Source organism: Microvirga terricola, from assembly GCF_011777495.1.
Lineage (GTDB): Bacteria > Pseudomonadota > Alphaproteobacteria > Rhizobiales > Beijerinckiaceae > Microvirga > Microvirga terricola.
The window spans coordinates 395,409-510,751 of the sequence record NZ_JAATJS010000003.1; the positions used below are offsets into that span (position 1 = coordinate 395,409).

Below are 115,343 nucleotides of genomic sequence, written 5' to 3' on the forward strand. Positions count from 1 at the left end.
TCCTCGGGCTGATCCTGATCCCGCAGCTATGTCAGAATGTCACGAGCGGCACGAGCTTGATGACGCTGGTGTGCGTGTGGATCATTTTCTGTTCCTCATACGACAAGGGCTACATGATCCCGCCAGCGGCTGGCTGGATGCGCGGTATGGGCAAGGTTTCGTTTTCCGCGTACCTCTGTCACATGCCAGCCTTCCTGGTTGCTCGCGAGGCGGCGATCTCCCTTGGCGCGTCATTCTCGCTCTCTGATCAGGTAAAGAACCTTGTGGCAGTCGTTTTCGGCGTCAGCCTCGCATCCGCCATGAGCGTCCTATCTTACCGCTTCATCGAGAGCCCCAGTCGGCGCATCAGCCGCGGAACCGCGGTTCCCTCAAGACTCGAGCTCTCTGCGGCTGAATAGGCATTATCTACTCCCCCTGTTCTTTGGAGAGAGCGGCGCGGTACTTCGCCAAAAGCGCTTCGACTCGTTCCTCACTGAACTCGGTCCCGGCCCATTGCTCAAATGCGTGCATGATCTCGTGCATCATGCTTTCGGGAATGAAGTAGGGAACCTCAGAGGCGGGGATGTCGCCGGTCGCGACCGTGGCAAGAATGCTGCCGAGGTTCAGTACGCAGAACGCCCGCGCCTGAGGGGCCGGGGTTGTCGCGCCAGGGAGGAAGGCCGCGAAGCCCGGTATCCAGTCTTGTTGATGGAATTCAATAACCGGAAGCGGCGTCATCACACCCCTCCCATAACAAGAAAGGGAAGGGCGGGAAGGGTGGCGAATCTGCTCATTTTGGCCCCTCGAAAACGTCCAACAAAACGTCCAACATGGAGGAAGCCAATCGAGCCTAGTTTCCTTGCAGAATAACGGTCTCGTGCAAAGCTTGGCTGGTATTTGACGGACTCCGACTCCGCCAATTCATTCCAGTAAGTATCTGATTTTTAAGGGCTTTGCCTGGCATGTTGCCGTCGGGCCCGACATCGACCCCGGCAGGCTTGCCGCGTTCGAAAGGTGGCTGTCCCAGCAAAGTCCTGTCACTGGCGATTGACGGATCGCATTAACGTCACAGGCTGTGGCGAGACGGTCCGATTCGAGTTTCCCTGTGTCGAAGAAAGCATCGATCTGGTGAGATCGATAAGGTCCCCTCTTGGCAGAACGGTCGGGTGCATGATGCACTGCTCGCGTTCTTCGAGCGAGAGACAGTGTGTCGCTGCCATGATCCCTACGTCCAGGCGCAACGTGATCTCTCCCCTGTAACATGGCTGATGACGGCCAATTCGCTCGACGAGATCTTCGCGACTCCGCGGGATCATTCGATTTCCTGAGCCGAGGCGAAAGGATCTACCGGCACTGAATCGCTAGATGCCACTGGATCATGAGCGATATTCGGAATGGCACAGGTTAACGGTACAAGGCGTCCAGCCGCAGTTGCGAACTCCTCTGTGGAGGCGGCACGGAATTTCCAGTATCTCTAATTCCTTTGGGTGCAGGATTTCACGTTTTCAAGGGAGGTAACGCGAATTTTCAACTGGGCTTATCTTGCGGCAAGCGATATCTGGGCATCATTACTTTGAATGATACTCGGACTGGACTGAGGCTCGCATGCAGAGTGCCGTCCATCGTGGAACGCCGTCGCTGCGCTATTTGCTCGCATGGGACGTCATAGCAATCACTCCATTGCTTTTCTTGCCGGTGTGGCGAGCCGGTCTGCCGCTTTGGCACCTGCCGCGGGCGCAATGGCTGCCGTTCCTGTGCCTTGTAGCGGCGTTTCTTCTCAGTGCAGCCATCGCGGCCTCCTTCCATAGGCTGGCGCGGTGGCAGGCTGCCCCTCTGGCGGCTGTCTGCACCGCGGCGGTGTTCGGACTTGTGCTGCTCGGCTTCTTCCTTAAGGGCACCGACTATTCCCGCGCGATCACGCTGACTATGTTCGCCTGCGCCGTGCTGTTGGTTCCCGCGCCCTATGTGGTGGGACCCTCGCGGCACCGGGCTGCACTTGGTGCATTGATCGCTGCGGTGGCAGCGGGGCCCTACGCTCTCAGCCTTGCGGAGCAGGCGTCGTCGCGCCAGGCCAGCTTGATCAAGACGGAATACTACAATCTCGAAGTTGATACGTACTCCAGCGCCATTCCACATCCGGTCGTGCAGGGCGGTGGCTTGGCGACGATCGGCGACCACTATCTGTTAGTGACCGGAGACGGTCGTTTCTACCTGTTCGGTTGGGGCACACCGGTCGAGCATCTCGCGGTCACACCGCTGCCATTCCGGGCTCCGATCAACGGCGACGCCTTCGCCCGCGCCGCTGGACGGCCATGGGCCACCCCCGCCTCCTATGTCGATCCGGCGATCGAGTCCGGCCGCGCGGGCAGCGAAATCCTCAACAGTGAATGGTTCCGCGTGTACAGCGTGCTGGTTCAGGAGACCGGTGACGACGCACGACTTTTCGTTTCGCACAACTTCTGGCACTCCGACCGCGACTGCTGGACCGAACGCGTGTCGGTCCTGCAAGCGAACCGTCAGGCGCTTCTTGCCGGCACAGCGGAAGCGGAATGGGAGACGCTCTACGAAACCCAGCCCTGTCTGCCCGTCACGGGACCGGATCGCCGCCACGGCATTCCGTTTGTCGGCTATTTCGGTGGCGGCCGGATGGCCCTGCTCGATGCACAGACGCTGCTGTTGACCGTCGGCGACTTCGGGTTCGACGGTGCGGCCTCGACGAAGGCGCAGGCGCAGGACCCCTCCACGTCCTATGGCAAGACGATCGCGATCCGCATTGCTGACGGCCGGACCACACTCTTCACGCTAGGCCATCGCAATCCCGAAGGGCTCTCCATCGACTCTTCGGGCGTCATATGGTCCACGGAGCATGGTCCCCAAGGCGGCGACGAACTCAACCGCTTGGTGAGGGACGCCAATTATGGCTGGCCATACGCGACCTACGGCACCGACTACGCATCGTTCGCGTGGCCTCTCAACAAACCGGAAGCGGAATGGCACGCCTACCGGTCTCCGGTGTTCGCATGGGTTCCCTCCATTGCCGTCACCAATCTCATCGCGGTTGAACGGGACCTTTTCACGCAATGGCGCGGCGATCTGCTGATCGCGTCGCTCAAGGCCCAGACACTGTTCCGGGCCCGCATCCGCAACGGGCAGGTCGCCTATGTCGAACCCATCGTGATCGGCAGCCGGGTCCGCGATCTCGTCGAGGGGCACGACGGTCGCATCGTCCTGTGGACGGACGACCACACGCTGATCTCGCTGCGCCCGAAGCAGAGCACAACCGGAGACGCGCTGTTTGCGGAGCGTTGCAACGGCTGCCATCAGTCCGTGCAGGTCAGCGGCAATCGGATTGGCCCGAGCCTATCCGGTGTCGTGGGGCGGCGGACCGCATCCCTGACGAACTACCCGGATTACTCTTCGTGTCTTCGCCGATTGGGCGGCATGTGGACAGAAGAGCGCTTAGACGCATTCCTCACGGCGCCACGAGCCTTGTGCCCGGGAACTTCCATGGATTTCGCGGGGATCGCCAGTCCATCGGAGCGATCCGCTATCATCCGGCACCTCGGCACGCTGCGCCATTAAGTGGATAGCGGCTACCCGAATTCAGGGATCCGATCGTTAGAAGATATGTTCAGTCGAGTTGCGATCCTCGTCGACCGTGATCGGGGGATTTCCATAGGTCTGGCAAGGTTCCCGGACGCTGCTGCTCTCTCACGTATTGACACGAAACAGGCGACGGCCTCTAATCTCGCCATGGGGATTGCGGTCTCCCCACGAGGCGACATGCCCAAGTATCGCGTCCGGCTCTCTCATGGGAGGACGCATCATGTCGTCGATCAACACCATTTCCATCGATAAGCTTGCCCGTCTCATCGGCACGCCCAAGTGCCCGGTCCTCATCGATGTCCAGACCGATGAAGACTTCGCGGCCGATCCACGTTTGATCCCCGGTTCAATCCGGCGCCCCTGGTCCACAGCGTCCATCTGGGCTCAGGACTTTAAGAGCCAGTCGGCCGTTGTGATCTGCCAACAGGGTCTCAAACTCAGCCACGGCGTGGCAGCGTGGCTCCGTCATGCGGGCGTGCCGGCGGATTCTCTGGAAGGTGGAGCGCTGGCGTGGGCGCAGGCGGGGCTGCCGATGGTGCCTGAGGCCAAGGTGCCACCGCGCGACGAACACGGTCGGACGGTCTGGGTGACGCGATCTCGCCCCAAGATCGATCGGATTGCGTGCCCTTGGCTCATTCGACGCTTCGTCGATCCTGCTGCGGTCTTCCTTTTCGTGCCGACATCCGAGGTGCCAGGAGTGGCGGATCGGTTCCGCGCGACGCCCTTTGACATCGAGGGCGAAGGCGTGTTCTGGAGTCACCGGGGCGAGATGTGCACCTTCGACACCATGGTCGAGGAATTCGGCCTCGCGACCGAACCGCTCTTGCGCTTAGCCACCATCGTGCGCGGCGCGGATACCGCTCGGCTCGACCTTGCGCCGGAGGCGCCGGGCCTGCTCGCGGCATCGCTCGGCCTTTCCCGAATGTACTCGGACGACTTGACTCAGCTCGAAGCGGGGATGGATCTCTACGATGCCTTCTACCGCTGGTGCCGTGATGCCGTCGATGAAACCCACAACTGGCCCGCGAAAAAATCGGGGGTCTGAAATGGATACGATGACCGTCCCCAATGCGACCGCGCGTCCGGATGTCCCGGCGCACGGCGTGACACTGCGCGAAGCCATCCGGGTTTGGACGCGGATCGCTTTGCTTAGTTTCGGCGGCCCTGCCGGCCAGATCGCAGTCATGCATCGCATCCTTGTCGAGGAAAAGCGCTGGGTCTCCGAGAACCGTTTTCTTCACGCGCTGAACTACTGCATGCTTCTGCCGGGCCCCGAAGCCCAACAGCTCGCGACCTATATTGGTTGGCTCATGCATCGCACCCGCGGTGGCCTCATCGCGGGAGGATTGTTCATCCTGCCCGGCATCGTGGCCATCATGGGCTTGAGCTGGATCTATGCTCTGTTCGGGAAAGTCGGAATCGTCTCGGCTCTGTTCTTCGGATTGAAAGCGGCCGTTCTCGCCATCGTCCTCGAAGCGGTTGTGCGGATCGGCAAGCGCGCACTCAAGAACCGCTTCCTCATCGCGCTTGCGGCAGCGGCGTTTGTGGCGATCTTTTTTCTGAAGGTGCCATTTCCGATCATCATCCTCATGGCAGGCTTGATCGGCTACATTGGCGGGCGGGCCGGCATGGCTCAGTTCCAAGTTGGGGGAGGGCACAGGGCCGCGAAAACAGGGCTGACCGATGCCGAGAGCCTGCTCGGCGAGGACGTGCCCGCGCATGCTCGCCCAACCGTGAGGGGCGCTTTGCGCAGCGCCGCGGTTTGGCTGACGCTATGGCTCGTTCCGGTCATTGCTTTGCTCGCCGCCTTCGGTCCAGGTGACGTTTTCAGCCAGATTGCTGTGTTCTTCTCGAAGATGGCCATGGTCACCTTCGGCGGCGCTTATGCGGTGCTGGCTTACGTCGCGCAGCAAGCGGTGGAGCACTATGGCTGGCTGAAGCCTGGCGAGATGCTCGATGGCCTCGGCATGGCTGAGACCACGCCGGGTCCTCTCATCATGGTCCTGCAGTTCGTGGGCTTCATGGCCGCGTTCCGTGATCCAGGTTCGCTGTCGCCTTTAGTGGCCGGCACTCTTGGTGGTCTTCTCGCCACCTGGGTGACGTTCACGCCGTGCTTCCTCTGGATTTTCCTGGGAGCGCCCTTCATCGAGATCATGCGGGACAACAAGGCGCTGAGCGGCGCGCTATCGGCGATCACCGCGGCCGTTGTCGGCGTGATCCTCAACCTCGCGATCTGGTTCGCGATTCACACGATCTTTGCGCAGGTGCATCCGGTCACTTGGGGGCCGGTACAATTCGACGCTCCCGTGCTCCAGAGCGTCAATGTCTGGGCGCTCTTGCTATCGATCGCAGCGGTCATCGCGATGTTTCGCGTCAAGGTGGGGATGGTGGCGACCCTGGCTGCAACCTCCGCGGTGGGAATCCTTCTCTATCTGGCGGGATGGATCCCATGAGCGCGTTGCTCATGTGGGCGCTTCCAGCGCGAGCCGGTAGTCTCCAAAGAAGGCGTCTTATCGCAACAGCAATGAGCGGTCGCTAAAACGCCGAATGAAACGCGTCGAGCCAGAAGGAGTTGGGGGCAGAGCAAGATAGGGAGTGATAACATGCGTGTTCGCCTTATCATCGCCGCTGCGAGCCTCTTCTCGCTATCCCCATATGCCTTGGCGGCCGAACCCTGGCAGCAGGTGATTGCCACCGGACTTGGCAAAGCCGGCACCGAGTTGCCTGGCGGGGTCTATCGCGTGGGCCTGCCACGAACGGATCTCAAGGTCGTGCTCGACGGCATCGAGATCAAACCAGCCCTGGCCTTGGGCTCATGGCTTGCTTTCAAGCCCATGGGCAACGAGGTCATGGTGATGGGCGACCTCGTTCTGACGCAGGAGGAGGTCAATTCGGTCATGATGCAGCTCGAAGAGGGGGGAGTGGGTATCACGGCACTCCACAACCACCTTATGCGCGCTGCGCCAAACCCGATGTACATGCATGTCCTGGGGCATGGTGAGCCGGCACAGCTCGCGGCAGCGCTGAATAGGGCCCTTAAGGCGAGCAAAACGCCCCTCGACACCGAAACCACCGCGTCCGCATATCAGGCCGTCCCGACGGGAAACGCCGAGACGACCATTGCTCTCGATACCGCCGCCATCGATCAGTCCCTCGGATACAAGGGCAAGATCAATAGCGGTGTCTATCAGGTGAGCGTGTCCCGCGCGGCAGCCGTCATGGACAGCGGGATCGAGGTTCCCGCCTCGATGGGATCGGCCATCGCCCTCAACTTCCAGCCAACCGGACCGGGCAGGGCGGCGATCACGGGGGACTTCGTGCTGACCGCTGACGAGGTGAATCCTGTCGTAAAGGCCCTGCGTTCGAATGGCATCGAAGTGACGGCAATTCATAACCACATGCTCAATGACGAGCCGCGGCTGTTCTTCCTGCATTTCTGGGCCGACGACGATGCCATGAAGCTCGCAGCGGGACTGAAGGCGGCGTTGGATCGGGTCAAGATCGCGAAGGGTTGAGGAGGGGCAAGTGCGAGGATGGCTCCTGCCGCCCGTAAGCCTCTTGGTGATGGCTGGGTTGTCCGGGGCAATCGGCCTACCGCATCCACGCGCAGCGGAGTCTGCGGCATTGCAGCTTGAGGCGAAAATACCGCTCGGGGATGTGAAAGGCCGGATCGACCACATGGCGATCGACCTCGCCCGTCAGCATTTGTTCGTGGCGGAGCTTGGAAACAAAAGCGTTGGGATCCTCGATCTGAAGGCATCGAAAATGCTGAGCCGAATTCGCGGGCTGAAAGAGCCGCAAGGGATCGGCTATGTCGCGTCCACCGACACGCTTTACGTAACCAATGCGGGCGATGGATCCGTGCGGCTTTTCCGGGGACAGGACTTTAAGGAGATCGGGCGTATCGAACTCGGAGACGATGCGGATAACGTCCGCGTCGATAGTACAGACAAACGCGTGTTCGTCGGATATGGCCGTGGGGCCCTGGCGGTCATAGGCGCTGAGACGCGCGGCAAGATCGCCGACATCGCACTGGACGATCACCCCGAAAGCTTCCAACTCGAGGGCCGCGGAAGCCGCATCTTCGTGAACGTTCCGCATCAGCATTCGATTGAGATTGTCGACCGTGAGAGTGGAAAACATCTCGCCAAATGGTCGACGGGGCGATGGAGCGGGAACTTTCCGATGGCGCTCGACGAGGCTTCAGGGCAGGTCCTCGTGGTGTTTCGAAGCCCAGCGACGCTGGCTGCGTTTTCGATGAAGGACGGAGCGACTGCCGCAAGCGTAGCAACGTGCCAGGATGCGGATGACGTGTTTGTCGATGCGAAGCGGCATCGGATTTATGTCAGTTGTGGCGAAGGCTATTGGGACGTTTTTGCATCGAGCGAAGGTCCTTTTCGTCGGATAGCTCACATCCCCACCGCTGCCGGCGCGCGAACGTCACTCTTTGCCCCTGAACTCGACCGCCTGTTCCTCGCGGTACGCGGGGGAACTCAGGAACGGGCCGCGATCTGGGTCTATCGACCCGTTCCCTGAGACGGCGGAAAGGATATCGCGCTGCATTTAATCGGATGAAGGAGAGGCAGTTGGCGTCACTCGAAAGACCGAGCCCTCAAGCATCGATGGAGGCAGCGCGGTGACGAGTGCGGAAACTCGCCTGGGAAATAGTCTGCCGGATGACATCAGGCGTGTTCTCATAGCGCGGTCCCTGCGCGCTTTCGGGGACGGATACGTGGCGATCTTGCTGCCGCTTCATCTCTCTCGTCTCGGCTATAACGCATTCGAGGTTGGGGTCGTCGCGACTGCGTCGCTGCTGGGCTCCGCCTTGCTGACGCTCGCTGTTGGACTCATCGGCTATCGCATCCCAAGGCGCCGGGCCCTGCTTGCCGCTGCTCTGCTGATGGCGGCGACGGGGTTGGGCTTTGCCGAGGTCGAGGGATTTCTGCTGCTGCTCGTGATCGCCTTCGTCGGAACGCTGAATCCATCGGGCGGCGACGTCAGCGTCTTCCTGCCACTTGAGCATACCGTGATCGCGCACGTGATTGCAGACGAGGAGCGGACGGCGGTCTTCGCCCGCTACAGTTTCGTGGGGGCTGTCTTTGGCGCTCTCGGGGCATTGTCGGTTGGAGTGGTGGATTGGCTCGCGCCGGTCATTGCACCATCCATCATATCTGCGATTCTGTTTGGACTATACGGTGCCCTCGGACTGCTGACGTTTCTCCTTTACCGCAATCTGTCATCCCGCGTGGAAGCCGACACCGGCACGCCGCAGACGCCGCTGGGGCCTTCGCGCGGGATTGTCTATCAACTGGCGGCGCTGTTCTCGGTGGACGCGTTCGGCGGAGGACTCGTCATCAATGCGCTATTGGCGCTCTGGCTCAGTGCGCGCTTCGGCATCGGCGTCTCGACCATCGGTGCGATCTTCTTCGTGACCGGCCTGTGCTCTGCCGTCTCGTATTTCGTGGCGGTGCCTCTGGCCCGACGGTTCGGGTTGGTGAACACGATGGTGTTCACGCACCTGCCTTCGAACTTCTGCCTGATCCTCGTTGCGTTCGCGCCGACGGTTGGGATCGCGTTCGGGCTTTTGATCCTGCGGAGCCTGCTGTCCCAGATGGACGTGCCGACCCGGTCGTCCTACGTCATGGCGGTTGTCAGGCCCGAAGAAAGGCCCGCCGCCGCAAGCGTAACCGCCGTCCCTCGCAGCCTCGCATCGGCCACCGCGCCGCTCCTGTCCGGATGGCTGTTGACCGTGTCTCCGTTCGGGTGGCCGCTGATCCTCGCCGGGACGCTGAAGGCAGCCTACGACCTCACCCTACTGCGGCGATTTTCAGGCCTGAAGCCGCCGGAGGAACGCTGACGGGATTTTTGCAGAACCGGTCCACATAGCAGTCGTGTAGTACCGCGCCTGCGCCATCAAGTTCACGCTCTACCGGCCGAGCGGCAGCGCCGGCGATTCCGATATTTTCGGCGCAGCAATATGCGCCCCTGCTGGATATCCGGGTGGATATCTAGCCCACTTTCTCGAGAGCGCCGCTCCCAAATGAGGGCGGCGCTCGTTCTCTGGAAATAAGTCTCTTCAACGCTAGCTTGACTGTGCCAACCACTCTCGTCTGAAGGCGGCCGGAGGACAGGGCATTGAGAGCGTCCCTCATCATTCCTTTCCTGCTGGGAGCCCTGACGCTTGGCGGTTCCGCTTTCGCTGCCGACAAGGATGGCGAGGGCAAGAACACCCATGTTCAGAAGCCAAAGGCGAAGACGGAGAAATCCCAGAAGACGAAGAGACCGAAGAAGGCCAAGAAAAAGGAAGAGAAGAAGGAGGAGGAAAAGCCCGCCGCTTCATCCGCTCCTCCGTCCATTGCCAGTTCTCTCGGTCCGCTGGGAAACCTTTGGGGTGCCCGCACTGCGCTTGAAAAGGCTGGGGTGACTTCCAGCTTCATCTATATCGGCGAAGTGTTGGGTAACTCGACCGGGGGAATGCGCCAGGGGACGATCTACGAGGGCGCTCTTCAGGGTATTCTCGACGCCGATCTCGACAAGCTCGTCGGCTGGCACGGCGCGAGCTTCCACGCCAGTGCCTATCAGATCCATGGCCACGGGCTTTCGCGCTTTTACGTCGGCAATCTCATGTCAGTCAGCGGGATCGAGGCTTTACCTTCGACCCGGCTTTACGAGTTGTGGCTCGAACAAAAATTGGGAGACAAGGTGGCGCTTCGGGTGGGCCAGCTCGGAGCGGATACAGAGTTCGTCATCAGCCAATATGCAACTCTTTTCCTGAATACCACCTTTGGGTTCCCCTCGATCATGGCGAATGACCTTCCGAGCGGCGGGCCCACCTATCCGCTCGCGACGCCCGGTGTTCGGTTGAAGCTAACTCCGTCCGACAACGTGACGATCCTGGCTGGTCTCTTCGACGGGAATCCGGCCGGTCCGGGACCGAACGATCCGCAACGGCGCAACCATACGGGGCTCGCCTTCCGCACGTCGGATCCGCCTTTCGTGATCGGCGAGGTTCAATACGCCTATAATCAGGACAAGGATGCGAAAGGCCTGCCCGGCACATTCAAGTTCGGCGGCTGGCATCATTTCGGCCGCTTTGCCGATCAACGTTTCGACATCATCGGCTTGCCTTTGGCCGATCCGAGAAGTTCGGGGCGACCGAACCAACTCCTGGGCGATAGTGGCGTTTACGTCCTTATCGACCAGATGCTTTATCGGAAGGAAGGCACGACGGATCAGGGGATTGGCGTTTTCGCTCGCGCCTCGGCTTCGCCCAACGACCGAAACCTCGTCAGCTTTTACATCGACGGCGGTCTGACCTGGAAGGGGATGATCCCCGGCCGAGAGAACGACACGTTCGGCATCAGTTTCGCCTATTCGCGCATTTCAGATGCGGCGCGAGGTTTCGACCGGGATGTCGAGTTTTTCACCAGCATCGGTCGGCCGATCCGCTCCAGCGAGGCGGTGGTGGAGGTCACCTATCAGGCCGAGATCGTTCCGGGCTGGACGATTCAGCCGGATTTTCAATACGTCTTCCGCCCCGGCGGGAATATCACGAACCCGCGCGATCCGGCAGCGGGACGCATCAAGGATGCCGCCGTCTTCGGCTTGAGAACGACAATTCGGTATTGACGGCGCCGGATGTCTCCGGCGCCTCGCGTGGTCAGTGCTTAGGCGGTGTCGGCTCTCCGATGGAGAGCATCAACCGGTTCGCCCAGTTGAAAAAGGCCGCGCCGTTGATGACGTCAACGATCTCGGCGTCATCGAGGCCGACTTGGCGCAGGTCGTCGATATGCTTTTCTCCGAATGCAGACGGCGTCTCAGTCAACGCGACGGAAGCGGCAATGATCGCATTCCAGCGATTGTCGATGTCGACGCCGATACCATCGTCGAGAAGACGCTGAACGTCTTCGCCGCGCTTGGAATACTGGGTGGCGAAGCGCGAATGGACGGACGCACAGAAAATGCATCCGTTATGGCGCGAGGTGGCGGTCGCCGCGAGTTCACGCTCCGCTCGCGAGAGGCCAGAACTCGTGTTGTAGAAGATGTCCTTGTCTGTCTTCGTTCGGGCCTGGAGAATGTCCGGGTCGCGCGCCAACAGCAGGAAGTAGGGTGACTTCGCCCGCGAGGCATCGACGAGGCCGGCCCAATGCCTCTCGGTGAGCTGATCCGCCGGATACGGTTCGAGCCATGGCTGCCAGCCTAATTCTTCCTGCGTGAAGACGGTCGGCTCACGATTGTCGGGATAGGTGAGGGTGGATTCCGTCATGGTTGTTCTCCCGCCTAGATATGCCCGGACGCAAGCGCGCCGGTAAAAGGCTTTTTTGAGCTGGCTACGATGGCAGTTGACGTTGAGGCGAGCGTGCTAAGCCCCGCGATCACGCGGATCTGAAACGCCAGAAACGACACAAGCTGCGACAGCGTGACGATGTCGGTGGTGGACCAGCCGGCATCGAGCAGTTTCTGCAAAGCCTCGGGGCTCGCATCGCGCGGGTGGAAGACCAGAAGATGTGCATGCTCGAAAGCGGCGGTCAGGCGCGGCCCGAAGAGCGCGGCGGACTCTGCCGGTACGCGGTAGATCAGGCCATCCTTGTTCTCGACGGAGAGCGGGCCCTCCGGATAGCTGCCATAAGGCCCCCGCGTCGCGCCGCGCGTTACTTCGGCGATCACGGCATCGGCGATGCTCGGTGCTATCTTGCGCAAGGACGCGGCGTAGAAATCGCTCACTGCTGCCTGGCGATGAAGGCCAGCGACGAAGGTGGCGACCGCGAAACGCTCCAGTGCGGTGACGTTGCCGGGGACCTCGGGCTCGAAGAGGGCAAGATAGCTCTTCTGCGCGTTTTCCCGGGCCTGTGGGCGTTGATCGCGAATGGCATGAAGAGGCGAACCCGGCTCAATGCCGGCAAGCAGGTCGATAACGTCTGTCGTCCCTGTGCTCATGATTGAATCACTTTCTCTGATGTTGATCGGTAGCTCATCGCACCAGGGCGACGCGACGCTCGGCCGTTTCTTGCGGCTGACGCCATCCGAGGGCCGGCGCCACTTCCGTCGCAATCAGCTCGATGGAGCGCAGAATGTAAGGGTGTGGCGGATCGACGGAATGGACCTGGAACACCACGTCGGTGACGCGCGACAGGGTGGTGTCGGTGCTGAGCGAAGCGATGACATCCTCCGGCGTGCCGACATGCGTGTCGAAGGCCGCGATGAGATCGGAGAGGGAATTGCCGGGCAGGACATGACCCTTTTCAACGAAATGGTCCGCGATGCGCCGCAGGCCTTTTTCCGCGAAATGAAGGGCCTCTTCCCGGTTGTCGGCGACGAAGAGTGTGCGCGAACCGACAATGCGCGGCTCGCGACCGGGAGGTAGCTTTTCGAGATAGGCGTCAATGATCGGGTGCTGAAGATCCGCAAGCGAAGCATGCGGTGCATCCTTCGGGCGCGGCTGGGTGCGCGAGAGCATCAGGCCGTCGCCGGTCTCTCCCGCGCGCGCACCACCCGCCGCCGAGAATGTCGCCTGCCAGATCCGGTCTCCGAGGTGGGGAGCTGCTGGATAAAGCGCGTTGCCGCCCTCAAAAGGCCGCCCATTCCAGGCGTCGCGCACGGTTTTGAGGGCTCGCCCGAAAGTCTCGCCGCGATTGGCGCTGTCTAAGCCGAATGCCGTGAAGGAAGACGGTGTGCCGCCAGATCCGACGCCGACTTCGAGACGCCCGCCGGACAAAAGATCCAGCACCGCGGCGTCCTCTGCCACCCGGATCGGGTTTTCGAGCGGCAACGTGATGATGCCGGTTCCGAGACGGATGCGGGATGTCTTCGCCGCTACATGGCCAAGAAAAACCAGCGGCGCGGGGAGGCCGCCTTCCGCCTCATGAAAATGATGCTGGGCGACCCAAGCGGAGTCGAACCCGAATTTTTCGGCCTGAACGATCTGTTCGGTCGCGAAGCGATAGCGTTCCGCCGCGCTGGCTTCATCGAGAAGCCGCGTAAAAAATCCGAGGCGCTTATGTGTTGCCGGTGTCGTCATTCCTCAACTCCGAGAAAAAGGGAAATGGTTACGCGAGAGCGAATGTCTTGGTGCCTGGAATTGCGTCGATGAGTTCGCGCGTGTAGTCGCTGCCGGGGCGCAGGAAGACGTCCTCGACCGTCCCGCTGTCGACCTGCCGCCCGTCGTGCAGAACGGAGACCGTGTCCGCGATCTGCCGGACAACAGCGAGATCGTGCGAGATGAACAGGTAGGTCAGGCCCAGCTTCTGCTGGAGTTCGTCGAGAAGCCCAAGGATCTGGGCCTGGACTGTGACGTCGAGCGCGGAAACTGCCTCGTCCAGAACAAGAACCTGCGGATCGAGAACGAGCGCGCGCGCAATCGCCACGCGTTGTCTCTGGCCACCCGAAAGGGCGCGAGGTTTTCTCGTCAGTGTCGATTCCGGAAGGCCGACCCGCTCAAGAATGTCGTGCACCTTCCTCGTCCGATCTTCTCGCGCGATGCGCCCGAAATTGAGGAGTGGCTCCTCGATGATCTGAAAAATGCTTTGCAGCGGGTCTAGTGAGCCGAAAGGGTTTTGATAGACGAGCTGGATTTTTCGGCGGAACTGGCGCAGGTTTTCGCCACGCAAGGCCGTCACGTCGGCTCCATCGACGACGATGCGCCCCGATGTCGGTTTCTGGAACGCGACGACATTGCGCGCCGTCGTCGTCTTGCCGGAGCCGGATTCACCGACGATGGCGTGCGTGGTTCCCTTGCGTACTCTGAACGACACGCCATCGACCGCCCTGAACGTCTCGCGACCGTTCTTTACGGGAAAATCTTGGACAAGGTTTTCGACGACGATGGCGTATTCGTCGCTGCCCGTGTTCGCTTTGGAAACACGCTGTGGCTTGGCCAGTGAAGGCGCATCGGCCAGAAGCTTGCGCGTATAGGGGCTGCGCGGGGCGGAAAGCACCTCGGCGGTTGGCCCTCGCTCCTGAATGCGTCCGCCTTGCAGGACCACAAGGTGATTAGCCCGGTCGGCTGCGACGCCAAGGTCGTGGGTCACGAGCAGAACGGCGGTGTTGAACTCGCGACGAAGATCGTCGATGAGGTCGAGAATGCGTTTCTGCACCGTCACGTCTAGGGCGCTCGTCGGCTCGTCGGCGATGATGAGGGCAGGTTCGAGCGCAATTGCGATGGCGATCAGAACGCGCTGACGCATGCCGCCCGACAATTCGTGCGGATATTGCCGAGCCCGCAGTTCCGGATGCGAGAGGCCGACGCGTGCCAGCAGCTCAGTGACACGCGCCTCGATAGCCTTTTTGTCGCCGCGACCATGAATCTTCAGGATTTCACCGACCTGCTCGCCAATAGTCTTGACCGGGTTGAGCGAGCTTGTCGGGTCCTGCGGGATCAGGCTGATTTTGCTGCCGCGGATCGTATCGAGCTGCTTTTGCGACCATTTGGAGATGTCGGTGCCGTTCAGGCGAATGGCGCCGGATTCGAGACGACCATTCTCGGCGAGAAGTCCTATGACCGCTTGCGCGGTCGTGGTCTTACCGGAACCGGATTCGCCAACGAGCGCCACAACCTCACCGGGGCGCACGGCGAAAGAGACGCCGTGGACGACGGAGTGAAAAGCATCCTGGTCCTTGTAGGCGATGACGAGGTTGTCGATTTCCAGAACCGGCCTGTCCATTGCTTTCGCGGCGGTCATGGGCGCGCCTTTCCGAGGGATTGGCTGATGCGGTTTGCGGCCAGCACGACAAGGATCACGACGATGCCGGGCGCGGCGGTGAGCCACCAGGCGCGGGCGATGTAGTTGCGCCCCTCCGCGATCAGCAGACCCCATTCGGGAGTGGGCGGCGGCGCGCCATAGCCGAGAAAGCCGAGGGTCGAGATGGTGAGGATGGCAAAGCCGAACTGCAATGCGGCGAGCGCGATGACGGATGTGAGGGAATTGGGCAGGATGTGACGCCACAGGACGCTGGCGAAGGTGCCGCCGCTGCCGAAGCCCGCTTCGACGTAGTCGCTTTGGCGCACGCGTATGACTTCCGACCGGGCGAGGCGCGCAAACCGCGCGATGGAGGTGATGCCGACCGCAATCGCCGCGTTGATCGTGCCGAAGCCGAGCAGGACGATGATGCTCAGCGACAGAAAGAGATTGGGGATGGAGAGGAGGACGTCGACGACGCGCATGATGATGTCGCCCACGGCGCCCCTGACCGAGCCCGCGATCAGCCCGAGCGCAGTCCCGATCAACAGACCGACCGCGACAGCAATGAAGGCGCCGGAGAGCGAGTGTACGGAACCGTAAACGATGCGGGCGAAGAGATCACGACCGAGCGCATCGGTGCCGAGCCAATGGTCGGCACTCGGCGCGCGAAGCTGCGCTCCGGCGACACCGACTGTGCTGCTCTGGCTTGTGAAAAACTCCGGCGCGATGGCCCAGAGGGTGACGATGCCGATGATGGACCAGGCGAGCACCAACCCCGGTTGAACGCGTCTGAGATGGCGCAAGACAAGAGACAGCGAGACCTTGGACAGGAAGCCGTTATTCGCTTGCAGAAGAGGCTGATTGGTCGTGTGAGCACTGGTCATGCGGTGGCCTCTTTCTTGATCCGGAGGCGCGGATCGAACACGGGGTAGAGCAGATCCACGGCAAGGTTGATGACGACGAAGGCGGCGGCGGAGAAGACAACGATGGCCTGGAGGACGGCGATGTCCTGGTTGTTCACGGCCTGCTGCGTGACGCTGCCGATGCCGTTTAGTCCGAAGACCGCCTCGGTGACGACCGCGCCGGCGAGCAACTCACCAAAGAGGATGCCCGCGATGGTCAACGTCGGCAGCAGAGCGTTCTTGGTGACGTGCCTCCACAGTACCCAGTTGCGCGAGGCTCCCTTGGCGCGCGCTACGGCGATGAAGGGCTCGGTCAGCACATGGTCGATGTTGCGCATCAGCACCTGAGCAATCGGAGCCGAAATCGGGATCGCGAGCGTTGCTACCGGTAGGATCAGCGCTTCCCACTCGCCGGGGTTGATGACCGGAATGAGCCTGAGCTGAAACGAGAATATCTGGATCAGCATGATCCCGAGCCAGAACACCGGCACGGCGATGAACAATGCCGGCAGGGATTGGATGATCGAGCGGAGCCAGGAGAAGGCGATCAGCGTCGAGAGGAAAGAAATAGCGGCCGCAAGAACCGCTGCGGCCAGAAAGCCGAGCGTTGCCAGCCGCAATGTCGAGGGCAGGTTAGCAAGAAGAACGTGGCTGACCGGAACGCCCGCCTGCACCGAGTATCCAAAGTTCCCGGTGAGGAAATTGAGGATGGAATGGGCGTATTGGGTCCAGGCCGGGACATCGACGGCATAGGACGCGCGGATATCGGCGATCTGCTCAGGCCCGAGGCCGAGTTCCGGGTTCAGGAACTTGATGAGGATCGCATCGCCGGGCAGCGATTGCAGGAGAATGAACGAGATGGTGAAGGCGGCCCATAGCACGATCAACGCCTGTCCGATCCGGCCAATCAGATATCTCGACATGGAAGGTTCCATTCAGAAAGCGACGGGTCCGCGAAGGCCGCCCGGACGGCAGATGCAATCCGAGCGATTGATGCTCAGCGCGGCGCGAGCCATACGTTGTAGAAACTGGGGCGTCCGACCGCCTCGAAGCCGACGCCCCTGACATAAGGAGCGGCGGCAAAGGCCTGCGGCTCTTCGAAGATCGGAATGGCGTAGGCTTGGTCGACGACGTAGTTCTGGACGTCGCCGACGATGGCGAGGCGCTTCTCCTTGTTGGGCTCGGAGGCCAGCCCGTCGAGCAGCGCGTTCAGCTTATCGTCGACGAAAGACTTGACCTTGTCGCTGTTGCCGCCCTTCTGCAGCAGCACGTTGCGGTTGGTCGGGTAAAAGTGGCTCTTGATCACGTCCGGGTCCGCGCGTCCGACCATGCCTGGTGCGACGGCGGTCTTGAGCGGGTCGAGACTGTCCAGCGTCTTGCTGCCGGCATCGCCCACAAGCACGTTCAGCTTCACGCCGACCTTGCCCCATTGCTGGGCGACGAGTTGCAGCGTCTCCTTGTTCTGCGGCTGCGGCGGAGATTCATAGGCCGTCAACACGAGTTGCTGACCATCTTTCTGACGGACGCCGTTCGCGCCCACGGTCCAACCGGCTTCATCGAGCAGCGCCTTGGCCTTGTTGAGACCGTAGGTCAGCTTCGGAGAGATGTCGACATAGCCCTGCGCCGTTTTGGCAATGATGGATGTCGCCTTCGGATAGTTCGCAGAGAACAGCGTCGAGATGATCTCGCTGGAATTGGTGGCGTGCAGCAGGGCGCGACGGACGCGGACATCCGCAACCAGCGGATTATCGGGCCGGAACACGACGCTGTTGTTGACGCCGCGCGTCGAAGGCGCGTGGATCTTGTACTTCTGCGCCTCGACCTGCTTCTCGTCATAAGCCTGGATCTGGCGGATATAGTCCGCCTGTCCGGCAAGCAGCGCGCCGATGCGCACGCTGTCTTCCGGCGTGATGATGAGCTTGATCCCGTCGAGATAAGCGCGGCCCTGGTGCTCCAGCTTCGCCGGTCCCCAATTGTAGTCCTTGCGGGCGGTCAGCGTAAGTTCGCGGCCGATCTTCTCGCTCGCGACGACGAACGGGCCGGACCCGATGATCTTTGTCGCGTCGCCGAGTTCGTCATAAGGCAGCGTCAGTGTGGCGAGCGAGACGAGGCCGGAGCCGATCACTGATGTGCCTTGCAGGAAGCCGGGGGAAGGTTTCTTGAAAGTGAACTTCACCGTGTGGGCATCGATGACTTCGCTGCGGTCGTAATTGTTGATCACTTCCGAGACCGGAAGTTTCAGCGCTTTGTTGCCGAGGCCGAAGGTGTCGTAGTTCTTCGCCACCGCATTCGCGTCGAGCGGCGTGCCATCGGAGAAGGTGACGCCGGGGCGGATCTTGAACGTGTATTCGGTCGCATCCGCATTGATGGACCAGGACTCGGCGATCCAGGGCTCGATCTCCAGCGTCTCGGGATTCTGGTAGGTCAGCTTGTCGGTGATCTGGTTGAGGATGCCGCCATTCGGATAGAAGCCGCCCGCCGGTGGATAGAGGTTCGTGTGAGCCTGTTGCTCGAGATAAACCAGCGTGCCGCCCGTGACCGGCTTGTCGGGCTGGCCAGCAGCCAGAGCTGCGCTCCACAGGCCCACGAGGAGCGATGCGGTCGTCAGGGCAGCAAGGCTGGATTTCGGTTTGAAGCGGGGAGCGAGAGACAAGGGTCGGTCCTTCCTTGCGAGGGGGGCGGATAACGCGATCGATGGGTGTGATTATCCCGGGAATGACCGTCATCAGCAACGAGAATGTTCTTTTTTTAGAACGCTACGGGCAGATAATGTCTTCTCAAGTGGGATGGAATCTTGGAAAATTCTTCGCACTCTCCATGGAAAGCGACTGCGATTGGCCAATTTTTGAAAAGGAGATCCTAGGTGATTGTTCGTTAAATAGAACGATATTGAGTCGAGGATGAAACGTCGCTGACTCATGATGGAAGGTCCATTTGACTCCTTCTTAAATTAGAACATAATGAGAACATTGATGAGAGCCGAGATGTTTGGGCAAGGTGCATGCGTACCGGGCAACAGAGAATGCTTGCCGACTTACGGCATCGGATCGATCGCCTGGAACACGGGCATCGCCGTCGTGCCGCGTTGCCGTTCGGCATCGAGCCTGTCGACGGGCATCTGCCCGGCGGAGGGCTTGCTCTGGGGGCCTTGCATGAATGGATCGAGGCGGGACCTGCCGCCGAATTCGCCGGAGCAGCGACGCTCTTCGTGGCCGGGGTCGCGGCGCGCCTGAACGGGACTGTGCTGTGGTGCCTCAATCGTCGCGATCTTTTTGCGCCGGGCCTCATGAGGGCGGGGCTTCATCCCGACCGGGTGATCTATGCCGAAACGTTCCGCGAGCGCGATGTGCTGGCGGCGATGGAGGAGGGGCTGCATGAGAAGGGGCTTGCTGCCGTCATCGGCGAGGTGACGCGCCTTGGCCTGACGGCCTCGCGGCGACTTCAACTGGCCGCCGAGGCATCCGGTGTGCCAGCTTTCGTGCTGCGCCGCTGGTGGAATGTGGCGGAGAAAGAACTCGCCAGCCTGCCGAGCGCAGCGATGACGCGCTGGCGCATCTCGCCCCATTCTTCTCTTGCTCCGCCCGCGCCGGGCCTTGGCCGCGCCCGCTGGCATGTAGAGCTTCTGCGCTGTCGTGGCGGCGAACCCCATTCCTGGATTTTGGAGGCCTGCGATGAGAAGGGTCGTCTCGCTCTACCTTCCGACGTGGCCGACCGACCGGATCAGACGCCGGCTCGGCGCGCCGCTGCTGGATGAGCCGCTCGTCACCGTCATCACGGAGGGCTCGCGCCGCCTGATCGGCGCGGCCGATCACGCCGCCCATACGCTGGGATTACGCGCGGGTCAGACCATCGCTCATGCGCAGGCCATGGTGCCGAACCTGCATATCGTCGATGCGGTACTGGCAGAGGATGAAGCGTCTCTCACCGAACTGGCGCGTTGGTGCATCGGCTATTCGCCCATCGTCGCGCCCAACCCGCCGGATGGAATCTGGATCGACATTGCCGGATCGTCCCATCTCTTCGGCGGCGAAGAAAAGCTGATTGCCCATCTCGCGCGAAGGCTGACAGGGCAAGGGATCACTGCCGTGGCCTGCGTTGCCGATGCACCGGGCGCGGCCTGGGCCATGGCGCGTTATGGCGACCAATCCATCATCCCACCGCGCTGCACGGTGGATGCCATTGCGAGCCTTCCCATCGCGGCTTTGCGCCTGCCGCATCAAACCCTCGACGGAATGCACCGCCTCGGCATCGAGCGGATCGGCCAACTCGCCGCCATGCCGCGCGCGCCGATGGTACGTCGGTTCGGCAAGGACGTGGCGTTGCGGCTGGACCAGGCTTTCGGGCATGCCTTCGAGCCGCTCGATCCGCTGTTGCCGAAAGAGACGCCGCTTCAGCGCGTGAGTTTCGCAGAACCCGTTGGGCGGCTCGAGGATCTCGCTGCCATCGTGCAGCGTTTGGCGCAATTGCTCTGCGGTGATCTCGTCCGCGCATCGCTCGGCGTGCGGCGGCTCGATCTGATTTTCGAGCGCGTGGACCGGCAGAACATTGCGCTTCGCGTCGGCACGGCGAAAGCGACGCGGGACGCAAAGCATCTCGCCAAGCTTTTCGACGAGCGCCTGCAAACGGTCGATCCCGGTTTCGGCATCGAGGCGGCGATCCTCATCGCCAGCAAGGTCGAGCCTCTCAGCGACAAGCAGATAGAGGCCGCAAGCTTGCGAGGCGATGGCGCATCCGACGTGGATCTCAGCCGTCTCGTCGACAGGCTCGGCGCGCGACTGGGGGCGAAGCACGTTTATCGTATCGCGCCGGTCGAGAGCCGTGTGCCGGAGCGCTCCACGCAGCGCATTCCCGCGCTTGCGCCGCTCACAGGGCTCACATGGCCCGAAGGCCTGCCGCGCCCGGCGCGTCTGCTCGATCCGCCCGAGCCCGTGACCGCGACGGCGCTTCTGCCGGATCATCCGCCTGCCTTCTTCATCTGGCGACGCGTGCGCCATCGCGTAACCAAGGCGGACGGGCCGGAGCGCATCACCGGCGAATGGTGGCTCTCGGAAAAGGAGCGCGCATCCTTGCGCGATTACTACCGGGTTGAGAACGAAGAGGGCGCGCGCTTCTGGCTCTTTCGTGATGCGCCTGCCGACGAAGGTGGCCGCTGGTGGCTGCACGGGCTTTTTGCATGAGCTACGCAGAGCTTCAGGTCACGACGCATTTCTCGTTCTTGCGGGGCGCTTCGAGCCCGCGCGAGTTGTTCGAGCAGGCGAAGTTTCTCGGCATTTCTGCGCTCGGCATCGTCGATCGCAATTCACTGGCCGGCATCGTGCGCGCCTACGAGGCGTCGAAGGAAACGGGTGTGCGTCTCGTGGTCGGCTGCCGGCTCGATCTCATCGATGGCACGTCGCTTCTCGTCTATCCTACCAACAAGGCTGCCTATTCCCGCCTGTGCCGCCTGCTCAGCCTCGGCAAGAGCCGCGCGGGCAAGGGCAAATGCGCGCTGACCTGGGATGACGTGGAGGTCTGGAACGAGGGTCTTCTCGCCGTGCTTCTGAGCGATCATGCGGACGAGACGCTTGCGGCAAACTTACGTCGGCTGAAGCGCACCTTCGGCAACCGCGCCTACATGGCGCTGATCCGTCGTTTCGCTCCGGAGGAGCATGTGCGCCTCTGGCAGGTGGAGCAGGCCGCGCAAGCAGCAGGCGTGCCGAGCGTTGCGATGGGCGACATTCTCTATCATCACCCGACACGCCGCATGTTGCAGGATGTGGTGGCCTGTATCCGCCAGGGCTGCACCATCGATGAAGCGGGCTTTCGCCTGGAGCGGCACGCGGATCGCTTCCTGAAAGATCCGACTGAAATGAAGAGGCTGTTCGAGCGCCACCCCGAGGCGGTCGCGCGGACGGGCGAGATCGTCAGGCGCTGCCAGTTTTCGATGGACGAATTGCGCTATCAATATCCGAGCGAGACAGAACCCGGCGAGACGGCACAGGAGAAGCTGGAGCGGCTGACTTGGGAGGGCGCGAAAAACCGTTACCCCGAAGGTCTGTCCGATCAGGTCGCTGCCCAGTTGCGGCATGAATTGAATCTGATCGAGAGCCTTGAGTACGCGCCTTACTTCCTCACCGTCCATTCCATCGTGAGCTTTGCCCGCGGAGAGGGTATTCTCTGCCAGGGACGGGGGTCTGCAGCGAATTCCGCCGTCTGTTACGTTCTCGGAATCACCTCCATCGATCCCGTCCGTTCCGAACTTCTATTCGAGCGCTTCATCTCGCAGGAGCGCAACGAGCCGCCGGATATCGACGTCGATTTCGAGCACGAGCGGCGGGAGGAGGTGATCCAATGGATCTACGACACCTATGGCCGCAATCGCGCGGCGCTCACCGCCGTGGTGAGTTGCTACCGCTCGCGCGGCGCGGTGCGAGAGGTTGGCAAGGTTCTGGGCGTGCCGGAAGACGTCACGGCGGGATTGGCCGGGCTCGTCTGGGGCTGGAGCGAGGAAGGGGTCAACGAGCGCGATGTGAAGGAACTCAACCTCAATCTCGCCGATCCGCGCCTTCGTCTCACGCTTGAGCTGTCCCGCGACCTCATCGGCGCGCCGCGCCATCTCTCCCAGCATCCGGGCGGTTTCGTGCTGACGCAGGATCGCCTCGACGATCTCGTGCCCATCGAGCCCGCCGCCATGGACAACCGGCAGGTGATCGAGTGGGATAAGAACGACATCGAGATCCTGCGCTTCATGAAGGTCGATGTGCTCGGCCTCGGCATGCTCGGCTGCATGCGCCGCGCCTTCGATCTTTTGCGCGAGCATAAAGATGTTGCGCACGATCTGGCTTCCATCCCTGAGGGCGATGAACAGACTTATGCCATGATCTGCAAGGCCGACACGCTCGGCGTGTTCCAGATCGAAAGCCGGGCGCAGATGGCGATGTTGCCCCGCATGAAGCCTAAGACATTTTACGACTTGGTCATCGAGGTCGCCATCGTCAGGCCCGGTCCCATTCAGGGCGACATGGTGCACCCCTATATCCGCCGTCGCGAGGGGCGGGAGAAAGAAGATTACCCAACACCGGAACTCGAACGAGTCTTAAAAAAGACCCTCGGCATTCCTCTATTTCAGGAACAGGCCATGCGAGTGGCCATCGAATGCGCGGGATTCACCCCCTCCGAAGCGGATCGACTGCGCCGCTCCATGGCGACTTTCAAGTTCAAGGGAGATGTGTCGAAATTTCAGGAAAAGCTGATGAGCGGCATGCTGGAGCGCAGTTACTCTCAAGAGTTTGCCGATCGCATCTTCCGGCAGCTCGAAGGCTTCGGCTCATATGGTTTTCCTGAAAGCCACGCGGCCTCTTTCGCGCTCATCGCCTATGCCTCGTCCTGGATGAAATGCCATCATCCTGATGTGTTCTGCTGCGCGCTTCTCAATGCGCAATCGATGGGCTTTTACGCTCCGGCGCAGATCGTGCGCGATGCGCGCCAGCATGGCATCGAAGTGCGCCCCGTCGATGTGAACCATTCGCGGTGGGATAGCACGCTGGAGTCGATAGGCGACAAAACGCGTTTCGCCGTGCGCCTTGGCCTGCGTCTAGTGAAGGGGCTCTCCAATGCCGATGGCGCGGCCATAGCTCTTTCGCGCGGCGATGCTCCATTCTCGTCCTTCGAGGAGTTGCAATTGCGCGCGCATGTACCTGCCGCTGCGCTCGAACGGTTGGCAGAGGCCGATGCCTTCGGGTCGCTCGGCAACAATCGTCGCGATGCGCTCTGGACGATCAAAGGCTTGAGCGATGCGCCTCTGCCGCTCTTCGTGGCGGCGGACGAGCGGGATGCACGCGTGCGTGCAGAGACCACAGAGCCAACCGTCTCTCTCACGCCCATGACATCCGGCCGGGAGGTTGTGGAGGATTACCGCTCGAAAGGAGTGACCCTGCGCCGCCATCCGCTGGCCTTCCTTCGCGAGGATCTGGCGCAGCGGCGCATGATTTATTGTGCGGATTTGAGAACCGCTCGAGACGGGCAGCGCGTGACGGTGCCGGGTCTCATCCTCGTTCGTCAGAAGCCGGGCTCTGCCAAGGGCGTGCTGTTCATGACCATCGAGGACGAGACGGATGTGGCCAATCTCATCATCTGGCCGGCTCTGTATGAAAAGCAGCGTCGTCTCATCCTGTCCGCAGGCATGGTCGCCTGCCGAGGCCGTGTGCAGAGGGAAGGGGAGGTGATCCATGTGGTTGCGGAGCATCTCATCGATCTCTCCGATCTTCTGCGGAGCGTGGGCGAACGGGGCGAACCTTTCCCGCTGCCCCATGGACGGGGTGACGAGGCTATAACCGGCGGCCGCCCCGATCCGCGCGAGCGCGATGCGCTCGGCCGTAAGCCGCGCGACATCTCTATTCCCGATCTCAGGCAGGGCCACGGCATCAAGGTGAAGACGCGGGATTTCCGGTAAAGCTGGTTGAACAATGTCCCGCGCTGCGTTATGACCAAAAGCACATCAAGAGTTGGGCTTGAACCGCCCAACGCCAACCTGCTGACCGAGCAAGGTGGCGCTCCCGAAAGGGGGGATGTGGCCGAACCGGCAACCAAACGGGATCATGCCACTGCGCCAGTCTGCTCATTCGTAAGGAGTCGACTGATGCCGCAAGGCAGCCAGCCCGATCTGCCGTTGAGCGTGAGACCTGACGATCAGGTTCTTTTCGTCGCCAATTGCGCCTGGAAGAACCGCTTCGGCCGCGCCGAGCCGTCCTCTCTCTATGTCGTAGTCCACCGCGAGCCGGCGGGAAGCTGGACGCACATCTACCGTGTCGTCCTGGACGCGTTCCCCGGCCGCGCCATCGTCTATCTGGAGGCAGCGCTCGAAGGCGAGCGTCTCCATGAAGGGCGCAAGAAAGCTTTGATGATGCTCGAGCGTCAAACGGGGCTCGCGGTGACAGCCGGGGCCTCCGGCAAGCAGGCCGCCCCTGCTTATCGCCAGAAGATGATTGCGATCCCGGCGATGGCGACCAGTGCACCGCACCACGCCTGCCACGCGGGCTGAACGCCGGTCCGCAGCCACAACATCGGAAGAATGGCGACCGGCGCCATGGATGACAGGGTCGAGGCGATAGCGACGCTCGTTGCCGTGAGCGCCATCATCAGCATCGACATGCCGACGACATAGCCGATGAACATGCCGAGCGAGAGGAGCGCTAGAGGGCGCGCGCTCGGGATGAGGATGCCGATCTTCCATGTCCGCGGGGAAGCGAGATAGAGCCCCCACATGATGATCCCGGCGGCGAGCACACGTACGGCCATCACACCGAACGGATCGACGTGATCCATCATCACCGGGCGCATCGAGAGAATGCCGACCGCCTGTCCCAGGGCCGCCAGGACAACGAGAAGAATTCCCTTCATGGAAGGGCGCGTCTCGCTATGGACCGAACTTTCCTGCGCCAGATCGGGGTCCGCTGCTGGCTGGGTGGTCGGCTTTCCGAAGCCGACGGCCAGCACGATCCCGCACACGACCAAAGCGCAACCGAGAACCTGAGTAGGCCCGAGGGTTTCGCCCAGCACGAGAAAGCCGAGGATTGCGGCGAACGGCGCGCTCAAGGAAAAAATCAGCGCCGTACGCCGGGCTCCGATCCGCGCGATGCCGCCGTTGAGCGCGGGGTCGGCTATGACGATGCCTGAGACGCTCGACAGGAGGATCAGCGGGATGTGGCCGGCGTGAAGGGTGCTCCAGCCGCTGGTGATCGTCGCCACTAGCGCCATCATGATGAAACCCGTCACCATGCGCCAGCGCGAGAGCGACATCGCTCCGCCAACCGCTTTGAGCATCTCGGCCGAGATCATGCCCGCAAGGGCGATGCAGATGGATGTGCCGATTGCGAGGAAGCTCACGGGGGTTGTCTTTCGTGGGGAGAGCGCAGCGCTAGGGGCGCGAGGAGAAGGAGATGAGCGCGGCCTGGAAGCGTTCGCGAACCACGGCGAGCGGTCGGCCCTTCCCGTCGATCACGACGGCTTGGTGTTCGAGGATTGTGTCCGGCCCCCAGGCTTCGCCGTCGCCGGGGTCGTTGAAATGGATGGCGAAATTGCGTCGCGCCGGATCAAGCGGCGCAATCACTGCTCCGAAGGGTAGATCAGTCCCATCCAAAGCTTCATTCATCTGCGCCGACAGGCGGCTGGGCAGGAACCAATTGTCCGCGGTCACAAGAGGTAAATCGCCACGGGCAAGCTCGACGCGACGGTGACGGATGAGCTCTTCGGACATCGCGCCAAGCGCGGGGAGCGACAAGTCCCGCGCGGACAAGGTCCGGTCGTCCTGAAGGCGGCGGGCGATGATGGGGCCGTCGGAAAGGCCGTGCTCCTCGCACCAGTCCAGAAGCGAGGCGGTGGCCGTTTTCGCCTGGACGATGCGTTCGCTCAGCTCGCGAATAAGGGCATCCCGTTCAACCCAGTGGGCGCCCGTCGCCAGAAGTCCCTTTCCGCTTAAAGAAGTCATGGTCAGCTGAAAGCCTTCCGCCCTTGTGTCCGGGGATGGGGTTGGGTTTTAAAATGTAGTGCCGATGGAGGCGGCAGCCTGCGCGTAATCCCTTAGTGCCGGTTGGCTGGTCGCAGCAAGCCCGGTGGCGCGGGATAGCGGTTGATGAGGCGACCGGTTCGACTGGTCCCGCCCCTTGTTGCGCCCCATTTACGCGCTGGAATGCCACCTCGACAGTTTCCCGGCTAATTCCCCGAAAGGAGCGGTTGGGCAACGGTTTGAGGTGTGCATCATTCTGAGAGCATAAGAACAAGGTTGAGGAAACGCTATGGGCTCGTCCCCCGAACGCGGCCACGCGGCGCGCATTGCGCAGGCGTTGGAAACCTCCATGCCGGCGCGGTCAGTTGTCGCGGCCTCCTGGCAGCGTTCCCTGACGCGCTATGGCCTCGACCCGCTCGAATCTCGCCCGCCCCGAACCTTGACCGGCCAGGAGTTGCGCGAGGCGCGCGAGGGGCTGGAGCCCTTGCTTCATTCCGCGCAGGCGCCTCTCGACCGGCTGTTCCAGGCCGTTGGCGATGCGGGCTGCTGTGTTCTGTTTTCGGACCGCAACGGTGTCCCTCTGGACCGGCGCGGTGCGGCGACTGACGATTCAACCTTCTACCGTTGGGGGCTTTGGACTGGAGCGGTGTGGAGCGAAGAGGCCGAAGGCACCAATGGCATCGGCACCTGTCTCGCGGAGGGCAGGGCGCTGACCATTCATCGGGACCAGCACTTTCACGCCCGCAATACGGGTCTCAGTTGCACCGTCGCGCCGGTTTACGATCACACCGGCCAGCTCGCCGCCTGCCTCGATGTCTCTTCCTGCCGCGCGGATCTCACCGAGGGCTATGTCGGCTTGATTGCGACAGCAGTTGCGGACGCCGCGCGCCAGATCGAAGCGCTGAATTTCCGCAAGGCCTTCCCGCAAGCCCGCATCGTCCTGGTCGATGGGGCGTCGGCGGGCGGAGCGGGACTTCTCGCTCTCGATCATGACGACCTCGTCATCGGCGCGACCCGCGCCGCGCGGCTCGCTTTCGGCATCACCGACGCTCGGATCGCGGCCTTGCTTCCGGCACAGGAAGTGCTGAAGGACGACGCAGAGCACGATTTGATTGACGCCGAGCGAAGCGCCGTCAGGCGCGCACTGGCGCGAGCGAAGGGCAATGTCTCCGAGGCTGCCGCGGCGCTCCACATCAGCCGCGCCACGTTGCATCGCAAAATGAAGCGCCTCGGCCTTCAGCGTGGCCGATAACTGTCGCAGATCTGCGACACTTCCTCCGAGGCTCCTCTTCGGGAGGCGATGACAAGTCCCGCCTTCGCGCCAAGTCTGACGATCAAGACGCCGCGGATGGCGCGATGAGGAGAGGAAGCGATGAACAAGCCGGAATTCGTGCGCACAGCACAGCCCAAGTTCAAGGCGAAGTACGGCAACTATATCGGCGGTGAGTGGGTCGAGTCGACAAGCGGCCGGTATTTTGCGAACACGTCTCCCGTCAACGGTCAGGTGCTCTGCGAGATCGCCCGCTCGGACGCGGCAGACGTGGAACTCGCGCTTGACGCTGCGCATGCGGCCAAGGACACCTGGGGTCGCACCAGTGCGGCCGAGCGCAGCGTGATCCTCAACGCCATCGCACAGCGCATGGAAGACAATCTCGCGCTGCTGGCGGAGGCCGAGACCTGGGACAACGGCAAGCCGATCCGCGAAACCACCGCAGCCGACCTGCCACTCGCCATCGATCATTTCCGCTATTTCGCGGGCTGTATCCGCGCGCAGGAAGGCGGCATTTCCGAGATCGACCACGATACAATCGCCTATCACTTCCACGAACCTCTCGGCGTCGTCGGCCAGATCATTCCGTGGAACTTCCCGCTTCTGATGGCGACGTGGAAGCTCGCTCCGGCGCTCGCTGCCGGTAATTGCGTGGTCATCAAGCCCGCCGAACAGACGCCCGCTTCCATTCTGGTCTGGGCGGAACTGATCGGCGATCTTCTGCCGCCGGGCGTTCTCAACATCGTCAACGGCTTCGGCCTGGAAGCGGGCAAGCCGCTCGCATCGAGCCCGCGCATCGCCAAGATCGCATTCACGGGCGAGACCACGACCGGTCGCCTCATCATGCAATATGCCAGCCATAACCTGATCCCGGTCACGCTGGAGCTTGGCGGCAAGTCACCGAACATCTTCTTCAAGGATGTCGCCAACGAGGATGACGATTACTTCGACAAGGCCATCGAAGGGTTCGTCATGTTCGCGCTCAACCAGGGCGAGGTCTGCACCTGCCCGAGCCGCGCCCTGATCCACGAGAGCATCTATGATCGCTTCATGGAGCGGGCGCTCAAACGCGTCGACGAGATTGTCCAGGGCGATCCGCTCAATCCCGCGACCATGATCGGCGCGCAGGCGTCGTCCGAACAGCTCGAGAAGATTTTGAGCTATTTCGACATCGGGCGGCAGGAAGGCGCGGAAGTGCTGCGCGGTGGCGAGCGCAACAAACTGTCGGGCGATCTTGCGGGCGGCTATTACGTGAAGCCGACGGTCCTGCGCGGGCACAACAAGATGCGCGTGTTCCAGGAAGAAATCTTCGGTCCCGTCGTCTCCGTCACGACCTTCAAGGACGATGACGAGGCGTTGCACATCGCCAACGACACGCTCTACGGCCTCGGCGCCGGCGTGTGGAGCCGCGAGGCGAACCGGTGCTATCGCTTCGGACGGGCGATTAAGGCCGGCCGCGTGTGGACCAATTGCTATCACGCCTATCCGGCCCATGCGGCCTTCGGCGGCTACAAGCAATCCGGCATCGGCCGCGAAAACCACAGCATGATGCTCGATCATTACCAGCAGACCAAAAACATGCTGGTCAGCTATAGCCCGAAGAAGCTCGGCTTCTTCTAAAGAGACTGACGGCGCGGGCGTTGTCGCCCGCGCCGCCCACCTGGAGCATCACCATGACCGAACCTGTGCGCGTCGAAGCGACGCCGGCGGCATTGGCGTTGATCGAGGAGATCAAGGCCGAGCACGGCCCGATCCTGTTTCATCAATCCGGAGGATGCTGCGATGGCTCGTCTCCGATGTGCTACGCGCAAGGGGACTTCATCGTCGGTGACCGGGACGTTCTGCTCGGCACGATTGCCGATGTCCCGGTCTATATCAGCGAGTCTCAGTTCGCGGCCTGGCAGCACACGCAACTGATCCTGGACGTCGTGCCCGGACGTGGCGGCATGTTCTCCCTCGACAATGGTCGGGAAAAACGCTTTCTCACGCGCTCGCGACTGATGCCGGAAGCCTAGAGCGGAAGATTGCGCAACTGAGACACCGCCGTCATCACGCCGCGCAGTTCGGCGAGGCCCCTCATGCGGCCGATGGCGGGGTATCCCGGATGGGTCGGCTTGCCGACATCATCCAGCAGTTCATGCCCGTGGTCGGGTCGCATCGGGATGCGCCACTTCGGATCTCCCGCCGCCTTCCTGCGCTGTTGCTCCTCAAGCAGAACCGTCACAACCGCCACCATGTCGGTGTCACCGCCGAGGTGATCGGCTTCCATGAACGATCCGTCCGGTTCTTTCGCCACATTTCGCAGATGCGCGAAATAGATTTTGTCCGCGAAACGCCGGCCAATGGCGGGAACGTTGTTCGCCGGACCTGCGCCGAGCGACCCGCTGCAGAGCGTGATACCGTTGGCGGGAGAATCGACCGCGCCGATGATGAAAGCCAGATCGTCCGCATTGGAGACGATGCGCGGCAGGCCCATGAGCGGACGCGGCGGATCGTCCGGGTGGATGCACATGCGAATCCCGACCTCTTCCGCGACCGGAATGACCTCGCGCAGGAAGCGCGCGAGATTGTCCCGCAGGCGTTTCGCATCGATATCGCGATAACGGTCGAGCATGCGGCGAAGGCCGGGAATGTCATAGCGGTCATAGGCGCCCGGCAAGCCGGCCATGATGTTGGCGAGAAGCTTGCGGCGGTCGGCTTCCGTCGAGCGATTGAACCACTCCCGCGCCCGCGCCAGGACTTCCGGTGAATGGTCCGCCTCCGCGCCGGGGCGTTCAAGCGTGAAGCAGTCGAAGGCCGCATGTTCATGCGCATTGAAGCGCAAGGCCGTTCCACCGCCGGGCAGCGGGTAGGCAAGCTCCGTCCGCGTCCAGTCCAGCACCGGCATGAAGTTGTAGCAGACGGTCGTGATGCCGCATTGTGCGAGATTGCGCAGCGATTGACGGTAATTGTCGAACAAAGGCGTGAGATCGCCTTCACCGATCTTGATCGATTCGTGGACCGGCAGACTCTCGACGACACTCCAGCGCAGGCCGAGGGCGGGATCGGCGGCGATTAGCCCCTTGCGCGCTTCGATATCCTCGACGCCCCACACGACCCCGTAAGGGATTTGATGCAACGCCGTGACGATGCCGGTCGCGCCGGTCTGGCGGATGTGCGAGAGTCTGACAACGTCGTCGGGGCCGAACCACCGCCACGTCTGTTCCATTTTTAAGAACTCCCCGTCGAGCCGGCGGTAGACGCCGGAATAAGAGACTGTTTTCGATGCGAGGCCACGAGCCGGACCTCAGAGATCTTTGACGATCAGATCGGGGTGCTCGGCTGCGAGCTTTTCCACGATCTTCAGAATTTCAGACAGGTGTACCCGCATCGCCACCTCGGCAGCTCCCGGATCGCGGCGCAAGATCGCGTCCAGAATGGCGCGATGCTGATCAATCAGCACCGCAACGGGTGTGGCGGAGGGAAGACTCAGGAAGCGCACACGGTCGAATTGCGACTTTTCCCGTTCAAGGACCGCCCAGATTTGAGCGATGCCGATATCGTCGGCGAGCGCGCGATGGAATGCATCGTCGGCAAGCGTGAAGTGCTCAGGCTCGCCCTGTACCTTCTCCTGGTCCGCAAGAATGGCGTGAGCCTTCTCTTGTGCTGTTTTCGACAGACCTTGCTCGGCGGTGCGGCGGACGATGGCGACCTCCAGCGCCTCGCGCACGAAGCGGGCGCGCTCCATGGCGGCGAGCGAAATCCGGCTGACGAAGCTTCCGCGCTGCGGCAGAACCTCGATCAGTCCTTCCTCGACAAGCCTGATCAGCGCCTCGCGCACCGGCGCGCGGCTGGTGCCGAAACGAAGCGACAGCTCGTTCTCCGACAGCCGCTCTCCCGGCCGGAATTTGAGAGTGACGATGTCATGCCGGATCCGCCCATGGATGCCGCGCACGGTCGACGAGCCGGGAAAAGCGGCTGGGCCGGAAGCGCGTTGCCGATTGTGACCCGCGGGCGATGAGGAGGGCATGAGAAGCTCACTTGTCGACTAGTCGACAAGTAGCAGACTTTTTGTCCCGTGCAAAGTGGAGGTCTCCTCGGCACAGGGCGGCTTTGGAAAGGGACGCGGCGGCCATCGTCTCACATTCAGCGATCTGCCACTGACATTGCTGCTAGGCGGAGCTGACGTCTGGGCAAGACACATGCCCATGCCTTAGAAAGGCGATCCGAATTCAAAGGAGCATCGACGATGAAGGCGCGCGTGAAGCTGATTGATGGAATGGCGTTTCTGGGCGAATCCGGTAGCGGTCATTCGGTGGTGATGGACGGTGCGCCGGAATATGGCGGGCGGAACATTGGCATCCGCCCGATGGAAATGCTCCTTATCGGCCTCGGCGGCTGCACGGCCTTCGACGTGGTGCAGATTCTCCGTCGCGGGCGCGAAGACGTGGCCGATTGCGATATTCAGGTCAGTGCCGAACGCGCCGAGACAGATCCCAAGGTCTTTACGAAGATTCACCTGGAATATCGCGTCAGTGGTCGCAATCTCGCTCCCGCGAAGGTCGAGCGCGCCATTGAACTGTCGAAGGAAAAATATTGCTCCGCTTCGATCATGCTCGGCGCGGTTGCGAAGATCACCCATTCCTGGACCGTGATCGACACCGAGGCGAGCGCAGGAGCCGAGGCGTGAGCGGGCCGCTCATTACGCCCGATGTTCTTGCGGAAGGCCTGAACGATCCGAATCTTTTCGTGCTCGATATCCGCTCCACCGGCGATGGTGGGCGGCAGGCGTTTGAGGCGGGGCATATTCCCGGCAGCGTTCGTAGCGACTACGAGACCGATGGCTGGCGCGTCGCTGCTGACGGCGCGCCGGGTTTGCTGCCTTCTGCCGACGATCTCTCTTGTCTTCTGGGCCGCCTGGGCCTGAAGTCGAGCGACTTCGTCGTCATCGTGTCAGCTGGGAAGGGCGCTTCCGATCTCGCGGCGGCCGCGCGGGTCTGTTGGACCCTGAAAATCGCACGACATCCGCGCATCGCCATCCTCGATGGCGGCTACAGGACATGGACCGCCGACGCGTCGCGGCCCGTTGCGATAGGTCCGGCGTGCGCGAGGCCAGTGACAGTTTATCCGGGTTCCTATGACGCCGACCTGCGCAGCGACCTTGCGCGCACGCTCAAAACCTTCGAGGCAAAATCGGCAACCTTCATCGATGCGCGCTCAGCGAGCTATTTCGAAGGTCGCGAAAAGGCAGGAAGCGCGAAAGCCGCTGGGCACATTCCTGGCGCTCTGTCTCACGACTACACCCAGTCAGTCGATCCCGAGACCTTGCGGCTCTTTCCGAAGGACAAACTCGCGGAGCAATTCGCGGGGATCGGGGAGGGGCCTGTCGTCAATTATTGCAACACCGGCCACACCGCGGCGCTGAACTGGTTTGTGCTGTCCGAAATCCTCGGGCATCGGGACGTTCGTCTCTTTGACGGCTCGATGACTCAGTGGACGCAGGACTCGTCACGTCCCGTTGCGACGGGTCTGCAGAGCTAGATCATTCCGCCATCCGTCAGGATGTCGGATGTCAGGCCTTGGCGCAGGGTCTTGGGTATCCAAGAGGGACGCACTCCTGCCTGCGGCGCGTCGCGAAGGGAGCTATTCCGTCTCCAGCGCGTTCCAGAACCGCCGCACGATGGCGCGTTCGTTGGCGAGGTAGCGGTAGAGCCGGATTTCGACGCTGAGATCCCACGACGTATCGGCGGCGCGAACCAGGCGGCCGGCGGCGAGGTCATCGACGAGAATGCTTTCCGGAATCCAGGCGAGGCCCCAACCTTCGATCGCCATGGCTTTCAGTCCTTCCGACACCGTGTTCTCGTAAACCGGGAGACGTTTGAGCGGGCGCTGCTCGAAAAGGTTCGTGAGCGCGTGTCCGAAGAACGCGCCGGGGCCGTAGGCGAGATATCGGACGGGCGCGGTGGCGCCCTCGATGGAGTGGAGGGGGCGTCCTTCCGCATCCGGCGCGGTAACCGGGATGATGCTCTCCCGACCCAGCGTTTTGTAGGCGAAGCGCGCCGCGTCGATCATCAGCGGCACGGCGGGGTGCGCGTAGATGAGCAGGAAGTCGCTTTCGCCTTCCGTGAGCGAATTCACATAGGCTTCCATGCTGCTGTTGTCGGCGCTGAGGCGCGTGGAAAGTGTGCCGAACTTCGGCTCGATGCTGTGCAGCCAGCGCGGGAAGAAGGTGATCGACAGCGTATGCAGGGCGGCGAAACTGAGCGTATTCGCCTTGATGCCCTGGGTGCCGCGAACCTCGTTGCGGGCGCGGTTGAGCGTGCCGACGACCTCCTGCGCGATGGGGAGAAAGTCCTGCCCGGCAGGGGTCAAGTGGGCGGGGAAGGTGGCCCGGTCCACCAGCGTCACCCCGACCCAGGTTTCCAGTTGCTTGATGCGGCGACTGAAGGCGGATTGCGTCACATGGCGCTCCTCCGCCGAGCGGGAGAAGCTCAATGTGTTCGCGAGGCTGATAAAGTCCTCAAGCCATTTGATTTCCATGCCGCGCTCCGAGTGCTGGCGATCAGGGTTGTTTTGAACGGATTTGGCCGCGACTCAAGTCAAAACCTTGTCTCACATGCAGGCTCTGCATGGGATGGTGCGCAATCCGAATTAGGCAGATAGGACGCCGATCCCTTAGAATTCTCAGCGGCTTACCTAATCAATATCGCGAGGAGACGAGATTTTGACCCGCATTGCCTATGTCAACGGAGACTTTTTACCTCTGGAGGAGGCCCGCGTCTCCGTTCTCGACCGCGGCTTCCTGTTCGCCGACGGCATCTACGAGGTCTCCGCAGTGCTGGAGGGCAAACTCGTCGACAACGAGTCGCACCTGATCCGGCTCGAGCGCTCGGTCGGAGAGATCCAATTGGCAATGCCGGAGACCCGCGAACGCATCGAAGAGATCCAGAAGGAACTGATTGCGCGAAACAGTCTCGTGGAAGGCGTGGTCTATCTCCAGGTGACGCGCGGCGCGGCTGACCGTGATTTCGCCTTTCCGAAAGGCGTGAAGCCGAGCCTCGTGATGTTCACGCAGGAAAAGAACATCGTTGCCTCGCCCGCCGCGCAGAAGGGCATTGCGGTGAAGACGCTGCCGGATATCCGCTGGGCACGGCGCGACATCAAGAGCGTGGCCCTTCTCGCTCAAGTGTTGGCGAAGCAGGCCGCTGTCGAGGCGGGTTGCCAGGAAGCCTGGATGATCGAGGACGGCGAGATCACCGAGGGCGGTTCCTCGACCGTGTTCATCGTCACGAAGGACGACGTGGTCGTGACACGCCCGAACTCCAACGCCATTCTCCCGGGCTGCACCCGCAAGGCGCTGCTCGCGCTGGCTGAAGAACGTCAGATCCGCATCGAGGAGCGTGCGTTCTCGGTGGATGAAGCGCTTGCGGCAAAGGAGGCCTTCATCACCAGCGCGTCGAGCTTCCTGCAGCCGGTCGTGACCATCGACGGCAAGCAGGTTGCCGACGGCAAGCCCGGCCCGCTGGCGACGCGCCTGCGCGAAATCTACATCGATTTCGCCCGCACCACGGCGCGGTGAGGCGCAGCCCGAATTCCCTCCCCCTTGTGGGGAGGGCTAGGGTGTCAGCGCCAACATGAATTTGGCGTGGCACTGACGCCCCCATCTCCAACTCCTCCCCACAAGGGGGAGGAGGACAGCGGGCTCGCGCTACGCCCGCGTGAACTCCAGCACGCGGCTGCGATTGAGGAACAGGCCCACCTTGTCGCCCTCAAAGACGAGGCTGGAGCGCTTGGTCCAGGGGCCGTCCTTTCCGTCCATTAGCAGGCGGTTCTTGCCGAGCGAGGTCAAAGGTGCGCTCACGCGCGCGGGGCCGACGCCGATCTCGAAGCGGTCGCCGTTGATCGTGAAGGAGGAATGGTAGTCGCGGCAGACCCATTCGCCCTGCACGCGCGACAGGCAATCGTCAGCCTTCACGGGAACAAAGCGTCGAGCCGCGTGGCCGATTTCGCCCTCGATGGCTTCGCCCGTCCAGCGCAGGCGCATGGGCATGTGGGCGGACAGCGAAACTGACCAACCGTCTTCGGCTTCATAAAGCGTTTCGCCCGCACCAAGGAAGGTTGCGACGCCTGCCTTCATCTCGAGCCAGAAGGGGCCGGCTTCGGTTACATAGAGGCCATCCGGAATGCGCGCGCTGCGCGTCGGCAGACTTTCGCCGAGAAGCGCTGCCATCACCTGAAGAGCGAGGCCCGACGGTGCGGTGTCCTCGCGGTTGGAGACGATCACGACGCCCGCGCGACTTTCGGGATCAAGCAGGAAGTAAGCCTTATAGCCGGCATGCGAACCGCCGTGGCCGACGAGGCGCTTGTCGCCGAGCCGTGACCAGGCGAGGCCGAGGCCGTATTGCGTTTCGCGTCCATCGGCGAGCGTGCGTGGCGCGCCCTGGCGCTTCAGCAAACCAGCGCCGGGGCCGCGATCACCGAGAACCGTTTGCAGCCAAATCGCGAGGTGCCGCGCGCTGCCGGTGAGACTGCCCGATGCCGAGAGATGCAGGCCCGCCGTGCCGAGTTGCCAGCCGGTTTCCGATTTCCAGTAGCCGGGCACGAGACCCGCCACCGGATCGAACCACAATTCCGGCGCGCGGATGTTGATGCCGAGCGGCTTGGAGATGTGCTCCTGTACGAGATCGTCGAAGAGAAGCCCCTTGTCCTTCAGCGCGGTTTCGACGAGGCGGTAACCGGTGTTGGAATAAGAAATCTCGTGACCGGCCGGGAAATTCACCGCTGCAAGGTTACCGAGAAAGTCGAGGATCGGCTGGGCCTCCGTTGCGGTGTGCACGGAAATGCCGAGAAGTGAGAGCGTGTCGCGCACGTCCGGCAGGCCACCGGTCATGTCGAGTGCACGCCCAACCGTCACATCCGCCATCGGCCCGCGCAGGAAAGACAGATGCGCTCCGAGGCGATCATCGAGCCCGATCTTATCCTCATGGCGCAATGCCATCGCGGCGAGGATATGCTTGGTGATGGAGGCGTAGCGCACCACGCTCTTAGTGGAGAACGGCGCACCGGTCGCAAGATTCTCGAGCCCGCCCGCAGCCTCGGCGCGAATGTCGTTCTCGTCGAACACGACGACCGCGCCGCCGGGATCGCCCTCACGCTTCCAGGCATCGGTGATCCGGCTCGCAGCCTCGGCGGCGGCGGACCAATGCAGGGAGGGGGCGGCGTCCATCATGATCTCCTTGGAACTTTTTCTTTTATGCGGGCTCTTCGAGGTCCACGCTCAGCGCGCGTAGCTCCGACGTGTGCGGGTGCTGAGTCTTTCCGGCGCGCAGATCCTCGGCGCTGATTACTTCGACCATCTGCCCGCCGAGCATCACGCCGACCGTCGGGCAGAGATGCGACACGACGGCAAGGTTGTGACTCACCAGAATGTAGGTGAGGTTTCGCCGCTCGCGCAGATCCGCGAGAAGGTTGAGGATTTCCGCCTGCACCGATACGTCGAGCGCGCTCGTTGGCTCGTCGAGCAGCAGCACTTCCGGCTCTGCGATCAGCGCGCGGGCAATCGCCACGCGCTGGCGCTGGCCGCCGGAGAGCTGGTGCGGATAACGGAAGCGAACGGCGTTGGGCAGGGCGACCTCGGCGAGCACGGTCTCGATCCGTCGCTCGATATTGTCCATGCCATGAACGAGAAGCGGCTCACTCAAAATGCGGTCGATGGTCTGGCGCGGATGCAGCGATCCATAAGGATCCTGAAACACCATCTGCACCTTGCGGAAAAACGCCTTGTCGCGGCGCGGGCCAACGCTCTCGCCGTCGATGGCGATGCGCCCGGTCCATGCGCCGTTGAGGCCCGAAAGCGCCCGCAAGACGGTCGATTTTCCCGAGCCGCTCTCGCCGACGATGCCGAAGCTGCCGCCAGCGGGAACGTTGAGAGAAACGCCCTTGACCACCTCGTTATCGCCGAAGCGGACGCGAAGCTGTTCGACCTCGATCATGATTGCAGCCATGCGGCGTCGCGGCTCAGCACCGGCAGACGCGGTTTGGGATGGGTGAGGGAGGGCAGGCAGTTGAGAAGCCCCTTGGTGTAGGGGTGCTTCGCCTGCGCGAGGGTACCTGCGGAAAGCTCTTCCATCACGCGGCCGGAATACATGACCGCGACGCGGTCGCAGAAATGCGAGACGAGCGGCAGATCGTGGCTGATGAGAATGAGGCCCATGCCGCGCTTCGACACGAGGTCTTCCATCAGGCGCAGGATTTCCGCCTGCACGGTCGCGTCGAGCGCGCTCGTCGGTTCGTCGGCGATGAGAAGGGCGGGATCGGGCGCGAGCATCATGGCGATCATGACACGCTGGCCCATGCCGCCCGACACCTCATGCGGATAGAGATCGCACACGCGACGCGGATCGCGGATGCGGACCTGATCGAGCAGATCGACCGCCGCCTCCAGCGCCTCCTTGCGGCTGCCGCCCTTGTGCTGCCGCCAGGATTCGGCCACCTGCCGGCCGATGGTCATGACCGGGTTCAGCGAATACTTCGGGTCCTGAAGGATGAAGCCCGCTCGCTTGCCGCGAAGGCCGCGCATGGCGCGCTCGTCGGCCTTCAGGATGTCGACGCCGTCGAAGCTGAGGCGGTCTGCGGTGATACGCGCGTTCTGCGGCAGAAGCCGCATGAGGGCGCGCGCGGTGAGCGACTTGCCGGATCCGCTTTCGCCGACGATGCCGAGCTTTTCCGTTCCGATCTGGAACGAGACGCCGCGCACGGCCTCAAAGGTTCCGGTGCGTGTCGCGAAGGAGACGCGGAGATTTTGAATATCGACCAGCATCAGCGTTGCTTCGGATCGAGGACGTCACGCAGGCCGTCGCCCAGGAAGTTGAAGGCAAGAGAGGCCATGAAGATGGCGAGGCCGGGAATGGTCGGCACCCACCATTGCTCGAAGATGAACCGCTTGGCGGTTGCGATCATCGCGCCCCATTCGGGAGACGGCGGCTGTGCGCCCATGCCGAGGAAGCCGAGGCTCGCGGCAGTGATGATGATCGAACTCATGTCGAGGGTGATGCGCACGATAAGGCTCGGAACGCAGAGCGGCGCGATGTGCCGCAGCACGATGCGCCCCGCCGGAGCGCCCGTGAGGCGGCAGGCGGCGACGAAGTCGCTGTTGCGCACGGTCATCGTTTCCGCGCGGGCAAGGCGGGCATAAGGCGGCCATGCGGTGAGCGCGATAGCGAGAACGGCGCTTTCGACGCCGGGCTTGAGCGCCGCGACGAAGGCGAGCGCGAGGATCAGGCGTGGGAAGGCGAGAAAGACGTCCGTGACGCGCATGAGAATGCGGTCCACTGTGCCACCCGCATAGCCCGCGACGCAGCCGACAGCGAGGCCGAGGGGCGCGACGAGGACCACGACGGCGATCACCATGCCGAGCGTCACCCGCCCGCCATAGAGAATGCGCGAGTAGATGTCGCGGCCCAGCTCATCCGTGCCAAACCAGTGTGCGGCGGAGGGCTTCGCAAGGCGATTGGTGAGATCCTGCACGCCCGGATCGTGCGTCGCCAGAAGCGGCGCGGCGAGCGACAGGAGAACGAACGCCACGACGACGACGAGGCCGATCATCGCGAGCGGGTTGGAACGAAGATCGAGCCAGGCGCGGTAGCGCCGCCCCCAGGCGGCTTGAGAGCGTGACGCGGGAGTTTCGTCCAGCAGCCACGCGCGGGAAAAGGAAGCACTCATCGTACGCGCGGGTCCAGTTGCCGATAGACGGCATCGGCGAGAAGGTTGAGACCGACATAAACGAGGCCGACCAGAAGGGTGGCGCCCATCACGGGATTCATGTCGGCATTCATGAGGGAAACGGTGAGGTACTGTCCAAGGCCCGGCCAGCTGAAGACCGTCTCGGTGACGACCGCGCCCTCGAGCAGGCCTGCATAGGTCAGCGCCAGCACGGTGACGAGCTGCACGCCCACATTCGGGAAGGCATGGATCCAGATCACGGACATGGACGAGAGGCCCTTCGCGCGAGCCGTGATGACATATTCACCGCGCAGCGCGTCAAGCATGAAGGCGCGGGTCATGCGCGTGATGTAGGCCATGCTGAAATAGGCCAGGATGCAGACCGGCTGCACCATGTGCGCCAGCGCGTCCCAGAAGGCGTCCCAGTCGCCCGCGATGATCGAGTCGACGGTCAACAGGCCCGTGACATGCGGGATCATGTCCTGAAACACGATGTCCTGCCGCCCCGGTCCCGGCGCGATGCCGAGCGCCGCGTAGAACACGAGCAGGCTGATCATCGCCAGCACGAACACGGGAAGAGAGTGACCCGCGAGGCAGACCACGCGGATCGCTTGGTCGATCCACGTGCCCTGTTTGACTGCGGCCCACACGCCGAGCGGAATGCCGATGAGCGCGGCGACGATGACCGCCGCCGTGGCAAGCTCCAGCGTTGCCGGGAAATACCGGGCGATGTCGCTGATCACCGGATTTTTCGTCAGGATGGAGCGGCCCAGATCGCCGTGCAGCAATTGCACCACATAGTGGAAGAATTGCATGAGGATCGGCTGATCCAGGCCCATTTCCAGACGGGCCCGCTCGACCACCTCCTGAGGCGCGTTGTCGCCCACCGCCGCGATGACCGGGTCGATGGGCATCACGCGCCCGATGAGGAAGGTGATGATGACAAGCCCCAGCAGTGTGAGGCCGACGCTGGCGAGAAGTCCCGCCAGCGCGTTCAGTCGTTTCGTCACGCCTTGCTCGCTCCGAGGTAGGAGTGGCTGTCGGAGAGCGTGCCGAGACGGACGCCCGACACGTTCTTGCGGCAGGCTGCCGTGGTGACGGCCTGGAACATCAGCGCGAACGGGCTGCTCTGCATGTGGTCGCGTTGGATCTGCTCATAGAGCGCGATGCGCTTAGCGGGATCGCGTTCCTTGAGGGCCGCTTCCGACCGCTCGGCGAACTCCTTGCTCTGCCAGGACGAACGCCATGCGAGCGTGCGGTTGCGCGCTTCGTCGCCGTTGTCCGCGTTGACGCAGAACTGCTCCGAGTTGGTGTTCGGATCGAAGTAGTCAGAGCCCCAGGCGGTGAGGATCAGCTCATGCTGGCGCGCGCGCATCTTGGTGAGGACCTGACGGTTCTCGGACGCGAGCAACTTCACCTTGATGCCGATCTCCGCGAGGTTCGCCTGAATGGTCTGGGCGATATCGGGATAAGGCTGTGCGGAATAGTGATCCATCGCAATCTCGAAGCCGTCCGCGTGGCCTGCTTCGGCCATGAGGGCCTTGGCCTTTGCGACATCCTTCTGGAACGGCGTGTCCTTGATCGCACCGGGGAAGCCTTCCGGCAGGAAGCTCTGGTGCACCACGTGGGTGAGGGGGATGACGTTCTTCTGGATGCCCTGATAGTCGAGCACCCACTTGATCGCCTGCTGCACCTTCGGCTTGGCCAGGGCCGGGTGCTTCTGGTTCATCGAGATGACCATGAGCGACGCCACGCCCTTCTGGACGAGGTTATAGTTGGCGTCATCCTTGATCACGCGCAGCTGCTCGGTGGTCAGGTTGCGCGCGACGTCCGCATCGCCCTTCTGCAGCATGAGGAGCTGCGCGGACGGATCGACGATGTGGCGCAGGATGATGCGCTTCACATTGCCCTTCGTCTTGCGGTTCGGGTTGGCTTCGAGGATCACGCTCTCGCTCGGCTTCCAGGAACGCAAGGTCCACTCGCCGGAGCCCGCGCTGTTCTGGCGCAGCCAGCCGTTGCCGAAGTCGTCGCCCTGGACCTTCTCCAGAACGGCCTTCTTCTCAACAATGCTCGCGACGTTGGCAGAGAGGCAGTAGAGCAGGAAGGAAGAAGAGGTCGGCTCCGACGTCACGATCACGAGCGTGTGCGGATCGGTGGCCTTGATGCGCTCGGCCACATTGTCCTTGGTGAAGCCGAACTGGTTGATGATGAAGGCTGCGCTCTTGTTCATGATCACGGCGCGCTGCAGGGAGAACGCAGCGTCTTCCGCCGTCACCGACGAGCCGGCGGCGAATTTCGCATCCTTCTTCAGCTTGAAGGTGAAGGTCTTGCCATCCGCGCTCGCGTCCCAGGTGTCGGCGAGGTCGCCGATGACCTCGGACGGGTTGTCGAGATTCGGCTTCACGAGCTTCTGATAGATGTTGGAGCTGATTTCGCTCCCCACCGCCTCGAAGCTCTCATGCGGGTCGAGGCTCGTCATGTTGTCGAGCTGCTGCGCGACGACCAGGATGTCCTTGGGCGTATCGGCATAAGCGGCCGACAGGCCGGTGTAGCTGAAGAATGACGCAGCCGCGGAGCTTGCAAGAAATGTGCGCCGATTGAGCATCCCGTATCACCTCATCTCAAGGAAGGACGACCCGTAGAGGTCTTTGTTGACGTCCGGAAGCATCGCCACTGAGCGTATAGCATTCCGTCGCTTTTGTTCGCGGCAAGCAATATCGAGTTTTACGCGCCTTGCGGGGTCGGCATATTGTCGCCTTGATCGCGCGGTGGATTGTAAAAGATCGTTTGCCAGCCGTCGGCAAAGTACACGGCGCATGTTTTGCCTGACAAATTCGGAAAATGGCATTCCCTATGCGTGCCTTGCATCGGCGTTGGTCTCCTTATGCAAGAGAGGCATCGCTTCTGTCATAATTTGAATTGGCGCGATGGCACGATCCGATCCTACACGGGAGTCGGCAAGTCTGTGTCCTTTCTCCATTTTGGTGCAACATCATGACAACCGATGCTCCCGTTCCTGTCTTCGACGGACATAATGACGTCCTGCTTCGTCTATGGCGGTCGGGCACCAAGGCGGCGGAGCACGATTTCCTGCGCGAGAACGAGACGGGCCATCTCGACCTGCCCCGTGCACGCGCCGGCGGGTTCGCGGGCGGTCTGTTCGCGGTCTATGTGCCGTCGTCCGCGACGGCGACGGGGGCAGACGGCAAGCCGGAGCCTCTGGCGCCCTCACTGGCGGAAGCTCAGGCGGCGACCTTGGAACTGGTGTCACTGCTGGCTCGCATGGAACGCGTATCAGACGGGGGCCTGACGATTTGCCGTACCGCCGGAGACATTCGTGGCGCGATGGCGGCCGGGTCCGTCGCGGCGGTGCTGCATGTGGAAGGGGCCGAGATGATCGATCCCGACCTCAAAATGCTGGACGTGCTATACCAAGCCGGATTGCGCTCTATCGGCCCGGTCTGGAGCCGGACGAACATTTTTGGCTACGGCGTGCCGTTCCGCTTTCCGTCCTCGCCCGATATCGGGCCTGGCCTGACGGAGGAGGGGAAGGCACTGGTGCGGGCCTGTAATGACCTGCGCATCATGGTGGACCTGTCGCATCTCAACGAGCAGGGCTTCTGGGATGTCGCGAAGGTATCGGATGCGCCTCTTGTCGCCAGTCACTCCAACGTCCATGCACTGACGCCCCACTCGCGCAACCTCACCGACCGCCAGTTGGACGCTATCCGCGAGCGCGATGGGCTTGTGGGCCTGAATTTCGGTACGATGTTCATGCGCGAAGATGGGCGCAAGGACCCGGACACGCCGCTCGACGCGTTGGTGCGCCACATCGATTATCTGGTTGATCGCATCGGCCTCGATCGCGTCGGCCTGGGCTCGGATTTCGATGGCACCACAGTCCCGAACGATCTTCGCGACGCCAGCCGCTTGCCCGCTCTCGTCGCTGCCATGCGCAAAAAGGGCTACGACGAGGACGCCGTGACGAAGATTTGCAGCGGCAACTGGATCCGCGTCCTCGAGAAGACCTGGCAGTCGTAAGACGCCGAGCAGCGGTGCAAACGATGGGCGGGCCTGTGGGCCCGCCCTTTTCATTTTCAGGCAAAGATGTTGACGGATAGCATAAAAATGTCGTTCATTCAGGAACTTTTCGCCGTGAGGGGAAGATAATTCCCCATCTGGTGGACGGATGCGGAAGAAAGTTCTCAATTTTAGCAAGAAATGAAATGGACGCCATCGACACGAAGATTCTGACCCTCCTGCAGGAGGATTGCAGCATCTCGATTGCGGAGCTCGCCCAGAAGGTCGGCTTGTCCCAGACGCCGTGCTGGAAGCGCATTCAGCGCCTCGAAGCGACCGGGGTCGTGGAAAAGCGGGTGGCGCTCGTCAACCCCGAGAAGATCGGGCTTGGGCTGACGGTTTTCGTCTCCGTCGAAACCTCCGATCACTCGGGCGCGTGGTTGGAGCGCTTCGCGGAGTTCGTCTCTGCCATGCCGGAAGTAATGGAGTTCTACCGCATGGCGGGCGACGTGGATTACATGCTGCGTGTCGTCGTCGCCGACATGGCCGCTTACGATCAGTTCTACAAGCGGCTGATCGGTGAAATTCCGTTGAAGAATGTTACATCGCGTTTTGCGATGCAGCGTGTGAAATCGACGACGGCTTACGCGCTCCCGCCGCCCGGTAGCCGGCTCTCCTCGTCCTGATCGGCAAAGCCCGCGCGCGGTGCATCGCACATCGGCGCGAAAAGCCGTTTACGTCGCCGGAACGATGGCGCAGCATGTCCCGAAACGAATCCATTTCGTCAGGGAGAATGTCAGGTGAGCGCGCAATCCTCTTTGGCCCAGAGCGGCCAGGACCCGGTCTCCAATCTCGCCGATTGGACGGGCGCCGAACTGCTGGAGGGATATGCTCGCAAAAGCATCTCGCCGGTCGACGTTACGAAGGCAGTCATCGCACGGATCGAAGCTTATGAGCCGCAGCTGCAGGCGCTCTATGCCTTCGATCCCAGTGCCGCGTTGAAGGATGCCGAAGCATCCGAGCGGCGCTGGATGCGCGGTGAGGCGCTGCCTCTGGATGGCATCCCCGGAACGATCAAGGAAAACATTGCGACGAAAGGCACGCCCGTGCCGCTCGGCACGGCGGCGCGGCCGCTGGACCCGGCGCCCGTGGATGCGCCGCCTGCGGCGCGGCTGCGTGAAGATGGCGTGATCATTCTCGCCAAGACGACGATGCCGGATTATGGCATGTTGTCTTCCGGACTTTCGAGCTTCCATCCGCTCTCCCGCAATCCGTGGGACGTGTCGAAGAATCCGGGCGGCAGTTCGGCAGGGGCGGGGAGTGCCGCGGCAGCAGGATATGGCCCATTCCATATCGGCACCGATATTGGCGGGTCGATCCGTCTGCCCGCAGGATGGTGCGGCGTGTTCGGTCTGAAACCGAGCTTCGGCCGCATTCCGATCGATCCAGCCTATTACGGCCGCGTCGCGGGGCCGATGACGCGCACGGTGCACGATGCGGCGCTGATGATGCGCAGTCTCACCCGGCCCGATATGCGCGACGCGATGAGCCTTCCTTATCAGGATCTGCCCTGGCTCGATCTCGACATCGACATCAAGGGGTTGCGGATCGGCGTCATGATGGATTCCGGCGTCGGCCTCGGCCTCGGCCTCGCCCTCGACGGCGAAGTGCACGCCTCAATCGAGGCGGCAGCGAAGGCATTCGCGGCAGCTGGAGCCATCATCGAGGAAGTGCCCGCTTTCATCACCCGCGAGATGCTCGATGGCCTCGACGATTTCTGGCGGCAGCGCGCCTGGATGGATATCGGCGCGTTGAGCGATGACAAGCGCGCGCTGGTGCTGCCTTATATCCATGCCTGGGCGGAAGGCGGTCGGTCGCTGACCGGCGCCGAGGTTTATGCGGGCATGAACCAGATGATGGTGATGCGCAACGCCGCTATCGCCGCGACGAAGGACTTTGATTTCGTGTTGTCGCCGGTTTCGCCCGTCGTCGCCTACGCGGCCGAACTGGCGTCTCCGAATCACGATCCGGAAGCGCCTTTCGAGCATATCGGCTACACGGTCGCCTTCAACATGTCCGATCAGCCCGCCGCGTCGGTCAATGCCGGGTTCACGAAAGCTGGCTTGCCCATCGGCTTGCAGATCATCGGACGGCGCTTTGATGATATCGGCGTCATGCGGATGAGCCGCGCATGGGAAACGATGCGGGGCGAACAGCGGGAATGGCCGAAGTTCTGACCCGGCCTTTCGTATTCGCGAGAGTTGAGAGCGCGCTTTTCGCGCGCTCTCAAAATGATCAGTTCTGCGGGGATGCAGGATTGCTCGGGGCCGCGGGAGCAGGTTGAGGCGAGGCCTCGCGAATCTGTTTGACGAAATCGGTCAGACTGTTTGCGCCGCCCTGCTCGAAAGCGAGCTTGGTCAGCATGGTGCTGTCGAACGGCTCCTCCTGGATCGCGCCATCCATCATGACGGTTGTCTTGATGCCGGATGTGACGTCGAAGGAAACCGACTTCACCATGGCCCTCGGCCTGTTCTGCGCGTCGTTCGGATTTGCCGCGTTGGCAGTCTGCGGCTCTGCGACCGGCTGCGTCTCGGCGGTCTCCGGTTGGGGCGCCTGCTTAGCGGACTGCTTGCGGCGCCAGTTCTTGGTGGTCGTCAGAGACGACCATCCCTCTTTGCGCGCGGCATCGGTGTCTTCTTCTTCCGCGATGACCTTTTCAAGATGCTCCTGCGCCTGCTTTGCTTCAGTTTGTACCGGCGATCCGAAAACGCCCACGAGAGGCATGTCGGCGCGTTCGGCATCAGCCTTCGTCCGCGCAGCATAAGCTGCATTCGCGGCATCGATGCGCTTGCGCGCCGACGCGACCTGTTGCGGGTCACTCGTATCGTAGGAATACTGATTGCCGTTGATCTCGTAGGTTGCCTTCCTGGCCTCGGCTTCACTTGCGACACCCAGCGCAAACGCTGCGGCCCCACATAAAATGAGTGTTTTGTTCATTGTCGCTCTCTCATTTTTCTGTTGATGCAGATGAGCGAATGATTATGGCTACGGTATGGCCTGTCTTTGTGATGTAATGAGGTATCTCTATTTCTAGAAATATTTAGAAATAGGGAGGAATATTTTTCATTGCGGAAACAGTAGTTATCGATGCTTCTGTATTTAATTTTATCTGACGGATCGGTGCCGGAATGTCATTCCCGGTTATCCTTCTCGCCCTCGCAATGTCGGGTCCAGCGCGTCCCGCAGGCCATCCCCCAACAGGTTCAGCCCTAAAACCGACAACGCAATCGCTATGCCGGGGGCGATGGCGAGGTGAGGGGCCTGGGAGAGATAGGTTTGCGCATCGCTCAACATGCGGCCCCAACTGGGGTTCGGTGGGCGCACGCCGAGGCCGAGATAGCTCAAGCCCGCTTCAGTCAGGATCGCGAGCGCGAGTTGAATGGTGACCTGCACGATGAGCGATCCCGCGATGTTCGGCAGCACGTCTTCCAGCGTGATCTTCAGCGGATGCTTGCCGATGGCGCGGGCGGCGGCGATGTAATCGAGCGTCCAGATCTGCAGTGCGACGCCACGCGTGACGCGCGCGAAGACCGGGATGTTGAACACCGCAATCGCCAGCACCGCCGCAAGCGGCCCCGAGCCGACAAGCGCGCCGATCATGATGGCGGAGAGCACGGCGGGGAAGGCGAAGATCACATCCGATGCGCGCATGGCGATCTCATCCGCAATACCTTTCCACGCGGCGGCCGCGCAGCCGATGGCGGTGCCGATGGCAGCACCCAGCAACACCGCTGGCCACGCGATGGCAAGCGAGTTCCATGCGCCGACCATCAGGAGCGATGTGACATCGCGCCCAAAGTGATCCGTGCCGAGAAGGCCCGCTTCGAGGGGGGCCTTCAGGCGCAGCGCAATGCGTACGCGCGTCGGCACCTCCGGCGTCCAGACGAGCGAGAGGAGGGCGGTGACGATGAGCAGCGCCGTCAAAATGCCGCCGACGATGAGCGCCGTGTTCCAGCGCAGCGAGGAGCGCTTCATGACCGGCTCCTCAGGCGGGGATCGAGGATGGCGTAGCCGATATCGACCAGAAAGTTCACGACGATCACAAGTCCGGAAAAGATCAGCACGATGTCCTTGATGACAACGAGGTCGCGCTGGTTGAGTGCCTGATAGGCCAGCCGTCCAAGGCCGGGGAGGTTGAACACGTTCTCCACCAGGATCGCACCGCCGAAGAAGAACGAAAGCTGCAGACCGAGAATGGTGGTGACGGGAATAAGCGCATTCGGCACCACATGCCGGCGAAGGGTCGCGGCCCTGTCCACGCCCTTCGCGCGCGCGGTGCGCACGAAATCCGCGCCGATCACGTCCAGTGTCGCTGAGCGCGTCACGCGGGTGAGAACGGCAGCCTGCGGCAGGGCAAGCGCGACCGCGGGCAGTAGCAGCGCCTGGAAGGCAGGCCATAGCCCCGCCGACCAGCCGGGGAAGCCACCTGCTGGAAACCAGCCGAGTCGTGTCGAGAAGAACAGGATGAACAACAGGCCGATCCAGAAATTTGGGACCGCCACGCCCAGCTGGCTGAACACCAGCACGGCGCGGTCCACCGGCCCGTCACGGCGTGCCGCAGCCGCGACCCCGAGCGGAAGGGCGAGTAGCGTTGAAATCACGATTGCGAGCAGACTCAGCGGCAGCGTCACGTTCAAGCGTTCGCCGACCAACGTAGAGACCGGCATCTTGTAGGTGATGGATGTGCCGAGATCGCCATGCAGCAATCCGCCGATCCATTGCAGGTAGCGCACGAGCGCCGGTTGATCGAGACCAAGCTCCTGCCTCAACGCCGCGAGCGTATCCTCGCGTGCTGCCGTGCCGAGCATGATCGCCGCCGGGTCGCCGGGCAGGACCTCCAGGATCAGGAAGATTGCCAGCGAGACGACGATCAGTGTCGCGATGAGTGAAGCGAGGCGAGTGAGAATGAGGCGGAGCATGATGCTAAAGATGATCCGGACGTAGCCGCACGCTCGCGGCACTCTCCTCCCCATAAGGGAGAGGAGAGGAAGGGCGGTGCCGAGACGTGAACTCTCAATCACTCCACGATGCATCCGTCACGTCGTTCGACGGGATCGGGGAGTTCTCCCACAAACCTTTCAGCTTCGCGTTCCACACGCCGAGTTTCGGCAACTGGAACAGGAAGAGAGCGGGCACGTCCTCGGCGAGGATCTTTTGCGCTTCGCCGTATTTCGCGAAACGCATCTTCTCGTCCGTGGTCTTCGCGATATCGGCGATGAGCGCTTTGAACTTATCGTTCTTGTAATTGAAGTAGTAGTTGTCGCGCGCGAAGATATCGATGTCGAGCGGCTCCGCATGGGCGACGATGGTGACGTCGTAATCCTTCGCCTTGAAGACCTCTTCAATCCACTTCGCGGGGAACTCGGTCGGGATGATCTTCATCTCGACGCCGACTTCCGCGAGCATCGCGGAGAGCAGCTCCGCCGAGCGGCTCGCATAGGCCATCTGGGGAACCTTGATCGTAATCGACAATCCCTTGCCGTAGCCCGCTTCCGCGAGAAGCGCCTTGGCTTTCGCCGGATCGTAAGGAACGACGCGCGTCAGATCGACGAATGCTGGGTGGTTCGGCGAGAAGAAGCCGCCGATGGGCTGGCCGTAGCCGGAATAAGCGCCCTCGACCAGCGCCATGCGGTCGATGGCGTGCATCAGCGCGCGCCGCACGCGCACGTCGTCAAAAGGCTTCTTGGCATTGTTCATGCCGGCGACGATCTCGCCTTCGGTATTGCCGACGACAGCCTTGAAGCGCGCGTCCTTCTTGAACTCGGTGAAGAGTTCCGGCGCACCGAGATTGGGGAAGGCATCCACATCACCGGCGCGCAGCGCTGCGACCTGCGCCTGCGGATCGCTGATGAAGCGGAAGGTCACGCTCTCCAGCTTTGTCTTGTCCTTCTGCCAGTAGTCGGCATTGCGAACGAGTTCAACCTTGTCGCCGCGGGTCCAGGACTTGAACTTGAACGGGCCGGTGCCGACAGGATTCGCCTTGTTGTTCTCCGCCGTCTCCGGCGCGACGACCACGGCATCGCCCCAGCCGAGATAATAGAGGAAGTTGCCGGAGGGCTCCTTCAGCTTGATCACGACGGTGAGCGGATCGGGCGTCTCGATGGTGTCGATGGGCGCGAAGATCTGCTTTTGCGCATTGGTGGAAGTGGGGGCGCGAGCGCGGTCGAAGGCGAACTTTACGTCCGCCGAATCGAAGGCCGTGCCGTCATGGAACTTCACGCCGGGCTGCAGGCGGAAGGTATAGGTCAGGCCGTCCGGCGAGATGTCCCAGCTCTTGGCAAGCAGCGGCTGCACGCGGCCATCACGGTCGATGCGCACGAGGCCTTCATAAAGGTTGGCCCAGGTGACTTCGCGGATTGCAACGGGCGCGGCGATGGTCGGGTCGAGGCCGGGCGGCTCGATAGGCATGCCGATGACGAGAGACGTCTTGGCAGCAAGAGCGGGGGCGATGCTGACGGAGAAGAGAAGGGCGGCGGCGAGGAAGCGCTTCGACATCAAACGATGTTCCATCTGGTTTTTCGAGCGAACTGCTCAACCGGAACAGCTTAGACGCACTCCGAGGCTGGATGGAAGAGGCTTTGGTCGGCGGGCGATGGAACATCGCACATGATTGTCATCCCGAGGCGCCCCAGAGGCGTTCGGGATGACACGGAGCAGGAGTGTTAGATGCAGCGCCCGCCATCAACCTCAAGCACGACGCCGGTGACCATGCTCGCTTCGTCGGAGGCAAGAAAGAGCGCGGCGTTGGCGATGTCCTCCGGCTTGGAGAGGCGGCCGAGCGGGATCGAGCCTACGAATTGCTCACGCTTCTGCGGCGTGTCCTCGCCCATGAAGGTGGCAAGCAGGGGCGTGTCACCCGCGACCGGCGCGAGTGCGCAGACGCGGATCTGGTTCGGCGCAAGCTCCACAGCCATGGACTTGGTGATGGTGTGCACCGCGCCTTTTGTTCCATTGTACCATGTCAGGCCGGGGCGTGGGCGTAAGCCCGCGGTGGAGCCCACATTGATGAACACGCCGCCGCCCTGCTCGCGCATGCCGGGCACGGCGGCCTGGGCGAAGAGATAGATCGACTTCACATTGACCGCGAAGACCCGGTCGAACTCCGCTTCGTCGACTTCCAACATCGGCCGGTTGCGGTGGCTGATGCCGGCGTTGTTGACGACGATGTCGAGCTTGCCAAAGGTGTCGATCGTCTTCTTCACAGCCGCGTTTACGTCGGCTGCCTTCGATACATCGGTGGCAAGGCCGATGGCCGACGGTCCGATGGCCTTCGCGGCCGCCTGGGCGGCGCCTTCATTGATGTCGATGATCGCGACCTTCGCGCCTTCGCGCGCGAATTTTTCCGCAATGCCTAAGCCAAATCCCGAGCCTGCGCCGGTGACGAGCGCGACCTTGCCTTCAAGGCGTTTCATGATGGAGTCCCCCTAATGGAATGCTGGGTTGTTACCCGTGCGCGATGACGAGGGTGCGGGTCGTGGTGAACTCGACCAATCCCTCAAAACCTTTTTCGCGGCCGTGCCCCGAGCGTCCAAAGCCGCCGAACGGCAGTTCGACGCCGCCGCCCGCACCATAGCAATTGACGAAGACTTGGCCCACGCGCATGGCGCGGCCGACGCGGGTCGAGCGCATGGCGTCGCGGGTCCACACGCCTGCCGCAAGGCCGTAAGCGGTGCCGTTCGCGAGCCGGATTGCTTCGGCCTCGTCGTCGAAGGGCGTGGCGACCAGAACCGGACCGAAAACCTCTTCCTGCGACAGCACGCTTTCATGCGCGACAGGCGCGAAGAAGGTGGGCGCGACGTAATAGCCACCCGACGGTGCGTCCGACGCTATTCCGCCCGCGGCCGCGACGGTCAGGCCTTCGTTCTTCGCGCGTTCGAGATATTTCTCAACACGGCGCTGCTGGGCCTGGTTGACCATCGGCCCGAGATCAGGCTCGCGCTCGGGATGTCCTGCGCGCAGAGTCCGGAACCGCTCGGCGACCGCATCGACGACATCCTTGAAGATGCCGCGCTGGATCAGGAGGCGGCTGCCGGCCGAGCAGGTCTGGCCGCCATTCTGGATGATGGCATTGACCAGCGAGGGCAGAGCGCGTTCGAGATCCGCATCGTCAAATACGACCTGCGCAGATTTGCCACCGAGTTCGAGGGTCACGCCCACATGGTTCTTCGCGGCGGCAGTCTGCACCATCGTGCCGGTTTCTGGGCTGCCGGTGAAGGAGATGAAATCGATGCCCGGGTGGGCCGTCAGCGCTGCTCCCGCCGTGCGGCCAAGGCCGGTGACGATGTTGAGCGCGCCGTCAGGAAAACCGACTTCGCGGGCGAGAGCCCCGATGCGTAAGATGGTGAGGGAGGCATCCTCCGCCGGCTTCACCACCGTGGCGTTGCCCCCGGCAAGAGCCGCGCCGACGGAACGGCCGAAAATCTGCATCGGGTAGTTCCAGGGAATGATATGTCCCGTCACCCCATGCGGCACCCGCTCGACGCCGATGAAATGCGTGTTGAGATAGGGAATAACCTCGCCGTGCAGTTTGTCGGCGGCGGTGCCGTAATACTCGAAATAGCGGGCGAGAGCCGTCACGTCGGCACGCGACTGGCGCAGGGGTTTACCGTTGTCGCGGCTTTCGAGCGCGGCGAGGTGGTCTGCATCCGCTTCGACGGCAGCGGCGAGCTTGATGAGCAGGCGTCCGCGCTCGGTTGCCGTGAGCTTGGACCACGCACCCTCGAAGGCCGCGCGGGCGGCCTTGACGGCCGCATCGATGTCTTCCGCCGTGCCGGAGGGGATGCGGGCGAAGAGCTGGCCGTCGGCAGGCGACAGGACATCGAGGACTGCGCCATCGGAAGCCGGCACATCGCGTCCCCCAATAAGGTTCTTGTGCAGCGTCACGGTCGAACTGGCCTGATCGTTCAAGGGTCTTCCTCCTGCTACATCATTCTGTCGGCGCCCGGCACCGCCGCCAGAAGCTGGCGGGTGTAGGCATCCTGCGGGGCGGCGAACAGTTGCGCGGTTTCCGCCATTTCGACAATCCGCCCTTTTTGCATGACAGCTACGCGATCGCAGATCTGCGCGGCCACCCGCAAGTCGTGGGTGATGAAGAGGATGGCGAGGCCGAGTTCCTGCTGCAGATCCTTGATCAGCCTTAGAACCTCCGCCTGTACCGACACGTCGAGCGCCGAGACCGCCTCGTCCGCGACCAGCACATCCGGCTTCATGGCGAGCGCTCGCGCGATCCCGATGCGCTGGCGCTGACCGCCGGAAAATTCGTGCGGATAGCGCTCAGCTGCCTTTGCAGGAAGCCCGACCCGTTCTAGCAGCTCGCGCGCCTCAGCCTGCGCCTTTTCAGGATTTTCGCCCTGTGTAATCGGCCCCTCGGCAACGATATGGCCGACCGTGCGTCGGGGATTGAGGGAGGCGAAGGGGTCCTGAAACACCATCTGGATCTTGCGGCGATGCGCCCGCAATTCCCGCTGGGACAAGGCCCCGAAGGGCAGGTCGCCGATCTCGATCTTGCCGCCATCGGGTTCGATGAGGCGCAGAACGCAGCGCCCGACCGTCGATTTGCCGGAGCCGGATTCTCCGACCAGTCCCAGTGTCTCACCGCGCCTGATCTCGAAGCTGACGGCATTGGCCGCCTGCACCTCGCGGGATTTTTTGAAGAGGCCGCGTCCGCCATAGATCTTGGTGAGAGCGCCGACCTTGAGGCGGATCGGCTCGCCTGCAAGCGGCTTCGGCGGGGGAGGGGTCAGCGAGGGCACCGCTGCGAGAAGCCGCTGCGTGTAAGGGTGCTGCGGGTGTTTCAAGATTTCGTCCGCCGACCCCTGTTCCACCAGCACTCCGTGCTGCAACACCGCGACCCGGTCAGCGATTTCCGCCACGACGCCGAAATCGTGCGTGATGAAGAGAACCGCTGTTCCCTTCTTGCGCCGCAGGTTGTCGATGAGCTTGAGAACCTGCGCTTGCGTCGTCACGTCGAGGGCTGTGGTCGGCTCGTCGGCGATGAGGAGTTTGGGTTCGAGCGCCAACGCCATCGCGATCATGACGCGCTGACGCTGGCCACCTGACAACTCGTGCGGATAGGCGCGCGCGATCAATTCCGGGTTCGGGAGGTTTACTTCGGTGAGAAGTTCGAGGGTCCGTTGCTGCCGTTCGGCCAGAGACAGGAGTTTGTGCGCGCGAAAGGTCTCCGCGATCTGGTCTGCGACGCGCATCACCGGATTGAGCGAGGTCATTGGTTCCTGAAAGACGGTTCCGACATCGCGCCCGCGAACGTCGCACCATTGCTCCTCGGTCAAGGAGAGGAGGTCGACACCTCCGAGCTTGATCGCACCGGAGAGCACATCCACGCCGCGCGGCAGAAGCCCGATGGTCGCCATGGCGGTCATCGACTTGCCCGAGCCGGATTCGCCGACGACGCAAAGCGTCTCGCCCGGATTGATCGAAAGCGACAGGTCCTTGATGGCATGTTGCCTGTCGGCAAGCTTGGGAAGCCCGAGAGACAGGTGCTCGATCGACAGTACCGGGGCAATGTCCACCATCTTCAATCTCCTAGCGCCCACGCGTCAGGAGGGCAGGACGGGGACATCCTCGCCATATGTGCCGCTCCGTCAATCCACTTTGGTAATCGAGCGCTCGAAACCGGTTCAAGGCAGAGGAACGGCAATGTCGTATGAAATCCCCGTGGCCCCGAAATGAATGACGACTTCGCCGGACAGTTCGCCCTCGATACTGCGACGGATGAGCCGCGATCCGAATCCTTGGTGCGTCGGGGAGGCGACAGGTGGTCCATCCAGTTCGCGCCATTGGAACTGAAGCTCCGGCTTCTTATTGACGCCGGGCGCCACCTTCCAGCGCAATTCGAGATGTCCGGCTGGCGTTGAAAGCGCGCCATACTTTGCGGCGTTTGTCACCAACTCGTGTAACACCAGACCGAAATTGATTGCATAGGGAGCGGGAAGGTCCACCGCGGGGCCCTGAATGACGACGCGCTCATCGTGTTTCCTGCGGTAGGGCGCAAGTTCCTGCTTTGCGATATCGCGTAGATCAGCGTCGCGCCAGGAATTGCGGGTGAGAAGGTCGTGCGTCTTCGACAGAGCCATGAGGCGCCCCTCGAAGGCCTCCTTGAAGGTGATCGGCTCGGGGCTCGAGCGCAGGGTCTGGCTGGCGATGGACTGCACGGTGGCGAGCGTGTTCTTGACCCGGTGATTCAACTCGTCGAGCAGAAAGCGCTGCTGCTCGTCGGCCTTTCTGCGGGACGTCACATCCTGAAAAACCCCGACGAAATAAATCGGCTTGCGCAGGGAATTGAAGAAGACCCGGCCCTTTGAGTTGATCCAACGAATGTCGCCGTTCGGGTGCTCGACGCGATACTCATCCTCATACTCGCCGTTGCCGGCAGCGGCCTCACGAAGGGTCGCGAGCGCATGCTCGGCATCGTCGCGATGCACCATGGCGGCCCATTCGGGGAAGGTTGCTTCCGTTTGCGTCGCCGGGCGGCCGAGCAGGAGAGCCGCTTGGCTCGACCAACCGCCCGTCCCCTTCAGATAATCGAACCACCAGGTGCCCATATGGCCGGCTTCGAGAGCAAGACGACCGCGCTCCTCGCTGGCCTGGAGGGCCTGCTGACGTTCGACGACGTCGTCCATCAGGTCGTTGAAAGCCTGCGCCAAAAGACCGAGCTCCGCCGGCGCGCCGGAAAGATCGATGCGGGCGTGATAGTCCCCGCGCCGCCAGGCGCGCACGGCGTTCGTCATGATCTCGAACGGCCTCGTAATGAAGGTGCGCCCCGCGAGCCAGGACAGGGATAGTGCAGCGGCCAAAGCGGCCGCGATCAGAAGAAAGCCACGCCTGGCCGCAAGATCGATTCCGCTGAAGGCAGCTTCTGTCGACAGGCCCGCCGTCAGGTAGATGTCCTTTGGCGGGACCTTCAAGGGCGAATAGCCCAGAATGCGCGTGATCCCGTCGATGCTGTCCGTTTCGAAGACCCCGTAGTTCTCCTTTTCGAGATACTTCATGGAGCTTTCGGGAATCTTCGTGCCGACGAATTTCTCGGGAAACGGCTCCCTGGCGATGATCACGCCCTCGCGGTCGGCCATGGTGACCGCCCCATCCGCCGGAAGGGCGCGCTCCTTCACATATTCGTCCAACCATTTCAGGTCGAGCGCAGCCGCAATGACGCCGACGACCTGCCCTTCGCCGTTCCACAGCGGCAGGGCAAGGGGCAGAACGGGTCGTTTATCGGCGAGGCCGCCCTCCAAGAAATGCGGCGTGTATTCCCCGATGACAAGTTCCTTCGTCCGAAGGGCGTCCTGAAAATAGGTGCGTGCTCTGAAGCTCTTTTCTGCATCGCCCGCCGGTAGAGCAGGGCAACGGACATGCCCCTCTAAATCAAGGGCCACGAACGCGAACAGATAAGGCACTTTATCCTGAATGGCCCTGAGGTATCTGCCGCAGGCCGGTTCGTCGAAATTACGGACAGAGCGCGTCTCGCCCATGGCGATGAGGAGATTGTTGATCCCGTCGAAAATGCGCTCAAGCTCGGAGCCAGCAAGCTTCACCTGACGGACGACCAGCTCGTTGATTTCCGTCGCCCGCTCGCGGCGGAGCGAAACCTCCGTGTATGTCCAGATGACGATCGCCGGCAGAACGGAGATCAGCGCCAGGAGGAGCAAACGCTTCGTCAGTGTCATGCGAGGGCCCTGCCTCTCCCCGACAGGGGAACACAATGATCGTTCGCCGTCCACTCTGACGCTTCCCGGTGCCGCTGCAATGTGGTCTTGCGTCCGGCGCGCGGAGGTGTCACGGAGCGGGAATGGCTCCTCCTCTTCTTCAACTCCAAGACATTGCGCTCACCTTCGGCGGCACGCCCTTGATCGAGAGCGCCGAATTGTCGGTCTCTCCGGGCGAGCGCGCTTGCCTTGTCGGCCGGAACGGCTCGGGCAAGTCCACGCTGCTGAAGATTGCCGCGGGTCTTGTGGAAGCCGACCGGGGCAAGCGCTTCGTGCAGCCGGGTGCAACCGTGCGTTATCTGGCTCAGGAACCCGATCTCAGCGCCTTCCCGACCACGTTGGCTTTCGTAGAAGCCGGTCTCGGCCCGGGCGATGATCCCTATCGGGCGCGCTATCTGCTCGAACAAACGGGTCTCACGGGTGAGGAAGACCCCAAAAGCCTTTCGGGCGGCGAAGCACGCCGTGCCGCGCTGGCACAGACGCTTGCGCCCGCTCCCGATATTCTCCTGCTGGACGAACCGACGAACCATCTCGATCTGCCCGCTATTGAGTGGCTTGAGAGCGAATTGAAGAGCCTGCGCTCGGCCATGGTGCTCATCAGCCACGACCGCCGATTCCTCGAAAGCCTGTCTCAGGCCACGATCTGGCTCGACCGGGGCATCACGCGTCGCATGGAACGGGGCTTCGCTCATTTCGAGTCTTGGCGGGACGAGGTTCTGGAACAAGAGGAACTGGAGCGGCACAAACTCGACCGCAAGCTGGCGGCGGAAGCGGATTGGCTGCGCTACGGCGTCACAGCGCGCCGCAAGCGCAACGTACGGCGCCTCGCCAATCTCCACGCCATGCGCCAGGAGCGTCGGGACCAGAAGCGCGCGGTCGGGACGGTCTCCATGACCCTGACCGAGGCGGAGCAATCCGGCACCCTGGTGGTCGAAGCGGAGAAGATTTCAAAGGCCTACGGCGAACGCCCCATCGTGGCGGATCTGTCGCTGCGCATTCTGCGCGGCGACCGGCTGGGCATCATCGGGCCGAACGGCGCGGGCAAGACGACACTCATCAATCTCCTGACCGGCGTCATCGAGCCGGATCAGGGCCGCGTGCGCCTCGGCTCCAACCTGCAGAGGGTCACCCTCGACCAGCGCCGCGCGAGCCTCGACCCCAACGCCACCGTTGCCGAGACTTTGACCGGAGGCCGTGGCGACACGGTCGTGATCGGCGGGCAGGCGAAGCACGTCATCGGTTACATGAAGGACTTTCTGTTCTCGCCGGAACAGGCCCGAACGCCCGTGGGAGTCCTCTCGGGTGGTGAGCGAAACCGACTGATGTTGGCGCGTGCTTTGGCGCAGCCTTCGAACTTTCTGGTGCTCGACGAGCCGACCAACGATCTCGATCTCGAAACCCTCGATCTCCTGGAAGAGATGATCACAGACTACGCGGGGACCGTGATCCTCGTCAGCCACGACCGCGACTTCCTCGACCGGACGGTGGGGTCGGTTCTGGTGTCCGAAGGCGAGGGGCGTTGGCTCGAATATGCGGGCGGTTACACCGACATGGTGGCCCAGCGCGGCCAGGGCGTTCAGGCGAGGACGGTCGAAAAGGAAACCAGACCTAAGAACTCCGAGAGGCCCGCTCCGGCTCCTGCCGCCGCCGCATCGAAGCGCAAGCTCAGCTTCAACGAGCAGCATGATCTCAAGACCTTGCCGAAACGGATGAGCGAGATCGAGGCGAAGATCGCGAAGGTGCAGGAAATCCTCGCTGATCACGAACTCTATTCCCGCGATCTCGCCCGTTTCCAGAAGGCGACGGATGCGCTCACGCAGTTGCAAGGGGAGTTGCACGCTGCGGAAGAGCGATGGCTTGAGCTGGAGATGCTGCGAGAGGAGCTGGAGGCATAGAACCGCGCCTCGTGATCGGAGGCGCGGGCTCACGGGAAGGTCATGCAGCGACCTTTCGCGCTGAATCGACCTGCGTGTCGAGGTGCGCCACGAGATCGGCCGGGAGACCCATGAGGCTGATGAGGCGCTCCAGATAGGCCTTTTCCTCCGGCGTATCGGGAATGCCAATGGCCATCCGCGAGGCGACATAGAGCCCGGCGGCTTGCTCCTTCGTCTGCGGCAGGCCGGCGATCACGGCAGGATCGGCGGGTTTCGACATCATGTCGAGGAGGCGGCTGGTTGCTTCGTTCCCCAAGCCGAGCTGCTGGATCTGATTTTGGATGCGGTTGATCTCGCCGCTATCGAGGTGGCCGTCCGATTTTGCTGCGGAAACCATGGCCTGGATGAGAGCCAAGCGCATATCGCCACCGTCACCGACCTTTTCTTCGTCGAGGTGAAAACCACTGCCGGAAGGTGCGGGTGGGGGCAGGCTGGCGCGGTTGCCATCCGGCATCTGTCGCGCCTGCCAATCCTGATAGGCCTTGAACGCGACGCTGGTGAGGACGGCAAGGCCGCCCGCTTTGAGCAGAGAGCCGCCAGCCGACCGACCCGCTTTCGACCCCAGGATCAGCGAGAGCAAGCCGCCGCCCGCAAGCGCCCCCAATCCGCCAGGGATTTTTGAAGCAAGATCGCTGAGATCGCCCTGCGGATCAGGATTGCCGCGCTGCTGACCGCTGCCCGGTTGCTGCGCGCTTCCCTGCTTTCCCTGGCCCGCGAGAAGATTTTCCAGAATGGCGCCGAGGCTCATGTCGCTTCTCCCTGTCGTGCTTGGATTGGCACTTCCTAAAGACAGGGCGGTCCAAACGGTTCCTCGCTCCTTTTCCGATCCCTCAGAAGACCTTCCCGCTCAGCCTTATGCGCCGGCCGCCATGAACTCGAGCCGATTGCCGAACGGGTCGGCGACGTAGAAACGGCGCACATTTGGGATTGCATCGTCCCAGATCGGTTCATGACCGGCGCGCCGCAAAGTGGCTGCCAAGCCATCGAGATCCGCGATTGCGACCGCCGGATGCGCCTTTGTGGCCGGGCGAAAATCAGCCTCGACGCCGAGATGCAGTTGGACCTCTCCGCTCTTGAACCACACGCCGCCACGGGCGGCCAGAGTTGCGGGCTTCGGCACCTCCTCCATTCCGAGGACGCCAATATAAAAGCGCCGCCCTTCCTCCTCCGCGCCTGCAGGCATGGCGAGTTGAACGTGGTCGATGCGAAGCATCATGTGGTCCGCTGGTAAGCAGCGGCCTCTTGCTCGATGGCGCCGAAGATCGAGTGTCCTGCCTTGTCCTTCATCTCAATACGGATCGTGTCGCCGAAGACCATGAACGGCGTCTTGGGCGCGCCATGTTGGATCGTCTCGATGGTCCGCTGTTCGGCGATGCAGGAATAGCCGAAGCCGCCTTCTGCTACGGCTTTTCCCGGCCCGCCATCCAGTCCCTTGTTGGAGACGGTGCCAGACCCGATGATCGTGCCCGCGCAAAGAGGGCGGGTCTTTGCGGCGTGGGCGATCAGGGTCGGAAAATCGAAGGTCATATCCGCCCCGGCGTTGGGCTTGCCGAAGGGCTGTCCGTTCAACGATGAAAGCAGGGGAAGGTGGACCTTGCCGCCGTCCCAGGCCTCGCCCAATTCGTCCGGCGTGATCGCGACCGGCGAAAAGGCTGAAGAAGGCTTTGACTGGAAGAAGCCGAATCCCTTCGCCAGTTCGTCGGGGATCAGATTTCTCAACGAAACATCGTTCACCAGCACGATCAGACGGATCGCGGAGGCGGCTTCCTGTCGCGAGGCAGCCATCGGCACGTCGCCGGTGATGACCGCGACTTCCGCCTCGAAATCGACGCCATGGGCTTCATCGAGCGCCAGAATGGGCTCGCGGGGGCTTAGGAACGAGTCTGAGCCTCCTTGATACATCAGCGGATCGGTCCAGAAGGAGGCCGGCATCTCGGCTCCCCGGGCTTTGCGAACCAGTTCGACGTGATTCACATAGGCCGAGCCGTCCGCCCATTGATGGGCCCGGGGCAGGGGAGAGGCGCAATCGTGCTCATGAAACCGGAAGGAGGGCACCGAGCCATGTTCGAGCTGGTCGGCAAGGTCATGAAGCCGCGGCGCTACTAATTCCCAATGATCCAACGCTTGCTGGAGCGTCGGAACAATGAAAAAAGCGTCTGTTGCACGAGTCAGGTCCCTTGAGACGACGACTAGGCGGCCATCACGGCCTTGCTTGAGGGAAGAAAGCTTCATGACCACCGACCGGGTTTATGGGGTTCCTGAGAGTGCCACGGAACGCATTGTGAGGAAAAGCCTATGACGACATCGACGATGAAGAGAAGAAGCTTTCTGAAGGGGGCGGGGCTGGCGGCTGCTGCCGGAACCGTTGCCGCGCCGGCGATTGCGCAGTCCTCCCCGGAAATTCGTTGGCGTCTGACCTCCAGCTTTCCGAAATCGCTCGATACGATCTTCGGCACCGCGCAGACCTTCGCGAAGTACATGGCGGAGGCGACCGATAACAAGTTCCAGATCCAGGTCTTCGCTCCGGGCGAGATCGTCGGCGGCCTGCAGGCGCTCGACGCGGTCCAGAATGGCACCGTCGAATGTGCCCACACCCCGACCTATTACTACCTCGGCAAGGAGCCTGCGCTGGCTATCGGCACGGGCCTTCCCTTCGGCCTCAACGCGCGCCAGCAGCACGCCTGGTGGCATTTTGCCGGCGGCAAGGAACTGATCAACGAGTCGCTTGCCAAGTTCAATGTCACCTCGCTGGTCTGTGGCAATTCCGGCGCGCAGATGGGCGGGTTCTTCCGCAAGGAGATCAACACGGTCGATGACCTGAAGGGTCTCAAGTTCCGCATCGGCGGGCTCGGCGGCATGGTGCTGGCGAAACTCGGCGTCGTGCCGCAGCAGATCGCACCGGGCGATGTTTATCCGGCTCTTGAGCGCGGCACCCTCGACGCCGCCGAATTCGTCGGCCCCTATGACGACGAAAAGCTCGGGTTCCTCAAGGTCGCGAAATACTACTACGCACCCGGCTGGTGGGAGGGCGGCGCGATGCTGCATCTCGTCATCAACCAGCAGAAGTGGGACGAACTGCCGAAGCACTACCAGGCGATCATGGCGCAGGCGTCCGAGGCTGCGAACAACTGGATGCTGGCGAAATACGATGCCGTGAACGGCCAGGCGCTGCGGCGCATGATCGGCGGCGGTGCGGAACTGCGCACCTTCTCGCCCGCGATCATGGACGCGTCGCTGAAGGCTGCGAACGAGCTTTATGCGGAACTCTCCGCCAAGAGCCCGGACTTCAAGAAGGCCTACGAGTCGATGGTGGCGTATCGCGCCGATGTGCTGCCCTGGTGGCAGCTCAACGAATACGCCTTCGACACGTTCATGATCCGCACGCGCGGAAAGAGCTGATTTCGCGTCTCGTTTACGTGCAAGAAAAGGCCGGTGCGACCACGCACCGGCTTTTGTCGTTTGATGGCTGAGAGGAGCCGTCATTGCGGCTCGCGCCGGTTCGGGTCGAAGTGCTTCTTCAAATCCCGCCAGCAATCGATATAGTCTTTCTGAAGCGTCGGCAGCTCGGCTGCGTATTTCGTGACGCGCTGCGGAAACCGCGTTTCGAACATGAAGGCCATGGTGCCGGTCAGCTTCGCCGGCTTGAGCTCCACATTGCTCGCATGCTCGAACGCCGTCGTATCGGGCCCATGCGGCAGCATCTGATTGTGCAGCGACATGCCGCCCGGCACGAAGCCTTCCGGCTTGGCGTCATAAACGCCGTAGACCAGCCCCATGAATTCCGACATCAGGTTGCGATGATACCAGGGCGGGCGGAAGGTGTTTTCCGCCACCGACCAGCGCTCGGGAAAGATCACGAAATCCACGTTCGCGGTGCCGGGCGTCTCTGAGGGCGCGGTGAGCACCGTGAAGATCGACGGGTCGGGGTGATCGAACAGGATCGCGCCGACAGGCGAGAAGTGACGCAGATCGTATTTGTAAGGCGCGTAATTGCCGTGCCATGCCACCACATCGAGCGGTGATTGGCCGATCTCGGTGCGAAAGAGTTCGCCGCCCCACTTCACGTAGAGTAGGGAAGGGACTTCTTTGTCCTCATAAGCCGCGATGGGCGTGAGGAAGTCGCGTGGATTAGCGAGGCAGTTTGCGCCGATGGGGCCGCGATCCGGCAGGGTGAAGGCGCCGCCGTAATTCTCGCAGACATAAGCTCGGGCAGGGCCATCGATCAGCTCGACCTTGAAGATGACGCCTCGCGGAATGACGCAGATCTCACCGGGCTCGATCTCGATCACGCCGAACTCGGTGCGAAAGCGTAAGGCGTTCTCCTGCGCGACGACGAGGTATTCGCCATCGGCGTTGAAGAAATACTCGTTCTCCATGGAGTGCGTGACGAGGAGCACATGCGCGGCCATGCCGGTCTGCGTGTCGGAATCGCCGGCGGTCGTCATCGTGTGCAGACCGGTGACGAAAGTTGTGGCGTGATCGGGGAATGGAGTCGGGTCCCAGCGCAATTGGCCCAGCGACAAATCGCTTTCCTCCCGCGCTGCGGGCGCGGTTCGCATCAAGCCCTTGTCGACTTTCACATAGTGGCCGGAATGCTTGACCGAGGGGCGGATGCGATAGAGCCAGGAACGCTGGTTGGTCGCCTGTGGGGCCGTGAACGGCGAACCGGACAATTGCTCCGCATAAAGGCCATAGTTCAGCTTTTGCGGCGAGTTGCGCCCGACGGGCAGCGCACCTTCAAGGGCCTCTGTCTCGAAGGAGTTGCCGAAGCCGGACATGTAGCCCGGCACGATGGCGCTCTTGCGTTGATCAGGGGATCGAAGACCGGAGACGTTCTGCACGTTCATCATCATCTCCCTCGAAAGACCGATTGTGTGCGGCCGGAAATGACTCGACGTTCCGGCCTGCAAATCTAGTTGCTAACGCAACGGAATTGTCTTATTGGTTGCATGAGCAACGGTTTCTGTCAACGATGGCATCACGGTCTACAGCGAAAAAAGAAGCTCTCACACCGCATCTGGTTCTTGAGCGCTTCCTACCCTACCGGCTCAACGTCCTGGCGAGCTTGACCTCGAACGCGCTGGCGCAGATTTACGCCGACAGGTTCGGCCTCTCGATCCCGGCTTGGCGGGTCGTCGCGACCCTCGGGCAATATGATGTCCGCACTGCACGCGACATCGCCGCCCACGGGGTCATGCACAAATCGACCGTATCGCGGGCGGTTTCTTCTCTCGAAGAGCGCGGCCTGATCGCTCGGCGCCCCAATGAGGACGACCGGCGCGAGGAATTGCTGGCGCTGACGCCGGCCGGGCGGGGCATCTACGAGTCCCTGGCCCCACAGGCTTTGTCTTTCGAAGAGCAGCTTGCCTCCGTCCTGACGGCTCAGGAGCAGGAATTGCTCGGGTCGCTTATCGACAAGCTGAGCCGCCACGCCCGGTCGCTGACCCACGAGGGGGAGGGGGAGCCGTGAAGCTCTACACCTATTTCCGCTCTTCCGCGGCTTTTCGGGTGAGGATCGCCCTCAACATCAAGGGCGTCGCCTACGAGGCGGCGCCCGTGAATATTCTGAAGGGCGAGCAGCGAGGCGAGGCCTATCAGGCGATCAATCCGCAAAAGCGCATTCCCTCTCTCGATGTCGAGGGGGAAACTCTCGTCCAATCACCGGCCATCCTCGAGTATCTCGACGAAACCCACCCCGAGCCGCCGTTGCTCCCAATCGGAGCCGTTCACCGCGCCAAGGTTCGGGCAGTCGCCAGTATCGTCGCGTGCGACATCCATCCGCTGAACAATTCCGGCACGCTGTCATATCTCAAGCATAAGCTCGGGCATGACCAGGCGGCGCTAGACGAATGGTATGCGCATTGGGTGCGCGAAGGCTTCGAGGCCATCGAGGCGCTGATCGAGCCGGGGCCTTTCGCCTTCGGCTCCCGTGTGACGCTCGCCGACATCTATCTCGTGCCGCAGGTCTTCAATGCGCGGCGGTTCAACATCCCACTCGATCCGTACCCGAAGATTGCCGCGGTGGAGGCCGCCTGCATGGCGCTGCCGGCATTTCAGAGAGCAGCTCCGGCGCAGCAGCCCGACGCCGCCTGACAAGGCTTTCGCATCCGCCGCCCCGGCGTTGCGTTGTTTTCGATGAACAGGCTCGCAAGAGCCGAGGCACAGACTGGAGGAAAGTTATGGGACCGTTTCCGCACGACGCACCGCCGCCCGCCATTTCCGAGCAGAACCCCATGGGGACGGACGGCTTCGAGTTCGTCGAGTTCTGCCATCCCGATCCAGGACAACTCGACCGCCTGTTCAAGACGATGGGCTTCAGCCTCGTGGCGAAGCATCGTTCCAAGAACGTGCTGCTCTATCGGCAGGGCGACATCAATTTCATCGTGAACGCGCAGCCCGGTTCCTTCGCCGAGCAATTCGCCACGAAGCATGGCCCCTCGGCTCCCGCCATGGCATTCCGGGTCGTCGATGCGAATTATGCCTATGATCGGGCTTTGTCGCTCGGGGCGAAGCCGGCCAAGACCCAGACCGGCCCCAACGAACTCGAAATCCCGGCCATTGAGGGAATCGGCGGCCTTCAGATTTATCTGGTCGACCGCTACGGAGCGAAGGGCTCCATTTATGACGTGGACTTCGAGTGGCTCGGCGAACCCGATCCCAAGCCGCGCGGCGTCGGCCTCCATTACATCGACCACCTGACCCACAACGTCTATCGCGGGCGGCTGACGGAATGGGCTGGCTTCTATGAGCGGCTCTTCAATTTCCGCCAGATTCGCTACTTCGATATCGAGGGCAAGCTCACTGGCCTGCATTCCCGCGCGATGACGAGCCCCGACGGCAAGATTCGCATTCCGATCAACGAAGACGCCGGGGAGACGGGACAGATCGAGGAGTACCTCCAGGAATATAAGGGCGAGGGCATCCAGCACATCGCGCTCGGCGCTCTCGACCTCTACGATTCGATCGAGGCGCTGATTGCCGCCGGCGTCGAGTTCATGCCGGCGCCGAACGAGATCTACTATTCCCGCGTCGATAAGCGCCTACCGAGCCACGGCGAGCCTATCGAGCGGCTTCAGAAAAACGGCATCCTCATTGATGGTGAGGGAGTGGTGGAAGGCGGCTTCACCAAGGTTCTCCTTCAGCGCTTTGGGAAAACCGCGATTGGACCGATCTTCTTCGAGTTCATTCAGCGCAAAGGCGACGACGGGTTCGGCGAGGGCAATTTCAAGGCGCTCTTCGAGTCGATCGAGGAGGATCAGATTCGCCGCGGTGTCCTGAAGCCGAAAGTCGCCTGAGGCGTTCCAAATCACGATTCGAAGAGGCCGGGCTCGTCCCGGCCTCGCCATTTTTGCTCCAAAAAGACGGAATCCGACCCAAAGCGGCATTGCGGTTATTCACAGAGTGCCGCCGCTGTCTGCGGGGCCTCAAAGCCCTAATTTCGTTCTGACCGCTGGGCGGCCGGCGGCGAAAAACCCTGTTCTGGTAATGATTTGTTAGGAAACGGCCCTGCGGCCTAACAAAAGGTAAATTTGGGGTTCGGAAACGTGGCCTTTGTGCAACATGCCTTCGAAAAGCCCCCCAGCTTGCCCCTTTTATGCCTTCATTCGGTTGCTTGCGGGACCGTGCTGGCTAATGTGGCACCAGCGACGGGGGCACCCCAGTCGTCATTTGGTAGGTCCAGTCATTCGGGCTGGATCGCCAGGTCACTAGGGGAAATGGGACGTGTCTAGGCACCAACCCGCGCCCCCCAGGGTCTCAAAACTTTGGAGGTCAACCATGAAGCTCGTTAAGAGCCTTCTCCTCGGATCGGTCGCGGGTCTCGCCGCCGTCGCCGGGGCTCAAGCTGCCGATCTTCCCGCGAAGAAGGCTGCTCCTGTTGAGTACGTTCGCGTCTGCTCCACCTACGGCGCAGGCTTCTTCTACATCCCGGGCACGGAAACCTGCCTCCGCGTTGGTGGCCGCGTCCGCGCTGACTACCTGTACGGTCAGCCGCTCACCCGCGCTAACGATGCCTTCGGCTTCCGCGCTCGTGGCCGCATCCAGCTCGACGCCCGCACCGCGACCGCTTACGGCCTGCTCCGTACGTTCGTGCGCTTCGAGATCACCCGTTCGTCCGGCACGCCCTTCGGCAACCCGGGCAACAACGGCAACATCGCTACCAGCCCGAACGTTGCTGAAGCTTTCGTTCAGTTCGGTGGCCTGACCGCCGGTCGCGTGACCAGCTTCTTCTCGAACAGCGATCTGCCGAACCAGCAGATGGGCACGCTGCGTTTCGACGACGCTCCGGACGTTGACCTGTTGGCCTACACCTTCACGTTCGGCAACGGCTTCTCGGCCTCGATCTCGGTCGAAGACGGCCTTGAGCGCCGCTCCGTCGGCTTCGTCCCGGGTGGTGTGGCTGCTGTCGCCCTCACCCCGGCTGGTCAGCGCGCTCCGGATCTCGTCGGTAACCTGAAGTACGCCGGCACCTGGGGTACGGCTCAGCTCTCCGGCGCGGTTCACCAGATCCGCTCGAACAACCTGATCACGAACGCCGCTGGCATCACGGACTTCCCTGACACCGAGTACGGCTTCGCCGCTGCCGGTACCGTCAGCGTGAACCTCCCGCAGCTGGCTCCGGGCGATGCTCTGTGGTTCGCTGCGACCTACGCGAACGGCGCTCTTGCTTACCTCTCGGGTGGCAACTCGTCGCTGAGCTCGTCGCCGTTCAACGTCCTCGGCGTGAGCAATCTCGTGCTGTTCGCTGACGGCTTCGTCAACCCGATCTCCGGCGACATCAAGAAGTCCACCGGCTGGTCGCTTGCTGGCGGTCTGCGTCACTTCTGGACCCCGCAAATCCGTCAGAACGTGTTCGGTTCGTACATGCACGTCAACTTCGGTAAGGGCGCTTCGGGCATCACCGCTGATGGCTTCCGCACCGGTCTTGACAGCTTCAACGAATGGCGCGTCGGTACCAACGTGTTCTGGCAGCCGGTTGCTGGCCTCGACCTCGGCGTCGAAGTCATGTACGCCCGCCTCGACCCGCGTGGCCGCATCGCCGTTCCCGGCGGCAGCACCGGCTCGGAGAGCGCCTGGGAAGGCCGTCTCCGCGTTCAGCGCGACTTCTAATCGGCTCAACCCGATTGGTTAAGGGAAACCCCGGTGGCAACACCGGGGTTTTCTTTTTTTGCGCAAAGGCGAGATGGTGGAGGTCCGGCCCAGGCTGAAGGCTGTCAGTAGCGCCGCGAAAGCGTTAGAGAGTTAGCTGCGGCTTTCGGCTTCAGCGATCAGCTGTTTGATCGCGCCGATCAATTCGCCCTCAATGGCGGGGGCGTGGCCCTGGTCTGGTACTGTGAGCGCGGTCAGGTCCGGGTGGCTTTCCTGCATCGTCTTTAAGGTTTCCTCGCTCAGCAGATCCGAATTTCCGCCGCGGATGGCGAGGACCGGGATGGGCGACAATCCGCCGAAGAGGGGCCAAAGGACCGGGAGCGGCGCTTCGAGGTCGATGCTCTCGAGCGTCTTCATCAGCATCGGGTCATAGTTCAGCACCACCTGGCCGTTGTCTTCGCGCCAGCTGCCGCGCGCGACTTTCTCCCATTGCTCGTCGGTGAGGGAAGGGAACTGCGCATCCGATATCTGCTTCAGGATCTGTCCCGCTTCCCGCATGGTGCGAGGTTTCGGCAGCTTGCCGATATAGCTCCGGATGCGGATCAACCCCCTGCCTTCGAGGACCGGACCGACATCGTTGAGCACGGCGCCGCGCAGCAGGGTGGGGCGCACGGCGCTCAAAGCCATGGTGATCAGCCCGCCCCTGGACGTCCCGACGAAGACCGCCTTTTCGATGCCGGCGACGGTGAGGACCTGCAGCGTGTCATCGAGTTCGATGCGGACATCATAGTTGCGCCAATCCTTGTCCCATTCGGAGCGTCCCCGGCCCCGATAGTCCAGGGCGAGAACGCGGCGCGGACGGGCTCCGTCCCGGCTCAGCTCCATGGCGAGGTCGTGGAAATCCTCCGACGTCCGCGCCAAGCCTGGCAGGCACACGACAGGCAAAGTCTCGGCGACATCCGGTCCGTAGTCCCGTGCATAGAGGCGCAGGCCATCCGAAGCCGAAACGAAGAGATCCCGATAAGGGCCGCTCATTTCAAATCCTAACGTTGTTTTCGATCGCAATTGCCGATCAAGGCTGCGCCGCTCTCGCCGGGCTCGGAACCCGCGCCTCGCGGTCATTCAGCCGCTGGCGATAGACGTGCAGATTCTCCATGACCCGCTGAACGTAATTGCGGGTTTCGGAGAAGGGGATGCGTTCAATCCAGTCCACCATATCGACCTGCGGCTGGCGCGGATCGCCATAGGCCTGGATCCACTTTTTCACGTTCCCGCCCCCGGCATTGTAGGAAGCGAAGGCGAGGACTTGGGAGCCCTTCCAGCTATCCATCAACTCTCCCAAATGCGCCGAGCCGAGCGTGGCGTTGTAGGAGGGGTCCTCAAGGAGACGGTTGACGTCGAAGCCGAGGCCGAAACGCTGCGCTGTCATTTTTGCGGTGGCCGGCATCAGTTGCATCAGGCCGCGCGCGCCGGCGCTGGAGACCGCTTTCGGGTTGAATGCGCTTTCCTGTCGGGCGATCGCGAGGATCATGGCCGGCTCGACTTCCTCACCGACCGGAGCGAAAGCCGGAATTCCGCTCAAGGGGTAGGCGTGGAGATCAAGCGGGAAGCCGCGCTGCAGGGCAGTCTTGCCGACGACGAGGACCGCACGTGGGTTTTGTTGAGCCGCAGCAAGCCGCGCGAGTGCGTCAAGCTGGCTGGGGTTGTCGAGTGTCTGCGCCAGGTCCGTATAGAGGCCGAGCGCCAGATCCTGCTCTCCCAGCTGTTGAAGCAGATGAAGTGCCTGGACCGGGATGAGAGCCTCAAACTTCTTGCCGGCCTCTCCCGCCAGCGGCTCGACGGTGCGCAGCGCCACCTTGCGACCGAGCTTTTCTCCCGCGAGTTGTCCATAATAGGTCGTCGGCCTGGCGGCCGCGCGCTCGAAATACTGCCGAGCGTCGGCTAACGCCCCCGCCGCCTCCGCTGCACGGCCGCGCCAGTAATCGATACGGGCAAGGGAGATTGGCGTGGAGGCCGCTTTCGCCGCGGTGCCAAAGTGTTCGGCAGCCTTGATCGGATCATTCAGGAACCGCAGGGCGATCCAGCCCGCATAGAATTCAGCTTCGATCTGCTGAGAAGGGCTCTCCGCCGCATGATGGCTCGCCACATCATAAGCTGTTTGCAGGTCGCGCTTGTCCAGAAGGCTGCGGGCGATCAGTCGCTGCTCGGCCCACCATTCGTCTCCGTCGACGCGAAGCTCATGGTCCCGCGGCGCCTGCATGACGACCTTGGCTGCCTCGGCGAGTTGATTGCTGCGACGCAAGAAAAGGGCACGTGAGAAAAGATAGGACCCATCATTGCGCAACGCCGCGGGCACGGCCGCCAAGGCTTTGTCGGCCTTGTGCTTGCCTTGAAAAATGCTCGTCCGAGCCTTCACCAGCGAAGGGTAATCGCCCCCCGCATAGCCTGCTGCTCGGGAGGCTGCGCCCCAGTGCTCCTTCAAAAGAAGGCGCTCCATCCGAAAGCGATGATCGGCGGTCGCGAAGACTCCGGGGAACCGTTCAAGAATCCGGCTTTCCAGATCGCTGCCGAAAGTATCCTCTCGCCAGGCATATTTGATCGTTGTGGTGGCCTCCTGCTCGAGGCCGTCGGCCTTGAGAGCGAAGGCGAGGGCGATTCTTCCAGCTCCGGTTGAGGGAGGTTGCTTCGCAAAAAAAGCCCTGACCTCCGACGAAGGCCGACGCTCAGCGAGCAAAGCCTCCTCGGCGCGGCGCCGGATCAACGGAGTGGCGGGCCAGCCCTCATTGTCTTTCTGAAAAGCGACGATCCTGTCAAAGTTGATGGGAAAGCCGCTGCGAATGACAAACCAATCGGCCAGCGCCGTCACGGCGGGCCGCGACAGCTTGGATCTCAAAATCAGCCCCTCGACGACGTCGTTGTCGCGATAGGCTTTGAAGATCAGAGGCAAGGCATCGACGTCGCTCAAGATCTGCGACGGGGGAGCGTAGCCGTCGAGAGCGCCGGTCGTCTCGACATCGGACGCAACGGAAGACACCGCAACCTCGGCGGGTGGCAATGGGGCAGGGGGGGAGGCCGGTTCTTCGAGCGTCGAAACCTGGATGAGGTACGCAGACGCCATGAGGCATAAAACAAGGCCTGTCTTAAGTCTCATGCGATCCCCCGTGCCATCCTGAATGTCTGATCGGGCGACGTTCTTTTATAAGGAAACACCAAGTATCGGACTAGGACAACCGTGGCAGGGACGGTTTGCGCGGATGCGTCGCAGTTCTTATGTGTTACGTGTTCGAGTGCGTTCGGCGAAGCTTGAGCGCAGTTTTCTCATGGCGTTACGCGCTAAATCTCATTGCGGACCTATCTTTTTTCTTTGAAAAGGTACCGCTTCGGCCTCGCTTGCGCTAAGGGCTTTCAATCTGCCGTTCTTTCTTGAGGGATGATCCATGACCCAATTCAAAGGCTCCTTTCCGGCTTTGGTGACCCCCTTCAAAAACGGCGCCGTGGATGAGGCGGCTTTCCGGGCTTTCATCGACTGGCAGATTGAAAGCGGTTCGCATGGTCTGGTTCCCGTGGGGACCACCGGCGAGAGCCCGACCTTGAGCCACAAGGAACACGACCGGGTCATCGAGATCTGTGTCGATCAAACCAAGGGCCGGGTTCCGGTGATTGCGGGCGCGGGCTCCAACAGCACGGAAGAGGCCATCGGATTCTCCAAGCATGCCGAGAAGGTTGGCGCCGACGCGTTGCTGATCGTGACGCCCTATTACAACAAGCCGACGCAGGAAGGGCTCTATCAGCACTTCAAGGCCATCAACGATGCCGTGGGCATCCCGATCTTCATCTACAACATCCCCGCCCGCTCGGTGATCGACATGTCGGTCGAGACGATGGCGCGGCTCTACGAGCTGAAGAACATCGTCGGCGTGAAGGATGCGACCGCCAACATGGCGCGCGCCAGCCTGCAGCGGCAGTTGATGGGTCCCGATTTCATTCAGCTTTCGGGTGAGGATGCGACGGCGCTCGGCTTCAACGCCCATGGCGGACATGGCTGCATCTCGGTCACCGCGAATGTCGCGCCGCGCCTCTGCGCCAACATGCAGGAGGCCTGCCAGAAAGGCGACTACGCCACGGCCCTGAAGATCCAGGACCGGCTGCTGCCGTTGCACAATGCGTTGTTCATCGAGACCAATCCGTCGCCGGTGAAGTATGCGGCATCTGTCCTCGGCCTGATGCAAGACACTGTGCGCCTGCCGATGTTGACCGTGTCCGAGAGCACCAAAAAGACGGTGCGCGCGGCCATGGTCCATGCGGGCCTAATCAATACTTGAGCCAATGAAGAACGACCCGAAAAGCGCTTATCGCGTTGTCGCCGACAATCGAAAGGCGAGGTTTAACTACGAGATCGTCGATACCTACGAGGCCGGCATCGCGCTGACCGGAACGGAGGTGAAGTCCCTGCGCGAGGGCAAGTCGACCATCGGAGAGTCTTATGCTGGTCCGTCCGGCGAGGAGTTTTTTCTCTTCAACGCCTATATTCCGGAATACCTGCAGGCCAACCGTTTCAACCACGAGCCCAAGCGACCTCGGCGGCTGCTTTTGCACAAGCGCCAGATCGACAAGCTGATCGGTGCAACCCAGCGCGAAGGCTTCACCGTGATCCCGCTGAAGATCTACTTTAATGATCGCGGGCGCGCGAAGGTCGAGCTTGGTTTGGGCCGCGGCAAGAAGCTCCACGACAAGCGCGAGACGGAAAAAGAGCGCACGTGGAATCGCGAGAAATCGCGTCTGATGCGCGAGAAGGGCTGACGCTGGCCGGCGTGCAAACGTTTCAAGCGCTCTGGTTCCCGTGTGAAACCAGAGCGTTTCTTGTTTTCACGGCGCGCCAAACAGCACGCCAGATGCGCCGCATCAAACCTCGAGATCGTCATCCTGCGGCTGGCGGATGCCATAGCGGCGCTCCAGCCCGCCGCTCTGCGGCTGCCCCTGCCCCTGCCCCTGCGGGGGGCGCGGGCGCTCGGGGCGTTCGCCAGTCTCGCCCGGCGCACGTTGGGGCCGATCGGAAGGGTCGCGGCCGATGCGGGAGGCCAACTGCGACAGGTCGAGGAACTCGTCTGCCTGGCGGCGCAGCTCGTCGGCCACCATGGGCGGCTGGGTGGTCACGGTGGAGACCACTGAAACCCGGACGCCGCGGCGCTGCATGGCCTCTACCAGAGACCGGAAGTCGCCGTCGCCGGAGAACAGGACCATGTGGTCGATGTAAGGGGCAAGCTCAAGCGCATCGATGGCGAGCTCGATATCCATGTTGCCCTTCACCTTGCGGCGACCCGCGGAGTCCACGAACTCCTTGGTGGGCTTCGTCACGACCCGGTAGCCGTTATAGTCGAGCCAGTCGATGAGCGGGCGGATGGAGGAATATTCCTGATCTTCAACCAGGGCGGTGTAATAGAAAGCACGGACCAGCGTGCCGCGGCTTTGAAATTCTTTGAGCAGGCGCTTGTAGTCGATATCGAAGCCAAGCGTTTTGGTCGTCGCGTAAAGGTTGGCTCCGTCGATGAAGAGAGCGATCCGTTGCTGGCCTGACATCAATATTCTCTTGTTCAGTCTGCCAGGGCCTTAGCCATAACCGTGTCTAACAAAGCGACATCAAAATAACTCGCGCCTGAAATATAATTGCGCGACTGATTTGCGACGTGCCTGGAAACAGGCTGCTATAAACCCATCAGACGAGTAAAAACGACAACGCCCGATAGTAAAGCCACGCGCTTTGGAGGTGTCAAGTTCATGACACCTGAAAGATCAAGCACTTGGCGAAAGAATGAACATCTTTCTACGTTTTAAGATTACGGCTTCCCGGCTTGACCGCAGGTAAGGCCGCAAGCTCGGGCGGAAGCTGATCCGGCGCATAAGCGGGAATATCGAGCTGGACCAAGGAAACCAGCGGCGTACCGAGATCTGCCTTGCCGCCTGAGCGGTCGATGAGGCAGGCCGCACCCAGGATCTTGCCCGGATGCTCGCGCAGGGCGGCCAGGCACTCGCGGGAGGAGAGACCGGTCGTCACGATGTCTTCCACCATCACGACCCTGGCGCCTTCCGGAATGACAAAGCCGCGCCGCAGCACGAACTCGCCATTCTCCCGCTCAACGAAGATCGCCTTGCAACCCAGGTGCCGCGCCGTCTCATAGCCCGGCACGATGCCGCCGACCGCGGGCGAGACGACATAATCGACCTCGCCATAGGCCTCCCTGATCTTCGCCGCCAGCGCCTTGCACACCCGCTCCGTGCGGGTGGGGTCCTGGAACACGAACATCTTCTGGAGGAAAACCGGGCTGTGCAGCCCCGATGAGAGAACGAAATGCCCTTCCAGCAAAGCGCCAGCGGAACGGAATTCATCGAGAACTTCGGTGGGGGTCATCGGCCGTCTCTCCTAACGTCGCCGATGTCTGGCAGGCAAGCCGCCGGGACGCAAGGGCTAAACGCCGGGCTTAGGCGTTCCTCGCCGCCTCCACGAACGCCTTGAATACTCCATTGCCCGGATGCTCGGTCCGCGCGAAAGCCTCCTGGTGCCATTGGAGGCCCAACGCGAAGCGGCGGGAGGGGATTTCGACGGCTTCGATGACGCCGTCATCCGCTTTCGCAGCGATCACGGCTTGGCCGGATACCTCTACAATCGCTTCTTGATGGCGGCTGTTCACGTCCATGCGTGCTGCGCCGACGATACGTGAGAGCATCGTGCCGGGCGTGATCGAGACGGAATGGACCGCGCCGCGATTGTCGTGGTCGAGAATGTGCGCGCCCGTTTCGCGGATCTTGTGCACCATGCGCCCGCCGTGGAGGCAGGTGAGCATCTGCATGCCGTTGCAGATGCCGAGCACCGGCTTGTCGTGATCGAGGAAGCCGCGCATCAGCGCCTGCTCGACCTCCAGCCGCTCCGATGAGGGATAGCGGGATTCGTCGCCCACGTACCAGTCGCGCGGAAACTGGATGCGCCCGCCGACGCTGACGAACCCGTCGAATTCAGCGACAACTGAATCGACCATGTCGATGAAGTACGGAATGCCGAAGGGCACGCCGCCCGCGCGATGCACGGCGACGAAATAGGCCTTCGTTGTCTCATAGAGCGTGCCATCGCCGCTGGTGTTCTCGTCCATGATGATGGCGATGCGAGGCTTGGCTTTCATGGTGCTTCTTATCCGTTGACGCGGTCGACGCGGCTGACCACGCGCTTGGCGCGCAGCTCCGCGATGATGGCGTTGAGATGCTTGAGGTCCCAGACCGTCAGGTCGACGGTCATGTCCGTGAAGTCTTGGGTGCGGCGCTTCATCGACACGTTGTCGATGTTGCCGTCATGGTCGGCAATGACTTGCGCGATCTGCGCCAATGAGCCCGGCTCATTGATCGATTGCAGCTTGATGCGCGCGGGGAAGCGCTGGCGGTCGCTGGTCTCCAGATCCCAGCGCACGTCGATCCAACGGTCTGGCTCGTTGTCGAAAGCGGCGAGCGCGGAAGACTGGATCGGATAGATCGTCACGCCTTCGCCGGGCGTCAGAATGCCGACGATGCGGTCACCCGGGACGGCGCCGCCTTCCGGCGCGAAGCGGATCGGCATGTCGGAATTGAGCCCCCTGATCGGGATACCGGAAGGCGTCGACTCGCCGCTCTGGCCGTCGGCTTGGGCGACGCCCACCGTGGGCACCGGGCGCCGCTCGTCCTTGTAGTCGGGATAGACCGCGCGCACCACGTCGCCGGAAAACATCTCGCCGCGTCCGACGGCGGCCAGCACGTCCTCCATGGAGGCGCGGGCGAGGCGGGGGAGGGCGCCTTTCAGCTTCTCGTCGGAGAAGGCGCGGCCCGCGCGCTCGAAAGCGCGCTCCAGGATTTGATGGCCGAGGCCGGTATATTGCCGCCGCACGGCGGCGCGGGTGGCGCGGCGGATCGAGGCGCGCGCCTTGCCGGTCATAACGAGCGACTCCCAGGCCGCAGGTGGCGTCTGACCGTCCGCGCGGACGATCTCGACCTCGTCGCCGTTCTGCAATTCGGTGAGCAGTGGCGACATGCGCCCGTTGATCTTGCAGCCGACCGCGGTGTTGCCGACATCGGTGTGCACCGCATAGGCGAAATCGATGGGCGTAGCCCCACGCGGCAGGGCGATGAGGCGGCCCTTCGGCGTGAAGCAGAAGACCTGATCGTGAAAGAGTTCGAGCTTGGTGTGCTCCAGAAACTCTTCCGGATTGTCACCTTCCGCCAAAAGATCGATGGTGCGCCGCAGCCATTGATAGGCGCGGCTTTCTTTGGCGAGGCGCGAGGAGTCGTTGACGCCTTCCTTGTAGAGCGCGTGCGCGGCGATGCCGTATTCCGCAATCTCGTCCATGTCGCGGGTGCGGATCTGCAGCTCGACGCGCTGGCGGCCAGGGCCGATCACCGTGGTATGGATCGAGCGGTAATCGTTCTGCTTCGGAGTCGAGATGTAATCCTTGTACCGCCCCGGCACCATCGGCCAGGTGGTGTGGACCACGCCGAGCGCGCGATAACATTCGTCGTTGGTGCCGACGATGACGCGGAAGCCGAAGATGTCGGAGAGCTGCTCGAAGGAGACGGACTTGCGCTCCATCTTGCGCCAGATCGAATAGGGCCGCTTCTGCCGTCCCGTGACCTCCGCCTCGATGCCCTGCGCCAGGAGCTTGGCCTTCAGGTCCTGCTCGATCTCCTCGACGAGCTTTTCGGATTTGGATGTGACCTCGCGCAGGTGCCGGCTGATCGCCTCATAGGCTTCCGGGTCGAGGTTCTGGAAGGAGAGGCCCTCCAACTCCTCGCGCATTTCCTGAATACCCATGCGCCCGGCGAGCGGCGCGTAGATCTCCAGCGTCTCCTCGGCGATGCGCTTGCGCTTTTCGGGCGGCATGAAGCCCAAGGTGCGCATGTTGTGCAGGCGGTCGGCGAGCTTGACCAGAAGCACGCGCACGTCGTCCGCGACGGCCAGCAGGAGCTTGCGGAAGTTTTCGCCCTGCGCCGCTCGTTTCGACACGAGGTCGAGGCGCTTGATCTTGGTGAGGCCATCGACCAGCGCGCCGATCTGCGGCCCGAAGGACTTGTTGATCTCTTCAAGCGTCGCCTGCGTGTCCTCCACCGTGTCGTGGAGCACCGCCGCCGCGATGGTGGCATCGTCGAGCTTGAGATCGGTGAGGATGGCCGCGACTTCGAGCGGATGGCCGAAGAAGAGGTCGCCGGAGGCCCGTTTCTGGTTGCCATGCGCCATCATGGCGTAGACGTAAGCCCGGTTCAGAAGCGCCTCGTCGGTCGAGGGGTTGTAGCGCTTGACCCGCTCGACAAGTTCATATTGGCGCATCATCCGGCCGCCGTCTCCTTTTCACCTCGGTTTAGGGGGGCTGAAGTTAAAAGGATATTGTGGGCGGGGGGCTCTCTGCAAGATTTCTCATTGCCTCAGCAGGCTTGAGGAACAAAAAGCCCGGCGCTGGGCCGGGCTTTTCGGAAAAAATCGCTTGGTTTGCCGAGGCTTATTCGCGGTCGTCGTCGTCCGCGCTGCTGCTCGGGGGCACGAGGCCTTCGAGGCCGCGCAGCAGGTCCTCTTCGCTCATGCGGTCGAACTGCACGTCCGAGTCGTCCCCGCTGGAAGCAGCGGCGGCGGTGTTGCCGATAAGCGGAACAGTCTCGGCCTCCGGCTCGTCCACTTCGACATACTTCTGCATGGAGTGGATGAGCTGCTCCTTCAGATCGTCGGGAGCGATGGTTTCGTCCGCGATCTCGCGGAGAGCCACGACGGGATTTTTGTCACGGTCGCGGTCGATAGTGAGCGGCGAGCCCGAGGAGATCAGGCGGGCGCGGTGGCTGGCGAGCAGCACGAGCTCAAACCGGTTGTCGACCTTGTCGATGCAATCTTCGACGGTCACACGAGCCATGAAGAGGCTCCTTCTCAAGGTTCGAAAAAACTGGAAGCGCGGTAAGTACACCGGACGGTTGGATAAAACAAGGGGAGGGGGCCCTTTGGCGCACCGTCCCGGTGCGTCGTGAGGCAGGCCTTTGTGAGTTCTGCCATGTCAAAGAGCAAGCGCCTTCGGGCGCGGGGCTTTGGGGCTCCGGGCCTGAAGGGGATCGAGGGAGGCGCGGTGTGCGGTCCGGCTCGATGGCAGCTTGGCCTGGGCCTCCCGCCGGGTGGGGTTGCGTTTCCCCCAGCCGCGGGACCGTGCCCGACCCCACAATTCACGACGCCTCGCGAGCGCTGCCCCTCGGTGGGCCGGGACAGCCTCACCATATCCATCTCAGGAATAATGCGGGATATTATACTTCGCGTACCCAAATGTTATTCCTAACATCGCAGGAGGGTAGCTGATGACCCTTGCCGCGATCTCGGTGGAGCTAGGGCCGCCCCTCGATTGCGAGGAAGAAGAATGGCTTCTGGCGCTTGCCGATATGGAGAATTGGACTGCCCCGGAGTTCTCAAGGAACCAAGCCGATAGGGCTGGCGATGTCCTGCGTGGGACTGTCACGCCGGGGGATGAGGCTCTATGGGTCTATCGGGTCATCAATAACTGGCGTCAGTCGCATGACTTCCCCCTCGCACGGATAAGGCTTGATCTAAGGCGGCATGCGAGGCGAGTGCAAAAGACCGCCTTAGTTGTCGGTCGGATCAAGCGCCTGCAATCGGTCAGAGAGAAGTTGCGTACTAACGACACAATGGATTTGACCCAAATTCAGGACATTGGCGGTTGCCGCGCCGTCATGAAATCCATGGCAGAAGTAAATCGCCTACTCGAGATCTACAAAGAGAGAAACGACTTCGAGCATATGTTCAGGTGGCAAAGCCCGTACATCGACAACCCAAAGCCTACCGGATATAGAAGCCACCACTTAATCTACCAATTCCAGAACACGCCGGGCGGAACCGATGTTTTTAATAAGCATCGGGTCGAAATGCAGATCCGCACTAGGCTTCAACATGCCTGGGCAACTGCGGTTGAGACTGTGGGGATGTTCACTGGACACGCCCTCAAGGCGAATGTCGGAGACCAGGATTGGCTGCGTCTCTTTGCGCTAATGTCTTCTGAGTTTGCCGAGATGGAGGGTACTGCTGTCGTTCCAGGAACCCCAGAGCGGCGTTCGGATCGTGTCTATGAAATCCGGCATCTCGCCAAGCAGCTTAGGGCTGTCCAGACACTCGATGCGTACAGCCATGCCGTTTATGAGTTAGGCCACTTCGAGAAGCACGCGAGATATTTTCTCCTTCAATACGACTATAAAGCAAACAAAATCTATGCCGAAGGCTTCTTCCGAGGTGAGATCAAGACAGCGAATGCTTGGTACGAAGAAGCGGAGAAGGAAGCCACCGCTCGAAACCGAAACGTCGTTCTAGTATCTGCCGACTCCTTGGATCAATTACGCTCTGCTTACCCAAATTACTTTCTGGATGCAGGAAAATTCACGAACCATCTTTGGCGCGTGATCCAGAAGTAGGCTTTCGACGCGCCTTCAAGGCCATTGCGCATCCGGATCTCCGGCGGCAGGCCGTGGCGCTCGTGCGGGCGATTGCGGCGGTGAAGGCGTGGACCCTTTGCCTCTGTCATCCCCGGGCTCGCTGAGAGTCGAGGATCGAAATGGCCGGGACAAGCCCGGCCACGACGACATTGTTCGTGTTACGGCAGCTGTGGATCAGATCACGAAGATGTCCGCGTAGGTCATCTTGAGGTTCTTCGACAAAACGGCGATCTCCACCGCCTTGATGCTGCCGGTCCCATCCGCGTCGTAGGAAAGAACGCCGGTCTTCTTGTTGTAGATGATCCTGTCGTCGGCATCGTGCGCGCCGCTGCCCACCCAGAACGCCTTCTTGTCGATCTTCAGCGGCTTCTTGGGCGTGCCCTTTCCGATCTTCGTCATGTACTTGTTCTCGAGATAGATGCTGTCGTCCCGGACATTGAAGTCGAGCACCCGGTCGAGATTCGTCTTCTTGTTGAGCTTGGTGTCGAAGACGAAAATGTCCTTGCCCACACCTCCGGTCAGCGTATCGAGGCCGAGGCCCGCCAACGTGTTGCCCGCGCCGCCGATCAGCATGTCGTTGCCGCTAAGGCCGTTGAGCACGTTCGCTGAAGCATTGCCGGTGACTGTGTTGGCGCTGTCGTTGCCGGTGAGATTGATCGCCCCGGTTTCCAGGGCCGACAGGTTCTCAAAGGTGGCGCCGAGGACGTAAGAGAAGCCGGCAAAGATGGTATCGGTCCCGCCATTGGCCTGCTCGATAAGAATATCTTCTGCGTCGATCACGTAAATGTCGTCGCCCGCGCCGCCGGTGAGCGTGTCGCGGCCCGTGCCGCCGTCCAGCCGGTCGCTTCCATCCTCACCATGAAGATCGTCATTACCGGCGCCGCCAGAGAGGCTGTCGTCACCCCCGCCGCCACGCAGGACGTCCGCGCCGTTGGTGCCCGCGAACTGTTCGCTTCCATCGGTCCCGGTCCAGTTGATGCCGGGGCTCCGCGGATCGAAGATCTGGGCCTTGATGTGGCTCGGCGGGCCGCCGGGGCCGCCGCCGTCATCCGCCCAGCCCACGACGAAACGCCCGTCCGCGAGCCCCGTGATCGTCGGGTCGGTTTGCATGCCGGCATTTCCGTTCGGATGGACCGTGAAGGAATCGCCCGTGGCGGTTCCGTTGCTGGCGAAGGCGCGGGCGATGATGTCGTTCGAGGTTTTCTGGACGGCGATGGCGAAGCCGCCGTCGGCCAGCACCGTCACGGCCGTCTTCTCGTAACGCCGCCCTCCCGACAGAAGGTCGATGGTTTGCGAAGCAACCCCGTCGGCACCATAGATGATGGTTTGGACGGTGTCCGTGGAGAAGGGGTCGGATGCGATCCAGGTGACGATGAACTTTCCGTCCTTGAGCGCCGTGATGCGCACGTCCGAACGGATGAGGTTCGGATCAACCGGGATAGTCCACTCCTGATCGATGGCGCTGGCGCTCTGGGAGCGCACCAAGATGCTGTTATCGGACGCCAGCGCGGCGGTGAGGAAGAGGCCTTTGTAACGACCGAAGTCAGTGACCGCCACAGACGGGGATTGGTATGTCCCGCCTATGATCATCGTTGTCCCGACCACGCCGCCGGTTGCACCGAACACAAAGTTCGAAACACCAGTGGTGCCGTTATAGCCGAGGTGGGACACGAGGAATCCGTCGCCGAAGGCGGCAATAGCCGGCTTGGTCTGATCGCCGGCCGCACTCCCGAAAGTAATCTCATTGGCGTTGACCGGCTGCGCATTTTGGTCAAAGACGCGCGCCCGCACGTCCATGTTGGTTCCGTTGTACGATGCGAACGCCACGGCGAAGCCGCCGCCCTTCAGCGCCGTGACGACGGGGTTGATCTGGTAACCGCTGTCCACGGTGTTGACCTTGAAGGCATCTCCCTTCTTGCTGCCGTCCGCATTGAAGAGCTGGCCCCAAACATCGGTGTCGGCGTCATTGCCGTTGTCGGCCCATACCGCGACGAAGGTGCCGTCTTTGAGCGCCGTGAAATTCGAGTGATATTGCGTGCCGTCATCGGTGCTGCTGGCGTCGATTCTGGCTCCCCAAGAAACAGGTGCAGGCATGGCTTGGCTCTCCTCGTCTCGCGCTTGCCCCTTGAGAGCGCGACCGCGCGCGGGGGCGAAAGTTGACATGGTCAGAAGCCCTTCAAACCCGGGACTTCCGTTCACGACTTTCCTAGGCAAGTGATTTCCCTAGCGACCCATGTGAACAAACGGTATTTTTCCGCCACGTGCGCGGACGCACGTGAGAATTGTGTGTTCAAAGATGGGCCGCGCGACCCTCGCCTATCCGTCCAGCTCCGGAGAGCGCCCGGACAAGGACGCTCCGCCTTTGCGTCGTGAAGGGGAGGGAATAAACGATCATGGCCGGGACAGTGGTGGGGCGTTAAGAGGAACGACGAGCCCAAACTGTCCACGCATCAAGCCTCGCCCCAACCCCCACCGCGCTTGACTAAACTTCGCCGCAATGCCAGTTCCGCGCGGGTTTTCAACAGACAAAGGCGGCTCGGCATGAAGCGCGCATTCATCTTTCCGGGGCAGGGAAGCCAGGCGGTCGGGATGGGCAAGGCTCTCGCGGAAAACTTTCCGCAGGCCAAGGCGGTTTTCGACGAGGTGGATGACGCCCTCTCGCAAAAGCTCTCCGCTATCATGTGGGACGGTCCTGCCGAGGACCTGACGCTCACCGCGAACACGCAGCCCGCCCTGATGGCCGTCAGCCTCGCCGCGATCCGCGTGCTGGAGGCGGAGGCCGGGCTCGACCTGAAGAAGCACGCGACTTACGTCGCGGGCCACTCGCTCGGCGAATATTCGGCGCTTGCCGCCGCCGGCAGCCTTTCCATCGCCGACACGGCGCGGCTTTTGCGCATTCGCGGCAACGCCATGCAGAACGCGGTGCCGGTGGGGCAGGGCGCGATGGCGGCGCTCCTCGGGCTCGAATACGACGCGGCGCTCGAAGTCGCCAAGGCGGCGGCTCAGGGCGAGGTTTGTGACGCAGCCAACGACAATGGCGGCGCGCAGGTCGTGGTGTCCGGCCACAAGGCGGCGGTGGAGCGGGCGGTCGTCATCGCCCAGGAAAAGGGCGCGAAACGCGCGGTGATGCTGGCCGTGTCCGCCCCCTTCCATTGCGCGCTCATGGCGCCTGCTGCGGAGGCGATGCGCGAGGCTTTGGCGAAGGTGACCGTGAACGCGCCTGTCGTGCCGGTCGTCGCCAACGTGGAAGCGGCCCCCATCACCGACCCCAACGCGATCCGCGACGCCCTGGTGCGTCAGGTCACGGGCACCGTGCGCTGGCGCGAGAGCGTCGCCTATATGGCAGCTCAAGGGGTTGATTCATTCTACGAGGTCGGCTCCGGCAAGGTGCTGACCGGACTCGTCAAGCGCATCGCGGCGGGGGCCTCGTCGGCTGCCATCGGCACCCCTGAGGATGTCGCCGCCTTCAAAGCGTCCCTGCAAGGATAACAGGAGAGCCTTCCCATGTTCGATCTTACCGGCCGCAAGGCTCTCGTGACCGGGGCTACCGGCGGCATCGGCGGCGCCATCGCCCGCGCGTTGCACCAGCAAGGCGCCATCGTCACCCTGTCCGGCACCCGCCGCAGCGCGCTCGAAGAACTCGCCGCGTCGCTGGGCGAGCGCGTCCATATCGTCGAGGCGAATCTCTCCGACAAGGACTCGGTCGAGGCGCTCGTTCCGGCGGCTGAGGCCGCCATGGACGGTCTCGACATCCTGGTCAACAACGCGGGCGTGACGCGCGACAACCTCTTCATGCGCATGAAGGACGAGGAGTGGGACACGGTGATCGCCGTCAACCTCACGGCCGCCTTCCGCCTTTCCCGCGCCGCCGTGAAGGGCATGATGCGCCGCCGCCATGGCCGCATCGTCAATATCGGCTCGGTCGTCGGCTCCACCGGCAATCCGGGGCAGGGCAACTATGCCGCGTCCAAGGCCGGCCTCATCGGCATGACCAAGGCCCTTGCGGCGGAGGTCGCCAGCCGCAATATCACGGTCAACTGCGTGGCCCCCGGCTTCATCGAGTCGCCCATGACGGACGTTCTCAACGAGAAGCAGCGTGAGGGTATTTTGGGGACTATCCCCATGGGACGCCTGGGCCAGGGTGATGAAATTGCGTCGTCCGTGGTGTATCTTGCGTCCACCGAAGCTGCTTACGTGACGGGGCACACCCTGCACGTGAACGGCGGAATGGCTATGTTCTAGAGGGGCTTAGCCCCTCTGACGGAATCTGTTTGCGAAAGTCCGACACCCCTCGCCAGAGGCGATAAGCTTGTGTTAAGGATTTTCTCGATTCAGGTCGGAGGGGTTGACCGGCGCGGAAAAATGCGGCTTTGCACGGCGCAAGGTAGCGGTTCCAGCGTTGTCGGCTGAGCAGCTGATCTAATTTCGATTTCTTGACCCGCCCAATTCCGAGGCGGCAGCCACTGAGGAAAAATACGATGAGTGACGTCGCTGATCGCGTGAAGAAGATCGTTGTCGAGCACCTGGGCGTCGACGCCGAGAAGGTGACCGACAATGCCAACTTCATCGACGACCTGGGCGCCGACAGCCTTGATACCGTCGAGCTCGTGATGGCCTTCGAGGAAGAGTTCAACGTCGAGATCCCGGACGATGCGGCCGAGACCATCGTGACGGTCGGCGACGCCATCAAGTTCCTCGAGAAGAACGCGGCCTAAAAAGCCATGGGGCGTCGGATCAAGTGATCCGACGCCCGAATTTTATTCAGAAGACAGGATATAGCATGCGTCGTGTTGTCGTCACGGGTCTAGGCATGGTCAGCCCCCTCGCTTGCGGGGTGGAAGAGACATGGTCGCAAATCCTCGATAGCAAGAGCGGCGCAAAGAAGGTCGAAGGCTTTGAGACCGGTGACCTCGCCTGTCGCATCGCCGCCCAAGTTCCCTTCGGCGACGGCTCCAACGGCACCTTCAATCCCGACCAGTGGATGGAGCCGAAGGAGCAGCGCAAGGTCGATCCGTTCATCGTCTACGCCATGTCGGCGGCGACCCAGGCGCTCAACGACGCGGGCTGGAAGCCCACGACCTATGAAGACCAGTGCGCCTCCGGCGTGCTCATCGGCTCCGGCATAGGCGGTATCGGTGGCATCTATGAGGCCTCGCAGATTCTGATCGAGCGTGGCCCGCGCCGCATCTCGCCGTTCTTCATTCCCGGCCGCCTTATCAACCTGGCGGGCGGCTACGTTTCCATTGAGCACGGCCTGAAGGGCCCGAACCACGCGGTCGTCACCGCCTGCTCCACCGGCTCGCACGCCATTGGCGACGCGGCCCGCCTGATCGCGTTCGGCGATGCGGATGTGATGGTGGCCGGCGGCACGGAATCGCCGATCAACCGGCTCTCTCTCGCGGGCTTTGCCGCCTGCCGCGCTCTCTCCACGGCTTTCAATGACGAGCCGACCAAGGCCTCGCGCCCCTACGACAAGGACCGTGACGGCTTCGTCATGGGCGAGGGCGCGGGCGTGGTGGTGCTCGAAGAGTACGAACACGCCAAGGCGCGCGGCGCCAAGATGTATGCCGAAGTCATCGGCTACGGCCTGTCGGGCGACGCCTATCACATCACCTCGCCGTCGGAAGACGGTGACGGCGCCTATCGCTGCATGGCCGCCGCCATCAAGCGCGCGGGCATCTCGGCCTCCGAGATCGACTACATCAACGCCCACGGCACCTCGACCCCACTCGGTGACGAGATCGAGCTGAAGGCGGTCGAGCGGATCGTCGGCAATGCGGCGGGCAAGCTCGCCATGTCCTCGACCAAGTCGGCCGTCGGTCACCTGCTGGGTGCTGCAGGCGCGGTGGAGGCGATTTTCTCCATCCTCGCGATGCGCGACGGCATCGTTCCGCCGACGCTCAACCTCGACAATCCGTCCGTCGAAACCGCCATCGACCTTGTTCCCCACAAGGCGAAGCGGAAGGAGATCAATGTCGCGCTGTCTAACTCCTTCGGGTTCGGCGGTACCAACGCGTCGTTGATTTTCCGCCGGGTCTCCTGAGGATAACAGCTCTACGTTACGGCTTTTCGCCATAATCCCCATTAGGGTGTCGGACGACCCGAGAGGCCACCGGTCGGCACCAGAAAAGCGACGTGATGTTCGGCAGAAAAAAACAGAACCAGTTACCCCCGACCGAGCTTCCGCCGCACGACGGGCAGCATCCGCGCGTGGCGCCGAGATCGCCGAGCGAGGCGATCAAGCCCATGGCCGCCCCGCCGCCGCCGCCGCGGCTGCGCCGCGAAAGGGGCGGGCTTCTCTCCGTGGTGAGCGGGCTTCTGACCCTCATCATTGCGCTCGCCATCGGCTCCGTCGTCGGGTTCACCCTGATTGAGCGCGAGGTAACCGCCAAGGGGCCGCTGCAGAACGACAAGGTCGTTCTCATCCCGCGCAATACCGGCACGAGCGAAATCGCTGATATCCTGAAAGAGGAAGGGGTCATCAATCAGCCGCTGCTGTTTGAAGCCTATGCCCTCATCAACCGCCAGCGCGGCCAGCTGAAGGCCGGCGAGTTCCAGTTCAAAGCGGGCGCGAGCATCCAGGACACCATCGACACGCTCGCCCAGGGCAAGGCGATCCTGCATTCGGTCACGATTCCGGAGGGGCTGACCAGCGAGCAGATCGTGGCCCGGCTCTACGAGAACGACATCCTGTCTGGCGAAATCGCAGAGACCCCGCGTGAGGGGGCGCTCCTGCCCGATACCTACAAGTTCGAGCGCGGCACCACGCGTCAGCAGATCGTCAACACCATGCAGTCGGCCCAGCGCCAGGCACTCGCCCAGATCTGGCAACGCCGCTCGCCGGAACTGCCGATCAAGAGCGCGCAGGAACTCGTCATCCTCGCCTCGGTCGTCGAGAAGGAAACGGGCCGCGCCGACGAGCGCACGCGGGTTGCGGGGGTGTTCATCAACCGCCTCATGCGCCGCATGAAGCTCCAGTCCGACCCGACCATCGTGTATGGCCTCGTGGGCGGCAAGGGCACGCTCGGCCGCGGCATCATGAAGAATGAGATCGAGTCGCCGACGCCCTACAACACCTATGTGATCGAAGGCCTGCCGCCAGGCCCCATCGCCAATCCCGGCCGGGCGGCGCTGGAGGCGGTCGCCAATCCTTCTCGCACCAAGGATCTGTACTTCGTCGCCGACGGCACGGGCGGTCACACCTTCGCCGAGACCCTCGATCAGCACCAGCGCAATGTCACCCGCTGGCGGCAGATCGAAAAGAGCCGCGCCGCCTCGGATAACGGCGTCGATCGGGCCGATCCCGATGCCAACGCGGGGCCGGACGCGCCGCAGTCGGACCTGCGCGGCACTATCGACCCGACGGGAGGCAAGGGGTCGTTGAAGCCGGGCGCACGCCCGCGCGCCTTCGACGCCAGCGAAGGGACCGACAAGGATCCGCTGAAGAACAAGACCTACGATCTCAATAATCCCAAGAACGTCCCTGTTCTGAAGCAGCCCTGACGGGGCTGGCGCTTGTGGGGTCAGGCGGCCCCGATTATGGTCGCGCCGTCTTTTCAAGCATGCCCGAGGTTGAACGCATGACCATTGCGAGCATGACCGGCTTCGCCCGCGAGGCCGGCATCACCGGCCCTTATCAATGGGCCTGGGAAATCAAGACCGTGAACGGACGAGGGCTTGAGGTTCGCGTTCGTACCCCCTCCGGCCTCGACGCGGTCGGTGAGGACGCGCGCAATCAGATTCTCAAAGCCTTCACCCGCGGGCAGGGGCAACTGAACCTCTCGATCACCAAGGCATCCTCGGCGCCGAAGCTGCGCGTGAACCAGGACGTGCTACAATCGCTCCTCGCCGCCATCGGCGACCTGAAGCTGCCCGACGGCGTGAAGCCTGCCTCCCTCGACGGCCTTCTCTCGGTTCGCGGCGTCGTGGAGCTGGATGAGGATGCGACCGAACCGGGTCTGGACGAAGTGCTTGCCGCAGCGCTGAAGGCGGGCATCGGATCGCTGATCGCGGCTCTGAAAGACGCGCGCCTGCGCGAGGGTAAGGCGCTGGCTTCCGTGCTGCGTCAGCAGCTCGACCTCGTTTCCGGCCTTGTCGATGAGGCGGATTCCTCGCCCGCCCGTCGGCCCGAGGCCGTGCGGGCACGGCTCGAAGCGCTCATCGATCAGCTACTCGAAGGCAAGGCGGCGCTCGATCCGGCGCGGCTGCATCAGGAGGCGGTGCTGATCGCCGCCCGCTCCGACATTCGCGAAGAACTCGACCGCCTGCGCGCCCATGTGGACGCTGCGTGCGGATTGCTCAATGAAGGCGGCCCGGTGGGGCGCAGGCTCGATTTTCTGGCGCAGGAATTCGGCCGCGAGGCCAATACCCTGTGTGCGAAGGCGAATGATGTGTCCCTCTCGCGGATCGGTCTTGAATTGAAGGCCGTTATCGAGCAATTCCGCGAGCAGGTTCAAAATGTGGAGTGAGGTCGTGAGCGCTAATTCAAACCCGGTCGTCGGGCGACGTGGCCTCATTCTTATCCTGTCGTCCCCCTCCGGCGCAGGCAAAACGACCCTGACGCGGAACCTCGTCGATGACAAAGCGGGTGTGCTGTCGATATCTGTCACCACGCGGCCGAAGCGTCCTTCGGAAATCGAGGGGCGTCACTACTACTTCATCGACAAGGACGAGTTCATCGCAATGCGCGAACGCGATGAACTTTTGGAGTGGGCCGAAGTCCATGGCAATTTCTACGGCACGCCGCGTAAGCCGGTGGAGCGTACGCTCGCCGCCGGTCAGGACATGGTTTTCGATATCGATTATCAAGGGACGCGGCAGGTTCGCCAAAAGCTGCCCAACGATGTTGTAACCGTTTTCGTCCTGCCGCCGAGCTTTAAGGAGCTAAAGGCCCGGCTGGAGCGACGAGCTGAGGATCCGCCCGAGGTCATCGCCAAACGCCTCGTCAACGCCCGCGTCGAGATGGAACGCTGGGTCGAGTACGACTACGTGATCGTGAACGAGGATCTCAGTGTGTCCTATCAAAGCCTGAAAGCGATTCAGGCCGCCGAGCGCCTCAAACGTGATCGGCTCGTCGGTCTACCCGAATTTGTTCAAGGGCTTCTCTCTGAGAATCTGGACTAAAAGTCCTTCTACCGCTTGAAGCCCTGGTCCCAGGCGTTCGCCAGCGCGACATAGCCCGCGACAGGCACGTTCTCCGCACGGATCGTTTCATCAAGACCCGCTGCTGCAATGAGCGCGGACGGATCGGGCGTGATCGATTTCAGGCTCTGCCTCAGCATCTTGCGGCGCTGTCCGAAGGCGGCGCGGGTGATGACCTCCAGCGCGCCGACGCGGCAGGGCAGGGGCTCTGCACGAGGTGTGAGATGCACGATGCTCGATGTGATCTTCGGCGGCGGCACGAAGGCTGAGGGTGGCACGTCGAAGAGAATGCGCGCCTCCGTCCGCCAGCCGCAGAGCACGCCCAGCCGCCCGTAGTTTTTGGGGTCTTCCTCATCCGCCACGATGCGCTCGGCCACCTCGCGCTGAAACATCAGCGTCAGTGAAGCCCACCATGGCGGCCAGGCCTCGCCTGTGAGCCAGCCGGTGAGGAGCGCGGTGCCCACGTTGTAGGGGAGGTTGGCGATGATGCGCACAAGCCCGTCCCCGATCAGGGGACGCGGATCGAAGGCCAACGCATCCGCCTCAATCACCTCCAGCTGGCCCGGATAATAGGCTGCGATTTCCGCAAGCGCCGGAAGGCACCGGGAATCGCGCTCGATGGCGATGACCTTTTTCGCGCCGGCGGCGAGAATGGCACGAGTGAGTCCGCCGGGGCCGGGGCCGACTTCGATGACGGTGGCGTCCTCCAGCGGCCCCGCCGAGCGGGCGATGCGGCTGGTGAGGTTGAGGTCGAACAGGAAGTTCTGGCCCAGTGACTTCTTGGCCATGAGCCCATGGGTGCGCACCACCTCGCGCAGGGGCGGCAGGTTGTCGATCTGGCTCATGGGGAGGCGGACCTGCTGCCGAGGCGCGCGGCGAGGCGGATCGCGGCCATCAGGCTGTCGGGTCGTGCGATACCCCGGCCCGCAATGTCGAAGGCGGTTCCGTGATCCGGCGAGGTGCGCACGAAGGGAAGGCCGAGGGTCACGTTGACCGCTTCGTCGAACGCGATGGTCTTGATCGGGATGAGGGCCTGATCGTGATACATGGCGAGCGCTGCGTCATAGCGCTTGCGCGCGCGGGCGTGGAACATGGTGTCGGCAGGCAGCGGCCCCGCGACTTCGATGCCCTCCGCCCGCAAGGTTGCAACAGCGGGGGTGATGATTTCTTGATCCTCCCGCCCCATCGTGCCGCTTTCACCCGCATGGGGATTGAGCCCAGCGAGCGCGAGGCGAGGGTTCGGCAGGCCGAAGCGCCCCCGCAATTCCCGCGCCACGATGCGTCCGGTGAGGACTATGAGGTCCGTCGTGAGGGCGGCAGGGACATCGGCGAGCGGGATATGGACCGTGACCGGCACCACGGCGAGTTCCTCGCTCCACAGCATCATCACCGGGTGGCAGGGCTGCGCCGCGCCGACCGAGGCGAGTGCCGCCAGGAACTCCGTATGGCCCGGATGCCGGAAGCCGGCCTCATAGAGCACATGCTTGGCGATGGGGTTCGTCACGAGCGCCGATGCCTCGCCCGCGCGGACGAGGCGGACGGCCGTCTCGATAGACTCGATGACGGAAGCGGCGTTGGCCGCATCGTGCTTACCCGGCTCGGCGGAGACAGCCCGTGTGAGCGGGATTACCGGCAATGCCTTGGCAAACACGGATTTAATGGAAGGGGGCTCGACCGACATGATCGGCACGTCCCATCCCAGGGCCTTGGCGACTCTCGCCAGATGGTCGGGGTCAGCAATCACGCCGAACGGCGGCAGCGATGCGTCGGTTCGCCGGAGCCAGGCTGTGAGGGTCAGTTCAGGGCCGATGCCGGCGGGATCGCCCTGAGTCAGCAAGAGGGGACGTTGTTCCCTGCCCGTCACTGGGCGGCTACGCCTTCTTGGCTGGCACTCGCACTGCCGATGTTCTGCGAGAACGAGACCTCGCCCAGAGTGCGCAGCTCAAGACGGAAGAGCACGGTATGCGTCCGTTCCTTCTCGCCCGAGGTGACCGCAATGTTGCGCGGCGCGACCGTGTAGTTGACCGTGAGGGTCGTGCACTCGTCGGCATAGCCGAGGCCCAGCGTCATCGAGGTCAGGTAGGCCTTGTCCATGTGGTTGAAGACGGCCGTGTCCGGGGTCGTGAACAATTGCTGCGCGAAGGTCTGACGGGCCAGGAGGTTACGGTCGAGATCGAGAAGAACCGAGCCGGAAACGTACCAATTCGGGGTCAGGTTCCAGGTGGCCGAAGCGAGGAGGCCCTCGCGGCGCTGGTCGAAGCCGATCGCCGGCTGAGCCGCATAGCGGGCATAGGTCAGCGAGGTCGAGAACGGCAGATACGGGTTGAAGTTCGCCGTAACGCCCGCTTCCAGACGGTTCACCCCAAAATCATGCTGGTCGAACCGGGCGCGGGTGATGAACGAGAAATTCTGGTTCGGGGACAGTTGGAACCTGCCGACATAGTCTGAGGCACCCGAATCCAAGCCGGACTCGACGCCGGTATTCACCAGATCGCTCGTCCTGAACGAGTTGAGCCCCGCGAGTTGATAGGACTGGCCGAACAGCACGTTCGCATAGAAACCGTCGGCGCCGGTCACCGTGTATTGCAGGCCTACATTGGCGCGCAGGCCGCCCTCGGCGCGATCGTAGCCGGTGAACTTGTCCCAGTTGAACAGAGACGTGTCGTCGAAGATCAGGCTCTGCGCGTCCTCGTTGGGAAGGCGGCCGATCCGGGTCTCGTTGGGGCGCGCGATGATCTGGGCAATCGGCTCCAGCGTCTGCGTGCCGGAGGTGCCGAGATCGGCGACGAACGGGAAGCGGTATTCAAGGCCGATGCCCGGCATGCCGCGGAAGGCATATTCATCGCGACCGGTGAAGAAGTTCGACAGTTCGATGTTCTGGAAGCCGCTGAAGTCAGGCTTGAACCAAAAATTGTCAGCGCGGACGTAGGCAAAAGGCGTCCAGACCTGGCCGACCGGGTCGATGAACTCGCGCCGCCACGAGGCCGAAACAGACGCGCGGGAGTCGGTGCCGCTCATGCCGCGCACCAGACAGACGCCGCGCTCGAAGACGGCGCAGGTTTCGTAAAGCCCGAACAGGAGTGGGCCCTGCTTGCCGGCCTGCTGGAATGCCGCGGCCTCGCGCGACAGGCTCGTCACGTTGACGTCGAGAGAAAACTCGCCGCCGATGCCGGCCGGCGTGACGCGCTTGTTGTAGTCGAGAACGGGATGGACGACAGGCTGCTGCTTCTGCCAGTCGGTGCTCGACAGGCCCTGGAAATAATAGCCCCGCAGATCGAAGAAGGAGCGGTCTCCCTGGCCCTGAAGATAGAGGGTGGAGATCGATTCCTTGAGGTAGATGGTGCTCAGGCTCTCGCTCTTGATGCGATAGTTCTGCAGGAACCACTTGTCCGAGAGAAGGGCGACGTCCCAGCCCCATTTCCAGCGGTCGTTGATGTAGAACATGCCGGCCGACTCAAGCGAGCCACGGAAGTCGCGGTCGCCCGGTCCGAAGGGGCTGGGCAGGAAGGCGCTGCTGTCCTGCTGATCGATGCCGGCCGCGCGGATGTTGTATGCGCCGTTGTCGAGGCGGTGACGCCATTCGGCCTGACCGAGCAGGCCCTGTCGGCTCAAATAGGTCGGGGAGAGGGTGAGATCGTAATTCGGCGCGATGGCCCAGAAGAAGGGCACCTGCAGGCCGAAGCCCAGCGAACTGGAATAGACGTAGCGCGGCGACAGGAAGCCGGTCTTGCGCTTCACCGTCGGGTCCGGCGTCCAGAAATAGGGCAGGTAAGCGACCGGCAGGCCGAAGATCTCGAGGGTCGCGTCCTCGTAATAGATCGTCTGCTCGCTGTTGTTGTGAATGATCTTGGCGGCCTTGACCTGCCAGAGCGGCGGCTTTTCCGGGTTTTCCTTACAGGGCTCGCAGGCCGTGTAGGTGCCGCGCTCGAAAACCGTGGTCTCGCCCTCGGCTCGCTCGGCGCGGGGGGAGGAGAAGCGCGTCGTCACCGGCTTGCCGTCCTGGACCGTGCTCTGCACGACCCGGAGGGAATCGATGAAGCCGTTCTTGAAATCGTCCGTCAGCTCGAATCGCTCGCCGGTTACGACGGCGCCGGTGGCATCGGTCAGCTTCGCGTTGCCCTCGGCAAAGACGCGGCCGGTGTTCCGGTCATAGATCACCCGGTCGGCCTGCAGCGTCTTGCCCTGATAGTTCATCTGGACGTCGCCGGAGGCCGCGATGGTGTTCTTGTCGTTGTCGTAGACGATTGCCTTAGCCTCGACGAGGAGACGGTCTTTGCCCTGGCCGGACTGGAGCTTGGAGGTCAGGGTCTCGTTCAGGGACTTCTGGGCAAAAGCCGACCCAGGCACGACGGCACAGAGAAGCGCCACCGCGACCGCAGACGTTGCGATCGTTGCCTTAAGCCTTGCCATTGCCACTCCTTACCGAGCCCTGCATTCAAGGACGTTTAACCGTCCTCTTGGTGTAATAAGGCCAGTGTCCCCAAGAGACTACCGACGACAGCGGGAAACCACGCCGCAACCACAGAGCTGATGATCCCAGCCGCTCCGAGCTCCGCCATGAGTTCCGTCGCGACATAAAGCATGAAGCCGGCCGCGACGCCACCCAGAACCATCATCGCTACACCACCAAATCGAAAGAATCTTAACGACACCGATGCTGCAACGAAAACCATGGCGATGAACAGAAGCGGGCGCGCCAAAAGGGTGTCGTAGCGGAGGCGATACGGCGTCGTGTTCAGCTCGGCCTTCTCCAGCCGTTCGATGGTCTCCTGCAGTTTCCAGAAAGGAACGGCATCGGGGTCGATAAAGCTCCGGCGGACCTCGGAAGGTCGGAGATTCGATGCGATGATGTACTGGTCGTAGGATTGCGGCTCCTCGATGGCGCTGAGCACGCGCGCCTCGCGCAGCTCCCAGAAGCCCTCGTGAAGGGTCGCCTCCTTGGCCTCGATTCGCTGGCTGAAGGAGCCCGTGTTGTCGAAGGCATAGATCGTGACGCCCGTCAGGGTCGCCTCATCGGGTAGCGAGCCGCTGGCGCGGAAAATGGCCTGCCCGTCGAGGCTCTTCTGGCGCAGCCAGATCGCCTTCCCGTTGGGAAGGTAGCTCCGCGAGAAAAGCCGGGTCTCCAGGGCCGCGGCGCGCTGCTTCAGGTTGGCCGACATCGGGTTGTAGACCGTCACCGAAAAGATGCCGATGGTCAGCGCCACGAAGAGGCCCGGTTGCAGGAATTGCCAGGCGGAAATGCCAGCCGCGCGGGCAATGACCAGCTCCAGCTTGCGGCTGAGCTGCAACAAGGAAACCATGCTCCCGAAAAGCACGGCGAAGGGCAAGACCTGCTCCGCGATGGTGGGCGTCCGGTAGAGGGCGAGGCGCGCCATCATGCCGGCGGTCGCCCCCTCGGCATCGCCTGCACGACGCATCAGCTCCACGAGGTCGAGCGTGTAGACGAGGGCGAAGACCGTCGCGAAAACCATGAAGATGGTCTTCAGGAACTGCCAGGAGAAATAACGCCCGAGCGTTGCGCCGATCAGCATGCTCAAGCCCCTTGAACGCTGCGGTTGCGGGAGGGGATGAGCGCCCGACCCACCGCCCGGAGCCTAGCCTGCGCCTTCCGAATCGACGCGCCTTGCAGGACGATCATCATGGACAGCACAGTCGCGAGAAACGGAACGCCATAAACGCCGACGACGGCTGCAGGCGTGCGAACGACGGCGCCGGAAGCGGCGAACCCCGCGATTCGCAGGGCGACGACGCCGAGTACTGCTGCCGCAACGGCAAGTCCGCGTCCCTGGCGGGTGGTGCGCGCATCACCCAGGGCCGCAAAGGCAATGGCCATCATGGCGAATGGATAGAGCCAGGATGAGAGTCGGTCATGCAGCTCCGCCCGGAAGCGACCTTCCTGGTATTGGTAGAGAAGCTCGTTCTTGTCAGGGAACAGGAGCTGGGTCGTGCTGCGTTCACGGGGCTTGTAGATGATATCGCCGCCATCCTGGTTGAAGGCGGCGAGATCGACCGCATAGCGCTCGAAGACGACGATGGACGAGTCGTGGCTATTCGGCTCCTTGCGCTGGACGCTGCCCTTCTCCAGCACGAGATAGGCCTGCCCGTTGGTTTCCACCGTCTGGCCGCGCTCCGCGAGGTAAACGACGACCTTGTCCTTCACCCGCTGGTCTTCCATGAAGATGCCGAGCAGCGCATCGCCCGCGCGTTCACGGTAGTGGAAGGTGATGCCGTTCTCGAGCGTAATGAACTGGCCCTCTTTGGCCATGGTGCCCACGAAATCCGCGCGGATCTTCGTGAAAAGGTTGCGCAGTTCCTGGAAGCTCGCCGGCATGATGTAGATCGTGATCATGCCAACCACGAAGCAGACGAAGGTCGCCAGGACCAGGAAGGGCCGCAGCAGCCGCAAGGGGCGCATGCCGGCGGCGCTCATGACGATCAGCTCCGAATCCCCGTTGAGCTTGTTGAGCGCATAGATGGTGGCCAGAAACAGGGCGACCGGCGAGATGACGTTGATGAGCGCAGGCAGCGAGAGGCCGGTGACCGTCAAAAAGATAAAGAGCGTCTGCCCCTTGCCGGTGAGAAGATCGAGCTCGCGCAGCGCCTGCGTGATCCAGATGACGCCGGTCAGGGCGATGAGGCACGCGGCAAAGGCCGTGAAGGCAATCTTCAGGATATAACGTTCAAGGAGTGTCATAAAGCCCCGCTAGGAGTCCCGGCCTTGGGTACCTTGTCACATGCCCCTAGGCAAGGCTGCCTGCTCTCATCAGCTTGAGATTGCGTCCCTTTCACGGCAAAGCCCGCGTGATCCGGCGCGAGAAGTGTTGTATGTCACCAACAGCCGCAGCCGCCCGAGGGCTGGCTCTACAGCAAGATGCGAGGAATTCATGGCCGACAGCTTCAAGATCGATTTTCAAGCTCACGGTGCGCTGGGGACCGGCGATCTCATCGTTTTCGTCGGCGAAGACCTCAAGCCGACCCCGGCTGTCGCCAAGCAGATCGGCCCCAAGGCCGTCCAGCTGATCGCGAAGGCTGCCGCTGCCGAGAATTTCAAGGGCAAGGCCAAGTCGGCCATGGTCATCACGGCGCCGTCGGCGGTTGCGGTGGACCGGCTCGTGGTGGTCGGCGTCGGGGGCGAGAAGGACCGCGCGAATGTGGATTGGGCGCAACTCGGCGGCCTCATTTCCGGCAAGGTGAACGGCAAGGCGGCCGTCGCGATGCTGGACCTGCCCGGCATCGAGGTTTCAGCGGACGCTGCCGCCGATGTGGCGCTCGGCGCGCAGCTGCGCCGCTACAGCTTTGACCACTACAAGACCAAGAAGGACGACGCCAAGGCCAACACCGGCGGCAAGCTCTCCTTCAGCGTTGCCGATCCCGCCGCCGCGAAGAAAGCCTACAAGGCCCGCGAAGGGGTTGCCGCCGGCATCACCATCGCCCGCGATCTCGTGAACGAGCCGCCGAACGTTCTTGGGCCCCGTGAATTCGCGGCTCGGGCCGAGGCCCTGACCAAGCTCGGTGTCGAGGTCGAGATCCTTGACGACAAGGCCATGCAAAAGCTCGGCATGCGCGCCCTTCTCGGCGTCGGCCAGGGTTCGGTACGCGGCAGCCGCGTCGCCATTATGCGCTGGAACGGCGGCAAGGCCTCGGACAAGCCCATCGCCTTCGTCGGCAAGGGCGTGGTGTTCGATTCCGGCGGCATTTCGATCAAGCCTGCGCAGGGCATGGAGGACATGAAGGGCGACATGGCGGGTGCGGCCTGCGTCGTCGGCCTCATGCACGCTCTCGCCAGCCGCAAGGCGAAGGCGAATGTGGTCGGCGCCATCGGCCTCGTGGAGAACATGCCGGACGGCAATGCCCAGCGCCCCGGCGACATCGTCACCACCCTGTCGGGCCAGACCATCGAGATCATCAACACGGACGCCGAAGGCCGCCTCGTTCTGGCCGACGTGCTCTGGTACGTGCAGGACCGGTTCAAGCCGAAGTTCATGATCGACCTTGCGACGCTGACCGGCGCGATCCTGGTGGCGCTGGCTCAGGAATATGCGGGCCTCTTCTCCAACAACGATGAGCTGGCGCAGCGCATCACGAAGGCGGGCCTCGAGACCGGCGAGCGCGTGTGGCGCATGCCGCTGGGTCCTGAATTCGACAAGTTGATCGAATCCAAGTTCGCCGACATGAAGAACTCGGGCGGCCGTCACGGCGGGTCGAGCACGGCGGCGGCGCTGCTCCAGCGCTTCGTCAACGACGTGCCGTGGGCCCATCTCGATATCGCCGGCACCGCCATGGGATCGCCGCAGAACGAGATCAACAAGGGTTGGAGTTCCGGCTGGGGCGTGCGCCTGCTCGACCGGCTGGTGCGCGACCATTACGAGGGCTGATGGCCGAGATCTTTTTCTACCACCTTCAGCGCCAGCCGCTCGAAGCCGTTCTGCCTACGCTCCTGCAAAAGACGCTGGAGCGCGGGTGGCGCGCGGTGATTCAGGTGACGAGCGAGGAGCGCATGGCCGCCCTCGACGATCACCTGTGGACCTACGCGGAAGAAAGCTTCCTGCCGCACGGCACGGATAGCGAATCCCAGACGGCGGATCAGCCGATCCTGATCACGCTTTCCGACAGCAACCCCAACGGCGCGGCCATCCGCTTCCTTGCAGAAGGCGCCGCGTTGCCGGGGGACGCGTCGGCCTATCAGCGCATCGCCATCCTGTTCGACGGCAACGACGACCAGGCCCTCGCCCATGCGCGCGACCAATGGCGCACGGTGAGGGAAGGGGGGCACCAGGCGACCTACTGGCAGCAGGACGACCGGGGACGCTGGGAGCAGAAGGCCTAATCGGAGCACATGGGAACGGAAGCCGCGGGCCTCCGTTTCACGCAAGCTCAAGAGGACACTGACATGAACCGGAACCTCCGCCCCGCCTTCCTCGCGGCTTTGTGCCTGTTGTCTCTCGCTCCGGCTGTTTGGGCCCAGGAAGCCCCCAGGCGGGAACAGCAGCCCGAAAGACGCCAGCAGACCTCGGAGACGACCCGTCTTCCGCCCGCATCAGTGACGCGCCACACGATCACGCTGCCGGGGCGCACCATCACCCTCACCGCGACGGCGGGAAGCCTGACGCTGATTGACACCAACGGGACGCCGCAGGTCGAGATCGGCTATATCGCCTACACGAAGGACGATACCGACCCCGCGACACGTCCCGTGACATTTGCGGTGAACGGCGGGCCGGGGGCGTCGTCGGCCTATCTCAACCTTCTCGCCATCGGCCCGTGGCGGCTCTCACTCGATGAGCAGAGCATCAGCCCCTCGGCGGCGCCAGGCCCGGTGCCGAATGCCGAAACCTGGCTCGATTTCACCGATCTCGTTTTCATCGACCCGCCAGGGACTGGCTACAGCCGGGTGATCGGCGGTGATCAGGTCCGCGACCACTTCTATTCGCTGCACGGCGACATCGATGGGCTTGCTGCCGCCGTCACGCGATGGCTCAAGGAAAAGAACCGGCTTCTGTCGCCAAAATTCTTCGTCGGTGAAAGTTATGGCGGCTTTCGCGGGCCGCTTTTGGCGGAGAAGTTGCAAAGCGATCAAGGCATTGGCTTCAGCGGCCTGATCCTTGTCTCTCCGGTTCTCGATTTCGCATGGCTCGATGGGCGTGCTTCTGCGCCTTGGACCGATGCGTCGCGCCTGCCGTCGATGGCCGCCGCCGCGCTTGCGCGCAAGGGGCCCGTTTCTCGCGAGGCGTTGCAGGATGTCGAGCGCTATGCTTCGGGCGAGTATCTCGTCGATCTGATGCGCGGCGTGCAGGATCGCGAGGCGGTCGAGCGCATCAGCGGCAGGGTCGCTGCGTTCACGGGGCTCGACCTCGACTTCGTGCGGCGCCTCGCGGGCCGTCTCGATATGCGGGGCGTGCAGCGGGAGACCTTGCGCCGGAAGGGCGAGGTGCTCAGCGCCTATGACGCCGATGTGTCGGGCGCGGACCCCAACCCGACAGCTTACGTCTCGCGATTCGAAGACCCGGTCCTGACGGCGATGACCGCGCCGCTTACCAGCGCGATGGTCGATCACTTGACCACCACGCTCAACTGGAAGCCGGAAAGCCGCTACAACCTGCTCAACAATGCGGTCACGCGCGCGTGGAAATGGGACGGCGGGCGCAGCGCGCCTGAAAACATTGGCGAATTGCGGCAGGCGCTTGCTCTCGACGGGAAAATGCGTGTGCTCGTCGTGCACGGTTTCACCGATCTCGTGACGCCTTACTACGCCTCGCAATTGCTGCTGAACCAAATCCCTGACCTTGGCCCGGAAAAGCGTTTGACACTCAAAGTTTACGAAGGCGGGCACATGTTCTATTCGCGGCAAGCATCGCGCCAGGCGTTCCGGGCCGATGCCCAGCGCCTGTTCGAGGACGCTCTGCGGGCGCAAGCGAATGGAAGCAAGAAGGATTGATGGGGGATTATGGGAATGCGCGTTCATCTGCTCGCGGCGGCTCTTTTGGCCGTCAGCTTGTCCGCCTGTAACAGCACGTCCTCCGCGCCGCCGGTGGCGTCGGTGCCCGTCGCCCCGGCCTCCATGGCCGCTGCTCCCGATTTTGGGGCGGTGATCGGACCTGACGGACGCTGCACGGGCACGCCATCCGCGACCGCTGCCGCCATCGCGCCCGGCATCGGCGAATGCGATCTTCTCACCCTCAAGGGCAAGGCACCGACCGACGTGCTGGTGGGCGAGAGCGGTAAGGGCCAGCGCGAGGTGCAGGTGCTCTATTCCGAGCCAGGCGGGCGCGAGCTCTATTTCTTCGTCAACAACAAGCTCGATCGCATCGTGAAGTAGCCTAAGGCCGCGTTCCGACGCGTCCACGCAAGGGGATGAGGCCGACGAGAGTCAGCGCGGTAAAGCCCGCGCCGGCGAGAAAAGTCGCCTGAGGCCCGATGGCGTCCCAAAGCCCGCCGGCGATCAGGCTCGCGACGAGAAGCGCGATGCCGGTGACGAGATTGAAGAGGCCGAAAGCGGTTCCGCGCAGCTCGGGCGGAGAGCAATCCGCGACGAGGGTCGAGAGCACGCCTTGCGTGAAGCCCATATGCGCGCCCCAAAGCATTACACCGAGCGCGATGCCCCCGAGGCCCGGTGCGTAGGCGAGGACCACATCGGCGGCGAGAAGCAGCACCAAACCGATGATGAGGATCGTGATCCGGTCCATGCGGTCGGAGAGAGCCCCCGCCGGATAGGCGGAGAGAGCATAGACCACATTCATGATCACAAGCACGATGGGCACCAGCGCCACCGATAAGCCGGAGGATTGTGCGCGTAGGATCAGGAAGGCCTCGCTGAAGCGGGCCAGCGTGAACACGGTCGCAACCGCCACCACCCACCAATAGGTCGCGCCCATCCGCGCGAGTTCGGAACGGTGAAGCGGCATTCGAACTTTCCGCAACCCTTCCGGGCGCTCCGGCTCCTGAACGGCGAAGAGGATCAGGAAAAGGGAGAGAAAGGCCGGAATGACCGCGACCCAGAAGACGGCGGTGAAGTGGCTCGCCGTCAGCCACATGAACGCGATGGCGAGGAACGGGCCGATGAAGGCTCCCACCGTATCGAGGGATTGGCGCAGACCGAAACTCGCGCCGCGCAGGTGCTTCGGGCTGATATCGGCGACGAGCGCATCGCGGGGCGCGCCGCGAATGCCCTTGCCGATGCGGTCGACAAAGCGGGCTGTGACCAACCAGCCGACGGAGGGGGCGAGCGGAAAGATGGGCTTCGTGAAGGCGGCGAGCCCATAACCCAATGCGGCGAGAAACTTGCGCTTGCCGAGCCAATCGCTCAGCGCGCCTGAGAACACCTTCGTGATCGAAGCGGTGGCCTCGGCAATCCCCTCGATGATGCCGACCGTGAGCGTCGATGTGCCGAGCACCGTCACGAGATAGACCGGCAGGAGGGCATGGATCATCTCCGAGGAGATATCCATCAGCATCGAGACGAAACCGAGCGCCCAGACACCGCCCGGAATTTCTCTCCAGAGGGCTTTTCGCCCCTTAGAAGTCTCCGGTTTGCCCTGGGTCCGGTCCGACATCGCTATGAACCCGCCATCTCGATCTCGCCGCTGATGCCGAGCCATTCTTCCTCGACGGCGGCTAGTGTTTCGGCGGCCTCGGCGCGCATCTTCGACAGCTCCGTCGCCTTCGCTGGGTCCTTCTGGAAGGCGGTGCCGTCGGCAAGGGCCGCGTCGATCTTGGTGATCGCGTCGGAGAGTTTCGTCATCCGCGCTTCCAGCGCGTCAAGCTTCTTGCGCAGGGGTGCCAGCGCCACGCGGCGCTCGGCGGCGGCGCGGCGTTCGTCCACGCGGGAGGTTGTCCCAGCCTGCTGTTTCTCGGAACGGCTCTGCGGCTCCAGCTCGCCGGAGAGGACGAGCTTGCGATAATCGTCCATATCGCCGTCGAAAGGCTTCACGCTGCCGTTGCCGACGATCCAGAGGCGGTCGGCGCAGGCCTCGATCAGGAAGCGGTCGTGGCTCACCAGAATGACCGCACCCGAATAGTCGTTGATGGCCTCCATCAAGGCCTGGCGGCTATCGATGTCGAGATGGTTCGTCGGCTCGTCGAGGATCAACAGGTTCGGGCCGTTGAACGCGGCCAAGCCCATGAGAAGGCGCGCCTTTTCGCCACCCGAAAGGGAGGAGACGGGTGTGTCCGCTTTTGCGCCGGGAAAGCCGAAGCGGGCGGCCCGTGCGCGGATTTTCGCGATGGGCGTATCCGGCATCCGCTCCGCCACATGGTCGTAAGCCGTGGCGCTGGGGTTCAACTCGTCCACCTGATGCTGGGCGAAATAGGCAACGTCCATTTTCGCCGGCCAGCGGACCTCGCCTTTGAGCGGATCGAGCCGCCCGCCGATGAGCTTGCAGAAGGTGGATTTGCCGTTGCCGTTCGCGCCGAGGAGCGCGATGCGGTCGTCCGGCTGGATGGTCAGGTTCAGGCGGTCGAGAATGACCCGCTCGCCATAACCCGCCGCAGCGCTTTCCACCACGATCAGGGGCGGGGCGAGGGGGCGATCCGGTCCCGGAAGGTCGAAGGCCAGAACCTCGTCCTCGACGAGCGCCGCAATGGGCTCCAGTTTCGCGAGGCGCTTGACGCGCGACTGCGCCTGCCGGGCCTTCGAGGCCTTGGCCTTGAAGCGGTCGACGAAGGACTGGAGGTGCTTGCGCTCCGCCTCCTGCTTCACGCGCATCTTCGCGGTCAATTCCCGTTTGTCCGCCAATTGCTTGGCGAAGGACGTGTAACCGCCGCGATAGATCGTGAGCTTCCCCTGGTCCAAATGCAGAATGTGATCGACGGAGGTGTCGAGCAATTCGCGGTCGTGGCTGATGACCAGAACGGTGTGGGGATAACGCTCCAAGTAGTTGTAAAGCCAGAGGGTTCCTTCGAGGTCGAGATAGTTCGTCGGTTCGTCGAGAAGCAAAAGATCGGGTTCGGCGAACAGCACGGCGGCGAGGGCCACGCGCATGCGCCATCCGCCGGAAAACGCGGAGCAAGGCCGGTTCTGCGCCTCGGCGTCGAAGCCGAGGCCGTGCAGGATCGCGGCCGCGCGGGCGGGAGCGGAATAGGCCCCGATATCGGTTAGCCTCGTCTCGATCTCGGCGCGGCGGAAGCCGTCGGCGGTTTCTGCTTCTGCAAGGAGAGCGGTGCGCTCCTTGTCGGCGGCCAGAACGACCTCGATTAGCGACTCAGGGCCTCCGGGCGCTTCCTGCGCCACGCTGCCGATGCGCACGCCGCGGGGGAGGGCGACCTCGCCGCTCTCCAGCGAGAGCTCTCCCTGCAGGATCCGAAAGAGGGTGGTCTTGCCCGCACCGTTCCGGCCGACCAGGCCGACCTTGCCGCCGGTCGGAAGGGCGAAGGAGGCGCGATCCAGGATCGTGCGGCCTGCGATACGGTAGGTAAGGTCATTCGCGTGAAGCATGGCGCCTTGTGGCCTGCGATCATGCCGCTGGCAAGGCGAAACCTCGACTTTCGAGGGTGGCCCAACCGCTCGGGGCGAGGCCTTTTTCACCGGTTAGGCGACGACTTTAGCTTGACAATGTAGCGTAATCACACCAGAGAAACCCCCCGAAATATTGAAGTGGCCATCCTCCTTTTTCCGTGCAACGCGGAGTGTTTTGCTTATTCGGGTGATGGCTGCGAAGGGTTAGTCAGGAGCCTGAGATGCATGGAAATCGCGCGGTAAAGGCCGGTGCGACGGTCGCCGACGTTGCTGAACTGATTGCAAAGTTCAAAGAGCGCGGCGCAACCATCGGCATCGTGGGTCTGGGCTATGTCGGCATCCCCCTTGCGCTCACTGCCGCCAAGGCCGGCTTCAAGGTGCTCGGCTTCGACATCGACGGTCCCCGCGTCGACCAGATCAACCGGGGCGAGAGCTTCATCAAGCACATTTCGTCTGCCTCTATCTCCGACGCCGTGAAGAGCGGCAAGTTCTCGGCGACCGCCGATTTCGCCCGCCTGAGCGAGCCCGATGCGATTCTCATTGCCGTTCCCACGCCGCTGACCAAGCATCGCGAGCCGGATCTCTCCTATGTGGAGAACACTGCCCGCGCCATTGCTCCGCGCCTGCGCAAGGGCCAGCTCGTCGTTCTGGAATCGACCACCTATCCTGGCACCACGGACGAGGTCATCCGCCCGATCTTCGAGGCGACCGGCCTCAAGAGCGGGTCGGACTTCTTCCTGGCCTTCTCGCCGGAGCGCGAGGACCCGGGCAATCCGGATTTCGGCACCTCGACGATTCCGAAGGTTGTGGGCGGCGACGGTGAGGCGGCGCTTGCGCTGGCCGACACGCTTTATAGCCAGCTCATCGTGAAGACGGTTCCCGTCTCCTCGGCTGCGACCGCCGAGGCGGTGAAGCTCACGGAAAACATTTTCCGCGCCGTCAATATCGCCCTCGTGAACGAGCTCAAGGTCGTCTACGCGGCGATGGGCATCGACGTGTGGGAAGTCATCGACGCAGCCAAGACCAAGCCCTTCGGCTTCATGCCGTTCTATCCCGGTCCGGGCCTCGGCGGTCACTGCATTCCGATCGACCCGTTCTATCTGACGTGGAAGGCGCGCGAATACGACATCGCCACCCGCTTCATCGAGCTGGCCGGCCAGATCAACACCCGCATGCCCTACTTCGTGGTCAACAAGCTCGCCGAAGCGGTTGATCGCAGTGGCAAGGCGTTCACGGGCTCGAAGATCCTGATGCTCGGCATCGCCTACAAGAAGAACGTCGACGATATGCGCGAGAGCCCGTCGTTGAAGCTCATCGAGCTGATTGAAAACCGCGGCGCCGAGGTCGATTTCTTCGACCCCTACATCCCGGTGATCCCGATGACCCGCGAGCACGCGGAACTGGCTGGCCGCAAGTCGGTCAAGCTCGACGCGAAGACGCTGGCCGGATACGATGCGGTCCTCATCGCCACCGATCACGACAATGTCGATTACAAGCTCGTGGTCGACAACGCGAAGGTGGTGGTGGACACCCGCAATGCCTGCGCCCGCGCCGGCATTCCGGAAGGTCGAGTCATCAAGGCCTGATCGAAAACTTTTAAAAACGACAACGGAACGGACAGGGGCACAAGACAATGACAAGCGACATTCGGGTAGCAGTCGTGGGCTGCGGATATTGGGGTAAGAACCTCGTCCGCAACTTCGCTGAACTCGGAGCGCTGGAGGCCTTGGTCGACGCTCACCAGCCGAGCGTCGAGGCCTTGATCGCCAAGCACGGCGGACGCGCGCTGACTTTCGAGCAGGCTCTCGCCGACCCGAAGGTGAACGGCGTCGCCATCGCGGCCCCTGCCGCCTTGCACTACACGCTCGCGAAGCAGGCGCTGGAAGCCGGCAAGCATGTCTTCGTCGAAAAGCCGCTCGCGCTTGAGGTGAGCCAGGCGAAGGAGCTGTGCGCGCTGGCCGAGCGGCTCGACCGTCGCCTGATGGTCGGCCACCTGCTCCAGTATCACCCGATCTTCCTCGAGCTGAAGAAGCTCGTTCGCGAGGGCAAGCTCGGTCGCCTGCAATATGTCTACTCGAACCGTCTGAACCTCGGAAAGATCCGCCGCGAGGAGGACATCCTCTGGTCCTTCGCTCCGCACGATCTGTCGATGATCCTCTCCCTCATCGGCAGCGAGCCGGAGAAGGTTGAGGCTGTCGGCGGCTATTACCTGCACGACGCCATCGCGGACGTGACGACGACGCATCTCGCCTTCCCCGGCGGTGAGCGCGCGCACGTTTTCGTGTCCTGGCTGCACCCCTTCAAGGAGCAGAAGCTCGTGGTCGTCGGCTCCGACGCCATGGCTGTGTTCGACGATGGTGAAGCGTGGGACCGCAAGCTGCTCCTCTACCCGCACAAGGTGGAGTGGAAGGACAACATGCCGGTGCCGGTGAAAGCCGACGCCATTCCCGTCGTCGTCCCGCAGGACGAGCCGCTGAAGCAGGAATGCCTGCACTTCATCGATTGCATCCGGACCGGCGCGACCCCGCGCACTGACGGTCGCGAGGGCCTGCGCGTTCTCTCGGTTCTGGCGCGCGCCGCCGACTCGCTGCTTCAGGCGCGCCTGCCGCAGCCGGCTGCTGTGCCTGAGGTCACGAAGCCCCGCGTCGCGAAGACCTATCCCGGTGTCACGATCCATGAATCGGCTTATGTCGATGCCGGCGTCGAGATCGGCGAGGGCTCGAAGATTTGGCACTTCAGCCACGTCCTCGGCAACGTGAGCCTCGGCAAGAACGTCAATATCGGCCAGAACGTCGTCATCGGTCCCAAGGTGACGGTCGGCAACAACGTCAAGATCCAGAACAACGTCTCGGTCTATGAGGGCGTGACGCTGGAAGACGGCGTGTTCTGTGGCCCGTCTTGCGTGTTCACCAACGTGAACAACCCGCGCTCCGAAATCGCGCGCAAGTCCGAGTATCGCCCGACTCTGGTGAAGCGCGGCGCGTCCATCGGCGCGAACGCGACCATCGTGTGCGGTCACACTCTGGGCGAGTATTCCTTCATTGCCGCCGGCGCGGTGGTGGCGAAGGACGTTCCGGCCTTCGCTCTCATGGCGGGCGTTCCCGCCAAGCGCATCGGCTGGATGAGCCATGCGGGCGCCAAGCTCGGCGCCGATCTTGTCTGCCCCGAAACCGGTCGTCGTTATCGCGAAGCCGGCCCCAACAAACTTGAGGAGATTGCGTGATGTCGGACCCGATTGCTTTCATCGACCTGGCGGCCCAGCGCAACCGCATCGGCTCCGCCATGGACGAAGCCATCCTGCGGGTCGTCAATCATGGCGGCTACATCATGGGTCCCGAGGTCAAGACTTTCGAGGCCGATCTTTCCGCTTTCTGCGGCGCGAAGCATGTCATCTCCTGCGCCAACGGCACGGATGCACTCCTCATGGTGCTGATGGCCAAGGGCGTGAAGGAAGGCGACGCGGTCCTCTGCCCGAGCTTCACCTTCGCTGCGACGGCGGAAGTGGTCGCGCAGGTCAACGCGACGCCGATCTTCGTCGACGTTCGTGAAGACACCTTCAACCTCGACATGGCGAGTCTTGAGGCGGGCCTGAAGACCGCCAAGAAGCTCGGTCTCAACCCGGTCGGCGTGATCCCTGTCGATCTCTTCGGCATGCCGGCCGATTACGATCCGATCGAGGCGTTCTGCAAGCGCGAGGGCCTGTGGCTCATGTGCGACGCGGCGCAGAGCTTCGGCGCGAGCTATAAGGGCCGCAAGGTCGGCGTGATCGGCGATTGCACCACCACCAGCTTCTTCCCGGCGAAGCCGCTGGGCTGCTACGGCGACGGCGGTGCGATCTTCACCAATGACGACGAGCTCGCCGCTGTGCTGCGCTCGATCCGCGTCCACGGCCAGGGCACGGAGAAGTACGACAACGTCCGCATCGGCATGAACGGTCGCCTGGACACGATGCAGGCCGCGGTTCTCATCGAGAAGCTCAAGATTTTCGCGAGCGAGATCGAAGCGCGCGACCGCGTCGCCAAGTACTACAACGACAACCTGCGCGACGTCGCGGTGGTGCCGGAAGTGCCGGAGGGCTACACCTCCGTGTGGGCGCAGTACACCCTGCGCATGAATGGCTTCAACCGCGAGCAGTTCCAGGCAGACCTGAAGGCTGCGGGCGTTCCGACGGCGGTTTACTACCCCAAGCCCCTGAACCAGCAGACCGCCTACAAGCACTATCCGGTTGCCGGAAACGGCGTGCCGGTCTCCGAGCGCCTCGCGGCAGAAGTCATCAGCCTTCCCATGCACCCCTACCTCACCCAGGACGTGCAGGACCGGATCATCAAGGCGGTCAAGGATGCCCTGGCGAACCAGCGCAAGGCTGCCGCCGAGTAAAACGGCATCGATATTTGGTTGAGAGAGCCGCGTCAGAAATGGCGCGGCTCTTTTTTTGCTTTGAACGGCCCTATATGGTCCCCCAGCGAGCTTGGCCTTTTCAGGGCTCGTCGACGGACGATGGATAAAGGGAACTGCCGATGGCGCGGCTTTCCGGCGTTATGCTCTTCAAGGGTCTGGACATCGACCTCGCTCCTTTCGAGGCGCGGTCGACGTGGCGGCGTTTCGACCCGGAGGAAATTCTGGTCGACTTCGACGACCTGACCACGGACGTCTACTTCCTGCTGTCGGGCGATGTGCGCGTGCTCATGCGCACCGCGGCCGGCAAGGAGGTCATTCTGGACGAGATGCGTCCCGGCGAGCTTTTCGGCGAACTGGCGGCGCTCGACGGCGTCAAGCGCTCGGCCAACGTCACGGCGCTGACCCGCGGCGAAGCATGCGTGATGCCGGCCTCCGTGTTTCGCGAAATCGTCTTCTCCAACAAGGCGGTGGCGGAGCGGCTGTTCTGCCTCATGTCCTCGCGCATTCGCGAACTCAACGCGCGTTTCGTCGAGCAGACTGTGCTCGATCTGCGGCATCGACTCTATTCCGAACTTCTTCGCCTCTCGACGCCGCGTGGCGACAAGGGCAGCGAGCGGGTCATCACCCCGCCGCCCTTCCACCACATCATGGCCGCCCGCATCGGCTGCCGTCGCGAACAGGTGACGCGCGAGTTCTCGATGATGTCTCACGAGGGGCTGATCGAGCGCACGCGCGGCGCGCTGATCCTCCGCAATCCGGACGTCCTGCGCGAGCGGGTGGCGGAAGCACTGCGTGAGGACGCGTAAAGCTCAGGCGGCGACGAGCCCGGCTACCATCTTCGCCATGTTTTCCGGAAAGACCGTCTCGGCCGTGGTCCGCAACTCGTGCAGCGTCCACCAGCGGTGATCGGCCATCACCTCGACTTCCTCGGCGGTCCAGCTCTCGGTCGAGAGCGCGTTGTCCGCGGTGCGAGCGACGAAGAAGCGCTCTTCGGCGATGACATGCTCGCCGTCTGAGAACTGGAGGATGAATTCGCGTTCCGCGACATGCGGCTCGATAATGTCGGTCTTAAAGCCCGTTTCTTCCGCGAGTTCGCGGCGCGCGGCGTCGATGAAACTCTCGCCGGGGTCGAGGCCGCCGCCCGGCGTCGCCCAATAATCCTGGCCCGCGAGCGCGCCGCTCTTGTGCGCGAAGCGGAAGAGAAGGACGCGGTTTTGCGCATCCAACACGATCAGCCGGGCCGAGGGACGTCGCCGCATGGGATTCCTTCAAAGCGCAACGAGTTTTCGTGACGGTATCACGAAGGGGCGAGGCGCTGCACTACGCGAAAACTACGCTTAAAGGCTGAGGCCCAGATCGTCCCGCCGCTGGGCGTCGAGAATGGCGGAAGCGGAGGCGAAGGCGTCTCGTGCGCGGACGCAGCCGACGAGGTTGAGATTGTTGGCCGGGTCGATGACCGCCACCGTGGGCCGGTCGTCATGCTGAAAGATCTCGAGCAATTCCTCCAGCGTTGTCCCGGGCGTCACGGCAGGGCCCGTTTCGTAGATGAGATCGGCAGCGACGATGGGAAGGTGCTCTCTTTCAGCGGAAGCGATCTCGACGAGGCGGGGATCGATGAGGCCGACAAAGGCTCCCCCGAGCGAATAGACTGCCGTGCCGCGACCTCCCGCCGTGGAGACTGCGCGCAATACCTCGTCGAGCGCGGCGTTCGTTGCTAGCGAACGCTTCGGCGCTTTGATGAGAGGCGTGATGGGGGAGGCGGCAAGGCGCGACACGTCGTGGCCGCCTTCGATGGCAAGCCCGCGCTGCTGGAAGCGCCAGGTCGCGAAGGAATAGCCGAAGAGTCGATCCGTAAGGAATGAAGCCGTCACCGCGCCGATGGCAACGACGATGGCGGCGTCGAAATCGCCGGTCGTTTCGAGTACGAGGAAGATCATCGTCAGCGGGCAGCCGATCACGCTCGCGCCAACCGAGGCCATGCCGACCACGGCGCAAAGGGCTGGCTCCATGGGTGGGCTGCCGGAAATCGCACCGCCAATCCAGGACAGAACCTGTCCGAGAAGAGCGCCCATGAGCAGTGACGCGCTGAACAGACCGCCCTTGAACCCGCCGCCGAGGCTGGCAGGCGAGGCCAGCGCCTTCGCCCCGAGCAGGCCCAGGGCGTGCGGCCCGACGATGTCGCCATTGACCGCGTGATCGATGGCGGCATGGCCGCTGCCGAGGACGGCGGGGAAGCGGACGGACAACAAGGTGAGCACCAGCGCGGCGGTGATGCGGCGGAGCGTCTCGTATTTGAAGAGACGCTTGAGAAACCGCTCGAAGGTGGTGACGAGAAGCATCACGCCGATGCCCATGAAGGCCGAGATGGCTCCGATCAGAACCGCCAGGGGATAGTCCGACCAGGAAACCGCGGTTTCGAGGATCAGGTTGAACGGCTTCGCCTGTCCGGTCAGCAGCCACACGGTGATGACGGCAGCGATGGCTGCAAGGCCGACCGGTGCGAGCGTGCGTTTGGAATAGGTGCCGAGGATGAGCTCAAACGCATAGAGCATGCCCGCAATCGGTGCGCGATAGGCGGCTGCAATGGCCGCGGCCGCGCCCGCGCCGACGAGCACCCGCACATCGGAGCGCGGCCGTCCGATCTTTTTGCCGAGACGGCTGGCGAGAACTGCGCCGAGCTGCGTCACGGCAGCCTCGATCCCCACCGAGGCTCCGAAAGACACCGACGCCATGATGGGAAGCACGACGGCGAGGGCATCGTACCAGCCGATGCTGCCACCATGGAGCGCGTTGGCTTCCACCGCGTCGATAGGCTCGCGCTTTTTCAGGCGAGACGCGCGCGAGAGGATCGTCACGAGAATGGCGCCGGCTGTCAGTGCCAAAGCAATGCGCAGATAGGAGGCCTGCTCGGGCAGGGCGATCCGATGCTCCGCCGCAAAGCCAAGCGTGGCGCGCTGCGCGACAATGACGAAGCCCTGGACAGCGGCGACGATGAGCCCCGCCGCTACGCCAAGGCCGGTGGAGAACGCGACGAGCCGGAACGAGCCCGTCGGCTTTCTGATCGGAGGAACGGGAGAGATCCGCCGTTCGGGGCTCATGGTTCTTTAAGCCGGGTTCTCGAGGCTGAAAACGCCCGTCGTCTCGTCATAGGCGAGAAGCTCGGCGTAGCGCGCCCAGGCGACCGCCGTCCGCAATGTCTGCTCTGCGTATGCTTCGGACATGGTGTCCTCCAACTCATCGAGAAAACGTCGCGCGGGCGCGCGATGCGTCACGCGCTCGTCGAGGATGCGTTTGATATGCGCGACGAGCGGCACGTAAGACAGCAAGTGCTGCGCGAACAATCGCTTGCGCTCCTCCAAGTCGGCAGTGGCGAATTGGCGTCCTGCCGATGTGAGCATCACGTCGCCGCCCTCGACCTCCGCGAAACGGAGGAGCTGTAGCGTTTCGGTGATGGGGAACAGGTCGTCGATTTCGAGATGAAGTTCGCTTGCCAGTTCCGGCATGTCGGCCTTGCCGTCGTAGGGCGGCGCGTCGACCATTTCGACGAGGCCCGCGAGCCGGTTAGTCGAGACGCTCGGCAGGACCATGTTGATGCCCATGCCGGGAAAAACGCCTTCGCGCGGCGGGGCAGGTTTCTTCAGCGTCAGGCGCGCATAGATGTCTTCCACGATGTCGCGGAAAGCGGGGTCTTGCCGGTCGCGCGGCTGGGGCAGATCGACCTTGATCTCGGCGACGATGTGACCCGGGTTCGCGTCGAAGACGAGAATGCGGTCGCACATCAGCACGGCCTCTTCGATGTTGTGCGTGACCATCAGGATCGATTGAATCGGCATCCGGCCTTCGAACCAGATGTCGAGTAGGTCGGTTCGCAAGGTTTCGGCGGTGAGCACGTCGAGCGCAGAGAATGGCTCGTCCATCAAAAGCACCTTAGGATGCACCACAAGCGCCCGCGCCAGGCCCACGCGCTGGCGCATGCCGCCTGACAGTTCTTTCGGATAGGCTGTCTCGAATCCGTCGAGTCCGATCAGGTCGATGGCGGCGAGCGCGCGGGAGCGGCGCTCCTCCACCGGCGTGCCGATGGCTTCAAGCCCGATCTCGACGTTTTCGAGCACCGACAGCCATGGAAAGAGCGCGAAGGATTGAAACACCATCGCCACTTCGCTTGCCGGACCGGAGACAGACTTGCCGTCGATCTCGACATCGCCGCCGCTCGGCGGCATGAGCCCGGCAATGATGCGCAACAGGGTCGATTTGCCGGAGCCTGATCGCCCCAGAAGCGCAACGATCTCGTTGTCCTTCAACGTCAGGTTCACGTCGTCGAGCACCAAAAGGTCGCTCACGGCTCCCTTGTGATAGAGATGCCGCAAGCGCTCGACCCGGACGAGAGGATGATCGGAGACGACGGGAGCATCCATGGCGCGGTCCTTCAGTTGAGACGCATCCGCTGCTCGGCGAAGCGATAGAGCGGACGCCACAGCAACTGGTTCAGTGCAACGACGAACATCGACATCACGGCAACTCCCAAAACGACGCGCGGGAAATCGCCCGCATCGGTCGCATCGGCGATATAGGCGCCGAGCCCCGCCGCGTGCAGTTTCACGTCGCCCCAGCTCGCCACTTCCGCCACGATGCTGGCGTTCCACGATCCGCCGGATGCGGTGAGCGCGCCGGTAACGAAATAGGGAAAGATCCCCGGCAGCATGACTCTGCGCCACCAATTCCAGTGCCGCACACGGAAGATCGTGGAGACTTCCCGCAGGTCAGTCGGAAAAGCGCTCGCGCCCGCGATGACGTTGAAGAGGATGTACCATTGGGTGCCGAGGATCATCAGGGGCGAGAGCCAGATGTTCGGATTGAGCTTGAACGTGACGATGAGCACGACCACGAAGGGAAACAGCACGTTGGCGGGAAAAGCAGCGAGAAACTGCGCTACGGGTTGCACCCGCTGCGCGACCGCCGGGCGAGGGCCGATCCAGACGCCGATCGGCACCCAGATCAGGCTTGCGAGCGCGATCAGAATGATGACACGCGAAAGCGTCAGGCCACCGGCCGTCACGGCCTGACGCAGATCGTCGAAAGACAGCGTGGCGCTGACATAATCGATGATCAGCCACAGCATATAGCCGGTCGCCGCGAGGACGAGCGCGATCCAAAGGATGTCGATGGTCCGTTCCGTCTCGGGGGAGGGCTTCAACAGGCGGCTGCTCTGTTCGGGCATTTTGATCCGGTCGATCCATTCGCTCACGATCTCGAACAGCCACGACACGGGGAGCGCCAGGCGACGGATGAGGTGCGTTCGGCGCACGAGGTCATAAACCCATGAGCGCGGTCGCTGCTGTGCGGCGGTCTGCTCGGCGCGGAACTTGTCGGCCCATGCCACGATGGGGCGGAAGACGAGCTGATCGTAGAGCAGGATGACGACGCCGATGGCGAAGACGGCGAGCGCGATGGCCTTGAGATCCTTGTGCTCGATGGCGAGTGCAAGCCACGCGCCGATGCCCGGCAGCAGGATCTTGGTATCGCCGACCGAAATAGCCTCCGATGCGACGACGAAGAACCAACTGCCCGACATGGACATCATGGCGTTCCACACCAGTCCCGGCGTGGCGAATGGTGCTTCGAGCCGCCAGAAGCGCAGCCAGGGCGAAAGGCGGAAATGGCGCGCAACCTCATCGAGATCGCGCGGCACCGTGCGCAGCGATTGGTAGAACGAGAAGGCCATGTTCCAGGCCTGCGCCGTGAAGATGGCGAAGATCGCCGCCAGCTCCGCCCCCATCTGACTGCCGGGAAAGAGGCCGAGGAAGAAGACCACCGTGAAGGTGAGAAAGCCGAGGACCGGGACCGATTGCAGAATGTCGAGGGCAGGGATGATGACCAGCTCGGCCCGGCGACTCTTGGCGGCAAGCGTGGCGACCATGAAGGTGAAAACGAGCGACGCGCCCATGGCGGCAAACATCCGCAGGGTCGTGCGCAGCGCGTATTCCGGTAACAGGGACGGATCGAGCGAGACGGGCGTGATGTCGAGCTGCATCAGCGGCGCCCGCATTTCCCGCGCGCCATGAATCACCGCCACGCCGACACCGACGACGATGGCAAGCGCCACCAGATCGTAAAGGTTGGGTCTGAGATCGATGCGGCCGAAGCCGAGGGGACGGCGGGCTGCATCGAGGATCGGGCGGGTGATCATGATTCACCTCGGGGCCACCGTCGTCGACGAGAGCGGGTGAGCCGGCCTCGCAGCGCTTATGCGACCTGAAGTGTTTCTCTCACCCCCGGCGTCAAGGGAGCACGGGCGCATCCTTCGGCCCGTAGGCTGCGAAGAAAACCCGCAGGGCGTTCTCAACGTTCCTCGTGATTTCGTCCTCGGTCGGACTGCCGCCCGCCGCGAAGAGCAGACGGCTCAGCAGGCTCGATTTGCAGAGGTCGAGGAAATGCTGTGCGGCGACGCTGGTATCCTCGATGGACAACCGCCCCGCCGCCACCTGCTTGTCGAAATAGGCGCTCAGCCGAGCGATGCCCTGGCAGGGACCCGCGTCGAAAAAGATCTGGCCGATCCGCGGAAATTTTTCCGCCGCGCCGATCACCATGCGCACCGAGGATACATGCGCCGGATTAGCCATCAGCCGGAGATAGCTGAGCCCCAGCCGCGACAGGACGCCGCGCACATCCGGATTGTCGGCATCGAGGGTAAAGAGAACTTCCGCGAGGCCCTGCTTCTCCTCCGTCGTCAGGGCCTCGAACAGCTTCTCCTTGCTGTCGAAATAGACATAGAGCGTGCCCTTGGAGACGCCGGCGGCCTTGGCGATTTCGCCCATGCTGGCCCCATTGAAGCCCTCCGCGAGAAACACCTGTCGCGCACCGTCCAGAATCTGGCGGCGCTTGGACGTGTCCAGGTTTCCCTCGGGGAGGGAATCTTCTGCTTTCGCAGGGGATTCGTGGATCTCAGACATGTGCGATTTATCACATCAAACGCTATTGACCGAACCGTTCAGTCAAATCATATAGACGCTGTATTCAGATTCTGCTAGACCCCTGATTGAGTTATTGACCGAACGGTTCGGTCACGACGCGGCGGTCACGAGGATTTCGGGAATGGCTTACCGGGAAGAATTCGCAAAGGCCGAGGAGCGGGGACCCGCCGTGGAAGGCAAGGTGTCCGACCTGCCGCCGGAAGCCCCTGCCGCGAAGGTCGAAGCCGAGGCTCCGCAGGCTCCTGCGATGAAGCCGAAGGGCAAGCTCGGCAAGAGGCCGGTGATCATGGCCGTGCTGGCCGCGGCGCTCGCCTTCGGTGGCTACGAGGGATTTCATTGGTGGACGGTCGGGCGCTTCATGGTGTCGACCGACGACGCCTATGTGCAGGCGGACATCACGATCCTGTCCGCCAAGGTTTCGGGCTATGTCTCGTCGCTCGCCGTCACCAACAACCAGAGCGTCAAGGTGGGCGACCTGATCGCCAAGATCGATGACGGCGACTACCGTCTTGCGCTGCAATCGGCCAAGGACAAGCTTGCCACGCAAGCCAGCACCATCACCCGCATCGGCCGCCAGATCGAGGCCGGCAAGGCTTCCGTGGTGCAGGCGCAGGCGCAGATCGCCGCTGCGCAGGCGGATTCCGAACGTGCCGAGGCGGATTACAGCCGCCAGCTCCAGCTCTCGCAGGCGAATTACGCCAGCAAGGCAACCTTCGATGCGGCCAAGGCGGCCCGCGATCGCTCCGACGCGAACGTGAAGAGCGCCGAGGCGGCGCTCACCGCCGCGCAGGCGAATGTCGCCGTGCTCTCCGCCCAGCAGGTGGAAGCGCAGCGCGTTGCCGCCGAGTTGCAGACCTCGGTCGACAAGGCCCAGCGCGATCTCTCGTTCACGGAAATCCGCGCACCGCTCGATGGCGTGATCGGCAACAAGGCAGTCGAGGTCGGCACCTATGTGCAGCCCGGCGCGCGCCTTGCCGCGCTGGTTCCGCTCGCCAACGTGCACGTGGATGCCAACTTCAAGGAAACGCAGTTGAAGCGCCTCGAGCCGGGCCAGAAGGTGCATATCGAGGTCGATGCCTATCCCAACAAGGATATCGTCGGCACGGTGGAGAGCGTTTCGCCGGCCGCCGGCGCGGTGTTCAGCCTGCTGCCACCTGAGAACGCGACCGGCAACTTCACCAAGATCGTCCAGCGCGTGCCCGTGCGCGTCACCGTGAATCCTGACATCGCCCGCCAGGGACTGCTGCGTCCCGGAATGTCGGTGGTCGTGAGCGTTGATACGCGCGGTGACGAGCCCTCCAAGACCGCGAGCTTGAAGGGGACTCTCAAAGAGTAACCGCCATGGCCGCATCCGCCGCCCTTGCAGGCAAGCCGTCAGGTTCCATGCCCGTCGCGAAGTCCACGTCGCTCGACCGTCGTCGGACCTTCGCATTCTTCTGCATGGTCTTCGGCATGTTCATGGCGATCCTGGACATCCAGATCGTCTCGGCGTCGCTTGCGGAAATTCAGGCGGGCCTCTCGGCCTCGTCGGATGAAATCTCCTGGGTACAGACGAGCTACCTGATTGCGGAGGTCATCATGATCCCGCTCTCGGGCACGCTCTCGCGCGTGCTCTCGACGCGGTGGATGTTCGTCATCGCGTCCGGCGGCTTCACGCTCATGAGCTTCATGTGCGCCACCTCGACCTCCATCGAACAGATGATCCTGTGGCGCGCGCTGCAGGGCTTCATCGGCGGCGGCATGATCCCGACGGTGTTCGCTTCGGCCTTCACCATCTTCCCGCCGGAGAAGCGGCCCGTGATCTCGCCAATCATCGGTCTCGTGGCGACGCTCGCGCCGACGGTGGGTCCGACCATCGGCGGCTATCTCACCGATCTGTTTTCCTGGCATTGGCTGTTTCTGGTCAACATCGTGCCCGGAATCTTCGTGACGATCTCGACCTATCTGCTGGTCGATTTCG

At 62.7% G+C, this 115,343-nt stretch carries 98 protein-coding genes and 1 riboswitch (2 of these 99 cut by a window edge); of the genes, 47 read left to right on the forward strand and 51 right to left on the reverse strand.

The genetic code is table 11. From position 1 onward, the window contains the following. Window positions 1-398, forward strand: the 3' end of a protein-coding gene (locus HB375_RS10290; RefSeq protein WP_167672897.1) for an acyltransferase family protein. The gene continues 733 nt to the left of window position 1, outside the view; the window shows 398 of its 1,131 coding nt (coding positions 734-1,131); its start codon lies off the left edge, out of view; it ends in the stop codon at window positions 396-398. 7 nt (window positions 399-405) lie between these two features. On the opposite strand, the gene HB375_RS10295 is transcribed toward HB375_RS10290, so the two are convergent. Next, the gene (locus tag HB375_RS10295; protein WP_167672898.1) at window positions 406-717 is read right to left on the reverse strand and encodes a hypothetical protein; all 312 of its coding nucleotides are present in this window, start codon (window positions 715-717) and stop codon (window positions 406-408) included. Window positions 718-1,584: 867 nt separating this feature from the next. Between HB375_RS10295 and HB375_RS10300 the strand changes: the two genes are divergently transcribed. The 7 genes from HB375_RS10300 to HB375_RS10335 all read left to right on the forward strand — a co-directional run bounded on the left by HB375_RS10300 (window position 1,585) and on the right by HB375_RS10335 (window position 11,214). Continuing rightward, window positions 1,585-3,561 (forward strand): PQQ-dependent sugar dehydrogenase, encoded by a 1,977-nt coding sequence (locus HB375_RS10300; protein WP_167672899.1) that lies wholly within the window; start codon window positions 1,585-1,587, stop codon window positions 3,559-3,561. 244 nt (window positions 3,562-3,805) lie between these two features. Continuing rightward, window positions 3,806-4,630, forward strand: coding sequence for a chromate resistance protein ChrB domain-containing protein (locus HB375_RS10305; RefSeq protein WP_167672900.1), 825 nt, complete (start codon window positions 3,806-3,808; stop codon window positions 4,628-4,630). 10 nt (window positions 4,631-4,640) lie between these two features. After that, window positions 4,641-6,038, forward strand: coding sequence for a chromate efflux transporter (gene chrA / locus HB375_RS10310; protein ID WP_167673258.1), 1,398 nt, complete (start codon window positions 4,641-4,643; stop codon window positions 6,036-6,038). A gap of 150 nt (window positions 6,039-6,188) precedes the next feature. Continuing rightward, window positions 6,189-7,100, forward strand: coding sequence for a DUF1259 domain-containing protein (locus HB375_RS10315; RefSeq protein ID WP_167672901.1), 912 nt, complete (start codon window positions 6,189-6,191; stop codon window positions 7,098-7,100). 163 nt (window positions 7,101-7,263) lie between these two features. Then, complete coding sequence (locus HB375_RS10320) at window positions 7,264-8,121, forward strand: YncE family protein (RefSeq protein WP_246728439.1); 858 nt, start codon at window positions 7,264-7,266, stop codon at window positions 8,119-8,121. 100 nt (window positions 8,122-8,221) lie between these two features. After that, the gene (locus HB375_RS10325) at window positions 8,222-9,442 is read left to right on the forward strand and encodes an MFS transporter (protein ID WP_343232390.1); all 1,221 of its coding nucleotides are present in this window, start codon (window positions 8,222-8,224) and stop codon (window positions 9,440-9,442) included. 278 nt (window positions 9,443-9,720) lie between these two features. Further along, on the forward strand, window positions 9,721-11,214 hold the full coding sequence (locus HB375_RS10335; protein ID WP_246728440.1) for a carbohydrate porin: 1,494 nt from the start codon (window positions 9,721-9,723) through the stop codon (window positions 11,212-11,214). A 31-nt stretch (window positions 11,215-11,245) separates the two neighbouring features. On the opposite strand, the gene HB375_RS10340 is transcribed toward HB375_RS10335, so the two are convergent. From HB375_RS10340 to HB375_RS10370, 7 genes are all read right to left on the reverse strand, one after another. Then, the gene (locus tag HB375_RS10340) at window positions 11,246-11,851 is read right to left on the reverse strand and encodes an alkylhydroperoxidase domain protein (RefSeq protein ID WP_167672902.1); all 606 of its coding nucleotides are present in this window, start codon (window positions 11,849-11,851) and stop codon (window positions 11,246-11,248) included. A 14-nt stretch (window positions 11,852-11,865) separates the two neighbouring features. Beyond that, on the reverse strand, window positions 11,866-12,522 hold the full coding sequence (locus HB375_RS10345) for a CMD domain protein (RefSeq protein ID WP_167672903.1): 657 nt from the start codon (window positions 12,520-12,522) through the stop codon (window positions 11,866-11,868). Between the two features lie 34 nt (window positions 12,523-12,556). Further along, window positions 12,557-13,603, reverse strand: a complete 1,047-nt coding sequence (locus HB375_RS10350) for a putative FMN-dependent luciferase-like monooxygenase (RefSeq protein ID WP_167672904.1) — start codon at window positions 13,601-13,603, stop codon at window positions 12,557-12,559. 28 nt (window positions 13,604-13,631) lie between these two features. Further along, complete coding sequence (locus HB375_RS10355) at window positions 13,632-15,263, reverse strand: dipeptide ABC transporter ATP-binding protein (RefSeq protein ID WP_167672905.1); 1,632 nt, start codon at window positions 15,261-15,263, stop codon at window positions 13,632-13,634. Then, a complete protein-coding gene (locus HB375_RS10360; protein ID WP_167672906.1) occupies window positions 15,260-16,147 on the reverse strand; it encodes an ABC transporter permease in 888 nt (295 codons plus the stop codon). The genes HB375_RS10355 and HB375_RS10360 overlap by 4 nt, the downstream gene beginning before the upstream one ends. Then, window positions 16,144-17,088, reverse strand: coding sequence for an ABC transporter permease (locus tag HB375_RS10365; RefSeq protein WP_167672907.1), 945 nt, complete (start codon window positions 17,086-17,088; stop codon window positions 16,144-16,146). The genes HB375_RS10360 and HB375_RS10365 overlap by 4 nt, the downstream gene beginning before the upstream one ends. A gap of 74 nt (window positions 17,089-17,162) precedes the next feature. After that, a complete protein-coding gene (locus tag HB375_RS10370; RefSeq protein WP_167672908.1) occupies window positions 17,163-18,818 on the reverse strand; it encodes a TIGR04028 family ABC transporter substrate-binding protein in 1,656 nt (551 codons plus the stop codon). A gap of 348 nt (window positions 18,819-19,166) precedes the next feature. Here HB375_RS10370 and HB375_RS10375 point away from each other — a divergent pair, with 348 nt between their 5' ends. From HB375_RS10375 to HB375_RS10390, 4 genes are all read left to right on the forward strand, one after another. After that, window positions 19,167-19,919: an ImuA family protein gene (locus HB375_RS10375; protein WP_167672909.1), complete on the forward strand. Its 753-nt coding sequence runs from the start codon at window positions 19,167-19,169 to the stop codon at window positions 19,917-19,919. Continuing rightward, window positions 19,837-21,342: a DUF6504 family protein gene (locus HB375_RS10380; protein ID WP_167672910.1), complete on the forward strand. Its 1,506-nt coding sequence runs from the start codon at window positions 19,837-19,839 to the stop codon at window positions 21,340-21,342. The genes HB375_RS10375 and HB375_RS10380 overlap by 83 nt, the downstream gene beginning before the upstream one ends. After that, window positions 21,339-24,596: an error-prone DNA polymerase gene (locus HB375_RS10385; protein ID WP_167672911.1), complete on the forward strand. Its 3,258-nt coding sequence runs from the start codon at window positions 21,339-21,341 to the stop codon at window positions 24,594-24,596. Before HB375_RS10380 ends, HB375_RS10385 begins: the two co-directional genes overlap by 4 nt. Before the next feature lie 37 nt (window positions 24,597-24,633). Further along, a riboswitch (SAM-I-IV-variant riboswitch) is annotated at window positions 24,634-24,743 on the forward strand. 39 nt (window positions 24,744-24,782) lie between these two features. Next, window positions 24,783-25,184, forward strand: coding sequence for a hypothetical protein (locus HB375_RS10390; protein ID WP_167672912.1), 402 nt, complete (start codon window positions 24,783-24,785; stop codon window positions 25,182-25,184). Here HB375_RS10390 and HB375_RS18505 read toward each other — a convergent pair. Then, on the reverse strand, window positions 25,112-26,029 hold the full coding sequence (locus HB375_RS18505; RefSeq protein ID WP_167672913.1) for an EamA family transporter: 918 nt from the start codon (window positions 26,027-26,029) through the stop codon (window positions 25,112-25,114). The two genes, HB375_RS10390 and HB375_RS18505, sit on opposite strands and share 73 nt — an antisense overlap. Window positions 26,030-26,060: 31 nt before the next feature. After that, window positions 26,061-26,630 carry a hypothetical protein gene (locus HB375_RS10400; protein ID WP_167672914.1) on the reverse strand — a complete coding sequence of 190 codons (570 nt, stop codon included), beginning with the start codon at window positions 26,628-26,630 and terminating at the stop codon, window positions 26,061-26,063. A 307-nt stretch (window positions 26,631-26,937) separates the two neighbouring features. Here HB375_RS10400 and HB375_RS10405 point away from each other — a divergent pair, with 307 nt between their 5' ends. The 3 genes from HB375_RS10405 to HB375_RS10415 all read left to right on the forward strand — a co-directional run bounded on the left by HB375_RS10405 (window position 26,938) and on the right by HB375_RS10415 (window position 29,933). Continuing rightward, window positions 26,938-27,900: a GAF domain-containing protein gene (locus tag HB375_RS10405; RefSeq protein ID WP_167672915.1), complete on the forward strand. Its 963-nt coding sequence runs from the start codon at window positions 26,938-26,940 to the stop codon at window positions 27,898-27,900. A gap of 120 nt (window positions 27,901-28,020) precedes the next feature. Continuing rightward, window positions 28,021-29,538 (forward strand): aldehyde dehydrogenase, encoded by a 1,518-nt coding sequence (adh, locus tag HB375_RS10410; protein ID WP_167672916.1) that lies wholly within the window; start codon window positions 28,021-28,023, stop codon window positions 29,536-29,538. Between the two features lie 53 nt (window positions 29,539-29,591). Further along, complete coding sequence (locus HB375_RS10415; protein ID WP_167672917.1) at window positions 29,592-29,933, forward strand: DUF779 domain-containing protein; 342 nt, start codon at window positions 29,592-29,594, stop codon at window positions 29,931-29,933. Here the strand turns inward: HB375_RS10415 and uxuA are convergent. Beyond that, window positions 29,930-31,126, reverse strand: coding sequence for a mannonate dehydratase (uxuA, locus tag HB375_RS10420; protein WP_167672918.1), 1,197 nt, complete (start codon window positions 31,124-31,126; stop codon window positions 29,930-29,932). The genes HB375_RS10415 and uxuA overlap by 4 nt on opposite strands. A gap of 78 nt (window positions 31,127-31,204) precedes the next feature. Further along, window positions 31,205-31,927 carry a GntR family transcriptional regulator gene (locus HB375_RS10425; protein WP_167672919.1) on the reverse strand — a complete coding sequence of 241 codons (723 nt, stop codon included), beginning with the start codon at window positions 31,925-31,927 and terminating at the stop codon, window positions 31,205-31,207. 219 nt (window positions 31,928-32,146) lie between these two features. Here HB375_RS10425 and HB375_RS10430 point away from each other — a divergent pair, with 219 nt between their 5' ends. Next, on the forward strand, window positions 32,147-32,587 hold the full coding sequence (locus HB375_RS10430) for an OsmC family protein (RefSeq protein WP_167672920.1): 441 nt from the start codon (window positions 32,147-32,149) through the stop codon (window positions 32,585-32,587). Beyond that, the gene (locus HB375_RS10435; RefSeq protein WP_167672921.1) at window positions 32,584-33,438 is read left to right on the forward strand and encodes a rhodanese-like domain-containing protein; all 855 of its coding nucleotides are present in this window, start codon (window positions 32,584-32,586) and stop codon (window positions 33,436-33,438) included. The genes HB375_RS10430 and HB375_RS10435 overlap by 4 nt, the downstream gene beginning before the upstream one ends. A gap of 102 nt (window positions 33,439-33,540) precedes the next feature. On the opposite strand, the gene HB375_RS10440 is transcribed toward HB375_RS10435, so the two are convergent. Then, entirely contained in the window at window positions 33,541-34,437 is an 897-nt protein-coding gene (locus HB375_RS10440) for a LysR family transcriptional regulator (protein ID WP_167672922.1), read from the reverse strand. Window positions 34,438-34,621: 184 nt separating this feature from the next. On the opposite strand from HB375_RS10440, the gene HB375_RS10445 reads away from it, so the two are divergent. After that, the gene (locus tag HB375_RS10445; protein ID WP_167672923.1) at window positions 34,622-35,476 is read left to right on the forward strand and encodes a D-amino-acid transaminase; all 855 of its coding nucleotides are present in this window, start codon (window positions 34,622-34,624) and stop codon (window positions 35,474-35,476) included. 129 nt (window positions 35,477-35,605) lie between these two features. On the opposite strand, the gene HB375_RS10450 is transcribed toward HB375_RS10445, so the two are convergent. The 6 genes from HB375_RS10450 to HB375_RS10475 are packed head-to-tail and all read right to left on the reverse strand — an operon-like array spanning window position 35,606 to window position 42,223. Beyond that, window positions 35,606-37,123 (reverse strand): serine hydrolase domain-containing protein, encoded by a 1,518-nt coding sequence (locus HB375_RS10450; protein WP_167672924.1) that lies wholly within the window; start codon window positions 37,121-37,123, stop codon window positions 35,606-35,608. 25 nt (window positions 37,124-37,148) lie between these two features. Further along, window positions 37,149-37,889, reverse strand: a complete 741-nt coding sequence (locus HB375_RS10455) for an ABC transporter ATP-binding protein (protein ID WP_167672925.1) — start codon at window positions 37,887-37,889, stop codon at window positions 37,149-37,151. Further along, a complete protein-coding gene (locus tag HB375_RS10460; protein ID WP_167672926.1) occupies window positions 37,886-38,716 on the reverse strand; it encodes an ABC transporter ATP-binding protein in 831 nt (276 codons plus the stop codon). The genes HB375_RS10455 and HB375_RS10460 overlap by 4 nt, the downstream gene beginning before the upstream one ends. Then, window positions 38,716-39,618 (reverse strand): ABC transporter permease, encoded by a 903-nt coding sequence (locus tag HB375_RS10465; protein WP_167672927.1) that lies wholly within the window; start codon window positions 39,616-39,618, stop codon window positions 38,716-38,718. The genes HB375_RS10460 and HB375_RS10465 overlap by 1 nt, the downstream gene beginning before the upstream one ends. Next, on the reverse strand, window positions 39,615-40,628 hold the full coding sequence (locus HB375_RS10470; RefSeq protein WP_167672928.1) for an ABC transporter permease subunit: 1,014 nt from the start codon (window positions 40,626-40,628) through the stop codon (window positions 39,615-39,617). The genes HB375_RS10465 and HB375_RS10470 overlap by 4 nt, the downstream gene beginning before the upstream one ends. After that, complete coding sequence (locus tag HB375_RS10475; RefSeq protein ID WP_167672929.1) at window positions 40,625-42,223, reverse strand: ABC transporter substrate-binding protein; 1,599 nt, start codon at window positions 42,221-42,223, stop codon at window positions 40,625-40,627. The genes HB375_RS10470 and HB375_RS10475 overlap by 4 nt, the downstream gene beginning before the upstream one ends. 389 nt (window positions 42,224-42,612) lie before the next feature. Between HB375_RS10475 and HB375_RS10480 the strand changes: the two genes are divergently transcribed. The 3 genes from HB375_RS10480 (at window position 42,613) to HB375_RS10490 (ending at window position 45,875) form a co-directional block, all read left to right on the forward strand. Then, complete coding sequence (locus HB375_RS10480) at window positions 42,613-43,659, forward strand: dipeptidase (RefSeq protein ID WP_167672930.1); 1,047 nt, start codon at window positions 42,613-42,615, stop codon at window positions 43,657-43,659. A gap of 185 nt (window positions 43,660-43,844) precedes the next feature. Then, window positions 43,845-44,324, forward strand: coding sequence for an Lrp/AsnC family transcriptional regulator (locus HB375_RS10485; RefSeq protein WP_167672931.1), 480 nt, complete (start codon window positions 43,845-43,847; stop codon window positions 44,322-44,324). A gap of 114 nt (window positions 44,325-44,438) precedes the next feature. Next, entirely contained in the window at window positions 44,439-45,875 is a 1,437-nt protein-coding gene (locus HB375_RS10490; RefSeq protein ID WP_425515169.1) for an amidase, read from the forward strand. Between the two features lie 58 nt (window positions 45,876-45,933). Here the strand turns inward: HB375_RS10490 and HB375_RS10495 are convergent, their stop codons facing one another. From HB375_RS10495 to HB375_RS10530, 8 genes are all read right to left on the reverse strand, one after another. Next, window positions 45,934-46,635, reverse strand: a complete 702-nt coding sequence (locus HB375_RS10495; RefSeq protein ID WP_167672932.1) for a hypothetical protein — start codon at window positions 46,633-46,635, stop codon at window positions 45,934-45,936. Between the two features lie 204 nt (window positions 46,636-46,839). After that, window positions 46,840-47,673, reverse strand: coding sequence for an ABC transporter permease (locus HB375_RS10500; RefSeq protein WP_167672933.1), 834 nt, complete (start codon window positions 47,671-47,673; stop codon window positions 46,840-46,842). Continuing rightward, window positions 47,670-48,617, reverse strand: coding sequence for an ABC transporter permease (locus tag HB375_RS10505; protein WP_167672934.1), 948 nt, complete (start codon window positions 48,615-48,617; stop codon window positions 47,670-47,672). Before HB375_RS10505 ends, HB375_RS10500 begins: the two co-directional genes overlap by 4 nt. Before the next feature lie 94 nt (window positions 48,618-48,711). Beyond that, on the reverse strand, window positions 48,712-50,193 hold the full coding sequence (locus tag HB375_RS10510) for an ABC transporter substrate-binding protein (RefSeq protein WP_167672935.1): 1,482 nt from the start codon (window positions 50,191-50,193) through the stop codon (window positions 48,712-48,714). Between the two features lie 167 nt (window positions 50,194-50,360). After that, window positions 50,361-51,110 (reverse strand): SDR family oxidoreductase, encoded by a 750-nt coding sequence (locus HB375_RS10515; protein ID WP_167672936.1) that lies wholly within the window; start codon window positions 51,108-51,110, stop codon window positions 50,361-50,363. A gap of 31 nt (window positions 51,111-51,141) precedes the next feature. Beyond that, on the reverse strand, window positions 51,142-52,605 hold the full coding sequence (locus HB375_RS10520; protein ID WP_205800137.1) for an aldehyde dehydrogenase family protein: 1,464 nt from the start codon (window positions 52,603-52,605) through the stop codon (window positions 51,142-51,144). Between the two features lie 14 nt (window positions 52,606-52,619). Then, complete coding sequence (locus HB375_RS10525; RefSeq protein WP_167672937.1) at window positions 52,620-54,230, reverse strand: ABC transporter ATP-binding protein; 1,611 nt, start codon at window positions 54,228-54,230, stop codon at window positions 52,620-52,622. Between the two features lie 105 nt (window positions 54,231-54,335). After that, window positions 54,336-56,381, reverse strand: a complete 2,046-nt coding sequence (locus HB375_RS10530; RefSeq protein WP_167672938.1) for a sensor histidine kinase — start codon at window positions 56,379-56,381, stop codon at window positions 54,336-54,338. A 122-nt stretch (window positions 56,382-56,503) separates the two neighbouring features. Between HB375_RS10530 and HB375_RS10535 the strand changes: the two genes are divergently transcribed. Continuing rightward, a complete protein-coding gene (locus tag HB375_RS10535) occupies window positions 56,504-58,315 on the forward strand; it encodes an ABC-F family ATP-binding cassette domain-containing protein (protein ID WP_167672939.1) in 1,812 nt (603 codons plus the stop codon). A gap of 40 nt (window positions 58,316-58,355) precedes the next feature. Here HB375_RS10535 and HB375_RS10540 read toward each other — a convergent pair whose 3' ends face one another. The 3 genes from HB375_RS10540 to HB375_RS10550 all read right to left on the reverse strand — a co-directional run bounded on the left by HB375_RS10540 (window position 58,356) and on the right by HB375_RS10550 (window position 60,586). Then, a complete protein-coding gene (locus HB375_RS10540; RefSeq protein ID WP_167672940.1) occupies window positions 58,356-59,102 on the reverse strand; it encodes a tellurite resistance TerB family protein in 747 nt (248 codons plus the stop codon). 105 nt (window positions 59,103-59,207) lie between these two features. Beyond that, window positions 59,208-59,570, reverse strand: coding sequence for a VOC family protein (locus HB375_RS10545; protein ID WP_167672941.1), 363 nt, complete (start codon window positions 59,568-59,570; stop codon window positions 59,208-59,210). Then, entirely contained in the window at window positions 59,567-60,586 is a 1,020-nt protein-coding gene (locus tag HB375_RS10550) for a fumarylacetoacetate hydrolase family protein (protein ID WP_167672942.1), read from the reverse strand. Before HB375_RS10550 ends, HB375_RS10545 begins: the two co-directional genes overlap by 4 nt. 78 nt (window positions 60,587-60,664) lie before the next feature. Between HB375_RS10550 and HB375_RS10555 the strand changes: the two genes are divergently transcribed. Beyond that, window positions 60,665-61,753: a TRAP transporter substrate-binding protein gene (locus HB375_RS10555; protein ID WP_167673264.1), complete on the forward strand. Its 1,089-nt coding sequence runs from the start codon at window positions 60,665-60,667 to the stop codon at window positions 61,751-61,753. Between the two features lie 80 nt (window positions 61,754-61,833). On the opposite strand, the gene hmgA is transcribed toward HB375_RS10555, so the two are convergent. Then, window positions 61,834-63,204 carry a homogentisate 1,2-dioxygenase gene (hmgA, locus tag HB375_RS10560; RefSeq protein ID WP_425515170.1) on the reverse strand — a complete coding sequence of 457 codons (1,371 nt, stop codon included), beginning with the start codon at window positions 63,202-63,204 and terminating at the stop codon, window positions 61,834-61,836. Window positions 63,205-63,326: 122 nt separating this feature from the next. On the opposite strand from hmgA, the gene HB375_RS10565 reads away from it, so the two are divergent. From HB375_RS10565 to HB375_RS10580, 4 genes are all read left to right on the forward strand, one after another. Then, window positions 63,327-63,824, forward strand: coding sequence for a MarR family winged helix-turn-helix transcriptional regulator (locus tag HB375_RS10565; protein ID WP_167672944.1), 498 nt, complete (start codon window positions 63,327-63,329; stop codon window positions 63,822-63,824). Beyond that, window positions 63,821-64,447 (forward strand): maleylacetoacetate isomerase, encoded by a 627-nt coding sequence (gene maiA, locus HB375_RS10570; RefSeq protein ID WP_167672945.1) that lies wholly within the window; start codon window positions 63,821-63,823, stop codon window positions 64,445-64,447. Before HB375_RS10565 ends, maiA begins: the two co-directional genes overlap by 4 nt. Before the next feature lie 86 nt (window positions 64,448-64,533). Beyond that, window positions 64,534-65,649, forward strand: a complete 1,116-nt coding sequence (gene hppD, locus HB375_RS10575; RefSeq protein WP_167672946.1) for a 4-hydroxyphenylpyruvate dioxygenase — start codon at window positions 64,534-64,536, stop codon at window positions 65,647-65,649. 481 nt (window positions 65,650-66,130) lie between these two features. After that, window positions 66,131-67,462, forward strand: coding sequence for a porin (locus HB375_RS10580; RefSeq protein WP_167672947.1), 1,332 nt, complete (start codon window positions 66,131-66,133; stop codon window positions 67,460-67,462). A 132-nt stretch (window positions 67,463-67,594) separates the two neighbouring features. On the opposite strand, the gene HB375_RS10585 is transcribed toward HB375_RS10580, so the two are convergent. Next, a complete protein-coding gene (locus HB375_RS10585) occupies window positions 67,595-68,476 on the reverse strand; it encodes an alpha/beta fold hydrolase (protein WP_167672948.1) in 882 nt (293 codons plus the stop codon). A 37-nt stretch (window positions 68,477-68,513) separates the two neighbouring features. After that, window positions 68,514-70,475, reverse strand: coding sequence for a lytic transglycosylase domain-containing protein (locus HB375_RS18510; protein WP_343232391.1), 1,962 nt, complete (start codon window positions 70,473-70,475; stop codon window positions 68,514-68,516). Window positions 70,476-70,878: 403 nt separating this feature from the next. Between HB375_RS18510 and dapA the strand changes: the two genes are divergently transcribed. Next, entirely contained in the window at window positions 70,879-71,763 is an 885-nt protein-coding gene (gene dapA, locus HB375_RS10595; RefSeq protein ID WP_167672949.1) for a 4-hydroxy-tetrahydrodipicolinate synthase, read from the forward strand. A gap of 4 nt (window positions 71,764-71,767) precedes the next feature. Next, a complete protein-coding gene (smpB, locus tag HB375_RS10600) occupies window positions 71,768-72,241 on the forward strand; it encodes an SsrA-binding protein SmpB (protein WP_167672950.1) in 474 nt (157 codons plus the stop codon). A gap of 102 nt (window positions 72,242-72,343) precedes the next feature. On the opposite strand, the gene HB375_RS10605 is transcribed toward smpB, so the two are convergent. From HB375_RS10605 to rpoZ, 5 genes are all read right to left on the reverse strand, one after another. Next, window positions 72,344-73,018 (reverse strand): LabA-like NYN domain-containing protein, encoded by a 675-nt coding sequence (locus HB375_RS10605; protein WP_167672951.1) that lies wholly within the window; start codon window positions 73,016-73,018, stop codon window positions 72,344-72,346. A gap of 244 nt (window positions 73,019-73,262) precedes the next feature. Further along, window positions 73,263-73,847, reverse strand: coding sequence for an orotate phosphoribosyltransferase (pyrE, locus tag HB375_RS10610; RefSeq protein ID WP_167672952.1), 585 nt, complete (start codon window positions 73,845-73,847; stop codon window positions 73,263-73,265). 70 nt (window positions 73,848-73,917) lie between these two features. Further along, a complete protein-coding gene (locus HB375_RS10615; protein ID WP_167672953.1) occupies window positions 73,918-74,613 on the reverse strand; it encodes a gamma-glutamyl-gamma-aminobutyrate hydrolase family protein in 696 nt (231 codons plus the stop codon). 8 nt (window positions 74,614-74,621) lie between these two features. After that, window positions 74,622-76,781, reverse strand: coding sequence for a RelA/SpoT family protein (locus HB375_RS10620; RefSeq protein ID WP_167672954.1), 2,160 nt, complete (start codon window positions 76,779-76,781; stop codon window positions 74,622-74,624). Between the two features lie 166 nt (window positions 76,782-76,947). Then, the gene (rpoZ, locus tag HB375_RS10625; RefSeq protein ID WP_167672955.1) at window positions 76,948-77,349 is read right to left on the reverse strand and encodes a DNA-directed RNA polymerase subunit omega; all 402 of its coding nucleotides are present in this window, start codon (window positions 77,347-77,349) and stop codon (window positions 76,948-76,950) included. Window positions 77,350-77,779: 430 nt separating this feature from the next. Between rpoZ and HB375_RS10630 the strand changes: the two genes are divergently transcribed. After that, window positions 77,780-78,901, forward strand: coding sequence for a RelA/SpoT domain-containing protein (locus HB375_RS10630; RefSeq protein ID WP_167672956.1), 1,122 nt, complete (start codon window positions 77,780-77,782; stop codon window positions 78,899-78,901). A gap of 195 nt (window positions 78,902-79,096) precedes the next feature. On the opposite strand, the gene HB375_RS10635 is transcribed toward HB375_RS10630, so the two are convergent. Then, a complete protein-coding gene (locus HB375_RS10635; protein ID WP_167672957.1) occupies window positions 79,097-81,016 on the reverse strand; it encodes a calcium-binding protein in 1,920 nt (639 codons plus the stop codon). 447 nt (window positions 81,017-81,463) lie between these two features. On the opposite strand from HB375_RS10635, the gene fabD reads away from it, so the two are divergent. From fabD to gmk, 7 genes are all read left to right on the forward strand, one after another. Then, entirely contained in the window at window positions 81,464-82,411 is a 948-nt protein-coding gene (gene fabD, locus HB375_RS10640) for an ACP S-malonyltransferase (RefSeq protein WP_167672958.1), read from the forward strand. 15 nt (window positions 82,412-82,426) lie between these two features. Next, window positions 82,427-83,164: a 3-oxoacyl-[acyl-carrier-protein] reductase gene (gene fabG, locus HB375_RS10645; RefSeq protein WP_167672959.1), complete on the forward strand. Its 738-nt coding sequence runs from the start codon at window positions 82,427-82,429 to the stop codon at window positions 83,162-83,164. 236 nt (window positions 83,165-83,400) lie between these two features. Then, entirely contained in the window at window positions 83,401-83,637 is a 237-nt protein-coding gene (locus HB375_RS10650) for an acyl carrier protein (protein WP_167672960.1), read from the forward strand. Between the two features lie 65 nt (window positions 83,638-83,702). Further along, window positions 83,703-84,965, forward strand: coding sequence for a beta-ketoacyl-ACP synthase II (gene fabF, locus HB375_RS10655; protein ID WP_167672961.1), 1,263 nt, complete (start codon window positions 83,703-83,705; stop codon window positions 84,963-84,965). A 95-nt stretch (window positions 84,966-85,060) separates the two neighbouring features. Next, window positions 85,061-86,425, forward strand: coding sequence for an endolytic transglycosylase MltG (gene mltG / locus HB375_RS10660; protein WP_167672962.1), 1,365 nt, complete (start codon window positions 85,061-85,063; stop codon window positions 86,423-86,425). A 77-nt stretch (window positions 86,426-86,502) separates the two neighbouring features. Next, window positions 86,503-87,390 (forward strand): YicC/YloC family endoribonuclease, encoded by an 888-nt coding sequence (locus HB375_RS10665; RefSeq protein ID WP_167672963.1) that lies wholly within the window; start codon window positions 86,503-86,505, stop codon window positions 87,388-87,390. Window positions 87,391-87,394: 4 nt separating this feature from the next. Beyond that, entirely contained in the window at window positions 87,395-88,045 is a 651-nt protein-coding gene (gmk, locus tag HB375_RS10670) for a guanylate kinase (RefSeq protein ID WP_425515171.1), read from the forward strand. Window positions 88,046-88,053: 8 nt separating this feature from the next. Here the strand turns inward: gmk and rsmA are convergent, their stop codons facing one another. Genes rsmA through lptF form a run of 5 tightly spaced genes read right to left on the reverse strand, consistent with a single transcriptional unit; the run spans window position 88,054 to window position 94,757 of the window. After that, window positions 88,054-88,908: a 16S rRNA (adenine(1518)-N(6)/adenine(1519)-N(6))-dimethyltransferase RsmA gene (gene rsmA / locus HB375_RS10675; protein ID WP_167672965.1), complete on the reverse strand. Its 855-nt coding sequence runs from the start codon at window positions 88,906-88,908 to the stop codon at window positions 88,054-88,056. After that, on the reverse strand, window positions 88,905-89,927 hold the full coding sequence (pdxA, locus tag HB375_RS10680; RefSeq protein ID WP_167672966.1) for a 4-hydroxythreonine-4-phosphate dehydrogenase PdxA: 1,023 nt from the start codon (window positions 89,925-89,927) through the stop codon (window positions 88,905-88,907). Before pdxA ends, rsmA begins: the two co-directional genes overlap by 4 nt. Continuing rightward, on the reverse strand, window positions 89,924-92,473 hold the full coding sequence (locus HB375_RS10685; RefSeq protein ID WP_167672967.1) for an LPS-assembly protein LptD: 2,550 nt from the start codon (window positions 92,471-92,473) through the stop codon (window positions 89,924-89,926). The genes pdxA and HB375_RS10685 overlap by 4 nt, the downstream gene beginning before the upstream one ends. Before the next feature lie 35 nt (window positions 92,474-92,508). Next, entirely contained in the window at window positions 92,509-93,594 is a 1,086-nt protein-coding gene (gene lptG, locus HB375_RS10690) for an LPS export ABC transporter permease LptG (RefSeq protein ID WP_167672968.1), read from the reverse strand. Window positions 93,595-93,596: 2 nt separating this feature from the next. Then, on the reverse strand, window positions 93,597-94,757 hold the full coding sequence (lptF, locus tag HB375_RS10695; protein ID WP_167672969.1) for an LPS export ABC transporter permease LptF: 1,161 nt from the start codon (window positions 94,755-94,757) through the stop codon (window positions 93,597-93,599). Between the two features lie 190 nt (window positions 94,758-94,947). Here lptF and HB375_RS10700 point away from each other — a divergent pair, with 190 nt between their 5' ends. The 4 genes from HB375_RS10700 (at window position 94,948) to HB375_RS10715 (ending at window position 98,879) form a co-directional block, all read left to right on the forward strand. Beyond that, on the forward strand, window positions 94,948-96,438 hold the full coding sequence (locus HB375_RS10700) for a leucyl aminopeptidase (protein WP_167672970.1): 1,491 nt from the start codon (window positions 94,948-94,950) through the stop codon (window positions 96,436-96,438). After that, window positions 96,438-96,890, forward strand: a complete 453-nt coding sequence (locus HB375_RS10705) for a DNA polymerase III subunit chi (protein WP_167672971.1) — start codon at window positions 96,438-96,440, stop codon at window positions 96,888-96,890. The genes HB375_RS10700 and HB375_RS10705 overlap by 1 nt, the downstream gene beginning before the upstream one ends. A 63-nt stretch (window positions 96,891-96,953) precedes the next feature. Then, the gene (locus tag HB375_RS10710; protein WP_167672972.1) at window positions 96,954-98,498 is read left to right on the forward strand and encodes a S10 family peptidase; all 1,545 of its coding nucleotides are present in this window, start codon (window positions 96,954-96,956) and stop codon (window positions 98,496-98,498) included. Between the two features lie 15 nt (window positions 98,499-98,513). Next, on the forward strand, window positions 98,514-98,879 hold the full coding sequence (locus tag HB375_RS10715) for a hypothetical protein (RefSeq protein WP_246728442.1): 366 nt from the start codon (window positions 98,514-98,516) through the stop codon (window positions 98,877-98,879). A 1-nt stretch (window position 98,880) separates the two neighbouring features. On the opposite strand, the gene HB375_RS10720 is transcribed toward HB375_RS10715, so the two are convergent. Together HB375_RS10720 and HB375_RS10725 are read right to left on the reverse strand one after the other, a co-directional pair. After that, complete coding sequence (locus tag HB375_RS10720; protein WP_246728443.1) at window positions 98,881-100,113, reverse strand: MFS transporter; 1,233 nt, start codon at window positions 100,111-100,113, stop codon at window positions 98,881-98,883. Window positions 100,114-100,115: 2 nt separating this feature from the next. Then, window positions 100,116-101,993 carry an ABC-F family ATP-binding cassette domain-containing protein gene (locus HB375_RS10725; RefSeq protein ID WP_167672974.1) on the reverse strand — a complete coding sequence of 626 codons (1,878 nt, stop codon included), beginning with the start codon at window positions 101,991-101,993 and terminating at the stop codon, window positions 100,116-100,118. A 242-nt stretch (window positions 101,994-102,235) separates the two neighbouring features. On the opposite strand from HB375_RS10725, the gene HB375_RS10730 reads away from it, so the two are divergent. The 4 genes from HB375_RS10730 (at window position 102,236) to HB375_RS10745 (ending at window position 107,218) form a co-directional block, all read left to right on the forward strand. Beyond that, window positions 102,236-103,600: a nucleotide sugar dehydrogenase gene (locus tag HB375_RS10730; protein WP_167672975.1), complete on the forward strand. Its 1,365-nt coding sequence runs from the start codon at window positions 102,236-102,238 to the stop codon at window positions 103,598-103,600. Window positions 103,601-103,647: 47 nt separating this feature from the next. Beyond that, window positions 103,648-105,237, forward strand: coding sequence for a Gfo/Idh/MocA family oxidoreductase (locus tag HB375_RS18405; protein WP_167672976.1), 1,590 nt, complete (start codon window positions 103,648-103,650; stop codon window positions 105,235-105,237). Then, window positions 105,237-106,391: a DegT/DnrJ/EryC1/StrS family aminotransferase gene (locus HB375_RS10740; RefSeq protein WP_167672977.1), complete on the forward strand. Its 1,155-nt coding sequence runs from the start codon at window positions 105,237-105,239 to the stop codon at window positions 106,389-106,391. Before HB375_RS18405 ends, HB375_RS10740 begins: the two co-directional genes overlap by 1 nt. Before the next feature lie 140 nt (window positions 106,392-106,531). Further along, complete coding sequence (locus tag HB375_RS10745; RefSeq protein WP_167672978.1) at window positions 106,532-107,218, forward strand: Crp/Fnr family transcriptional regulator; 687 nt, start codon at window positions 106,532-106,534, stop codon at window positions 107,216-107,218. A gap of 3 nt (window positions 107,219-107,221) precedes the next feature. Here HB375_RS10745 and HB375_RS10750 read toward each other — a convergent pair whose 3' ends face one another. The 5 genes from HB375_RS10750 to HB375_RS10770 form a co-directional block, all read right to left on the reverse strand. After that, window positions 107,222-107,671, reverse strand: a complete 450-nt coding sequence (locus HB375_RS10750) for an NUDIX hydrolase (protein WP_167672979.1) — start codon at window positions 107,669-107,671, stop codon at window positions 107,222-107,224. Window positions 107,672-107,749: 78 nt separating this feature from the next. Continuing rightward, window positions 107,750-109,510 (reverse strand): chloride channel protein, encoded by a 1,761-nt coding sequence (locus HB375_RS10755; RefSeq protein ID WP_167672980.1) that lies wholly within the window; start codon window positions 109,508-109,510, stop codon window positions 107,750-107,752. A gap of 6 nt (window positions 109,511-109,516) precedes the next feature. Beyond that, entirely contained in the window at window positions 109,517-110,827 is a 1,311-nt protein-coding gene (locus HB375_RS10760; protein ID WP_167672981.1) for an ABC transporter ATP-binding protein, read from the reverse strand. Between the two features lie 11 nt (window positions 110,828-110,838). Further along, window positions 110,839-112,599 carry an ABC transporter permease gene (locus HB375_RS10765; protein ID WP_167672982.1) on the reverse strand — a complete coding sequence of 587 codons (1,761 nt, stop codon included), beginning with the start codon at window positions 112,597-112,599 and terminating at the stop codon, window positions 110,839-110,841. 91 nt (window positions 112,600-112,690) lie between these two features. Beyond that, window positions 112,691-113,362 carry a TetR/AcrR family transcriptional regulator gene (locus HB375_RS10770; protein WP_167672983.1) on the reverse strand — a complete coding sequence of 224 codons (672 nt, stop codon included), beginning with the start codon at window positions 113,360-113,362 and terminating at the stop codon, window positions 112,691-112,693. Window positions 113,363-113,504: 142 nt separating this feature from the next. Between HB375_RS10770 and HB375_RS10775 the strand changes: the two genes are divergently transcribed. Next, entirely contained in the window at window positions 113,505-114,719 is a 1,215-nt protein-coding gene (locus HB375_RS10775; RefSeq protein ID WP_167672984.1) for an HlyD family secretion protein, read from the forward strand. 5 nt (window positions 114,720-114,724) lie between these two features. Beyond that, window positions 114,725-115,343, forward strand: partial view of a DHA2 family efflux MFS transporter permease subunit gene (locus tag HB375_RS10780; RefSeq protein WP_167672985.1) — the 5' end (the start) only. 980 nt of this gene lie beyond the right edge of the window; 619 of the gene's 1,599 nt are visible here — the first part of the coding sequence; the start codon lies at window positions 114,725-114,727; its stop codon lies beyond the right edge, outside the window.

Coding starts and splice junctions, on each gene's coding strand:
- HB375_RS10295 (WP_167672898.1), bottom strand. CDS start 717: ATGACGCCGCTTCCGGTTATTGAATTCCATCAACAAGACTGGATACCG.
- HB375_RS10300 (WP_167672899.1), top strand. CDS start 1,585: ATGCAGAGTGCCGTCCATCGTGGAACGCCGTCGCTGCGCTATTTGCTC.
- HB375_RS10305 (WP_167672900.1), top strand. CDS start 3,806: ATGTCGTCGATCAACACCATTTCCATCGATAAGCTTGCCCGTCTCATC.
- chrA (WP_167673258.1), top strand. CDS start 4,641: ATGACCGTCCCCAATGCGACCGCGCGTCCGGATGTCCCGGCGCACGGC.
- HB375_RS10315 (WP_167672901.1), top strand. CDS start 6,189: ATGCGTGTTCGCCTTATCATCGCCGCTGCGAGCCTCTTCTCGCTATCC.
- HB375_RS10320 (WP_246728439.1), top strand. CDS start 7,264: ATGGCGATCGACCTCGCCCGTCAGCATTTGTTCGTGGCGGAGCTTGGA.
- HB375_RS10340 (WP_167672902.1), bottom strand. CDS start 11,851: ATGACGGAATCCACCCTCACCTATCCCGACAATCGTGAGCCGACCGTC.
- HB375_RS10345 (WP_167672903.1), bottom strand. CDS start 12,522: ATGAGCACAGGGACGACAGACGTTATCGACCTGCTTGCCGGCATTGAG.
- HB375_RS10350 (WP_167672904.1), bottom strand. CDS start 13,603: ATGACGACACCGGCAACACATAAGCGCCTCGGATTTTTTACGCGGCTT.
- HB375_RS10355 (WP_167672905.1), bottom strand. CDS start 15,263: ATGACCGCCGCGAAAGCAATGGACAGGCCGGTTCTGGAAATCGACAAC.
- HB375_RS10360 (WP_167672906.1), bottom strand. CDS start 16,147: ATGACCAGTGCTCACACGACCAATCAGCCTCTTCTGCAAGCGAATAAC.
- HB375_RS10365 (WP_167672907.1), bottom strand. CDS start 17,088: ATGTCGAGATATCTGATTGGCCGGATCGGACAGGCGTTGATCGTGCTA.
- HB375_RS10375 (WP_167672909.1), top strand. CDS start 19,167: ATGCGTACCGGGCAACAGAGAATGCTTGCCGACTTACGGCATCGGATC.
- HB375_RS10380 (WP_167672910.1), top strand. CDS start 19,837: ATGAGAAGGGTCGTCTCGCTCTACCTTCCGACGTGGCCGACCGACCGG.
- HB375_RS10385 (WP_167672911.1), top strand. CDS start 21,339: ATGAGCTACGCAGAGCTTCAGGTCACGACGCATTTCTCGTTCTTGCGG.
- HB375_RS10390 (WP_167672912.1), top strand. CDS start 24,783: ATGCCGCAAGGCAGCCAGCCCGATCTGCCGTTGAGCGTGAGACCTGAC.
- HB375_RS10400 (WP_167672914.1), bottom strand. CDS start 26,630: ATGACTTCTTTAAGCGGAAAGGGACTTCTGGCGACGGGCGCCCACTGG.
- HB375_RS10405 (WP_167672915.1), top strand. CDS start 26,938: ATGGGCTCGTCCCCCGAACGCGGCCACGCGGCGCGCATTGCGCAGGCG.
- adh (WP_167672916.1), top strand. CDS start 28,021: ATGAACAAGCCGGAATTCGTGCGCACAGCACAGCCCAAGTTCAAGGCG.
- HB375_RS10415 (WP_167672917.1), top strand. CDS start 29,592: ATGACCGAACCTGTGCGCGTCGAAGCGACGCCGGCGGCATTGGCGTTG.
- uxuA (WP_167672918.1), bottom strand. CDS start 31,126: ATGGAACAGACGTGGCGGTGGTTCGGCCCCGACGACGTTGTCAGACTC.
- HB375_RS10425 (WP_167672919.1), bottom strand. CDS start 31,927: ATGCCCTCCTCATCGCCCGCGGGTCACAATCGGCAACGCGCTTCCGGC.
- HB375_RS10430 (WP_167672920.1), top strand. CDS start 32,147: ATGAAGGCGCGCGTGAAGCTGATTGATGGAATGGCGTTTCTGGGCGAA.
- HB375_RS10440 (WP_167672922.1), bottom strand. CDS start 34,437: ATGGAAATCAAATGGCTTGAGGACTTTATCAGCCTCGCGAACACATTG.
- HB375_RS10450 (WP_167672924.1), bottom strand. CDS start 37,123: ATGGACGCCGCCCCCTCCCTGCATTGGTCCGCCGCCGCCGAGGCTGCG.
- HB375_RS10455 (WP_167672925.1), bottom strand. CDS start 37,889: ATGATCGAGGTCGAACAGCTTCGCGTCCGCTTCGGCGATAACGAGGTG.
- HB375_RS10460 (WP_167672926.1), bottom strand. CDS start 38,716: ATGCTGGTCGATATTCAAAATCTCCGCGTCTCCTTCGCGACACGCACC.
- HB375_RS10465 (WP_167672927.1), bottom strand. CDS start 39,618: ATGAGTGCTTCCTTTTCCCGCGCGTGGCTGCTGGACGAAACTCCCGCG.
- HB375_RS10475 (WP_167672929.1), bottom strand. CDS start 42,223: ATGCTCAATCGGCGCACATTTCTTGCAAGCTCCGCGGCTGCGTCATTC.
- HB375_RS10480 (WP_167672930.1), top strand. CDS start 42,613: ATGACAACCGATGCTCCCGTTCCTGTCTTCGACGGACATAATGACGTC.
- HB375_RS10485 (WP_167672931.1), top strand. CDS start 43,845: ATGGACGCCATCGACACGAAGATTCTGACCCTCCTGCAGGAGGATTGC.
- HB375_RS10495 (WP_167672932.1), bottom strand. CDS start 46,635: ATGAACAAAACACTCATTTTATGTGGGGCCGCAGCGTTTGCGCTGGGT.
- HB375_RS10500 (WP_167672933.1), bottom strand. CDS start 47,673: ATGAAGCGCTCCTCGCTGCGCTGGAACACGGCGCTCATCGTCGGCGGC.
- HB375_RS10505 (WP_167672934.1), bottom strand. CDS start 48,617: ATGCTCCGCCTCATTCTCACTCGCCTCGCTTCACTCATCGCGACACTG.
- HB375_RS10510 (WP_167672935.1), bottom strand. CDS start 50,193: ATGTCGAAGCGCTTCCTCGCCGCCGCCCTTCTCTTCTCCGTCAGCATC.
- HB375_RS10515 (WP_167672936.1), bottom strand. CDS start 51,110: ATGAAACGCCTTGAAGGCAAGGTCGCGCTCGTCACCGGCGCAGGCTCG.
- HB375_RS10525 (WP_167672937.1), bottom strand. CDS start 54,230: ATGGTGGACATTGCCCCGGTACTGTCGATCGAGCACCTGTCTCTCGGG.
- HB375_RS10530 (WP_167672938.1), bottom strand. CDS start 56,381: ATGACACTGACGAAGCGTTTGCTCCTCCTGGCGCTGATCTCCGTTCTG.
- HB375_RS10535 (WP_167672939.1), top strand. CDS start 56,504: ATGGCTCCTCCTCTTCTTCAACTCCAAGACATTGCGCTCACCTTCGGC.
- HB375_RS10540 (WP_167672940.1), bottom strand. CDS start 59,102: ATGAGCCTCGGCGCCATTCTGGAAAATCTTCTCGCGGGCCAGGGAAAG.
- HB375_RS10545 (WP_167672941.1), bottom strand. CDS start 59,570: ATGATGCTTCGCATCGACCACGTTCAACTCGCCATGCCTGCAGGCGCG.
- HB375_RS10550 (WP_167672942.1), bottom strand. CDS start 60,586: ATGAAGCTTTCTTCCCTCAAGCAAGGCCGTGATGGCCGCCTAGTCGTC.
- HB375_RS10555 (WP_167673264.1), top strand. CDS start 60,665: ATGAAGAGAAGAAGCTTTCTGAAGGGGGCGGGGCTGGCGGCTGCTGCC.
- hmgA (WP_425515170.1), bottom strand. CDS start 63,204: ATGATGAACGTGCAGAACGTCTCCGGTCTTCGATCCCCTGATCAACGC.
- HB375_RS10565 (WP_167672944.1), top strand. CDS start 63,327: ATGGCATCACGGTCTACAGCGAAAAAAGAAGCTCTCACACCGCATCTG.
- hppD (WP_167672946.1), top strand. CDS start 64,534: ATGGGACCGTTTCCGCACGACGCACCGCCGCCCGCCATTTCCGAGCAG.
- HB375_RS10580 (WP_167672947.1), top strand. CDS start 66,131: ATGAAGCTCGTTAAGAGCCTTCTCCTCGGATCGGTCGCGGGTCTCGCC.
- HB375_RS10585 (WP_167672948.1), bottom strand. CDS start 68,476: ATGAGCGGCCCTTATCGGGATCTCTTCGTTTCGGCTTCGGATGGCCTG.
- dapA (WP_167672949.1), top strand. CDS start 70,879: ATGACCCAATTCAAAGGCTCCTTTCCGGCTTTGGTGACCCCCTTCAAA.
- smpB (WP_167672950.1), top strand. CDS start 71,768: ATGAAGAACGACCCGAAAAGCGCTTATCGCGTTGTCGCCGACAATCGA.
- HB375_RS10605 (WP_167672951.1), bottom strand. CDS start 73,018: ATGTCAGGCCAGCAACGGATCGCTCTCTTCATCGACGGAGCCAACCTT.
- pyrE (WP_167672952.1), bottom strand. CDS start 73,847: ATGACCCCCACCGAAGTTCTCGATGAATTCCGTTCCGCTGGCGCTTTG.
- HB375_RS10615 (WP_167672953.1), bottom strand. CDS start 74,613: ATGAAAGCCAAGCCTCGCATCGCCATCATCATGGACGAGAACACCAGC.
- HB375_RS10620 (WP_167672954.1), bottom strand. CDS start 76,781: ATGATGCGCCAATATGAACTTGTCGAGCGGGTCAAGCGCTACAACCCC.
- rpoZ (WP_167672955.1), bottom strand. CDS start 77,349: ATGGCTCGTGTGACCGTCGAAGATTGCATCGACAAGGTCGACAACCGG.
- HB375_RS10630 (WP_167672956.1), top strand. CDS start 77,780: ATGACCCTTGCCGCGATCTCGGTGGAGCTAGGGCCGCCCCTCGATTGC.
- HB375_RS10635 (WP_167672957.1), bottom strand. CDS start 81,016: ATGCCTGCACCTGTTTCTTGGGGAGCCAGAATCGACGCCAGCAGCACC.
- fabD (WP_167672958.1), top strand. CDS start 81,464: ATGAAGCGCGCATTCATCTTTCCGGGGCAGGGAAGCCAGGCGGTCGGG.
- fabG (WP_167672959.1), top strand. CDS start 82,427: ATGTTCGATCTTACCGGCCGCAAGGCTCTCGTGACCGGGGCTACCGGC.
- HB375_RS10650 (WP_167672960.1), top strand. CDS start 83,401: ATGAGTGACGTCGCTGATCGCGTGAAGAAGATCGTTGTCGAGCACCTG.
- fabF (WP_167672961.1), top strand. CDS start 83,703: ATGCGTCGTGTTGTCGTCACGGGTCTAGGCATGGTCAGCCCCCTCGCT.
- mltG (WP_167672962.1), top strand. CDS start 85,061: ATGTTCGGCAGAAAAAAACAGAACCAGTTACCCCCGACCGAGCTTCCG.
- HB375_RS10665 (WP_167672963.1), top strand. CDS start 86,503: ATGACCATTGCGAGCATGACCGGCTTCGCCCGCGAGGCCGGCATCACC.
- rsmA (WP_167672965.1), bottom strand. CDS start 88,908: ATGAGCCAGATCGACAACCTGCCGCCCCTGCGCGAGGTGGTGCGCACC.
- HB375_RS10685 (WP_167672967.1), bottom strand. CDS start 92,473: ATGGCAAGGCTTAAGGCAACGATCGCAACGTCTGCGGTCGCGGTGGCG.
- lptG (WP_167672968.1), bottom strand. CDS start 93,594: ATGCTGATCGGCGCAACGCTCGGGCGTTATTTCTCCTGGCAGTTCCTG.
- lptF (WP_167672969.1), bottom strand. CDS start 94,757: ATGACACTCCTTGAACGTTATATCCTGAAGATTGCCTTCACGGCCTTT.
- HB375_RS10700 (WP_167672970.1), top strand. CDS start 94,948: ATGGCCGACAGCTTCAAGATCGATTTTCAAGCTCACGGTGCGCTGGGG.
- HB375_RS10705 (WP_167672971.1), top strand. CDS start 96,438: ATGGCCGAGATCTTTTTCTACCACCTTCAGCGCCAGCCGCTCGAAGCC.
- HB375_RS10710 (WP_167672972.1), top strand. CDS start 96,954: ATGAACCGGAACCTCCGCCCCGCCTTCCTCGCGGCTTTGTGCCTGTTG.
- HB375_RS10715 (WP_246728442.1), top strand. CDS start 98,514: ATGCGCGTTCATCTGCTCGCGGCGGCTCTTTTGGCCGTCAGCTTGTCC.
- HB375_RS10720 (WP_246728443.1), bottom strand. CDS start 100,113: ATGTCGGACCGGACCCAGGGCAAACCGGAGACTTCTAAGGGGCGAAAA.
- HB375_RS10725 (WP_167672974.1), bottom strand. CDS start 101,993: ATGCTTCACGCGAATGACCTTACCTACCGTATCGCAGGCCGCACGATC.
- HB375_RS10730 (WP_167672975.1), top strand. CDS start 102,236: ATGCATGGAAATCGCGCGGTAAAGGCCGGTGCGACGGTCGCCGACGTT.
- HB375_RS18405 (WP_167672976.1), top strand. CDS start 103,648: ATGACAAGCGACATTCGGGTAGCAGTCGTGGGCTGCGGATATTGGGGT.
- HB375_RS10740 (WP_167672977.1), top strand. CDS start 105,237: ATGTCGGACCCGATTGCTTTCATCGACCTGGCGGCCCAGCGCAACCGC.
- HB375_RS10745 (WP_167672978.1), top strand. CDS start 106,532: ATGGCGCGGCTTTCCGGCGTTATGCTCTTCAAGGGTCTGGACATCGAC.
- HB375_RS10750 (WP_167672979.1), bottom strand. CDS start 107,671: ATGCGGCGACGTCCCTCGGCCCGGCTGATCGTGTTGGATGCGCAAAAC.
- HB375_RS10755 (WP_167672980.1), bottom strand. CDS start 109,510: ATGAGCCCCGAACGGCGGATCTCTCCCGTTCCTCCGATCAGAAAGCCG.
- HB375_RS10760 (WP_167672981.1), bottom strand. CDS start 110,827: ATGGATGCTCCCGTCGTCTCCGATCATCCTCTCGTCCGGGTCGAGCGC.
- HB375_RS10765 (WP_167672982.1), bottom strand. CDS start 112,599: ATGATCACCCGCCCGATCCTCGATGCAGCCCGCCGTCCCCTCGGCTTC.
- HB375_RS10770 (WP_167672983.1), bottom strand. CDS start 113,362: ATGTCTGAGATCCACGAATCCCCTGCGAAAGCAGAAGATTCCCTCCCC.
- HB375_RS10775 (WP_167672984.1), top strand. CDS start 113,505: ATGGCTTACCGGGAAGAATTCGCAAAGGCCGAGGAGCGGGGACCCGCC.